The sequence below is a fragment of the Cohnella sp. 56 genome, from assembly GCF_037963805.1.
Classification (GTDB): domain Bacteria; phylum Bacillota; class Bacilli; order Paenibacillales; family Paenibacillaceae; genus Cohnella.
The window spans coordinates 1-89024 of sequence record NZ_JAZDQE010000023.1 but is presented as its reverse complement, the minus strand read 5'-3'; the positions used below and the strand labels follow the sequence as shown (position 1 = coordinate 89024).

The following is an 89024-nucleotide window of genomic DNA, read 5'->3' as shown; positions in this document are numbered from 1 at the left end:
CTGTCGCATAGCCGATGACAAGTGCAGCCTTGTCCGCTGCTACGGCTTCCGCATCCGTCTGCGCGGCGGCAAGCACTTCGATTGAGAATTCACGCGTATCGCTGACGCCGTTGCGTTCGATCGTCGCGGTGAGCTTGATCGACTGGTTGCCTTGAGTGAAGGTTGGACGGGTTACGGTGCCGTCGGCGGCAACAACCGCTAGGCGGTTCGACGCCCAAGTAACGGTCGTCCCGTTCGTTCCCGCAGTCGGCAGCGTGACGTCCTGCGTCACGCCGGTTGCGGAATCGCCTGTCGCATAGCCGATGGCAAGTGCGGCTTTGTCCGCTGCAACGGCTTCCGCATCCGTCTGCGCGGCGGCAAGCACTTCGATTGAGAATTCACGCGTATCGCTGACGCCGTTGCGTTCGATCGTCGCGGTGAGCTTGACCGACTGGTTGCCCTGAGTGAAGGTTGGGCGGGTTACGGTACCGTCAGCGGCAACAACCGCTAGGCGGTTCGACGCCCAAGTAACGGTTGTCCCATTCGTTCCCGCAGTCGGCAGCGTGACGTCCTGCGTCACGCCGGTTGCGGAGTCACCTGTCGCATAGCCGATGACAAGTGCGGCTTTGGCACTCGCTACAGCCTCCGCATCGGTTTCAGGCAATGCCTTCACATTGACGGTGAACGGTTTGGTCTGGGTTGCACTGCCCTTCTTGATCGTTGCCGTCAGCGTGACGGTTTGATCTCCCGCCGTAAAAGATGGGCGGATGACCGTGCCGTTGTTGGCAATAACCGACGAAGCGTTGGAGGACCAAGTGATGGTGGTGCCGCTTGCTCCCGCAGCCGCAAGGGTCAAGTTCTGCGTCACATTCGTTTCGCTGTCGCCGCTTGCATAGCCGATGGCCAGCGCGTTTTTGTCTTTGGCTACCGCGTCGTCGTCTGTCACCGGCGCTTGAAGAGTCGGATAATTTCCGCTACTTATCGCCCAGACTGTGTCAAAGTCCCATCCGGCACTGGTAAACGTAGCTTTTGTTTTCATGTCAGCGGTCGTTTTCGGATCGCCTTTTCCTGTATCCGTTCGTCCTGTGGTGGATTTGTCGTAAAAACTGGAGGTTACAGTGCCTCCACCATTATCTCCAATAATCCCCCCGAGCTTGGAAGAGCCACTCACCTTGCCTGTGGCATAACTGTTTACAACTTTCCCCTGAAAGTGTCTCCCGATGATGCCGCCAACGCTACCGATGCCCGTAACGTCTCCGGTAGCATAACTATTCTCAATAAGGGTATTATTATTGCCATACCCACTTATTCCGCCGATATAGGTGCCGACACCGGTACCCGTGACTTTAACGCTGGAGAAACAATTAGAAACTTTCCCATAGTTATCCCCCACGATTCCGCCGACATTACGAGTTCCCGCTACTTGCCCGCTGACAGAAATATAGCTGAGTGTGCCGTAAATTTTACCTACTAATCCGCCGACTCCACCAATGTCTGTATCGCCTGTAACGTTCACATTTACAAGCTTTAAATTTTCAATTTTCCCAGGTGAATCCAACAAGCCGAACAACCCGACATATTGCTCGCCTGGGCGATTAATAGTCAAACCTGTAATCGTATGACCAGCTCCGTCAAGCCGCCCTTTAAAAGAAGCATTCGTTGAATTTCCGATCGGCTCCCAATTGGAATAGCTGCTCAAGTCGATATCGTTAGCGAGTTTATAGGATGAACCAAGTTTTAGCCTGACGCTATCGAGTTGATCGGCGTCCGTAATGATGTACGGATCGTTAACGGTTCCCGCACCTGCCATTGCCGTCCCCGCTGCGTTGGCCGTGTGACCATACAAGAACGGCTGGACAACGTAAACCAGCATTAATAAAAACAACCCAGTTGAAAATCTACGTAACATGTAAGTCTTCCCTTCTTTCATCACTTCTGTATCCTACTTAATATCTTGTTGGAGCTGTCAATCTCTGCCCTGACATGGCAATTTCCTAGTTGACCCATATAACCACGTGACTTCTAAACGTCAATCGCTTAAATCCCCCTGCATATGTCCTACGATCGAACCTCATGAACTACTTTAATGCTCAAAAACGCCACCGACGCTAGCGTCGGGTAATCGCGCAAAAGGTCCCGATGACTCAAGTCCGCATCATCGGGACACTCTAGTAAAATTTCACTCCTCTCATCCTTACAAAAATCCATCCTTAGGCTCATCGGCTTCGAAGCCTAATACTTCTGATGCCTCCGATTTAAACCTTTCCAACCAACAATTCCATTCCAGCCGTGCATAAAACTTATTTGCATTTCTTAGATCAATCCTGCGGTTTGAAGCAATTTCCGAATCATCACCGCGACTTCCGCTCTTGAAACATTCGCTTTCGGGGCAAGCATCGTGCTGCTTCTGCCCGTAACGATGCCCGCCTGAATCACGTCCGCCACGCCAGCTCTGGCCCACTTGGCAGTTGTATTTCCATCTGCGAATGGTTGTAGCGCTTGTGCCGCTCCCTCTGAGGAGAGCTTGGATTTGAGATCGGTCAGCACCATCGCTTGAGCGATGATCTTCATGGCCTGTTCGCGAGTAATCGTATCCGCAGGTCTGAAGGTTCCGTCTTCGAACCCGTCGATCAGCTTGTACTGATACAAGGTTTGAACAGCCCCGCTGAACCAATCCGTCGCTTGCACATCGCTGAATGAAGTATTGCCGTCAGCCAGCTTCAAGCCCAAGCCACGAACGATAATAGCAGCGAACTCGGCCCGCGTAATCGCTTGATCGGGATTAAATAATCCATTGCCGGTGCCATTGACAACCATTCTTGAGCCCATGTCGTTGACTTCCGTCTTCGCCCAGTGCCGCTCCACATCGTCGAACGCGATCGGGTTGTAGACAATGGAATAGGTACTATTCGTCAAACTGTTTATTGTCGCAAAGTATTGGCCTCCGACAACAGCGACTTGGGTAGGCACATGACGAACCGTTCCATCCGGTTCCACGACGATACCCGTCGTTATTTTATTCGGGTCTATACCGTCCGGGATCGCGATCGTTCTTTCTACATAGGCTTCAAAACGGGTAACCTCGATCGTTCGATCCCCGGAGACGGCTCTGATGATGAAGTCAACGGGTGGAACGACAATGGAAAAATCGCCATTTTTAGCCGAGCTCTCCACTCGTTTCACGGTATCTTCATTTGGAGCCGCCACTTCGATTTGAATCGTAATATCCTTCAGATCGATTGTTTTGCCGAGTTGCTCGGAGATCGCGCCAATATTGATCTGTTGTGCCGGAATCGTGTAGGTTGCACGCTCCGTCTTGATCTCAATAACAGCTTGCTTCTGCTCCATGCTCTGGACCATTCGACCGCTAAGTTGTCCGATTACGACATCGGACTTATTGTTAACCGGAATCGTTAAGACGGCCTTTTGGCCTTCTGCCGCAAGCTTTTGTTCAAGCTTGCTCTCGTCCACGATTACGGTCGTTACGGTCTGGCTGCTTCTCGTTGACGTTGTGGCGGCGCCTATGCTTTCCGCCTTGCCGTTGACGAGGACGTCGACTCCCTGATTTTGCGGCGTCGATGGGGTGGACGTCGGCGGTACGTATATTGACGGCACCGTGAAGCTCAGCGTGGCTTCCGCCCCGGCGGGCGTTCCCGTTGCCGGATCGGCCGCGACTCGGACTTTGACCGTATGCGCGCCGGAGAGATCGGGCGCATTCGTGCCGTCGTATCTCACGTAAGTTCCGTCATCGACCTGGAACTCCATCGCCGTCGTGAGGCCGACGATCGTGTTGGCCGCGTCATCGGCGCTCACGCTCGGCGCTGCCGGGGCCGGCGGATTCGCCGTGAAGCTCAGCGTCGCTGCCGCACCCGCTGGCGTTCCCGTTGCCGGATCGGCCGCGACTCTGACCTTGACCGTATGCACGCCGGAGAGATCAGGCGCATTCGTGCCGTCGTACCTCACGTAAGTTCCGTCATCGACCTGGAACTCCATCGCTGTCGTGAGACCGACGATCGTGTTGGCCGCGTCATCGGCGCTCACGCTTGGCGCTGCCGGGGCCGGCGGATTCGCCGTGAAGCTCAACGTCGCTGCCGCACCCGCTGGCGTTCCCGTTACCGAATCGGCCGCGACTCTGACTTTGACCGTATGCGCGCCGGAGAGATCGGGCGCATTCGTGCCGTCGTATCTCACGTAAGCTCCGTCATCGACCTGGAACTCCATCGCTGTCGTGAGGCCAACGATCGCGTTGGCCGCATCGTCCGCGCTCACGCTTGGCGCTGCCGGGGCAGGCGGGTTCGCCGTAAAGCTCAGCGTCGCTGCCGCACCTGCTGGCGTTCCCGTTGCCGGATCGGCCGCGACTCGGACTTTGACCGTATGCGCGCCGGAGAGATCGGGCGCATTCGTGCCGTCGTACCTCACATAGACTCCGTCATCGACCTGGAACTCCATCGCTGTCGTGAGACCGACGATCGTATTGGCCGCATCGTCGGCGCTCACGCTTGGCGCTGCCGGGGCCGGCGGATTCGCCGTGAAGCTCAGCGTAGCTGCCGCCCCGGCGGGCGTGCCCGTTGCCGGATCGGCCGCGACTCGGACTTTGACCGTATGCGCGCCGGAGAGATCAGGCGCATTCGTGCCGTCGTATCTCACATAGACTCCGTCATCGACCTGGAACTCCATCGCTGTCGTGAGACCGACGATCGCGTTGGCCGCATCGTCGGCGCTCACGCTTGGCGCTGCCGGGGCCGGCGGATTCGCCGTGAAGCTCAGCGTCGCTTCCGCCCCGGCTGGCGTTCCCGTTGCCGGATCGGCCGCGACTCGGACTTTGACCGTATGCGCGCCGGAGAGATCGGGCGCATTCGTGCCGTCGTATCTCACGTAAGTTCCGTCATCGACCTGGAACTCCATCGCTGTCGTGAGACCGACGATCGCGTTGGCCGCATCGTCGGCGCTCACGCTTGGCGCTTCAGGAGGCGCCATCGCTACGACAGGCTTAATGTCCGACCAATAGGCGACTTTCCTGATGCCGACCGCGGTGCTGTCGTATTCGTCTTTCTCTTCGTACTCCGCCATGACATAGACATGCTGTCCCGCAGGGATAGTCAACTCGTCGCCGGTGTGAAGCTCCGTGTCGTAGCCGAGCTCGGCCGGATCTTCGCCGATATAAGGATGTCTGACGCTGCCGGGAGCGCCGATCCGATATTTCAGCGTCAGCTCGCCGTAGTTCTCGTCGATCAGACTCCCGGCTGCGATACTCGCCGTCGTCGTGCCGATCTCGCTGCCGGCCGACCAGGATAACCCGCTTACGGACGGCGCCGGCGTTACCGTCTCGCCACGTTGACTGATCCCCCATCCGACCAAGGTGCCGTCCGACTTCAGAGCGACGATATGCGAACTCCCCGCCGCGACGGCTACGACGCCGCTAAGCCCGGACGGCGGCTGCAATCGGTCGTCCCCCCATACGACGACAGACCCGTCAGCCGTAACCACCACAGAGTAGTTCTCGTTCGCGCCGATCGCCACTGCTTTAGGCAGGTCCTCCGGCGGGCGTTCCACGCCATAGTAACCCCATAGTCTGACACTGCCGTCCGCAAGGAGCGCCAGCGTATGATTGACGCCAGAAGCGATGGCTACCGTTTCCGGCAGGTCTTCGGGCACTGACGTCGCCCCCATCGAAGCTTGTCCCCAACTGACAACATCGCCATCCCATGTCAGTGCGGCCGCATGGCTATATCCTCCCGAGACGGACTTGAACGGTCCATAGATGGTTTCCCATTCCTCGGGCATCTTGTACTGTCCCGATCCCCAGCTGATCATCGTCCCGTCATTCTTCAAGACGGCAGGGGCATTCCCGTCAAGTACGAGTCCGACGACATTGCCGCCCGGGACATCGGCCGGAACCGTGCAGCCGTCGCCCAAGGCCACAATAGACCCGTCAGTCTTGATCGCATAGCCGCAGAGCCTGGACGCGTACACGGACTGCACGCCGGTCAGGCTCTCGGGCACCTCGATCTTGCGACCTTTAATCCAACCATACGCCTCGACCGTACCGTCATCCTGCAGCGACAGCGTAAATCCGTCCCCTGCCGCAATTCGCGAATGCGGGGCCGGCAGTTGAACAGGAGATGTCGTATAGGAGATATCCAGCTTTGGGCTATTCGCGCCGGACGATGTAAATTGGAAAATCCGCTGTCCCGCAGCATCCCACCTCATGTTCACCAATACGAGAACAAGTTCGGTTTCTCCTTTATTGATGCTGTCGCGCACCAGCGACGCAATATTGAATGTCATCCATGCGCCGTCTTTTTCAGTTACGGCAACCGCTCGCGCATGCAATCCGCTGCCGTAAGTAGGCCGATCCGCCACTGAGGTCGTCGGCTGCGTCCAGGTCCCGTCATGCTGATAGATCGTCAGCTCGGGACTGGCTTCTTGATCGGCATTATTAGCGGTTATATACAATTTGAGATCGGCCTCGAGCACCGTTCCGCCGAGACCGCTCAGATCGAACTTGAGTACGCCCGCAAACGAGTTGACCTCATTTGCGCCGATCGACATCGTGTCCGGACAAGAAGCGGTTGTGCTCCAGTCCAACATGCTGCTTTTGTACTCGCAGCTTGCCAGCAGCGTGCCGGAGAACGTACCCGTCGAACCCGTATCCGCGCTCGCGGTGCCGGCCACCGCGATGGACGGAATCGCCAGCGCTACGGCCAGCAGCAGTTGAAGCTTTATTCTGGACAACAAACGGAACATTGATCGTGCTTGCAAGGTATCTCTCCCTCTCTGCAATAAAATCGTAGGTTGCAATGGGAGAATAGTAACAATAAGGCACTAAACATTTTCCAAACAAAATCGATTAATCGCGGTTATTGTCGACGACATTCAGTCCCAGATCGGTCCGAAACGCCGTTTTTTTAACAAAAATCACCTTGTCCGCGGCCGCAGTATCCCCCAGGAACGTCAAATGCAGCGCCAGCCGGTCGTAATATTTTTCCTCGTACGGATTCAGTTCGATCAGCTTGCGCAGCATGCGTTCCTTCAACGAATCGTCGGCCGCATGCTCCGTCCATTGCTCCAGATGACGGATGACGGCCGCTCGCAGCTCGTATCGTCTGCTATTCGCCCAACCGTAATTTTCCGTCTCGCAATAATCGCCGCGATAGAGCGACAGCAGCTCCTCCGCATCGCTCGCCAGACTCCCCGTCCCGATCAATGCTTCCAGCCGCGTCACGTCGCAGGTCACTTCGTCCGTGCGCATCCAATAACGCTCGTCTCCGGAACCGATCATCTCGGGATAGCCCGCGGACTTCAGCATATGCCGCACGTAGTACATCGTCGTATGAAAAAGCGCTTGGGCGCGTTCGGCATCCAATTCCGGCCACAGATGCTCGAGGATGCGATACCGATACACGGGGGTTCCCCCATGGTGCCACAAATAACAGAACATCTCTTTCGTCTTTTTCGTCCGCCAGGTAATCAATCGGCCGTCGGCATCGTAAAGCTCCATGCTCTCGAGCAGCTTCAGAGACAGCGTCCGTCTGGAGGGCTCGGGAGACTGCGCGCCGGCCTGGCCGCTCGTCAAGCTTCCGGCCCGGACCCGTCGCGCCGCCTTTTCGCGAAGCTCCGCGTGCCTTTCCAAGGTGGCGACGAGCCGGTTCTTGGCTACGGGTTTCAGCAGATACCCGATCGCCTTCGTATCGAATGCGTCCACAGCATACTGACTGTGAGCGGTTACGTACACGATATCCGCGTCCGGAAACCTCCCGAGCAGCTTGGCCGCAGCGGCCAGCCCGTTCGTCTCCGGCATCTCGATATCGAGGAAGATCAGGTCCGGCAGCATCCCATCCGCCTGCGCGATCGCATCGGACACGAGGCTGAACTTGCCAAGCACCTCAACCCCGCCGATCTCCTGGAGCAAGATCTCCATCACGTCGAGCGCGATTTCCTCGTCGTCAATCAATATCGCCCTGACCATTGCTTTATCTCGCCTCCGGTATTTGCAGTTTGATCAGCGTGCCTGTACCGTCGCCGCTATGAATGTCCAATCCGCCGCCGCATACCAGCTGCAGGCGCCGGTTGACGTTGCCGACGCCGACCCCGGCGGCCCGTCCTTCTTGCAGCACGCGCAACAGCTCCTCGCCGATGCCGACGCCATCGTCTGCCACGGTTATTTCGGCACCGCCGCCGCGCCTGCATGCGGAGATCCGCAGCGTGCCTCCGAACGATCTCGGCCCGATGCCGTGCCGCACCGCGTTCTCTACGATGGGCTGCAGCGTCAGCGGCGGCAGCATGCATCGGAAATCCGCCTCGATCTCGATCTCGACGGTCAGCCTGCTGCCGAACCGCAGCTGTTCGATCGCCAAATACGCCTTGACCAACTCCATCTCGCGCTCGAACGGAACGAGCTCCTCCGAGAAAACAAAGGTAAACTTGGCCCGCAAGTAAGTCGTCAGGTGGTGAATCGTTTCCCTGAGCTTGTCTACGTTCTTATAACTAAGCCCGACGAGGGCATTCATGCTGTTGTACAGGAAGTGCGGCGTAATTTGGGCTTGCAGGAAATCCATCTCCCGCCGCACCGCACGCTCCGAGGAGCTCTTCATCGCCAGCAGAGATTGCACCCTCGCCCGCAATTCGGCCAGCTCGAACGGCTTCTGCACGATATCGTTCGCGCCGGCGGCGAACGAGGCCACGATATCGCCCGTCTGCCCGGAGGCGGTCATCATCAGAATCGGGAGCTCGGCAAGTCCTTGCAGCCGCCTTATCTCCCGGCATACGTCAAGGCCGGAGATGCCCGGCATCATCAGATCGAGCAGCAACAAGTCAGGCTTCATCTGGTGGCGCCGCAGTGCTTCGAGCGCCTCTTCTCCGCTTCCGACCGCCATATAACCATATCCCATGGAAGAGACTTCATCGATCAGCACCTTCAGATTGGACGGTTCGTCGTCTACGATCAAAAGGCGAAATTCAGCCGTCTGATTGTCCTGCATCGGCACGACTAACGGCAAATGCAATTCTTCTTCGGCAGCTGCGGCAGCCGCCTCCTCCGATGCCAGATCGATCGGCAGCGTGAACGTGAACCGCGAGCCGACGCCTACCGTGGATTCCGCCTCCAAACGGCCGCCTTGCAGCTCCGCCAGCTGCTTCGCGATACTCAGCCCCAAGCCCAATCCCTCGCCGGCCTGCTCGAATTCCTCCGATTGGACAAACGGTTGGAACAAGCCGGCGAGTTCATGCGCGGGAATCCCTCTCCCCGTATCGGTGACCGAGATGGCCAACGCTTCACCCCTCCGCTCCGCGGAGAGGGTCACCGTTCCTTGCTTCGTGAATTTCAGCCCGTTCTCCAGCAAGTTGTACAAAATTTGCTTCACCCGGTTCTCGTCCGCCAGGAGCAGCGGCAGCCTGGCCGGCAGCGCATTAATGAGCCGCACCTCTTTGTTGACCGGCGAGATGGACAGCGTCTCCATGACGAACCGGACCGATTGACCCAAATTGACCGATGTCGTACGGATCAGGAGCTGTCCGTGACGAATCCGGTTCAGATCGAGAATATCGTGCACGAGTCCCGCCAGTCGTCTGCCCAGCAGATGCAGCATGTGTATATTGTCTCGATGCTCCGCCTGAAGAGGAACCGTCCGGTTGTCCAGCAGCGCCTGCGACAGATTCACGATGCCGTGCAGCGGCGTTCGCAGCTCATGCGAAGTTTTCACCAGAAACTCGTCTTTCTGGCGGTCGTAACGCAGCAAGCGCTCGGATAACCGCTCGCTTCTTCGATAGCTCTGCTGAAGCTCGTCGGACATGAGCAGCGCCTGCGACAAGACGAGCAGCGCCGGCGTCACGACCATATAATAGGGATTGTCCAGCGCGAGCTGGTAACGCAGATGCGCATAGAGCCAACTGGCGAACAAAAAGAAGATGCCAAGCATAATATAGTGGCTGCTATGGCTGCCGCGGCCGCGGCTGCGGCTGCGAAAGACGGCATAGAGCATCGTCCCGAAGGCGGCCGCCCCGATCGCGATCCCGACGTCCAGGAAGCTGATCAAGTAGCGATTGGGAAGCAGCAGGATCGTTGCCAGATAAGCGTAAGTCACTCTGCGAAGCCAAATAAATACAACGTTATCCCTTTCCTTCAGGTAGCGGTACACATAATGCGTGAAGAAGTAAAAGGAGAAAAGCGGCAGCAGGAACAGCATCCGCTGAAGCCACGGGAACGTCAATTCGGGCAAGAAATCAAGCGCCAGTATTTCGTTATCGATGCTGAAAAACAGTCCGAGCGCCAGACAGAACAGGCAAAAATGCATCAGATGCGGTTCCCGGCGCCACTGTCTGAACATGCCTGCATAATACAGTCCGAACGCAAGCAGGATCGTCGTCTGAATCATATCGGCGAGCTTGGAATCGTCGCGCCGCTTCATCACATCGTCCGCCAGCCCGAATTCGGGCGGCTGAACCATCCCGCCCTCCAGGTAGTTAAAGCTGGCTACCTGAATGATAATCTCGACGGTGCCCGAATCGGCTTGGACGGTGCCGAAGAACGGCGCATTGCTCGCCACGAAGCCTTCCGCAGACAAGGAGGGACGGCCGTTGCCGCCCAGATCGACGCCGTTCATGAAGATGCGGCTGGACATGCGGATTTTTTTGGCCCGCATGCTGTACAATGCGGCTTCGTTCGTGCGGACGAGCAGCCGGTACGTACCGGCGCCATAGCCGTTCTTGTCCGCCGAAGCCAGCTTGTTTTTCCAGCCGCCGGGCACTTGAACGGGCCGGCCATCGATCCGGCCGGCTCGAAAGTCTTCCGGTCCCAGCAATTTCCCTTCGTAGAACGCCCACTCCCCGCGCAGCGAGAGGACGCCCTGCTTCGCAAAGTCCCAATGCGTCGCATCCAGCAATCCGCCGCTCGCCCTCACGGCCTGCGTCGCGGGACTAAGCCATTGAAATACGTTCACGATCGTAACGATAACGAACAACCCGATCATTCCGAGCAACAATGCATTTTTCCTAATCACAGCTTCACCATCTTTTCAAGCGATGCTAACAATATCGGCTGTTAACGGCCGTCAATGAATGAATGGCTGCGGAGAAAAATCTTTTTCCGGAAGCCCGCCTTCAGATTCGGCCTCGCGGCGGCACCCTTGACTGCGGCAGTCGCTCGCCAGACTACGTTCGGGACTGGCACCCTGGAGATGGCGCCCGTGCCGGGCGTACAAAAAAAGCCAAGCCAGCAAAGGGCTTAGCTTGGTCATTAGCTGCAGTCCGGCGGCCGGTTGCAGACCGCTTGTTCTTACCCGGTCTTCCAGTCGGCCTTCTCCATAATCGCCTTCAGCGAACGGGGTCTGCGACGTACCGAATACGGCCCAGCCGGCCAGAAAGATGACGGTAGGGCACTCGCAATCATGCGCCAACCGAAGGATGTCCTTGGAATGCTCGTCGACCCCAGCGCGCTCCTCCGCTACCGGCGAGCCCGGATTGTTGCCCGGTCCGCCCCCGACGCCGGAGCGCCATTGCCTTCAGCTCGTCTTCGCGGCGAGTCTCGTGCCGCGAACCGATGACGCGGCATATACGATAAGCGCCGTCCAGATGAGCGCGAAGCCGACGAGCAGCACCGGCGAGACCGACTCCTTGAACGCGAATACGCTCAGGAACAGCATGATCGTCGGCCCGATGTACTGGACGAAGCCGAGCGTGGACAGTGTCATCCGGGCAGCCGCCCTCGCGAAGAAGAGCAGCGGCAGCGCCGTCACCACGCCGGACAGAAGCAGCTCGACGAACGTGGACGCAGGCAGCGTCCATGCCGTCGTCTTGCCCGCGGCGGCCAGGTAGATCCAGTAGCCGAGCGCGATGGGCAGGACGACGGCCGTCTCCGACAGCAAGCCGACAGAAGCGTCCTGCATAATCTTCTTCTTCGCGAAGCCGTACAGCCCGAACGACGCGGCCAGCGAGATCGCGACCCACGGGAACCGGCCGTAGTCGATGGCGATGATGAGCACCGCCGCGCCAGCGATGGCTATCGCGAGCCATTGGCCGCGGTTGGGCTTCTCGCGAAGGAAGACGACCGCCAGCAGCACGTTCAGCAGCGGATTCAAATAATAGCCGAGGCTGGTCTCGACGACATGGCCGTTGTTGACCGCCCAGATGAAGATGAGCCAATTCGCGGCGATCAGCAGTCCGCTGGCGGCGAGCGACAGCATGAGCGTGCGGCTGGCCGCAATCCGCTTCATATCGCCCCAGCGGCGCTGGGCGGCGACGAGAATACCCATGAAGACGAACGACCAGACAACCCGGTGCGACAGAATCTCGCCTGCCGGCACCTCGTTGAACAGCTTCCAATATAGCGGGAGAATTCCCCACATGATATATGCGATAACCGCATTGACCAACCCGTTGTTCATAACCATTTCCCCGCTTCTAGGCTCCGATATCTGAACGGATTATACGCCTCGGGTCATGCTTAAGCAAAGGAAATTATTGTCAGGCGCATCCGTGCAGCCTCTCCGCGCGATATCGCTTGACCAGGAGACTTGGCGTATACGCCCCCCAACGGGCAGCGGCCGTTTGAGCTGTGCACCGCCCCTAATTGTCATGACAATCCGGGCGATTATGCTGCGGTCACGATGATGGGCCGATCCTTCGTGATGATGATGGTATGCTCGTGCTGTGCCGCATAGCCTTTGTCCGGCACGCATAAAGTCCACCCGTCGGCTTGCTCGAGGACATAGTCTGCACCGGTGGATAAAAAGGGCTCGATCGTAATGACCAAACCTTCGGTTAATACGCGCCTATCGTGCTTGTTATATACGGGGAGAATCTCTGTCGGCTTCTCGTGCAGCGATTTTCCGATACCGTGGCTGCACAGATTTTTAATAATGCGGTAGCCGCCTTTGGCGGCCTCCATTTCAATCAGCCTTCCGATTTCGTTCAGTTTAACGCCATGCTTTAGCGAGGAGATGACCTTCATCATCGTTTGATGCGTGTACTCGCACAGACGCAGCAAGGACGGATTGAACGGCGGCAGCACAAAAGAATGCCCTGCATCCGCATAATAACCGCCCATCTCCGCCGAAACATCGATGTTGATTAAATCGCCGGGGCGGAGAATGCGACTTCCCGGTATTCCGTGAGCGGCTTCATGGTTAACGCTGATGCATGTGTTGCCGGGAAAGTTGTATGTCGCTTTAGGCGCCGGTACGGCGCCATGCTTTTTCAAAAACTGACCGCCGATCTCATCGAGTTCCTTCGTTGTGATTCCGACACGCGTATGGCGCTTCATTTCTTGAATCGTCATGGCGACGATTTTGCCGATTTCCTTCAAGCGATCAATATCGTTCTGGGATCCTACTGTCATAAAACCCCTCCATTTTTCAATTGAAGTTATTGTATCACACATGAACACTACATATCGTTTCCAACGACGGTGCCTTCTGTGACTTCGTTGCACCCGTTAAAAGCCGCGAAACGATATATCCGCTCGCGCAGCATCCGGCGGAACGTCTCGTCCGGCTCTGCCCCGATCTCCGGCCAGAAGTGAACCAGCCTGAGCTGCTTCGCCTTCTTGTCTGCAACCAGCTCGATCCGTCCGACAAGCGCTTCTCCATACAAAACCGGAAGCACATAATACCCGTATTTCCGCGCGGCGATCGGGGTGTAGATCTCCCATTTGTAATCGAAATCAAATAACGCCTTTATCAGCTTGCGATCCCACAGGAAGTTATCGAGCGGAGCAAGAAATTCTACGCGACGTTCATATACAGCCGTTGAAGACAGCGCAGCCTGCAGGAGAGGCTCGTCCTCCAGGGCGATATAGAGCGGTTCCGCTATTCCTTCGACGGTGCACGGGACGATCGCCTCCTCGTTCAACAGGGCGGCAAATGCATCCTTGCGGGCTTGCGCCTTCATCGGCTCGATGCCGAGCCATGCGTCGGAAGGCTTGTTCCACAACATCCCGACGGACCGAATACGGCGCATTACCCTCCATTTCACAAAGTCCGCATCCGATTTGTTCGGGTCCTCTGCCCTTAAGATAGCAGGGACAATATGCGCCTCAGCCAATGCGTAGTATTTGATCGTTCCTTTTTTGTGGTGAACGATCAAATCCCCGCGAAAATAAAGCGACTCTAGCGCCGCTCTGGATAACGTCGTCGGACTCCAAGACCAGTCTACCGTCTCCTTCAGCGGGATATCCTTGGAACAAGCCGCCCCCCGCTCCCGTATGAACCGCTTGACCTCCTCGGCAACGGAATCGATCTTGTCCCGGCTTCTCCCGCGGAGACGGTACCGTTCGCGTGTTCTCTCAAAATACTTCCAATCCGCTATTGAGATGATTGCGAGCTGCTTGTCGAAATAATCGACCAGCTTGCGATCCTTATATAGAAGTTCCCCGAGCATCGTCTTCGTAAATCCCGCAACTCTGGATTGCAGCACAAGCTCGGCGTTTTTGCCGCACACGTCGATCGGGTCGAACTGGATGCAGCCGGCCTGGCTCACAAACTCGCAAATCCCTTCCTTGTCCTCGAACCTGTACGCTCCAAGCAGCCCTTGCTTTAACAAAAGGAACCTTCGCACCTGCTTCTTGGTCAATCGGTACTTGCTCATCTAGTCGCGCTGCCCTTCGATAACATTATTCAGAACCGTAGCAGCGGGATCCAACCCGCGGTTCAACCGGTTACCCGTCCGTTTGAACGTCTTCATCTTCATAGGTAGCCTCCACCGCCTTTAGTTTATCCCGATAAAAAATACCCAATTAATTCCAATTATACCGCACATACGTTCCTGTGTAAATGAATTGTGCTGCGAATTGTGAAAATACCGATTGCCTGGTCAAAGGCAGGCTGATCTCACGACTTCGCCCATGCCGGGCGCACCTAAAAAAGAACAGTCCGACTTGCGAACTGTTCTTGGTCATGGCGACAGGTTAAAAATACCGATGAGAGCAAGGTCAAAATCCAGGCAGCTCCCCAAGCAGACGATGCAGCGCCTCGACCTCCTCCGGCGGCAGGTCCAGCTGCGGCGCCCGCATATGGCCGGCATCCACGCCGCGCCAGCGGAGCGCCTCCTTGAAGTAGGCCATGTTGCTGCCGCTGCGAACGGCTTCGCAGCAAGCGACGGCCGTCCGCTGAAGCTGCCTGGCCTTGTCCAGATCCCCTGCCAGGTAGGCGTCGTACACGGCAACGAACGGCTCCGGGAACACGCAGGAGACGCCGGACACGACGCCGTCGCAGCCGAGCGCCAGGGCGGCGAGGAACAGGCGGTCCGCGCCCTGCATGACGGAGAAGTCGCCGGACCGGATGCCGATATATTCGTTGGTGCGGAGGAAGTCGGGATAGCTGTATTTGATGCCGACGACGTTCTGGCACCGGTCGGCGATCCGCTGCGCGGTGTCCGTCTTCAGGTCGTTGGCGGCGCATTGCGGGATATTGTACAGATATACCGGAAAATCGTCCGGCACGCACGAAGCGATGTCCACGAAATAGGCTTCCAGCTCCCGGTCGTTCGCGCCGAAGAAGACGGGCGTCACGACGCCGATCCCGTCCGCGCCGATCTCTTGGGCATGCCGCGCCAAGGCTCTCGTCTCCTCCTGCGTAGCCGCTCCGGCATGGATATAGACCGTCACCCGGCCCGCCGCCGTTCGCACGACCTCCTCCGCCACCGCCTTGCGCTCCTCCGGCGTCAGCCGCAGCATCTCGCCTGTCGTCCCGAGCGGGTACAGGCAGTGAACGCCTTTGCCGATGAGGAACTCGGTCAGCCGGGCCACGGATCCCGGATCCACCTTGCCCCGCTCGTCGAATGGGGTCACCATCGCCGTCGTCACACCGTACAGCTTTTTCATTTTCCCGCGACCTCCATCGTCAGCGCAGGCGAGCGCTCGAGCACCCACTGCAAATTAAAGGCATAGTGAATTCTGCTGCTCAGCAAATGGATGATCCCGTCTCGTCCTTGCACCATCGCCAGGTAACCTTTGGGCTCCGCGTGGCTCCGGTCCATCCGGAACTCCCCGGTCCAGGCGCCGCCGTCCCATACGCCGCCGTCCTCGTCGGTCGACACCAGCCGCTTGCAAGGCCAGGTCTCCCCGTCGTCGTACGAGACGGCCGCGAACAGGCCGGTGATCTTGCGCGTCTGTCCGGAGCGGTCCACGATCTCCATTCCGTCCGCAAAGGAAGCCAAAAATAACGGCCCCTCCTTCAATCTGCGAAGTACGGCGCGCTGCCCCATCCCGATCGGATCGAACTCGCTCTCTTCATAGCGCCACGTGCGTCCCATATCCGCCGAGATGCTTTGGGCCATGCGTCCATGCATCTCGTCTCCCCGCCCGAACGCCAGCAGACGTCCGTCGCTCAGCTCCTCGACCGGCGCGTGAATCCCGCGGATCAGCCCGCCGGCATCGTACCAGGAGTCGCCTTCGTCGTTGCTGATCCATACCGTGCTGCCGCCCGTGCTGCCCGTCTCGGCATCGCAGGACAGCACCAGCGCGCCCGATCGGGTCTTGAAAAGCGACGGAATCGGCATCGTGCGCACGCCGTGCTCCGGATACAGGATTGTGCCTTTGCTCCAGGTAACCCCGTTGTCCGTCGACGTCCGCAGCACCTGAACGAGCGTCCCCCACGTTCCCGCGGCGCCGAGTCCGCAGATATGGAACAGCTTGCCGGCTTCGTCCACCCAGAACGCGCCGCCGGTCATATTGCGGTCGGGCGCATCCCAGAAGAGCGAAGCGTCGTCCCATTCCTCCGCTCCATGCCGCAGCCGGCTCGCGACCAGCTTCATCTCCCGGCCGCTCTCCTCGTTCGTCGTAAACCAGGCGGCCAGCAGATCTCCGTTCGGCGTCTCTGCGACGTATGGCGAATGATTATGACGGTAAAAGGGTCCCCGCTCCGAGGGCGTCAGCTTCACGTATACCTTCGGCTTGGCAAAATACGGCGAGTCCGCCTTGGCGGCTTCATTCGGCAAGTCCGTCACATCCGGCACCGTCTGCGATACGCCGATCTGGTACGGATACGGCTCCGCCGGCGGCAGCGGCACGGCAGCCGGCAGCTCCCCGAGCACGACCCGGAAGCCGATCAGCCAGTGCTTGTCTTCCGGCAGCGTCGCCATCCGTTCGGCGGAACGCAGGTAGCGGACGTCCGTCGAGTGGCTGCCGCCCCGCGTGATCTTGAAGTCGCCGTCCGCCCGTCCGACCGGGTCCGACTGCTCGCCCTCCGCATAAGGGCCGTACCAGTCCAGCACCCACTCCTCCACGTTGCCGTGCATATCGTGCAGCCCCCAGGCGTTCGGCTCGAATTGTCCGACCGTCAGCGGCACCACCTCGAATTCCTTTTTCGTCTTGACCGGGTCCGGATACCAGCTGTGCTGCTGGTTCCTGTAGCGGCTTCTCGGAAAGGCGTCGCCCGTCGAATACTCCGACAGCGTGCCGGCTCTGCAGGCATACTCCCACTCCGCTTCCGTCGGCAGCCGGTACGGCCTGCCGTCCCGCTCCGACAGCCAGCGGCAATATGCCGCCGCCTCGTGCCAGCTGACGAACACCACCGCCTCGTCGTCCGCCAGCGAGAAGCCCAGCTTGCCTCGCAGCTCCCGGTGGCGCGGATCGAACCGCTCGTATTCGGCATTCGTCACCTGATGGACGCCCATATAGAAAGGTCTCGTGACCTCGACCCGATGTACGGGCAGCTCGTCCAGATCTCCGCGCTCGCTCCCCATCAGAAAATGCCCGGGTTCGATTCTTGCAAGCCGCATCCCGATCGCGTTTTTGTATTCGCGTTCTTCCGGCAGCCGGTTAAGCGCCATTTCATTCATCCTCCCCGCTCGCTTTGCGATAATCATTCGGCGATACGCCTTCTATCCGCTTGAACGTCCTTAGAAAGGTCGTACGGTTGAAAAATCCGACCCGCTCGGCGATCTCTCCCACCGACAGGCCGCTCTCCGCGAGCAGCGCCTTGGCTTTCTCGATGCGCAGCTGGCTGATATAGTCGGTCAGGTTCATCTCGAACTTGGCTTTGAATACGCGCGAGGCGTACTTCATCGACACGTTCATCTGCTCCGCGATCGACTCCAGGTACAAGTCGGATGCATAGTTTTCTTCGACGTACTGCCGGATCAGCAGCGCCAGCTCCGACGACTTGCCGGGCGGTCTGTGCTGCTCGGCCACGTGGTCGACGATCCCGTGCATAAAACGAACCAGCAAGCCCCGGTTGCGCTGAAGCTCTGCCGGCAGCTCGCAGGGGCCGGCCAGCTGCGCATGCTCGGCTTCCCCAAGAATGCCGCCGAGCTCGATGCCCCGCTCCTTGGCATAGCGAAGGGCCGTCCCGTACATCTCGCCGAGGAGCAGCGTGCGCACGCCGAACGATGCGCTCCGCTTCTCCGTCACGTCGAGCATTTCTTCCGCCAGCGCCGTCAAGCCGGGCTTGTCGCCGACCTTCAGCAGATTCAGCAGTCTGTTCTCGTCTGCAAACGTAAAATGCTTGCCCGGCTCCGCCTTCAGCTCGCCCGCGTGCGCGATCCGGAACGGATGCTGGCCGTCGATCGTCTGCAGGGCGGCGAGCGCCTCCCGGTACGACCGTGTAATGCCCGTCATCCCCTCGCGCCAATGGCCGATGCCGATATGGATTCGGCAGTACGCCCAGTCCTGGATAAACGTCTGGATGAGCCGGTCAAGCCCCCGATCGATGGAATCCGTCCCCTCGTGTTCGCCCAGATTCACCACGCAGAGATACGTATTTTTGCGCGCTTCCACGACATACAGCTTCATGAAGTCTTTGAGCAGGCCCGCGATCACCTTCTTCAGCTTGCTCTGGATGACGATCCGGTCGACGTCCTGCAGATCGCTGTAGAAGCCGCCCAGGAACTCGAACGACACGACGACGCAGACATAGCCCGGTTCTTGAAAGGACAGCCGCTCCCGCATCGTGCGCAGCAGCTCTTCGTTCTGGTCGCTGCGGCGCTCGCTGCCGTTCATGAGCTGGTACAGCGCATGGTCCAGATATTCCCGCGTCAACGTCTGCAGCTCATCCTGGTACCGGTGGCGGTAAGAGATCAGCTGGTGAATGCCGCTGCCGATCCGCTCCAGATCACCCACGCCCGCCGCTTTGCCCTCTTGCCAGTTCAAGCCGCTGCCCTTGTCGGCCAGCACCTCGCCCAGCTTGCGGATCGGGTTGTAGATCTTGAACGAGAAGATGAACGAGAACAGGCAGCCGATCACGCACAGCAGCAGGCAGATGCCCACGATCAGGTTCAGCATGCCGGACGCCTGGCGCCTGAACTCGTCGACCGGCGTGAAGGCGTAGAACTTCCAGTTGTACAGATCGCTTGAGATGGCAGAGACGGTGTAGGCGGCGCCCCCGACGTTCAGCTCCACGGCGCTTCCCCCGAACTCCGATCCGCCGCGCGCTTCGAGCCGACCGACAGACTCGCTGCCGGGGAACTCGGGATCAGACGAGAGGATGGTCCCGCCGCCGCCGTCGGTGACGACGACGCGGGTGACTCCCGGCTCGAGGATGACGTCCATGGTGCGCAGCAGCTCGCTCACCCGGATGGTGGCGACCATGGCGGCCGGGTATCTGCCGGACTGGTTGACGGCCAAGACGGAGACGACCCGCTTCTGCCCGAACGAATCCCGTACGGTCATCGGCTTCAGCACCTCGAAGTAGCCCCCTTCCCGAAGCTTGGCCTGCCAATCCGCCGCCCTCATCCCCTCGTACACATAAAACTTATCGAAAAAGGCGTCAAAGCCGTTGATGCCGCTGGCCGTGAACACGCTGTGGTCGTCGGCGTAAACGAACAGCTCGTCGATAAACCGGTTCAAGCCGAACCTCGTTCGCCCGACGCTCTGCGGCAGCAGGTACAGATCCGCCAGCTCCTCGTCCGTATACAGCTCCCTCGGCTTGAGCAGCCGGGCGACCGCGGGATCTCCGAAGAAGCTCACGCTCGACTCGTGGATCGTCTGCAGGTAGCTGTCCACCGTATTCGACGCGGACGCCAGGTTCATGGCGATCTTGTCGTTGTACTCCCGCTTCGCCTCGGTCACGAATTTCGTATAGGAAAAAACCCCGATGACGATGACGAGCGCCACCAGGGACAAAAAGTAGAGGAGGATCCGAATGAACAGTTTGTTCATGCGCAGCAGTTCAAGCCACTTGTTCATCTTCGGGACCCTCCTCATTGCCTATTATTTAGTGCGGTTATACGCTTCGTTGTAAATTTTCTCCAGGTTGTCCGCCCCGGCCTTCGTCAACTCGCCCGCCCAGGCGTCGAATTGAGACAGCGGCTTGGTACCCATGATGAACTTCACGACATCCTGCTCCAGCACGGACGTTTTCGTCGTGATTTCCTTGATCGACTCGTTCTCTTCGGACGTGAAGCCCGGCGCGAGCCCCGGTACGATCACCGCGCCCGGATCGGCGACCAGCTCTTCGCCCCAGCGCACCAGATCCGGATGCGTCACCTGCTTGGTCGGACCTTCGTCCACCCGCACAGCCAGGGCCAGCAGCCCCGCACCGATCTCGGACATCATCACGCGCGCCGGATCGGCCGCCGTCTTGTACTTCTCCAGCACATCCGCCTTGATCTGCGGCTTCCCGTCGACCAGCTCGTAGGTCTCGCCTTCCACGCCGTAATTGGTGACGGTCGTGCCTTCCGGTCCGTACATCCAATCGAACATCCCGATCAGCGCTTCCGGATTTTTGGTCTTCGCGCTGATGGCGTAATTGTCGACCAGCCAGCCCTTCGGGTACAGCCAGCCGCGCGTCTGGCCCTTGGCATTCCGGAGATACGGGATGCGGTCGAACTTGGCATTCGAATCCGTCTCCTGCAGCGTCGCATTGTAGTTGACCGCGAACTGGTTATTGTCATAGTAGAAAAACGACTTGCCCGTGCTCAGCTTCTCGTCCCAGTTCTGCTTGGTATTGACCGCGAAGTCCGGGTCCAGCAGCTTCTCGCTGTACAGCTTGTTGAGATAAGTCAGCACTTCCTTGAATTCCGGCTTGTTCGTGCCGTAGAAGTAATTGTCGGCGTCCGGGTCGTAGGTCATGCCGTAGCCGCTGCCCATGCCGAATGAGAGCGCATCCATAAACGACATGCCGCGCGCGGTCCAGGGATAGGAATCCGGATAAGCCTTCTTCATCGCCGCCAGCACCGTGTACAGCTCGTCGAACGTCTTCGGCGTCTCAAGCCCCAGCTCCTTGAGAATATCGGTCCGGATCAGCAGCGTCTTGCCGCCCTGAATCTTGAACTGCTCGGTAATCGGCAGCGAGTACAGCTTGCCGTCCACATACAGCTTCTTGATCTCCGGGTTCTCCTCGATGGCCTTGGTCAGGTTCGGCATCCGGTCCAGGTAATCCGAGATCGGGACGAACATGCCCGTGCCCGCGAACTCGGCCACTTCCTTGGACTCCAGGCCGATGATGTCGGGAATGTTGTTCGTCGCCAGCAGCGCCCGCTTCTTGTCCACGTAGTTGCTGCCCGGCACCGGCTCCAGATTGATGGTGACTCCGGTCTGCCTGGCGATCTCGCGCAGCACCGGCGTATCCGTCTTGATCGCCTGGGACGGATTCTCGCCCCGCATCCAGCGCACGGTTACTTTCTGCTGCGCGGCTGCCGTCCCGCCGGCCGCCGGCTTCGTGCTCGCATTTCCGGCGCCGCTCGAAGCGCCCGCGGACTCGCCCGCCGCGCCGTTCGAACCGCCGCCGCTGCACGCCGAGACGAGTGTCGCGAGCAGGGCGCTCACCGCCAGCAGCTGGAACCCTTTTCTTTTTGCCATTGTCCTGTCTCCCCTGTCTTGTTCATTTATTATTATTCGAACGCCGACCCGGGTCAACAACCAGTTCCCGGGCATGCGCGCGCAATAACCGCTTGTCAGCCTTTCAGCGATCCGACCATGACACCCTTGACGAAGTATTTCTGGATGAACGGATACACCAGCAAGATGGGCAGCACCGCAATAATGATGACGGCATATTTGATGTTCGTCGCGGTGACCGCCGCATAAGCCCCGCTGATCTCCTGCGATTGGTTCGACATCTCTCCCATGACGACCATGTTGCGCAGGATGATCTGGAGCGGGAACTTCGCCTTTTCGTTCAAATAGATCATCGCCGAGAAAAAGCTGTTCCAGTGCCCTACCGCGTAGAACATCGCCATCGTGGCCATGATCGGCTTGGACAGCGGCAGCGTGATCCGGATGAGCGAGGTCAGCTCGCTCGCGCCGTCCATGCCCGCCGATTCGTAGAGCTCGTTCGGAATCCCTTGAAAAAACGTCCGCATCACGATCATGTTCCAGACGCTGATCGCGCCGGGAATCACGATCGCCCACATCGTGTTCATCATCCCGAGCTTCTGCACGAGCAGATAAGAAGGAATCAGGCCGCCGCTGAAAAACATCGTGACGACGATCATCAGAGTAAAGAAACCTCTGCCGTAAAAGTCCCGTTTGGATAGCGGATAGGCGCACAGGGCGGTACAGAACAGATTGATCAGCGTCCCCACGACCGTGTACACGATCGTATTGAGATACGCCCGCCAGATCGAAGGATCCTGGAACACCAGCGAATACGTATTCAGATTAAAATCGATCGGATAAAACGACACGTCGCCGCGCATCACCGCGCTGCCGCCGCTGACCGACACGACGAAGATGTAATAGAGCGGGTAGAAGGTGACGAATACGAGCAGCAGCATGGCTGCGATGTTGATCGAGTCGAACAGACGGCTTCCGAAGCCTTTGTACATGACGCCTCTCTCCTTCCTTCCTTACCAGAGGCTCGTCTCGCTCGCCCTCCGGCTCAGATAGTTGCCGATCGTCAAGAAGACGAGCGCGATGACCGAGTTGAACAGGCCGACCGCGGTTGCGTAGCTGAAGTCGCTCGATACGAGCCCGCGCCGGTAGACGTAAGTCGAGATAATGTCCGACGTCGCAAAGTTGGAGCCGTTGGACAGCAGCAGCACCTTTTCGAACGAGACTGCCATGATCGCGCCGATGCTGAACAGCAGCATGATGATGATGGTCGGCATAATGCCGGGCAGCGTGACATGGAACATTTGCCGCCACCGGTTGGCGCCGTCGATCGTAGCCGCTTCGTACAGCTGCGAGTCGATCCCCGTCAGCGCCGCGAGAAAGATGATCGAGCCCCATCCGATCCCCTGCCAGATCTCGGAGGAGATATAGATTGTTCTGAACCATTCGGGCAGCATCAGAAAATGGATCGGCTCCAGTCCCAGGAAACCGAGAAACTGGTTGATCAGCCCGTCATAGGAAGCGAAATTCACGATGATGCCGCATACGACGACCGTTGACAGAAAGTGCGGCAGGTAGCTTACGGTCTGCACCAGTCGCTTGAACGCGGTGTGCCGCAGCTCGTTGAGCAGCAGCGCCAGAATGATCGGCGCAGGAAACGCGAACACAATCTGGTACAGTCCGATCAGCATCGTATTGCGGATCAGGGTGAAGAAATAAGGATCGGACAGAAACGCCCGGAAGTGCTTCAAGCCGACCCACGGACTCCCCGCGATCCCGTCGAATACGTTGTAGTTTTTGAACGCGATGAGAATGCCCGACATAGGTACATAAGAAAACAAAACAAAGTACAGGAACGGAATCGCAAACATCGCATAGTAATATTTGCTTTTCTTGATCCGGCCCCAGGCGTACCGCCGCCACGGCATCTCCGCCGTTCGCGCCGCGCCTTGCCGCCGGCTTTTATTTAAGGGAACATCCTGCACTTGCATGACCTCTCCTCCTTTCCGTCTGCCCTCATGATACCGGCCGCCATACCGCGTTCCAATTGGCAAAAAGGGACCGTATGATGCACCTCTCCGCCATGCCGGGCGTTGATGCATTTGTCTATCTGATGCACCTCTCCCACACAAAAACCGCGCACCGAAAAGGCGGACGCGATGCGCGTCCGCCCTTCCTGTCCGATTCCTGCCTGCACAGCCCTCAATCGTCTTGCCGCCGCCAGGTGTGCGTGCGGTTGCAGCTGCCATACGTTACAATCCTCGAACTTTAACATGGTCCGACCCAAAATACGGTTCAAAAAAGCGGGCCAGGCCCATGGGCCCGCCCGCTTCTCGCATCTCTATCCGTGCTTCCGGTCCGACGAATCCGGCAAACCTATCGTACGTCGCTCCCTGCTCGCGCGGATGACGGCGTCCAGCACCTCCTGATTGCGGTAGCCGTCCATGAAGTCCGGCAGGCCGTCCGGCGTACCGCCGTCCAGCAGCGACAGGAAGTCGCCGTACTGCGTCACCTTGCACTGCGCCGGCACATCGACGACCGCCCGGGCGAGCCGGCCCGGCGCCTCCTCGCGGGTCCAGACGACCCGCTCGGGATCAAGCGTCGATGCGTGCAGCGTGCCGTCATCGCCGTAGATCGTCACCTCGTGCTGATTGCCCGAGCCGACCGCATTGCGCGACGACTGGAATATGCCGGCCTCGTCTCCCGACATCAGCCCCTGAAAGCTCACAAAGTCGTCGACTTCAATCTTGACCATTCGGCCCGTGGCAGGATCGCGCCGCTCGGGAACGAGCGTGCGCAGCTGCGAAGACAGCTCCTTGAATTCGCCGAACAGAAACCGGGCCAGATCGATCATATGCGAGCCCAGATCGCCGAGCGTGCCCGTGCCGGTGATCTCCGGGTCGAACCGCCAAATATACGGCGTATCGTTCAGCACCGATCCCCAGCTCTGCAGGTATTGAATCGAGAAGCTGCGCACCGTGCCCAGCTTCCCCTCCCGAACCAGCTCTCTCGCATAGCGGAAGGCCGGCGTGTACCGGTAGCTGAAGCCGATCATGCCCGGCACCGGCCGCGGTTCATACTGCGCCAGAAGCGCGGTCGCTTCTTCAAAGACACGGGTGAACGGCTTCTCGGCGAGAAACGGCTTGCCTGCCTCAAGACAGGCGCGGATGATCGCCGCATGAATATGGTTGGGCGTCACGGAGACGACGGCATCGACGTCCGGGTCCGCGATCAGCTGCACAAAATCGGCGTATCGCTTGCCGGGGGCAATGCCGAGCGCATCGCCCTTTTCCGCCAGCGCCTTTTCATTTACGTCGCTGACCGCAGCAATCTCGTAGCGGCCCTCCTCTGCCATCCAGCGAATATGCGAATGCGCCATTCCGCCAAGACCGATCATACCGATTCGATAGGTTTTCATCGTATCGTCTTCACTCCCTGTTGCTCTGCTTTGCTTTGCATGGCAAGCTTTATTTAACGTTCTGATAGCGATCGTACGCATCGCTGTAGATCTTGATCAGCTTCTGCAGCCCCATGTCGTTCAGCTTCTTGACATAAGCGTCCCATTCCTGGTCGATGCCGCCCTTCGTGATCCACTTGGCGCGGTTGCTCTTGATATAGCTCTCGATATCCGTCGTCAGCGTAGGCATCTCCGCATATTCCTCGACCGTGTACATGACGTCGGGGAACGGCTGAGTCACATAATTTTTGCCCAGACTGTCAAGCTGCAGCTTCAGACCGTCGCCGGTAGCGGGATCGAGCTTGATTTTCTTTTCGAATTCGGGGCTGACATACTTCGGACCGAAGTCCCGCAGAGAGCTGTCCCAGTACCAGGCGTCGGCGCTTGTGCCTTCCGGCGGGTCCATCAGCGAATAAGTGCCGTCTTCGTTTTTGCTGATCGAAGTGCCGATGGCGCCCCAGAAGTTCTGAATGCTCGCTTCGCCGGTATAGAACTGGTCGGCCCAGCGTGCAGCCACCTCCGGATATTTGCAGGCGGTCGTGATCAGCAATTCGTTGCGGCGGAAGCTCAAGCCGTTCGGGTCGCCGACCTGATATTTTTTTCCGTCCGGTCCGCTGATCGGTGCGATCGTCTCATATTGCTTGCTCCAGGGGCCGAATACAGCATCCGGCGTCCACTGGTAGGAGAAGCCGACCAGCGCCGCGTCCGGATTTTGCCTTTTGGCCGTCAGCATCGTATTGTCCTGCGTGAACGTCTCCTTGTCGATCAAGCCTTCCGTGTACAGCTTGTTCGCCCAGACGATCCCTGCCTTGTAGGCATCCGAGGTCGGAATATATTCCAGCTTGCCGTCCTTGAGCATCATATGGTTGTTGCGAATGTCGGTAATGCCGAACGGCGCGAGCAGGTTCATATCCACATCCTTGGAATCGCTGTACGGAATCTCGTCCGGCTTGCCGTTTCCGTTGGGATCCTGCTCCTTGAACGCCTTGAGCACCTTGTACAGATCGTCGAGCGTCTCCGGCGCCTTCAATCCCAGCTTATCCAGCCAGGTCTTGTTGACAACCGGCTGTATGGAGGAGTACGGACGCGACGGCAGCCGTGCGGGCAGCGAGTAGATTTTGCCGTCCGGGAACGTGCTCAGCTTTTTCATATCCGGCATTTCGGCCATCGCCGCTTTGAGATTCGGCATATATTGGTCGATATAATCGTCAAGCGGGCGGAACAAGCCCAGATTATTCATAATATCGGCATCGCCGAACGCCATATCGCCGACGATGATATCCGGCATTTTGCCGCTCGCCAGCATGACGGATTTCTGTGTTTCCCAGTCGGTGTTGGAGATGACCTGCCAGTTGATCTTGACGTTCGAATTTTTTTCCAGCTCCTGCAGCCACGCGTTTTTGGCAAAGGAATCCCCCATGTTGCCCCAGCGGATCGTCAGCGCGTTCAGCGTCACGGTCTTGTCGACGATCGGCAGACCCTCCTGATGGAAGCTGCCGCTCGACTCGCCGGCCGGGCTCTTCCCCGCATTGCCGGATGCCGCCTGTTTTCCGCCGTTATCGCTGCTGCAGCCTGTCAGTACAGCCGTCCCCAATACGGAGACCAGTGCCAGGCCCGACATCCATTTTTTCGCCATGTATTTCGCCATGTATAACGCCCCTTTATACGAATGATTAGCATTCCATTGCCTAGCCTTCCCCGCCGCCTCGTCAGCTCTTCACGGCGCCGATCATCACCCCCTTATTGAAGTGCTTTTGCACGAACGGGTAGAGACACATGATCGGCAGCGTGGCGACGATAATGACGGAATAACGCAGCAGATTGGCCAGCCGCAGCGCGATCTGGGCCGCCTCGCCCGTGCCGAGCGCATTTTGCATCTGATTGGTCACCAGAATATCCCGCAGCACCAGCTGCAGCGGATAGAGATCGGGGTTCTGCAAATAAATGAGCCCGTTGAAATAGGAGTTCCACTGGCCGACCGCGAACCATAGCGCCAGTACGGAGATGATCGCCTTGGACAGCGGCAGCACCATCTGCACATAAAATCGGAGATTGCCGCAGCCGTCCATCTGGGCCGCCTCCCACAATTCCGGCGGGATGCCCGTCTGGAAAAACGTGCGCGCCACAATAATATCGAACACGGCGACAGAAAACGGCAGCACCATGACCCAGAACGTGTCGTACAGGTGAAAATCGCGAATCGTCAGAAACGTAGGCACCAGGCCGCCGTTGAAAAACATGGTGAAAATGAAGAACAAGGACAAAAACTTGCGGCCGACCAGATCCTTCCGCGACAGGGCGTAGGCCGCCGACAGATTGACTGCAAGCCCGATCGCCGTACCGACGGCCGTATAGAAAATCGTATTGCGATAGCCGATCCAGATGTTCGAATGCTTGAACAGCTCCTTGTAGCCGTCCAGCGTGAAGCCCTTGGGGAACAGCCATACATGGCCGCCGCCGACGGCCGACGGGTCGCTGAACGAAGCGATGACGATAAAATAAAGCGGATAAAGCACGGCAACAAGCACAATTGCGGCCCAGATGTACAACAAGGTTTCCAGCAGCCTGTCGCTGTTGCGCGTTTTTTGGATGCGCATCTCCATTTTTGCCGCAGTCCCGGTCTGCATCTCGATTGTTCGCCCTCCTTTCCGTTACCAGAGACTGTGCTCCGAATATTTCCTGGATATCTGGTTGACCAGAATCAGCAGCAAGAAGTTGATGACGGTATTGAACAGATTGATCGCCGCCGAGAAGCTGTACTGGGAGCTGAGCAGACCGATCTTGTATACATAGGTCGATAAAACTTCGCTGCCGGATATGTTCAGGTTGTTTTGCAAAAGGTACGCTTTCTCGAAGCCTACGCCGAGCAATCCGCCGACTCTCAGAATAAGCAGCGTCACGGCCGTCGGGATCAGCATCGGAATGTCGATGAACCTTATTTTCTGCCAGCGGCTCGCGCCGTCCACCGTCGCCGCCTCGTACAGGCTGGGGTCGACCGACGACAGGGCCGCGATATAAATGATGCTGTCCCAGCCCGCATGCTGCCACACATCGGACCACACGTACAGGCTGCTGAACAGGCTGGCAGAGCCGAGCAGATTCGGCGCTTCGGCCCCGAACAGCGAATAAATATGGCCGAGCAGGCCGTTGCCGGGCGACAGCACGATCATGAGGATGCCGACGATGACAATCGTGGATATAAAGTGCGGCATATAAGTGACCGTCTGGAACACGCGCTTGAACCGGTTAGCCCGCAGCTGATTCACGCATATCGCGAACAGAATGGGAATCGGGAATGTCGCGAAGCTGTACAGGCTGATATAAATCGTATTTTTGATCGTAATCGAGAACTGGTAGGAATTAAAAAACTTCTCGAAGTACTTGAGGCCTACCCATGGGCTCCCCATAATGCCCAGCGCCGGCTTGAAATCCTTAAAGGCAATAATAACGCCGTACATCGGCTTGTACGTGAAGCATAGCAGCAGCGTCACGGCGGGCAGCAAAAGCAAGTACAATCCCCAGTTTCTGCCGATCCCCGCCATCTTGCGCTGCAGACCGCCGCCCGATGAGCTGTTGATCAACGTTCAGTCCCCCTCTTCCTGTCTGCGCTGTTTCGTTTTTCTTCCCGCTTTGTCACGTCTTCAGTATACTTGCCGGACCGGAAGCGATTTGGACCATATGCCCCCGGTTATTCGGACTTTACGGAGCGGCGCAGACACGATCTCGCAGTCTGCCGGGTCCGGAGCGCCGCCGCATGCCGTACGATCCAGACTTTTTGCTGTCACTTTCCAGACATTCGTCGCCAACGCTCCGATCGCGGGTTGCAATTTCAAGTACCGGTATTATAATCATCAGACAACGCTATCCTTTTAATGAACAGAGGCTGACGCGAGGAGCTGCGGCATGGACAAGCAGATCGACAACAAGCTGTATCCGATCCAGCATTATGTGAGGATCATTCTCGTGATCTCTTTTTCCGCGCTCATTCTGGACTTCATCATCAGCTTCGCGTCGATCGCGATCGTCAAGCAGCAGTCCGCACGCGATTTGCGGGATACCGCCTACTTGTACATCAACCGGCTCAACGGCGACTTTTCCTATATTAATCACTACATGGGCTGGACGCTGGCCAACGACGACAATATCAAGATCATGAACAATCACGACACGGACGATCTCGCGTTCATCCAGGCCAACGAGTCGCTGTACCGCAGATTCGTCGAGCTGCAAAAAAGCTATGATCGAAACTATAATTTCTTCCTGTACCTCAGCAAAAAAAACGTCATGCTCAACAACGCGCCGATGGGGCTCTCATACAAGGAGTACCAGGAGCTGCTGCAGCAGATCAAAGCTTATATTGAAGACAAGGTGATCTACGAGCAGTTTTACTCCCGCTGGTCGACCATCCAGCTGGCAGGCAAATTTTATATCCTGAACGTCTTCCTGTATCAAGACAACTATATGATCTGCCTGATCGCGGCCGACGATCTGATCCGCCCGCTGCGTCAGATCAACCTGGGCGAGCATGGCTACGCGTCACTGTGGACAGAAGACGGCAGTCTCGCGACGAGTCCGCTCTCGAACAAAGGCAAGCCGCTGGCCGTCGGCCAGGAGCGCTACGCTTTTTGGAACGCGCTGCAGACCAAGACGACCGTCAAGGGCGAGTTCGACAACGCTTCCTTTTACGTCAAGCTTGTCATTCAGTTCGGCGCCTTCGAGAAGATCATGATTGCCCAGCTGCTCATTATGCTGCTGGCATTTATCGTAGCGTGCAGCCTGAGCTTTATCATGCTCTACTTCAGAAACAAGGTGCTGCAGCCGATCAAGAGCTTCTCCTACAATCTGGCCTTCTGGACGGAGGACGGCGAGCCGCTGGATATCGCCAGCAGCAAGATCGTGGAGCTGGAGAAGGCCAACAAGCAGTTCGCGCAGCTGGTCAGACAGATCAAAACGTATAAAATCGACATATACGAGCGCGAGATCGAAAAGCAGCGCATTCAGCTGGACTACAACAAGCTGCAGATCAAGCCGCATTTTTTTCTGAACTGCCTGACGACGATTCACAGCATGGCCCAGATGGATATGACCGAGGAGATTCAGCAGATGGCGCTGTCCACCTCCGTTTATTTCCGGTACATCTTCCAGAACGGCCGGGACTTCGTGCGGATGGCGGACGAGATCGAGCATGTCCGCGTATACCTCGATATTCAGCAAAACCGCTACCGCGACTCGTTCCAGTATCGGATAGAGGGAGCGGAGGCCGCGCAGGACACGCCAATCCCGCCGCTCGTGCTGCAGACCTTCGTAGAAAACGGCATCAAATACGCGGTGTCGCGCGACCGTCCGTCCCTCATCTTGCTCACCGTCGCACGCAGCGTCATTCAGGATGAGGAGACGACCGTCGTCACGATATCGGACACCGGCCCCGGCTTCCCGCCGGAGGTGCTGGAAAAGCTGCAGCGGGGAGAGCCGCTCGACCAGAGCGGCGGCACGCAGATCGGCATTATGAACACCGTGCAGCGGCTTCAATATTTGTATGGCCGGCGCGCGCGCATTGAATTTGCCAACAGCGGCGGAGCCTGCGTCACGCTTTATCTGCCGGAGCCGCCTGCCGATCCAATCTGAAAAGGAGGTTCGACTCATGCAAGCGCTGCTGGTGGATGACGATTATTTTGTCGTGACCGCGCTGGAGAAAAAGATCGACTGGGCTTCCCTTGGCATCGAGCGGGTGCATACCGCCCACAATGTCGCCCAGGCGCGCGATATTTTGATGAGCCATGCCATCCAGATTCTCATCTCCGATATCGAGATGCCGCAAGGAAGCGGTCTGGAATTGCTGGCGTGGATTCGGGAGGAGAGCTATGAGGTGCAGGCCATCTTGCTGACCAACTATGCCGACTTCAATTATGCGCAAAAAGCGATCGAGCTGCGCAGCTTCGAATATTTTCTGAAGCCGATCCAGTTCGACAAGCTGATGCTCATCATCCGGAAAGCCGTGGAGCGGGCCGGTGAGCAGCAGCGGCAAAAGCAGGCCATTCGCGAGGGCTACTACTGGCAGCGCAATCAGGCGAAGATTCTGGAGCACTTCTGGCGCAAGCTGATTCTGGACAGCGCCTCGTGCGAGCTGAAACCCGTGCAGATCGCGCGCGCTGTCGACGAGCAAAATCTGTCGTACGCCATGGACGATCTCGTACAGCCGCTGCTCCTCAATCTGTTCCCCTATGCCGGCAGCATGGGCGCAGAGGAGAAAGGTCTGTTCGACTTCGCGCTGCGCAATGTGGCGCATGAGCTGTTCCAATCCGCCGCATATACCGTGGAAACGATACTGGAATACAGCGCGCACAACTGGATCGCCGTCCTGCGATGGAGCCGGTCGCCCGATTCGTCCGAGCTTGAACAACTGTGCGGCTCCTTCATCCAGCAAGCCAATCATGCTCTGAAATGCGATGCCTGCTGTGTCGTCGGCAAGCCCGCCAGACTTGAAGCCGTCAGCGTCGCCATCCGCCAGCTGCTGCAGCTGAACGCGGGAATCGCCAAGCGGCGCAATCAGATATTCCTGGCCGAACGCGATCCCGGCCGCACCGACGAAGCCTATATTCCGCCGGACCTGGCCCTGCTCGAAAATCATCTGACACACAACCGGCCGGACGCCTTTCTCCAAGAGACGACGAGGTATCTCAATCATTATTCCGATGAAAATCATGTCGCCACATCCGCGCTCGCGCTGTTCAGGCTCGACATCATGCAGCTCGTGTACGCCTTCCTCAAAGCACAGGGCATTCAGGCGCATCAGCTGTACCAGGGCAAGTCGAACGAACGGCTGCTGGCGCAATCCCTGAACTCGATCGAGGATATGGAGGCGTATTTGCAATACCTGGTACAGACCGCGCTGTCGTACCGCGACTTCGCCGGACAGCCCACAACCGTGGCCGAGGAGATCAAGCAATATATTCATTCGCATTACGGAGAGGATCTGACCCGCCTCAGTCTGGCGGATGTCTTTTATCTGCATCCCGACTATCTGGCCCGGCTGTTCAAGCGGGAAACCGGCGTATCGCTCGGCGCCTATATTATCGGCGCCCGCATCGAAGCCGCCAAAAAGCTGCTCGCCACGACGCCGCTGTCGGTGTTCGCCGTAGCGAACAAAGTCGGATACGCCAACTACTCCTACTTCGCCAAGGTGTTCAAGCAAGAGGTCGGCCTGTCGCCGAACGAATACAAGCAGGCCGAGAAAACGGGACCGTCGTAACGATGCAGCGGCGCCTCGCCCGGGTTATGTTCAGCTTGGTCCGCACCAAACAGCCGCGCCCTCCGCAAGGATGGCGCGGCCCGCTCGTCAACGGCGCTTCAGCTTCCTACTGTCAGCAAACTTGCGATCGCCTGTGGGGCCGATCCAATACCCGTTCACGCCGGCGTCGTTCGGCTTTTTAACGACCAGCCGTTGTACGCGCCGTATGCTCATATTGCCGCTAAAAACAACGTCAGGGACGGCTGTCCCTGACGTTGTCCCTGACGTTGTCCCGCGATTCGGGCGTCGCATGCCCTCGCCGGCCGCACCGCCCTAAGCCAGCTCGACCGCGAACGCCTCGTACGGCTGAAGCGCCAACTGCGCGAAGTCGACTTCGGCGCGGTCGTAGTTGGCGATGATGACCGACGCGCTGCGGCCGAGCTGCGGTACGGTCGCCGAGATCGCCGTGCCTCCGAAGTTGGCCGCGACCGCCCATGTACGGCCCTCATGACGGCGCAGGTACAGGAACAGCTGCTCCGGCACGTCCCCGATCAGCTCGTAGTCGCCCCATACGACGATCGGATGGGCCTTGCGGATCGCGATCAGCCGCTTGTACGTATGGAAGACCGAGTCCGGATTGGCCAGCTCGGCGGCGGCGTTGATCGTCGTGTAGTTGGGGTTCGCCCGCAGCCATGGCGTGCCCGTCGTGAACCCGCCATGAGGCGTATCGTCCCATTGAATCGGCGTGCGCGCATTGTCGCGTCCCTTGGCATTGATGGAGGCGATGATATCCTCGCGCGAATATCCCCAGCCAAGACGCTCATTGTACATGTTGATCGTCTCGATATCCTGCGCCTCGGAGATGTCCGTGATCGGGCAGTTGGTCATGCCCAGCTCCTCGCCCTGATAAATGTACGGCGTCCCCTTCATCAGATGAAGCAGGATCGCGAACATCTTGGCGCTCGGCACGCGCAGCGCGCCGTCGTCTCCCCAGCGGGATACGATGCGCGGCAGATCGTGATTGTTCCAGAACAGGCTGTTCCAGCCCTGGTCCCCGAGCTCCGTCTGCCACTTGCTGAGCACGCGCTTCAGCTCGCCGACCGACAGCGGCTTCAAGTCCCATTTATCCTTGCCTTCCTGCTGATCGAGCCCGATATGCTCGAACTGGAATACCATCGACAGCTCCTTGCGCGCGGGGTCGGAGTACAGCTTCGCGATCTCGGGCGTCGCGCCCCATGTCTCTCCGACCGTCATCACATCATAGCGGCCGAACGTCTCGCGGTGCATATCCTGCAAGTATTCGTGCAGCTTCGGGCCGTTGCCGGTAATTTCTTGATCCGGAATTTTGCCGACGAGATCGATGACGTCCATCCGGAAGCCGCCTACGCCCTTTTCCAGCCAGAAGTTCATCAGATTCCATACTTCCTGCCGCACCTTCGGATTTTCCCAGTTCAGATCGGGCTGCCGCTTGCTGAACAGGTGCAAAAAATATTGGCCGGTCTGCTCGTCATACTTCCAGGCGGGGCCGCTGAAGGTCGACCGCAGGCCGTTCGGCTCGCCGCCGCCCGGCGCAGGGTCGCGCCAGATATAGTAGTCGCGGTATTCATTGTCTTTGCTTTTGCGCGATTCGATGAACCATGGATGCTCGTCGGACGTGTGATTGACGACCAGATCCATCACGATCTTGATGCCGCGCGCGTCCGCCTCGCGGATCAGCTCGTCCATGTCGGCCATCGTGCCGAACTCGTCCATAATGTCGCAGTAGTCGCTGATGTCGTAGCCGTTGTCGTCATTCGGCGACTTGTAGACGGGGCTCAGCCAGATCGCGCCGATGCCCAGCTCCTGCAGGTAGTCCAGACGTTGGATAATGCCTTGCAGATCGCCGATGCCGTCTCCGTTAGAATCCTGGAAGCTCCGCGGATAGACTTGATAGACGACTGTCGTTTTCCACCATTTGTCGGACATGAGAATCGCTCCTTCAATCGTTAATATTAAGATTCGGGCCGCTCGGCGGCTCTCCGGCGCTGTCCCGCTTCACGAGCGTATGCGCAACGATGATGCTGCCGTCCGAATACGGCTCGCCTTTGATCCGGGCGATCAGCCTCTCCGTGGCGAGACGCCCCATCTCCGAGAGCGGCTGCCGGATCGTCGTGAGCGGCGGATGCACCATCCGGGCAAAGATCAGATCGTCATAGCCTACGATCGACAGATCGTCAGGAACGCGAAGCCCGCGCTCCAGCGCAGCGGCCAGCGCGCCGGCCGCCATCTCGTCGCTCGCGGCGAATACGGCCGTGAGCGACGGCGCGTCAGCCAGCAACCGCTCCATCGCGCGCCGGCCGCCGTCCAGACAGAAGCCGCCGCAAGCGACCAGCGCCTCCCGATAGGCAATGCCGCCTGCCTCCAGTGCGTCGCGGTAGCCGTCGACGCGGGGCTGTCCTGCGACCGGATCGTCCGGCGTACCCGCGATCATCGCAATCTCCCGATGACCTAACCGGACGAGATGCTCGGTCGCCTCCCTGGACGCCTCGCGGTCGTCCACCTTGATATAAGACAGATCCGAGCGTTCCGGCAGCGTATTGACCAGCATGACCGGCACGCGCATGGCGGCCAGCTCTTGCTCATAGGCTGCGAGGACGAACTGGCTCGCGAACACGATTCCGTCGACCTGTTTTTCCCGCAGCACACGCAAGTACTTCATGGTGCGCTCGCCCTCGCGCGCGGTATTGCACACGATAATGCTGAAGCCGCGTTCGTTGGCCGCTTCCTCGATGCCGTGCAGCAGCTCCGCCGAGTAGCTGCCCGACACCTGGGGGAACAGCACGCCGATCGTCTGCGTGCGCCGCGATACGAGTCCGCGCGCGATCGCGTTGGGCCTGTAGCCCAGCTCCTCGGCCGCCTTCATCACCAGCTCCCGCGTCTTGTCCGAGTATCCCGTCAGGCCGTGAATCACCCGGGATACGGTCGCGATCGATACGCCCGTTTTTTGGGCAATATCCTTGATGGTCGGTTCTCGTTTCTCCAGCTCCATCCCTCTGTTCTTATAGAGAGTAAACGTTTAACCTAATCTAGCTTAACTGCCCTCCCTCCGCCTGTCAATGTGCCGATTTGCTGCGTCACGAAGTCCCCTTTCTCGTCCAATAGCGGCTTGCCGCCGCTGTCCCCCGGCACCGTTGATCCATGCCTTCACCAGATAACCCGTAAAATCGCGCGCAGGTGTCTTCCATTTCACCTATGGCAAAGGGCATAACCGGAATCGTTATGCCCCTGCCGTTCATGACTTGCCGTTCGCCTGACGCCAAGCGTCCAGCTGCTTTTGCGCTTCCGCAATGACTTTGTCGGCACCCGCCAGCTTCTGCTTTTCGAGCATTTTCGGAATATTTTCCTCCGGGTCCAATTGACCGGACTTGATGCCGTCCGCGAACGCCTTCTGCGCCGTATCGATCGCGATGATCTCGTTTTTGACCGGCTCCGGATCGAATATGAATCCGAACATGCGGGACGGGTTGCTCGATACCATCGCATTGAACTTCTCATAGTTCTCGTACTTGTTCGGATCTTCTCCGACCCGGGTGTAGTTCAGCATCTGGTTGCCGATCTGCCACATAATATCGTGATAGAAGCCGACGTTGTCGATCGTCTTGCCTTCCGGCAGCGCGATCTGGCCGTCCTTGAGCACATAATGCTTGCCCTCGACGCCGAAGTTGAACAAGGTCAGCAGGTTTTTATCCTTGAAAAACAGGTTCAGCAGCATCATGGCGCGCTCGGGGTCTTTGCTCGTCTTGGAGATCGCCTGCATCGTCGCCGTCATCTTGCCGGTTTGCAGCCGGTCGATATTGAGCGGTATTTGCAGCACCTCGCGGCCCGCCTTCAAGGAACCGTTCGGGGAGATGGCCGCGGAGCCGATCGTCATATCGGCGAGAATATCCATGTCGCCGACGAGCGCGAACGCTTTGCCGGCCTGGAATTTTTTCCACGCGTCAAGCCCCGGCGTCAACGCATCTTTGTTGATATAGCCGGCCTGGAACCACTTGCGCGTCAGCTTGGCCAATTCCATATAACGCGGCGTGGAGAACAGATTGACGACGGTGTAGTCATCCGGCGCGGTGCCCAGCACGTTCAGCGCGGCCAGGCTGCCGATCGAGTCCGTCGTGCCGGAGGAGTAGTACGCCTCCAGCGGGAAGCTCGGCGCCACGAGCGGCGTGACGCCCGGCTCCTTCTCCTTGATCGTGGCGAGCATGGATTCCAGGTCCTCCACCTTGCCCGACTTGAACACGCTCAGGTCGAACTTGTACTTGTCCGCCAGCTCCTTGTTCAGATATACGCCCTGCGAGCCGCCCAGCTCCTGATGCGTATGGATGCCGTACAGCTTGCCGCCGCGCTTGGCCGGATCGTGATAGTCCTTCTCGACCGCTTCGATATCCTGGCCGTACTTGGCCAGCAGATCGTCCAGCGGGAGCAGACCGCCCTTGGCGACCTGCTGGTTGAAGCCGAGCCAGTCCGCGGTGAAGAACAGGTCGAACTTGTCTCCCGAAGCCATCATCAGATTCGTCTTGTCGCTCCACGCGCCCCAGTCGATCGGATTCAGTTTTACCGTCATGTTCATCTCGGGATAGGTCTGCTTCAAGTAATCGTTGATCCCGCTCTGCACGCTCGTCAGGTCGCTTTGCGGCCCGTCGGGATACACCATGACGACCTCGTACGGGGCGAGCGCCTTCTGGCCGTCTCCGCCTGAAGCGGACGGCGTCGCCGCCGCACTCGAAGCGCTGTCGCCGCCGGCATTGCTGTTGCCGCAGCCTGTCGCCGCGAGGGCGACCGACAGCATCAGTCCGGACAGTACTGTCGTCCCTTTCTTCCATCTTTTCATGTGAATGAATCCTCCCCATTGATTGCATCGTCGATTTGCGGATCTATACTAAACCGATGACTTCACCGGGCTTAGCCTTTGACTGCGCCTACCGTCAGTCCTTTAATGAAGTACTTCTGCAGGAAAGGGAACACCAGCACGAGCGGCCCGATCGCCACCATCGCCATCGCCATCCGGATCGATTCGAGCGGCTGCGACACATTGGCCGTGCTGCTGTAGGCTTTGTTGGCGATAGACTGCAGGAACGATGCGTTCATCAGCGTCTTGTTCAGCAGGTACTGCAGCGAATACAGCTTCTCCTTGTTGATGAACACCAGGCTCGTGAACCAGTCGTTCCAGTACGAGACGATGGTGAACAGTCCGATCGTCGCGAGCACCGGCAGCGACAAGGGCAATATGATGCTGAAGTAGGTTCTGTATTCGCTCGCTCCGTCGATCTGGGCGGAGTCGATCAGCGAAGGCGGTATGCTGTTCGTAAAAAACGTCCGCATAATAAACACGTTGAAGCCGCCGATCAGTCCCGGTACGATAAGCGCGAGCAGCGTATCCTGCACGTGGAGGAAGCGGGTGTACACCAGGTACCACGGGAGCAGCCCGCCCGAGAACAGCATGGTGAAAAAAACGTAGAAGCCGAGCGCATTGCGGTAAGGAAAATCGCTTCGCGACAACGTGTAAGCCATCGCTGAAGTAATAAACAGGCTGACGGCTACGCCTATGATCGTGACGAGTATCGTCACCCCGTACGCCCTGATAATATTGCCGGAATCGTGCATCAGATATTGATAAGCCACCCAGTCGATATGTTTGGGCCAGAAGCTGTATCCGTGCAGCGTGACCTCGTTTTCGTTGGACAGCGATACCATCAGGACGAGCCAGAACGGCAAAATGCAGGCCAGACTCAACAGACTCAAAATGATGACGATAAACGGATTCGTTCGCTTTTTGATTGCCACGCCTCACCCCTCCTTAGAACAGCGCGTTTTCTTTGCTGATTCTTTTGACGATGAAATTGACCGTGATGACGAGGATGAAGCCGACGACGGATTGCACCAGGCCCGCGGACGACGCAAGACCCGTATCGCCCGTCACGAGCAAGGCGTTGTATACGTAAGTGTCGATGACCTCGGTCGTCTCCTTCAGCATGGAAGAAGCCATCGTCGCCTGGTAGAACAGTCCGAAATCCGCGTTGAAAATTCGGCCGATCGCCAGCAGCGTCAAAATGATGATGACCGGGGCGATCAGCGGAATCGTAATTTTCGTCATCTGCTTCCATTTGCCGGCGCCGTCGATCAATGCGGCTTCGTAGTATTCCTGATCGATGCCGACGATGGCGGCCAGATAGACGATGGCGGAATAGCCGACCGTTTTCCAGGTGTTGACGATGACGAGGATATACGGCCAGTATTCCGGCGACGCATACCAGGCGACCGGGTCCTTGCCCAGCGGTTCGAGGATCGACTTGTTCACGAAGCCAAGCTCCGGGTTGAGGAATCCGAATACGACGTAGCCGACGATAACCATCGACACGAAGTTCGGGAGGATGACCGAGCTCTGGAAAAACTTCGACAGAACGCGATTTTTCACTTCGTTCAGCAAAATGGCCAGCAGCACGGCGAGACTGGTGTTGAGGACGAGGAATACGAGATTATACAGCAGCGTGTGCTTGATGATTTTCCAGGCGTCGTTGGAGGCGAACAAAAACTCGAAGTTTTTGAAGCCGACCCACTGACTGCCCCAGATTCCCTGCGTATAATTCAAGTCTTTGAAGGCCAGGAAAATTCCGAACATCGGGAGATAGTTGTTGATGAACAGCATGACGATGCCCGGCAATGCCAGAATGAGGAGCGCCCGATACTTCCACAATGTGCCCAGGACGCTTCTGGGGCGGTTGACCGCCCGCGCTTGCAGTGTTGCCGCCCGATCTGCTGCGGCCATGCGCTCCACCTACTTCTCAAGTTTGTATACACTCAGTATAGGGTGGACGCATGAGCCGCTCCGCCGTTTTTGTCACCTCAGTCTAGTCTTTTTGTGACATTGCGATATTGCTGCGGGTTGACGCCGAATTGCTTCTTGAACATTTTCGTAAAATGGGAAAAGTTGCTGTATCCGACCTGCTGCGCGATCGCGCCGACCGTCATGGACGAGCCGTCGAGCAGCTGCTTGGCCCGATTCATTTTGATCTCGATCATATAATCGATGAGATTGGCGCCGGTTTCTTTTTTGAACAGCCGGGACAGGTAGGCCGGGTTGAGGTTGACGTGGGCGGCCACATCGTCCCGCGATATGTTTTCTTCCACTTGCTCCTTCATATATTGAATCGATTTATGGACGACGCCGCCGGCCTCCTGCTCCGAGTAAGCCGTCTCCATGACGGCGCAGATCAGATTTTCGGCCCAGTGCTTGTACTGGGACAAGCTTCTGATCTGCGCCGTCGCCCATACCGTGAACTGCGGAACTTCGCTTGCCGCGATTCTTTTGACATGCAGGAAGTCGTAGACGATCCGGAGCGTCATGTGGCAGAGCGTCTCGATCCGCTTTTCAGGCATACTTCTGTCCGACTCCAGCTGTTCTACGCTGCGCTCGATCAGCCCGACGATCTTGTCCTGTTCTCCGCCGAGCATGCAGGACAGCCATACGGAATCGTCGATACATTCGATGCCGGTTGCGGCAGCGGGCGCTGCGGCTTGCGGCGTGTACATAATGACCGATTGCTTCCGGCTAACGTTGTTGCGCTCGAGGCTTTTGAGGGCGTCGCAGAGCCTGGACACATCCTGCAGCTGCACATGATGGCCTACGTAGCAGGCAACCTGGCAGTAAAAGTAAGTTTGGCAAATCTCGATAAACTTCGTTCCTGCATTCGTCCATCGCTCGGCGTCGCGCGCGGCCTCGTCCGCGTATATCATCGCAAACAGAACGCCGCTGCGGTCGACAATGACGTCTCCCGGCATGCCGGACAGAAACACTTCATCGGCCGCCTTTTTGACGGCATATTCCATAATATCCTGATCCCGCTCGTCCAGCGGCTTTTTCCATTCCTCGATGCTGATCAAGATCGGCAGCACCCGGTCCGACGGAGCCAGCGCCAGCCGGGAATCGTCTATCGCCCGCTCCAGAAAATTGCCGAAGGAGAGAATCCGCCGCGACAGCAGATCCTGCCAGAACTTCTCCGCCAGCAGCGGCTGCTGTCTTCTCCACATTTCTTCGGCTTTTTGATACTGCTCGCTGCGCTGCTGGCTTTCTTGTCTTTCTTTAATTTTTTGCAGCATGCGGACGACGACCTGAACCAGCTCCCCGCCGTCGACCGGCTTCAACAAATAATCGTAGCTGCCGAGTTGAATGGCCTGCTTGGCATAGGAGAATTCGGAATGACAGGTCAGAAACAACGACTCGATATGCGGGAATCGCTCCTTCACCCAGCGGACGACGGACAGTCCGTCCTCGTCAGGCATCTCGATATCGCAGATCAGTATGTCGATCGGATGCGCCTGCATTATTTTTTTGGCTTCATCCGCATGATGGGCCGTATGTACGATGCGGATGCCGAGCGCTTCCCAGTCGGCGCATTGCCGAATGCCGTCCACCGCGAACGGCTCGTCGTCGACGATCAGCATTTGAGTCATTTTGCGTCAAGCTCCTTTCCAATTTCGATAGGCAGGCAGAGCCGTACCCCGAATCCTTTCGGTTCATTGTGAAAAAAAGAGATCGTCGCCCGGTATCCGTAGCGCATCGCCAATCGTCTTTTCACATTCCAGATGCCGATATGATTGTCTTCCGAAGCGGGCGCATAATTCTCCGAGGACAGGTCTGCGAGCATCTCGGGCGTCGTACCCTTGCCGCTGTCCCTCACCTCGATACACATCTGTCCTTCGGGAACGCCCGACCGCGACGCCGTGACGCTCAGCGTGAACGGCTCCCCTCTGACGCTCATGCCGTGCAGCATCGCATTCTCGACGAACGGCTGCACGATCAGCGAAGGGACCTGCGCTGCCGGCAGCTCCTGCTCGACGTCGATGTCGAACTCGAACGACTCCTGATAGCGCAGCTTCTGTATCTCCAGGTAATTGCGAATGTGGGCAAGCTCGTCCCCCAGTGTGATCGTATCCCTGCTCGCGCCCAGTATGAACCGGAAATACTGCACCATATGGCGGACGGTTTTCTTGACGAGTTCATATCGCTTCATGTCGGCCAGCTGAAAAATGATGTTCATCGTGTTCAAGAAAAAATGAGGATTGATCTGCGTTTGAAGATGCTTAAATTCCGCTTTCTGCACGTTCAGCCGTTCTTCGTACACATCTATTTTTAAATCTTTGATTTCTTCGACCATGTCGTTAAACGTATGATTAATAATATCAAATTCTAATACGGGAGAACCCGGAAGCTTGATGTCCCTATCGCCGTCCTTCGTTCTGCGGATGGCCACCAGCAGCTGCAAAATCGGCCGGTAAATGATTTTTCGAAACACGAACAAATAGACGAGCAAAATCAGAAATACGAATATCGGCAGCACGTTGATCGCCGTCTGAAAGTTTTTCAAGCTGCGCAGCAGCTCCGAGTAGGGCAGGACGACAGCCATGCTGATGCCGTTCTCCACGGACCGGCTTGTAATGATAAACAGCTTGCTCGCATGATCGGTATAGGAAAACGACGTATTCGTCGTCAGCTTGTCGGCGGGAAGCCGGAAATCATCGTGAAACTTCGGGGAAAGCTCCGACAGCACGGTACCGTCCTCGCCGGCAAAAAGAACGTCTCCGCCTTCGCGCAGATTAAGATCGCCGAGTGCCGTCTTTAATGTATTGACATTAATGAGCGCACCGATAAACGTATCGTTGTTCGAATCGTCGCTGACGACCCGATGCAGGAAATTTTGACCGCCGATCCGAACGATCGACCACTTGTACAGCAGCGGCACACGCGCTTCGGCGGACTGAAGAGAACCGGTAATCCAGGCTTTGACCTCGTCGTGATCCGAGCCCGGAATGACGTTCGTCGCGGCGAACAAGTCGTTGTTCCTGGCATAAATGTAGAACATATCGACCGTATGGTAGTACGAGCGATATGCCGAATTGCGCTGAAGCAGCTCCGTCTTCGCAAAAAAATAATCGGAGTCGGACAGTCCCGACCTGCCGAACTTCTGAAAATTATCGTCATGGTCTACGATATAGACCATATTGGTCGTGATGTCGTCCAGACTTCTGTCGATCATATGAAGATTGGAATTGACGAGATTCTGATAAGAATTCGCCACCTGCGTGAGCACGACTTGTCGGGCATAATGGCCCGCGACGAACAGCAGCAGCAGCAGCGGCAGCGTGACCGCAGTGAATAGCACGATGAAGCGCGAGCGCAGCCCTCTTGTTTTGTTCAATGTCATAGCGCGACGCAACCCTCCGCAAAAGAAGAAAATGCGCGAACGGGTCTATTGAATAGACCCTTCGCGCTTAAGTCATTTATTGCCCGCCGTTCAGGCTGCCGGAGGCGATCCGTCCGTAGGAGACGGTCGCCCCTCTCGTCGGTGCGGCCCACTTGACCGCATTATGGATAACCTGCAGCACTTGCGGATGATGATACACGGGGAATGTCTCGTGTCCGGGGCGGAAGTAGAACAGCTTTCCTTTGCCGCGCCGATAGCAGCAGCCGCTGCGGAACACCTCTCCGCCCTCGAACCAGGAGATCAGCACCAGCTCGTCCGGCGCCGGTATCTCGAATCGCTCCCCGTACATCTCTTCCTTCGGAATATCGATATAGTCGCCCAGACCGTCGACGATCGGATGGCCGTGCTCGATGACCCACAGCCGCTCCCGCTCCCCGTCGTCTCTCCACTTCAATGCGCCGGTGCGCGTGCCGAGCAGCCGCTCGAACACTTTGGAGCCGTGTCCGGAATGCAATACGATCAGCCCCATCCCCTGCAGCACGCGCTCCCTCACCTTGTCCGCGATATCGTCGCGGACATCGCCGTGCGCGAGATGCCCCCACCAGATCAGCACATCCGTACGGTCCAGCACTTCGTCCGTCAATCCGTGCTCCGGCTCGTCCAGCGTCGCCGTCGATACGTCAAGCTCGCCCGCAGTCCGCAAATGTCCCGCGATCGCGCCGTGAATGCCTTCCGGATAAATCTCCGCCACCTGCGGATTCGTTTTCTCGTGCCGGTATTCGTTCCATACGGTTACTTTGATTGTCGTCATTTTTTGAAGCGCCTCCTATTCGACGGATATCCATTTCTGTTCGGTAAAAGATTGTATAATTGCATCCACGGCCAGCTGATTCGCATAACCGTCCTCAATCGTTGCATTATTCCCATCGCCGCGCCCGTTTACCAGATCGAAAAATGCCTGCATCTGCCCCATCCGGCATTCATCCGGCATGTCGACTTCACGGAACTGCATGTCGCCCTCGTCCGCGAATTTAACCTTGAGCGTGTCTTGCGCCTCCAGATTGTAGATCAGTGCGCCCTGGGTGCCGTAAATCTCGATCTGCTGATCGTTGCCGCGTCCGTAGGCAAATCTGGAGATCGTCATCGTCGCAGAGACGCCGCCTTCGAGCCGGGAGAGCACATGGCAGTAATCGTCCACGTCGACCTCGCCTTTGCCCGACCCGTCGGGAAGATCGCGCTCTGCAACGATCGTGCCGGCATCCGCCATAACCCGCCGGGTATCGCCGACCAGAAAACGGGTCAAATCGAGCATATGGCTGCCCAAATCTCCGAGTGCGCCCGAGCCGGTCAACGCCTTGCGGAACCGCCAGACGAGCGGGATCTCCTCGTCGATCGCCCAGCCCTGCAAGTATTGGCCGTACACGTGAAGGATTTTTCCGAGCCTGCCCGATTCGATCAATTGCTTCGCATATCGCACCGCGCTCTTGTAGCGATAGGAGAAACAGATCATGTGGGGTATCGGGTTGCGAGCCAGCATGTCCTTCAGAACAGCCGCTTCTCCTGCATTCAGCGCGACCGGCTTCTCGAGCGCAAATGGTTTGCCGTACGCGATGGCCAGCTTCGCGATCTCGAAATGATTGAAGTTCGGCGTGCCGATCGTGACCGCATCCAGCTCCGGGTCCTGCAGCATCAGCTCGTAGTCGAGATGCATGCGGGAAGCAGGAATATTCCATTCCTTGCCTCTTTTTTCAAGCAAGGCGGCGTTGCAATCGCTGATCGACCAGATCTCCGCGTCGGCACTGTCCAAAATGCCCTTGCTATGAAAATCCGCGATCCCTCCTAGTCCGATGATACCGACTTTTAATTTCCCCATTCACACCATCATCCTCATTGGCAGGTTCGTTAAACTTCATGTACATCATAGTTTATGGTAGGATGAATGAAAATGGCGGATCGAGACACGTTTTGTACATTAGCGACTTTTAAATAAAAAAAGCATGAGGAGGAGCCGCTTTGCTGGCTGTAAATTTGGATTGGAATCCGCGCATCGCGTTGATGGGCTTCGTATCGTATAAAAATCCATGGATCCACTTCAAGCGGACTTCGGACGAGTATATTCTGTACGTCATTCTTAGCGGCGCGCTGTATATTGAAGAAAATGGGCACCGGTACAACCTGCAGCAGGGAGACGTGTTCATGCTTGAGCCCGGTCTCGAGCATGAAGGCTTCGAGATGCATGCCTGCGACTATTACTTCATTCACTTCAAGCATCCGGATATTTCATCGATCGTTGTGGACGATCTGCAGGCTATCGCCCACGCTTTCTTCCGGGAGGACCACGAGCCGGATGCAAAAAACAGATGCTGCTTCTCCAAGTACTTCAGCCTGCCGAACAAATCCGCCATGTCGCAAATTCTGGGCATATTAAACGAGATGCAGCAGCTTTACAGACGGAAAACCTACAACCAAGGCATGACCGCTCTCAAGCTGTCGGAGCTGTTCATCCGTCTGTCGCGCGAGAACATGTTGGCCGTGCTGCAGAAAAGTCGAAAACGACCGACGAAGTCGATCGTGATCGCTTATGAATTGCTGGATTATATTCATCAGCACTATCCGAGCAAATTGACCAGCGAACGAATCGAACGCGAATTCAAATGCAACTTTGACTATTTGAATCGAACGTTTAACAAGCTCGCCGGCTACTCCATCGCCTATTATATTAACAAAGTACGCATCGATCATTCCCGCGAGCTGCTTGAGACTACAAGGCTGAGCATCGGCGAGATTGCCCGGCTGGTCGGGTTCGCGGACGTCTATCATTTCAGTAAAGTATTCAAGAAATTCGCCGGCGTCGCGCCTACAGCTTATGGCAAAGAGCCGCAGGATGCCGATTTGAAATAAACCAATCGAACGCCTCGAATTTCACACCACTCCCGCAGTGTGCATATCGGGCCTCTTTTAGTCTTCTAGCATATTCAATCTTGTGATAGACCTCCGCATAGGAACTCTTAAGTTGTGCTCGCAACTTTTATTTTCTTCCTCGCTTCCTCAAGCTTCTTCATCTTCCGTTTTTACCGATGCCATGTCGGAGAACTACAGCCAAGTGCTTGAATTAATAGCTTTCGCTTCTGTACTTTCAATATCCCCTATGTTTATCATATTAGCTCCTTTAAATAAAATGAGGCCGTCCATATTCTGCCGGACGGCCCATGATGTATATAGAACTAATCTTTTTTAATTTTTCCGATCAGGACAACACTTTAATGTAATGAATCAACTTCCCCCACTCGCCTACCGCTTACTCCACCGTCACGCTCTTCGCCAAATTCCGCGGCTTATCCACGTCATGGCCGAGCGCCAGCGAGGCGTAGTACGACAGCAGCTGCAGCGGGATGACCGACAGAGCCGGCGTCAGCAGCGGCAGCGTGCGCGGGATGGCGAATTGGCGGTCGACGGACTTCGCCGACTCTGCCTCATGGCCCTCGTTCACGAGGCCGAGCACCTCGGCGCCGCGCGCCTTCACTTCCTTAATGTTGCTAACGGTCTTCTCGAACAGGTCCTCCTGCGTGAGCAGTGCGATGACGGGAACGCCGTCCTCGATCAGCGCCAGCGTGCCGTGCTTGAGCTCGCCTGCGGCATATGCTTCGGAGTGAATGTACGAGATCTCCTTGAGCTTGAGCGAGCCTTCGAGCGCGACGGCGTAGTCGATGCCGCGGCCGATGAAGAACAGGCTGCTCGACTTGGCGATCGACTCGGCGATGCCCTTGATCGTCTCGGCCTGGCCGAGGATACGCTCGACCTGCTCCGGCAGCGAATCCATCGCAGCCAGCACCCCCGCGATCTCGGACGCATCCTGCGTACCCAGCGTCTGGGCCATATACAAGCCGAGCAGGTAGAACGCGATCAGCATCGTCGAGTAAGCCTTGGTCGATGCAACGGCGATTTCTGGGCCTGCCAGCGTGATGATGACATCATCCGCCTCGCGCGCGACCGAGCTGCCGACGACGTTGGTGATCGCGAGCACGCGTGCGCCGCAGCGCTTGGCTTCGCGGAGCGCGGCCAGCGTATCGGCCGTCTCGCCGGACTGGCTCACGACGATGACGAGCGTGTCCTTGGTGATGATCGGCGAGCGGTAGCGATACTCGGACGCGACGTCCACCTCGACCGGAATGCGCGCCAGCCGCTCGATGACCGTCTTGCCGACCATGCCGGCATGCATCGCCGTACCGCATGCGACGATGTGCACGCGGCTCACCGCACGCAGCTGTTCGGCCGTGATCGACAGCTCGGGCAGCACGACCGAGCGTCCGTCCTCGCTGATGCGTCCGCGCATCGTGTCGCGGTACGCGCGCGGCTGCTCGTAGATCTCCTTCAGCATGAAGTGATCGTAGCCGCCCTTTTCCGCCGTCATCAGATCCCAGTTCACGCGGAAGACTTCCTTCGCGACCGGATTCCCTTCGACCGTCAGCAGCTCCACGCCATCGCGCGTGAGCACGGCCATCTCGCCGTCCTCGAGGATATAGATGTCCCGCGTATACTCGAGGATCGCCGGAATGTCCGAAGCGATGAACTTCTCGCCCTCGCCGACGCCGATGATGAGGGGGCTCGCATAGCGCACCGCCACCAGGCGGTCCGGCTCATGCTCCGTCAGCACGCCCAGCGCGAACGCGCCGCGCATCTTGCGGACGGCCTTCTGCACGGCCTTCACGATGTCGCCTTCGTACTCGACGGCGATAAGATGCGAGATGACCTCCGTATCCGTCTCCGACAGGAAGCGATGCCCCGCGAGCATCAACTCTTCCTTCAGCTCCAGGTAGTTCTCGATGATGCCGTTGTGCACGACCGAAAATTTGAGCGAGTTGTCCGTATGCGGATGCGAGTTCGCATCCGACGGCTTGCCGTGCGTCGCCCAGCGCGTATGCCCGATGCCGATCGTGCCGCACAACGGGTCGCCTGTCAGACGATTTTCCAGATTGACCAGACGTCCGACCGCCTTGGTCACTTCCAGACCGCGCTCCGTATGCACGGCGATGCCCGCCGAGTCGTAGCCACGGTATTCCAGCTTCTTGAGCCCTTCGATCAGGATCGGCTGGGACTCTCTGAATCCGATATAACCAACAATTCCGCACATATAATATATCCTCCGCTTCGGCCATCGTCCGACGATGTACCGGAGCCGGTCAGGCTGCCGCATGCCTATAGCAGACCGCGGACAACCAGAGGGTATGCCTGCATCGACCCGCAGCCGTCGCATTCGGCCCGAGACTCCCCGCAGGAGTCCGGACAGCCTGATGCGATCGGCCGGAGCCGCAGCACCCTATATCCACGACATGTCGAGGTCCCCGTGCTCCGGTTCGCCGGACATTCCGCTATAGTATGATTCCGTGTGATTCGCTTTATCGTGCCGGAATATTGTGCGCCCGGTTGCCCTGAGCGATTTGTCTTCCGGCTGACGGCCTCGATTGGGCCGGGAGGTCCCCGCCGATCATCCGAACACCTCCACCTCGTCAACTTGCCGCACGACCGCAGACAAGTTCTGGCGCTTGTGAAGCCCGATTAACCTCGACCCTGCCTTTCCTTCTTGAATGGCAATTCTCTCCGTTCGGCCTACGACAATCTACCCCATCATATTCGTTTTGAAAATACGGTGCAACCCCATTTGCGACATTTCCGCAAAAAGACGGTATTGCCCAGGAAATGACAACACCCGGCATCGTCGACACCGGGCGTCACTCATGCTGTCAATTAAACGAGCTCCGTGCGGATCACGGACGCGATCGACTCGACATGAGCCTCGATCTCCGCCTTGTCCGGCCCCTCGGCCATGACGCGAATAAGCGATTCCGTGCCGGATGGACGCACGAGAATGCGGCCATTGTCGCCCAGTGCCGACTCCGCCGCTTCGACGGCAGCCGCGATCGCAGCGTTGCCCTCATACTTCGACTTGTCGGCGACGCGTACATTGACGAGCACTTGCGGATATTTGCGCATCACCTGCTTGAGCTCACCGAGCTTCTTGCCCGAAGCGACAATCGTGTCGACCAGCTGCAGGCCCGTGAGGATGCCGTCTCCCGTCGTATTGTGGTCGAGGAAAATAACGTGGCCGGACTGCTCGCCGCCGAGGTTGTACCCGCCGCGCACCATCTCCTCCATGACGTAGCGGTCGCCCACGGCTGTCTTCGCCGTCGTCAGACCGAGCTTATCCGCCGCCTTGAAGAAGCCGATGTTCGCCATGACCGTCGTCACGACCGTGTCGTGCTTGAGCCGCCCGCGCCCGCGCAGCGCTTCGCCGCAGATGAGCAGCACATAATCGCCGTCGACCTCATCGCCGGACTCGTCGATGGCGATGAGGCGATCCGCATCGCCGTCGAAGGCAAGACCCAGGTCCGCGCCCAGCTCCCGCACCTTCGCCGCCAGCTTATCCGGATGCGTCGATCCGACGCCGTCGTTGATGTTGAGGCCGTTGGGCTCCGCGCCCATCGTGACGACCTCTGCGCCCAGCTCGCGGAAGATCGTCGGCGCCAGCTCGTAGGCCGCCCCGTGCGCGCAGTCCAGCACGACCTTGAGCCCTGCGAACGAATGCTTCACCGTCAGCTTCAGGTAATCGACATACATCCGCTTGAGCGCCAGATCCGTCGTCACCGTGCCCAGATCCTTGCCGACCGGGCGCGGCAGCGTATCCTCCTCGGCGTCCAGCAGCCGCTCGATCTCCGCTTCCTTCTCATCCAGCAGCTTGAACCCGTCGCCGCCAAAAAATTTAATGCCGTTATCCTGCACCGGATTGTGCGACGCCGAGATCATGACGCCCGCGTCGGCGCCCAGCGTACGCGTCAGATAAGCGACCGCCGGCGTGCTCACGACGCCGAGGCGGATGACGTCCGCGCCGATCGACAGCAGCCCCGCCGCCAGCGCATTTTCCAGCATCGCGCCCGATACGCGCGTGTCCATACCGATGATGACCTTCGGGCGCTGCGCGCCCCCTGCCAGCACATAGCCGCCGCAGCGGCCGATCTTATAAGCAAGCTCTGCGGTGAGCTCCAGGTTGGCTACGCCCCGCACGCCGTCCGTTCCGAAATATTTCCCCATAATGTCCGATTTGCTCCTTCATTTCTCGTTTCGTTGCCGTCGCGTACCGCCGCAGCGGTCCATAAGGCCGCCGTCACACAGGCCAGCAGCATGCCGGCCATCCACACGCAGCCCGCCGCAAGCCCGGCAGCGAGGCTCGGACCGCACTAACCGCCGTCCGCCTGCGGCGTAGCTGACCCGCTTGGCGTCGGCGAAGGCGACGGACTGCCCGTGCCCGTCGTGCCCTCAGCGTCCGGCGGCTCGCTGCCGCTCGGCTCGATCGCGCTGCCTGATGCCGCCTCGTCCGGCGTAGCGCCCGGCGGCGGCTCTGCCGCGATCGCGGTGATCTCCACCATGATCGCCGTCCGCCCGCCGCTCTGATCGACGAAGCGCGGCGAATTCACGTTGAGCGGGATCGAATACACGCCCGGGCCGCGCCCCGTCACATCCGCTTCGACGCTCACGTCTCCCGGCTGGAGCTTGTCGAGCACAGCCGGCGCACCCTTGAACGTAATATCCACTTGCCCGCTCGCCGGATCGGTGATCTTCATCTCCAATCCGCCGCCCAGTCCGCTCACCGTTACCGGCAGTCCCTGGATCGTCCGCGTCTGCGTGAGCACCACCTGCACGTCGACCGTGATCGTCGCCGGCGACACCTCGGTGATCTGCGATGCCTTGTTCAGCGGGATCTCCACCTTGCCCGACTTCGTCAGCGACGTCATATCGACATCGGCTTCGACGAAGTCGATCTTGTCGAGCTCCGCCTGCGGCCCGTAGATCGTCGCCTGCTCCACGCTCGGACTGAGTCCCGCGATGCTGAGCCCCGCAGGCAGCCGCCCGGTCAGCTTGAGCTGGATCGGCACCAGCTTGAACGGATTCGTGATCGGCACCTCGACCTCGAGCACGGCCGGATCGACTACGGCCTTCTCGATCGGCTTGTTGGAGCCGTCGTAGGCGACGAGCTTCACGCTCTTGTCCTTGAGCGTCTTGTCGGCGCCGTCGACGGAGATCGAAGCGCCGACATGATCGACGCGGTCCATCTCGCTGGCCGGCAGCGTCACATGGACGCGGTTCGTCGGACGCAGGATCGGCGTGCCCGCCTTGTAGCCTTCCTTGGGCGTGCCCGTAGGCGTGACCTGGACCTCGAATTCCTTGGTCTGCAGCTCCTCCACGACAACATTAACCGTCGCGGGTTCGATTCGAATCGTCTGAATGCTCCTCGGCAGATCCGTCCTCAGCGTTATCGTATGCGATCCGGCCCGGACGTTGCTCAGGTCCGCCTGGACGAGATAGCCGTCCCCCATCTTGGCGGCCAGCAGATCACTGGGCGTTCCCCGTACGATCAGCTTGACCTTGGCCGGGTCCACGCTTTTGAGTACATAGTTGTGCTCGTCCAGCCCTAGCACCTGAACCTTCACGTCGTTAAACGTGCGCGTCTCTTCGCCCGAAGCGACCGTATTCGGCGTGGAGTCCGGATCGAAGTGCACGATCGTCCACAGCAGGATGCCGAGCGCGAGCGACAGGATGCGCACGACATTGGGGCGGCTCAGCCACTTATCCATGACCGTCACCGTCCTTCCGCGTCCAGAACGGCCACTTGCGGCTCCAGCTCCGGCGCGCCTTTTTCGGCTTCGTCTGGCGCAGCTCGTCGAACAGCTTGGAGATCAACGATTCCTCCTTGATGTCCCGCACGATCTGCCCGTTCAGCGCGAGCGACACATGTCCCGTCTCCTCGGAGACGACGACGGAGATCGCGTCGCACACCTCGCTGATGCCGATCGCGGCGCGGTGCCGCGTGCCCAGCTCCTTGGAGATGAACGGATTCTCCGACAGCGGCAGATAGCAGCCAGCGGCCATAATCTCGCTCTCCCGCAGGATGACTGCGCCGTCGTGGAGCGGCGTGTTCGGGATGAAGATATTGATGAGCAGCTCGGAGCTGATGGCCGACTTCATCTTGATGCCGGTCTCGATATAATCGCCGAGTCCCGTCCTGCGTTCGAACACGATGAGCGCGCCGATCTTGCGCCGGGCCAGATACTGCACGGCCTTGATGACCTCGTTGATCGGATGGCTGATATCCTGCTCCTCCAGCGAGGAACGGCTGAACAGGGTGCCCCGTCCCAACTGCTCGAGCGCCCTGCGCAGCTCCGGCTGGAAGATGATCAGAATCGTCACGACTCCGAAAGGAAACAGCTGGTTCATCACCCATTTGAGCGTATAAAGGTTAAGCCAGGTGCTGAGCGCCCACGTGATGACGAGCAGCAGGATGCCCTTGAGCAGCTGCACCGCCTTCGTGCCGCGGACGAGCAGGATCATTCTGTATATCAGATAGCTGACGATGAGGATGTCGGCTGCGTCCTTGACCGCGCCCCACACCGTTATATTCTCGAAGTAATCCAAGACGCACCCCCCGTCTGGCGTCTCGATCGGTTTTCCCGAATCTTGTCAGATTGCGCTTAGGATATGTATATATTGTTTTCTATAAACGAACTTCTAAATCCTGTTTAGAATACAAAAAAACCTCCCCGATGTCCAGAGAGGCTATGCGTTCGCGCGGCCCGGGCCGGCCCGCGTCATGTCCCGTAGGCCACCGTGTCGAACCACGTCGTCAGCTTGTACCAGGCCCAATCGAGCGCCCGGTCTACCGTCTTCACCTTGCCTGCGATGTGCGCGGTCGACGCCAGCGTCACATTGCCGTCGATCACCGTCAGATTGCCCTCGACTTCGCCGAGCACCTCGGCTTCGCCGTTTTTGATCGTCAGGTCGCCCTCGACCTTCTGTCCGGCGGGCACGATGACCTTGTTGCCTTCGATCACGACATGCGACAGGTCGCCGCTCAGACTCAGCTGGTCGTCCTGATTCCACATCGCGACGAAGCTCGTCAGCATGACGACGAGGAAGATCGCCGCAGCCGAGGCCGCCGGATGCCGCTGTACCCAGGACGTCCAGGCCCGGGGACTGCGCTTCTTGGGCAGCGCGCTCATGATGGCGTCGGTCAGGTGGGACGGCGCAGCCGGCACCGGCTGGGCATATATCAGAGCTTCGGTCCGCTCGAGCGCCGAATAGCGCGCCTCGCAGGCCGAACATTCGCGGAGATGTTGCTGCAGCTGCACGGCTTCGTCCCGGGCCAGATCCCCGTCGAGATACGCATGCATCAACTTTGCGGCATCGTTGCACTTCATGATAGCCATCCCTTTCTGCACAGGAGAACATAGCGCCTCCATAGCGAATGCTTCTATACTGTACGCGTCCGCTTCGGGGCGGTTTCATAATTCGCTTAAAAATAGGCCGCGTCACTCGGGACACGCTCCGACCGCTCATATACGGCCCCCGGCTGTCCGTTACAGCTTGTGCTCGAGCTTCTTGCGCAGAAACTCCCGGCCCCGGTGGACCCGCGTCTTGATCGTCGTCACCGGCATGTCCATCACGTCCGAGATCTCCTGCAGCGACATATCCTGAAGATAACGCAGCACCATCACCGACTTGTACTTCACGGGCAGCGTATCGATCGCATCGCGAATGATCCGCTGCGTCTCCGACAGCAGCAACTCGCTCTCCGGCGTACGGTCGTCGCTCGGCAGCATCGCGTAGCCGTCGAGTCCCTCGTGCTCCGACGACTCCGCGTCCAGCGAGTAGATCGGGCGCCGCTTGCGCAGCCGGTCGATGCACAGATTGGTCGCGATCCGGTAGATCCACGTCGAGAACTTCTGATTCTCGTCGTACCGGTCCAGATTGCGGTAGACGCGCAGGAAGCACTCCTGTACGACGTCCTCCGCCTCCTGGCGGTTATTCATCATCCGGTAAGCCAGATGATACAGCTTGTCCTTGTACAACTCCACAATCTCCGCGAACGCGCGCTGATCCCCCTTGCGGGCGAGCTTCGCAAGTCGCGTCTCCATTGGCTTCAACGTGTCAACCCCACCTTCTTCGCCGGTCGCCCGGCCGTCCGCGCAGCGCTTGCCCGCGTACACGACAGCCCGCTGGCCGCCGCCTGGACTCGGCCGGGTCGGGAAGACCCTTCGCTTGAATGCGATCAAGAAAATGGTAATGCACATGTATCAAAAAAGCAAGAAGCACTCGCTGCCGGCCAGATTCGCAAAAAGAGCCCGGGCATCGCGCCCGGACTCTTCGCATGGTTATGGCAGCGTCTTCGATCAGCCCGTATTGCGCAGGCCGGCGGCAATGCCGTTGATCGTGAGGAGCACCTCGCGCAGCAGCTCCGTGTCGTCCTCGCCGCTCTCCCGGTGCTGTCTGAGCTCGGCCAGCAGCTGCACCTGCAAATAGCTGAGGGGATCGACGTACGGATTGCGCAGACGAATCGACTCCTGGATGACCGGCACATTGTCGAGGATCTCGTCCTGGCCGGTAATCTCCAGCAGCATCCGCTTGGTGCGGTCGTACTCTTCTTCGACGAGCGTGAAGATCCGCGTGCGGATCTCCTCGTCCTTGATCATGCCGGCATACTGCCGCGCGATCAGCAGATCCGCCTTGGCCAGCGCCATCTGCAGATTGTCGACGAGCGTCGCGAAGAACGAGTATTCCTTGTACATCCGGCGCAGCGTATCCAGCTTCATCGGATCGCCTGCGACGTACTGCTCGAACGCGGTGCCTGCGGCGTACCAGGCCGGCAGCAGATAGCGGCTCTGCGTCCAGGCGAACACCCACGGGATCGCGCGCAGGTCCTCGAAGCGCTCGCTGTTCTTGCGCTTGGACGGGCGGGAGCCGATGTTCAGCTCGCCGACCTCGGACAGCGGCGTCGATTCCTTGAAGAAGGTCATGAAGCCCGGATCGCGGAAGATCAGATCCTGATACTTGGTCTGCGCCGTCTCCGAGATGGACGGGAGAATCTCCTGCCACTGCGCGTCGTCTCCCGACTTATCCTTGGACGGATGCCGCGCCAGGTACGCCGCCTTGACGAGCGCGCTCGTCGCCTGCTCGAGGCTGCGGTAAGCGATGCCCTCCATCGAATAGCGGGACGTCAGCACCTCGCCCTGCTCGGTGATCTTGATGCCGGCGCCGATCGTATGCGGCGGCTGCGCGAGTATGCTGCGGTTCAGCGGCATGCCGCCGCGTCCGAGCGCTCCGCCCCGGCCATGGAAAAACTTGAGCTTCACGCCGTACTCGCTCGCCGTCTCGGTAATGCCGTTGAGCGCGAGGCGCAGCTCCCAGTTCGCCGTCACCATGCCGCCGTCCTTGTTGCTGTCGGAGTAGCCGAGCATGATCTCGTGCATATCTCCGCGCGCCCTGACCGCTTCGCGGTATACCGGCAGCTCGAACAGCGTCTTCATGATGGACGGCGCCGCATGCAGGTCGTCGATCGTCTCGAACAACGGCGCGGACTGCAGCGTACAGACGACGTTGCCGTCCGGCGTACGGCGGAACAATCCCGCTTCCTTGGCGAACACCATGACCTCGAGCAGGTCGCTCGCGCCCCGCGTCATGCTGATGAGGTACGTCGTGATGCAGCCTTCGCCGAATTCCTCCTGCGCGCGATAGATCGTGCGGTACACGTTGAGGCATTCCTTCGTGCCCTCGCTCAGCGCAGCATTCTCGTGGAGCAGCGGACGGGAGTCGGACAGCAAGCGGTGCAGCAGCTCGATCTTCTCTTCCTCGCTCAGCGCGGCGTAGCGATCGGTGACGCCGGCCTGGGCCAGCACCTCGGACATCGCGTTCTCGTGCTCCTGGGAGTGCTGGCGCACGTCCAGCGCAGCCAGATAGAAGCCGAACAGCTCGACTTGCCGAATCAGCTTCTTCACGTACGTATCGGCCACGAAGTCGGCATAATGATGCCGCAGGCTGCGGTCGATCAGCTGCAGGTCGGCGATGAACTCCGACACCTGGTGGTAGCGCTGCGCAGTTCCCTTGTACTTGTCCTCGCGCATGTTCTGCAGCTTCTGGATCATATAGGTAATCTTGATGCGGTAAGGCTCGTGATCGTTGGTCCAGCGGTCGACGGAGTGCAGCTCGACGGTATCGCGCTCCTCGGCGATCGACTCGAGCAGCTCCGGCTTCACCTCGACGATCGTCGTGCTGAAGCTCATCTTGCGCATGAGCCCCTTCAGCAGCGTCTCGTACTTGTGGATGACCAGGTTGCGCTGCATATTGAGCGTGCGCCAGGTCACGTCCGCGGTCACGGACGGGTTGCCGTCGCGGTCGCCGCCGATCCAGGTGCCGAAGCGCAGGTAGGTCGGCACATGCCACTTTTGCTCGGGATAGTACTTCGCCAGACAGCGCTCCAGTTCGTCGTAGACGTCCGGCAGCACATTGAACAGCGTCTCGTGGAAAAAGTACATGCCGTTGCGCACTTCGTCGATGACGGTGGGCTTGCGGTCGCGCAGCTCGTCGGTCTGCCAGAGGGTGAGCACCTCGTTGCGAAGCTGCTCCCGCAGACGCTCGCGCTCGCGGTAGGTGAGAGACGGGTTGTCGAGCTCCATCATCTCATTGGCGATGCGCTTGTGCACATCCAGGACGGCCCGGCGCATCGCCTCCGTCGGGTGTGCGGTCATGACCAGCTCGAGGGAGATGCCGGACAGCAGCTCCTGCACCTCGTCCAGCGGCAGGTTCTTGTCCTTGAGCTCCACAATCGCGCTCTCGATGGAGCCCGGCTGGACCGCCTCGCCCGCGGAGCGCTCGTAGTCGCGCTTGCGGCGGATGCGGTGGTTCTGTTCGGCGATATTCACGAGCTGGAAGTAAATCGCGAACGCGCGGATTACCTGGTGGCGCACGCCCGGCTCCAGTCCGGTAATCGTATTGACGAATTCCTCGTACAGCTCGGGCACGAATTCGGCGCGCAGCGCCTTGCTCGTCTCCCGGATCTTCTCAACGTGGTCGAGCAGCTCGCGGCCGCCCTGATGCACCAGCACTTCGCCCAAGATGTTGCCCAGGAATCGCACGTCCCGGCGCAGCAAATGGTTGGTCGAGGAGCGGCTGGCCGTAGCCATTTCTGTCATCCCATTCACCTCAAAATCATGACTTGCAACGCTAAACAATCTTCAAACATCATACTACAAATGACTTATAAAATCTGCCCCTCCATATCCGCCCCGCTAAAAATAGTTGTACACAGATCGGGTTGCACGGAAACAGGGCGCCGGACGTCCACGAAGCGAATGATGCCTCCTGCCGCACAACCGGACAGGCTTCGCGCTATCCCCATCACTCAGGGCCGTGTACAATATGGATATATGAACCAAAGGAGCGAACCGAATGTCCACTTCTCCCTCATCGCCTTCATCCGAGCGGCACCCCTCCGAGCCGAATCACGACGAGATCTACCGCAGCGAGGCCGCGCGCTACGACAGGCTGATCGCCGCCCAGCCGGAGCTCGGCGCGCGCATGAATTCGGTCCGCCCGCTTGCCGGGCTCGACGTCGTCGATCTCGGCGCCGGCAGCGGCCGCCTGACGGTGCCGCTCGCAGCGGCGGCGCGCAGCGTGCTCGCGGTCGACCGTTCGCCCGCCATGCTGGAGATCGCGGCAGGCAGACTGACGGCCGACGGCCGCAGCAACTGGCGGACCGCCGTCGGCACCCACCTGTGCATCCCCGCCGCGGATGCCAGCGCCGACCTGCTCGTCTCCGGCTGGAGCATCGCCTACTCGGCCGGCGCGGAGACCGATCCCGACGGCTCGGCGCTCGCCGCCATCCTGGCCGAGATTCGCCGCGTGCTGCGTCCTGGCGGCACAGCCATTATATTCGAGACGATGGGCACCGGGTTCGCCCGGCCGAATCCGCCCGCTTTTTTGCTTCCATATTATAGTGCGCTCGAGCAGGTCCACGGCTTCGCCCATGAGTGCTTCCCGTTCGACTACACGTTCGCGGACGCCGCCGAGGCGGAGAGCCTGTCCCGTTTCTTCTTCGGCGACGAGACGGGGGACAAGGTCGCCGCGAGCGGTTCGCGGACCATCCCGGAGTTTGCCGGCATGTGGCACCGCGTCTACGAATAAAGCCGGACCTGCGCGATTAACCGAATAGAACACAAAAACGGGATGCGGCAGATCAAGAATCTGCCACATCCCGTTTGACATGCTGTGCGCTACTTCGCTTCCTTGATGATGCCGAAGTACCGGCCCATCCAATAAGGAAGCGTGAATACGGCGGACGTGTCCATGCTGCCGCGATAATAATCGTAGTTCGGGTTCGCGGCATACGGCGCATCGAACTGGGCGAACGGATTGTTGTTGTTCTTGATGATCTTCCGTTCGTCCGGCGCGAGCGCATAGTTCGTCTGCTTGAACTTGTCGCGGTCGCCCGGCTCGATGTAGAGGACGTCCTGACGGTCGTACTGGGCGGCGAATTCGATCCGGTACAGCGGCATGCGGTACAGGAAGCGGACAGCCGACGTCAGATCGACGGTCGTATCCTCCGGATGCGCCATCTGGTACAGGAACGTGTAGAACGGATTTTCCTCGCGCTTCTCGTTCTCGTACCACTGGTCATAGGCCGCTACGATCTGCGCCTTCCGCGCCGGGTCCTCTTCTTGCAGAATCAATTCGTAGACCGGGAACCAGCCGAGCTCTTCGTCCGAGTAGTTGATATACTGCGTCCAGTCGCCGTGCAGGGTTGCGTTGATGTTGGAGTCGTCCTCGCGGTCGCCCGTGTAGCCCGGCGCTTCATACGTAACGGGACTGTTGTTGTTGATGCCGTAGGCGTTGTTCGCCTGGCGCACGAGCCTGCGCTCCTGATAGTCCAGCGCCATATTGATGTAGCCCTTGCCGTTGACGAACGGCTCTTCCTTGCTGTAATCGCCGTCGTACACGAGATCGTAGGCCGCCTTGAACTTGGCCTGATCCTGCGGGTACGCCTCTGCGGTCACCGTGATCGCCGTCTTGAGCATGGACATGATCTCGAGCGCGTTCAGCGGACCGTCCTCATAGCCATAGGACAGTGCGTCGTCGCCGTTCTCGTCCACGCCGATATGCTGCGTCCACAGCGCCTGCTTTTCCATGACGGACAGACTGTCGTTGAAGTACTTGGACAGCCATCTCGACCATTGGGTCGACTTGCCCGTCGCGTCCTCGATGTAATAATGATCGTCCTTCAGAATGAGATTCGTCATCCGGTCGGCCGCCTCGGCGGTCAGACGCTTGAACTCGGCCAGCTCCGGATCGGACGTATCGTCGCACAGATATCGGTAGGCGGTGAAAAAGAGTGCGTAATGTCCGTCGACTTCATCCGAGGAGGTATCGGCTTTGTACACAATTTGATTCTGGTCGATATAACCGTCGCTGCCGATGGCGCTGGCCGGGAACAGATCGTTGAAGAAGGTCGGGATCCGCTCGTAGACCGGCACGGTCAGCTGGAACAGCGGCTTGTTCGAAGCCGTCGTCGTCTTGTCTTCCGCAGCGTTCGCATTGTTCGTCTTGGCGGTGATGACGGGCAGCACCTGATAGACGTTTTTGGCGACGGAGGTCTTGATATCGATGCCGAGCTTCTGCCCGTCCGGACGGGTCGCATTCAGCGCGTCGATCGCCTCCTGGCTCAGACCGAAGCCATTGTAGTTCATGACGTCCGAGCCGCCGGACGGGAACAATGTGTCGCCCTTCTTGCTCTCGGCGTCCTTGGTGACACGCACGAGGCCGTAGCCGATCGGCGTCTTGCCTGCCTGCCGCATGCTCGGTATGATCGGATTCGGGTTAACGGCATTGTCGCCGACCATCGTATGGAACCAGAGGCCGTTCTGGCTCTGGAAGCCGTAGTCGGTGCCGTCCGTCGTCTTGGCGAGACCCTCGCTGGTCAGCATGTAGGAGCGGGCGGGGAAACCGTTGCCGCGGCCGGACACGTAGTCCAGCAGGAGCACCGCCTTGGAAGCGCGGAGCGCGTCCGCCTTCGCGGCTGCGATATCCGCTTGCTGCTGCGCCGTCGGGCTCGAACCCGCTTCGTCCTTCAGCGTGCGGTAGCGGAAAATCTCGCCGATCGCGTACATCGTCGTCCACAGGCCGTCATTGTCGCTCGTCGCCGGCGAACCCGTGAAGGTGCCTGTCGGAGAGCTGTAGTCCACGCTCGTATTGGCGCTGTCCGAGAAAGTGAACGAGGCGCCCGAAGCCATGCCGCGGCGGTCGTTGACGGCCTTGACGAGCTTCTCGTAGACGGAAGTCCGCTCGAGCATCGTCATTTTGGGCATTGCGATATGCGTGACGCCGCTTGCATTTCTAACCCATACGCCGCCCGCTCCGTCGGAAGCGAGCGCCTGCACGCGATCGTCGCCGCCGTAGAGATACCGTGGACCCGCGAAGTATTGAACGATGTCCCGCGCGTCGGATTCCGTGAAGTCCACGCGCTGCAAGCCCGTCTCCGTGCCGATCCAGTAGACGTTGTCCTTGTCCTTGAACGCCGCGGTGACATCGCCTGTCACGGCGCCGGGCAGGAACGGAATGTCCGTGGCGGTCGTCCATTCGATCGAAGCGGGAATGGAAGCATCGTCTTTCTTAAAATAGGTGACGTTTTTCGTCGCTGCGGACTGGAGCTGAACCGGTGCGAACTTCGCTCCCGGGAGCGCGACGTTCGCGCTTGCGGACGGGACGGCGATCGCGGCGGCCAGCGTCGCGGTCAGCGCGCCCGTCATCCATTTGCTAAGCTGTTTATTCGCCATGGGGCACCTTCCTTATTTTTGAATGTGGGACACGCCGGTCCCGGTGATTGCATAGACGCCCGTCTTGCCGTCCGAGATCAGGAGAAGCACCTTGTCGTCCTTCAGATCGCCGCTTGCCAGCGTATAAGACGTCATCTCGTTGTCCGTGAGGCGGACGCGCGTCACACCGGCATTCGTCCCGAGCCATAGGAACTTACGGGACGCATCCAGCACAGAAGTATTGACGCCGCGGAGCGAAGCGAAGATCGAAGGCTTCACGTTAAAGGAAGAATTAACGAAGGTCGTTGCGTTCGTGAAGTTCGGCATCGCGGTCGCCTTGTTGGCTACGCTCGGCTTGTAGCTCGGGTCCTGCAAGAACGCGATATACTGCTTCACCTGCACCTCGGCCGTCGTGCTGCCCAGCTTGGCGGACGCTTCCGCGTAGCTGTACAGCTTCGTGCTCAGATCCGTTTCGCCGCCGTTGTTGCCGCCATTGTTGCCACCGTTCTCGCCGCCGTTGTTGCCACCATTGTTGCCGCCATTCTCACCGCCGTTGTTGCCACCGTTGTTGCCGCCATTCTCACCGCCGTTATTGCCACCGTTATTGCCACCATTGTTGCCGCCGTTCTCACCGCCGTTATTGCCGCCATTCTCACCACCGTTGTTGCCACCATTGTTGCCGCCGTTCTCACCGCCGTTGTTGCCACCATTGTTGCCGCCATTCTCACCACCGTTGTTGCCACCATTGTTGCCGCCATTCTCACCGCCGTTATTGCCACTGTTGTTGCCATTGTTATTGCCGTTGTTATTGCCGTTGCTTCCCGTCGTATTGCCCGTGCCGCCGCCCGATTTGGTCTCGCCGGCGACTTGGGCGCTCGACGCATTCAGCGTCAGCAGCAGCGGCGCCTTGGCCAGCACGACGCCTTCCGCATTGATGACCGCCGTCGTGATCTGCCCGTCGCCAGTCACCTGTACAGGGCCGTTAGCCGTGAACGTATCCAGTTGGAAACCCGACGCGAGCTCGATCTTCGCGTTCTTCAAGCCGGAGACTGCCGTAAACTTCGAGATATGACCCGCCCCGCCCTGGAACGACTGGCCCGAAGCGAATGTCAGCTCCGTCGCGTCGCCCTTCCAGTGCACCGTGTCCGATGGCTTCGCCTTGATCGTGACGAGGCCGATCGGCTGCTTGGACCCGTTGTCCAGCTCGCCGCCCGATGCGAACTCGACGCTCGCGATGTTCGTATCGCCCTCGAGCTTGACCCGGATCTCGCCGCTTGCCTTGTCCACGACAAGACGCGCCGCCTTCGTATTCTTCAGCACGACCGTATGCGCGCCGCCGCCAAGCACGTAGACCGTGCCGCCGACGTTCGAGCCTTCGATCGCCACTTCGCCGTCGCCGACGCCCGGTGCGATGTACAGGCTGCCCGTCAGGTTCAAGCCCGACAGCTTCGCTCCCGGCTTGTTCACGGTCAGGTTGCCGCCGGACACGCCCTCGTGCGCGGCGCCGTCGGCGATCAGCGTCCCCATCGCCCCATTCAGCATTTTGACCGCTTCGGCGCGGGTCAGACTTTTCTTGGGCTGGAACTCGCCCGCAGGCGTCCCCGTTATGTAGCCCGCTTCCTGCAGCGCATGTACCGCATCCTTCGCCCAGGCGGCGATCTGGCCTTCGTCGGAGAATGCGCCGGCCGACGAAGCCGCGCCCAGATGCAGCGCCCGGCCCAGCATGACGGCCGCCTGCTCGCGGGTCACGTTGGCCAGCGGCGTCGCGTTGCCCGCCGCATCGCCCTGCATGATACCCGCCGCCGCGACCTTCGCGATATCCGCCGCATACCAGGCCTGCGCCGGCACGTCAGCGAATGACGCCGCACCGCCGGCTTCGTATCCGTATATGCGGTTCAGCATCGCGGCCAGCTCGGCCCGCGTCACGGCTCCGTTCGGCCGGATGAGCCCGTTCTGATCGCCTTTCAGCAGCCCAAGTCCCTGCCATGTCTGAATCTCGGCCGATGCCCAGGCCGGTATCGTCTCCGCCGACGTCGCGGCATACGCGCCCGCGCCTTGTCCGAGCGCCATCAGCGCCGACGCCGACAGCAGCGCTGTGCCTTGCTTCCACCTTTTGCCCATTTGAGAGCCTCCTCGGTTGATTGTTTGAACTACGCTGATGCTTCTAGATCCCTTCGCCTTGCTCCCCCGCCCGCTCCGACGCCGCGCCGCCGGCCGATCAGCCCCTCTCGGGCGCCAGCTCGCCGGCGGCCTCACGATCGAGGACAACCGTCGCATCCGGATGCAGCTGCAGCAGCGACGCCGGACAGTCCGTGCCGATCGGCCCCTCGAGCGCCCGGGCGACGATCGCCGCCTTGGCCGCGCCCGTGGCCAGCAGCACGATGGACCTGGCTTGCATAATCCGCCCCGCGCTCATCGTCAGCGCGTATTCGGGCACCGTCTCTCCTGCGCCGAAAAACCTGGCGTTGGCCTGACGGGTCGATTCGTCCAGCCGCACGACATGCGTGCCGCCCGGAGCGGGAGCGAAGCCCGGCTCGTTGAAGCCGATATGGCCGTTCAGCCCGATGCCGAGCAGCTGCAGGTCCGCCGGTCCGTAATGGCGGTAGAGCGCATCGTACAATCTGCAGGCGACTGCGGCATCCGCCACGCCCCCGTCGGGCAGATGCGTCCGCTCCGGCGGCAGGTTAACGTGGTCGAACAGATGCTGCCTCATATAAGCGGCATAGCTCTGCGGATGGTCGGGCGCCAGTCCCGCATACTCGTCCAGATTGAACGTCCGCGCCCGGCCGAGATCCGCTTCCCCCGCCCGATGCGCCGCGACCAGCGCCCGGTAGACGCCGACCGGCGTCCCGCCGGTCGCCAGCCCCAGCACACTGTCCGGTTTGCGCCGCAGCTGCTCTGCGAATAGCGCCGCGACATGCCGCTCCGCCGCTGCGGCAGACGGCAGCACCTTGACGCACACCCCCTGCACGAACCGTCCTTCGGCCACGTCCGCCGCATTCGCCGCCGCCCTCACGGCACCAGGGCCGCGAATTGCGGCAGGTAGGCTGCGTTCGCCTCCAGAATATCGGCGAGCACCGCCTTCGCCAGCGCGGCGTCGCCGACGAGCGGGTGCACCGTGAGCGCCTGCAGCGCGGCATGGCGGTCGCCGCGCACGGCTGCTTCGATCGTCAATTCCTCGTACGACTTGACGAGCTGCAGCAGCCCGCGAATTTGCGGAGACAGCGGCGCGGCGAGCTGCAGCGGATGTGCGCCGTCCGCCTTGATCACGCAGTTGACCTCGATCGAGGCGTCGTCGGGCAGGCAGGAGATGATGCCGCCGTTTCTCACATTGACGACCTGGATGTCGCCCTTGTCCGTGTAGATCGACTTCATGAGCCGCACCGCAGCCTCGGAGTAGTAGGCGCCGCCTCTTTTCTCCAGCTGCTTCGGCTTCTCCGTCACCTCGGGACGGCGATAGATGTCGAACAGCTCGGCCTCGACCGCCTTGACCTCGTCCGCGCGGGTTCTGCCCGTGCGCTCGAAGTCGGCCGCCAGCTCGGCCAGCATTTCGTTTTTCATATAGTAGTAGCGGTGATACGAGCACGGCAGCGCGCCGAGCGAGGTGATGAATGCCGCGTCCCACTCCAGATCGGGGACGTTTTTGACCGTCAGCCCTTTGCCCGAGCCGAGCGTCTTCAAGAACGCATCCGTGATATCCTCGCCGTCCAGCAGCACCCGTGTCGTCCAGTGCAGATGATTGATGCCCGCCATCTCGATGAACACCCGCTCCGGCTCCACGCCGTACAGCGCCGCGATCTGCATCTTGGTGTCGATCGGGAGATTGCACAGCCCGACGGTCCTGATGCGCGAGTGCTTGAGCACCGCCTCCGTGACGAGCCCCGCCGGATTGGTGAAGTTGACGAGGAAGGCGTCCGGCGCCAGCTCCTCCATGTCCCGGCAGATGTCCAGGATGACCGGCACGGTCCGCAGCGCCTTGGCGAAGCCGCCCGCGCCCGTCGTCTCCTGCCCGATCAGGCCATGCGACAGCGGGATTTTCTCGTCGAGCGATCTCGCCTCGAGCATGCCGACCCTCAGCTGCGTCGTGACGAAGTCCGCTCCGGCGATCGCCTCCCGGCGGTCCAGCGTCGTGCGCAGCGCGATCTCCTTGCCGCTGCGATCGATCATGCGGCGGGCCAGATCGGCTACGATCGCCAGCTTTTCCGCACCCGCCTCGATGTCCGCCAGCACGAGCTCCCGAACCGGGAATTCGTCGTGGTACCGCAAAATGCCGTCGATCAGTTCAGGTGTATAGGAGGAGCCGCCTCCGATGACGGCCACCTTCAGATGTTGTCTGGTCATACAATTACGCTCCTTCATGTTGCTGACTTGCTTCCCGCGGCCGCTGCCGCTGCCGGCTTATTCCTTGACGCCGCCGGCCGACAGGCCGCTCACGATATAACGGTAGAGCACGAGCGAGATGATGACCGGCGGCAGCGAGGCGACGACGCCTCCGGCCGTCATGAGGCCCCAGTCGATGCTGTGCTTGCCGATGAACTCCCGCACGACGATCGGCAGCGTCTTCGAAGCGACGGTCTGGGTGAATGCATTGGCGTATATGAATTCGTCCCAGCAGTTGAGGAACGTGAAGATCGCGGTCGCCGCGATGCCGGGCATCGCCAGCGGTACGAGGATGCGCACCATCGTGCCGAGCCTGCCGCAGCCGTCGATGTATGCGGCCTCCTCCAGCTCCCGCGACACGCTCTGCAGATAGCCCGACAGCAGCCAGGCCGCATACGGCAGGGAAAAGGAAAGATTGGCGGCGATCAGCGCCGCATTCGTATCGAGCAGCGGCGGCGTATGCCAGCCGATGCCGGTGAACGGGATGCTGAAGTCGATGCCGTCCCGCATCATGACGTACAGCGGGACGATGATGCTGATCGACGGCAGCAGCTGCATCGCCAGAATGATGAACAGCAGCGTGACGCGCAGCGGGAACTTGAGTCTGGCCAGCGCATAGCCGCCCAGCGTGCCGACGACGATCGTCAGCACCGTCGTGAGCGCGCTCACAGTGAAGCTGTTGCGGAGCGCGTGGAAGAAATCGCTGCCGACCGTACCTGCCAGCAGATGCCTGTAGTTGAGCCAGGTCGGCGCATGCGGCAGCAGATGTCCGGACAGCAGATCGCGGGTCAAGCTGAGCGAGCTGGTCAGCAGGTAGACGAACGGTCCCATCGTGAACAGCGTCAGCAAGGCGATGCCCAGCCACAGGTAGAACGGCGGCATCAGATCGCCGTCGAGGGGCCTGGTGAACCAGCGCCGGATGCCGGCGCCGCGGTTAGTCGATTCCATACGTTGCTCGGCTCCTTAAAGGTGAGAATCTTGGTTGCGCTTCAGCAGCACCATGTAGACGATGACGAGGATCAGGATGAGCAGCGTGGATACCCAGGCCATCGCCGACGCCTTGCCGAGATAGAAGTAGCGGAAGGCATAGTTGTACGTCAGATACGAGGTCGAAGTCTTCGCGTCGCCCGTGAATACCGTGAGGATGTCGTACACCCGGTATGCCCCGATGATGCGCAGGATGACCGCGACGATCGCCGTAGGCAGCAGCTGCGGCACGGTAATATGCCGAAGCTTTTTCCAGAAGCCCGCCCCGTCGATCACGGCCGCCTCGTACAGCGAATGCGGAATGTGCTGCAAGCCTGCCAGCAGCAGCAGCGTCATGAACGGCGTCATCTTCCAGATGTCCGCGATCGCCGAGAACGTGACGACCTTGGTCGAGCTGGACAGCCAGAGCGGGTTGGACGAATCCGGCAGCAGATGCAGATTGTGCAGCACGACTGTCAGCGCGCCGTAGCCCGGCTGGTAGATCCAGTTCCACAGCAGGCCGCTGACGAGCGTCAGCATCGCCCACGGGATCATGATCATCCCTCTGAATAGCAGCCGGCCCTTGAACGCGTGGTTCAGCAGCAGCGCCGCGAAAAACCCGATCGCCAGCTCGGCCGCGACGGAGAATACCGTGAAGTACACGGTGTTCCCCATCGACGTCCAGAAGTCTTGCAGCTTGAAGATGTCGGCATAGTTGCCAAGGCCCACGGGCTTCGGGTCCGAGCCGTCCATCAGGTTGTACTTGTAGAGACTCCACACGGAGGATTGGAAGATCGGCACGATAAAGATGCGGAACAAAATGTAAATGGTCGGCACCAGCAGCACATAGGCCAGCAGCGCATCGTGTCGCATGGCGGGCGTGAATTTCGCTCGTTTTCTCTTGGGTGCCGCGTTCGGCTCAGCCACTCCTGCTCCCCCTTGCTATTTGGCCGCGCGCTGTATCGCCTGGTCGATCTTGGCGGCCGCGTCGTCCAGCGCCTGCTGCGGCGTTTTGTTTTTCACGAGCGCATTGTAGATCTCGTTGGATTGAATGTCGGCCCACTCGACATAGCCCGGCGCATTCGGACGATTGGAGCCGTACTGGAACTGCTCGACGATCTTGCCCAGCGTCTCCGTCGTATCCGCGGCGATCATGTCAGGGTCCTCGTACAGGCTCTTCAGCGACGGATAGATGCCCATTTCCTTGAAGTTATCCAGCTGGAAGCCCTTCTCTCCGATCCACTTGACGAACTCCAGCGCGGCCTGCTTGTTTTTGCTGCTCTGCATGATGCCGATGCCTTCCGAGCCGGAGACGGCGGTCGACTTGACAGCTCCCTGTCCCGGAATCAGGCCGACATCGGTCTGTCCGACCACCTGCGACATTTCCGCATTGTTCAGGTCCGGATACATGCCCTCCCAGTTGATCATCATCGCGATCTTGCCTGCGGAGAAGGCGTTCTTCACGTCGTCCTCCGTCCATTGCAGGCTGGAGGGATCGACCGTCTTGTCGGTATGCAGCAGATCCGTCATATAGGTGAGCGCCTGTACGGCTTCGGACGAATTGACGTGCAGCTTGCCTTGGTCGTCCAGCAGCTCGCCGCCGAACGCCGCGACGATCGTATCGAAGTCGATGTTGAGCGACTCCGCCTGCTTCCAGGACCAAGCCGATCCGTAGACGCCGTTTTTGGTCAGCTTCTTGGACATCTCGCGGAATTCGTCCCATGTCTTCGGCGGTGCATTGTAGCCCGCGTCGGCGAGCAGTTTTTTGTTCCAGTACAGATGCTTGCTGCTCGAGTAATAAGGAATGGCGAGCACGTGGCCGTTGTAGATGACCGAATCGACCGAGGATTGCGTGTAGTTCGCGAGCGTCTCCTTGGGCATGACGTTCGTCAAGTCCGCCGCGATCTTGCCTTCGTAGAACTGACCGCCCCAGATCGTATCCATCTCGATAATGTCAATGTCGGAGGAGCTGGACAGCGAGGCCGTCGTGATCTTGCCGAACAGCGAGTTGTAATCGACGCCCATGAAGTTCACTTCAATGCCCGTTTCTTCAGTAAACTTTTTCGCCATTTGAGCGACGCGTCCGTCGGTATCGACCATCAGCACCGTAATTTTCTTGCCCTTCTGCGAGCCGTCTCCGAGCTTGGACCAATCCATCTCTGCCTGAGCGCCGGCGGAGGCCGACGAAGTGGACGGCGACGCGTCCGATTTGGCGGACGGCGTCACGCCGCAGGCCGACAGCATCGCTGCGGATAAGAGAACCGGTGCGGCCCATTTGGGCCAGGAATGTTTGTTTAGCAAAACGTATGACCTCCCTGTCTGAAATTCGTTGCGGATAATACGATGACATGCCTGTTTTTGGCAACGCTTTCTTTTGTTCGTAGCTCTACTGTCAGCGGAAGCGCCCTCCCGATCTTGCTTGCTGCGGCATCCGCCGCGCGCTGCGCAAACAATCATCGGATGTTCTTCCAACCTTTGCACCGCCAGTTAATTCGTACCTTCGTTATCCCCTCGTCTCTAAATGGTAATAATGAATTAAGTACATGTTATTATTTGTTATTACCTTTGTCAATCACCTAAAAAATTTTTGTGTGCATTGGACAGTTATCAAAGATAGCAAGCGTTGTCTTTATAATAAAATCGAGAAAAACATAGCGAAAATACACGGATAACAGGATTCGATTCACAAATATGACGAATACATTTATAATGATGAATGTTGGCAGTTGCACTTAGTGGAGGTAATTTGTAATGACAAAGAAACAACATAATCCCCTTTACGCGATGCTGAAGGAGAAGCTGCTGCTTCAAATTCAATCCGAGGAGTACAAGGTGGGGGATCGATTGCCAACGGAGTCGGAGCTGTGCGATCAGTACCAAGTGAGCCGCACGACCGTACGATACGCGCTTCAGGAGCTGGAGAGGGAAGGCATCCTCGAGCGAATCCAGGGGAGCGGGACCTTCGTCAAACGCAAGGAGCTGCAGCTGCTCGCGACGCGAAGCTTTTCCGAGGATATCAGCGCCCAGGGCAAAAAGCCGAGCAACAAGGTGCTCGAGGCGGTCGTCGTACCCGCGGACTCGCCGCTGGCCGGCGTGCTCGGCATCCCGCTCGAATCGCCTGTCACCAAGCTCGTGCGCCTGCGGTACGCCGACAGCGAACCGCTCATCTACGAGACCTCCTATATTCCCTGGAGCCTCGCTCCCGGTCTGGCGCTCAATCACGACGAGGGCTCCCTGTTCTCGCTCATCCAGACCCGCTACCAGCTGCACATTCATCGTTCCGTCGAGAAGCTGAAGCCCGTGCTCGCGGACAAGCAGGCCGCCAAGCTGCTGAACATCCCCGAGGGCTCGCCCTGCTTCGAGGTACAGACCATCACCTATCTGACGGACAACACGCCGCTCGAATACAACTACGGCATCTTCCGCGGGGACTTCCCCAACTTCACAATCGAGCGGTTCTACTGAAGCCGGGCGGCCGGAGCCATATAGAGACGCAGTTCAGGTAGCGCTGCGTTCCCCTGGACGCGGCATTTCTCCTCTCGCGAGGAGCAGCCGCGCCCGGTCCGGTAACGGCCGGGCATGGAAAAACAAAAAAATCCGCCATGCGGCGGATATCGGATTCGTTATGGAGCGGAAAACGGGATTCGAACCCGCGACCTTCTCGTTGGCAACGAGATGCTCTACCACTGAGCTATTTCCGCATATGTAGTCAAAATAAAAAGCCTTGATGGCAAGGCTGATGCTTGCAGGTGATGTTGGAGCGGGTGATGGGAATCGAACCCACGCCATCAGCTTGGAAGGCTGAGGTTCTACCATTGAACTACACCCGCGCAACAAATGGTCGGGACGACACGATTCGAACATGCGACCCCCTGGTCCCAAACCAGGTGCTCTACCAAGCTGAGCTACGTCCCGTTATGAATAAAAAGTGGCGCGCCCTGAGAGATTCGAACTCCCGGCCTTCAGATTCGTAGTCTGACGCTCTATCCAGCTGAGCTAAGGGCGCATATCATGGAGCGGAAAACGGGATTCGAACCCGCGACCTTCTCGTTGGCAACGAGATGCTCTACCACTGAGCTATTTCCGCGTAAGTACGGTGTGCTTGGGGAATTTGCTGCGGTCACTCGCAACCCTTACCTCCAAAAGCGACTTTTTTATAATAGCAATTTTCGGGACAGATTGCAAGCTGTTTTTTGATTTTTTTTAAATTGTCGTTGCGGCACGCCATAAGTAGGCTTAAAGCGTCGTTCCGACGGGCTCCATCCCTCCCTGCGTCCTCCAATCCGTCGCCTGCGATATCGCGGACCACCAGCTTGGAAGGCTGATGGTCCGCGCCGCAATATCAAGCTGCATCGTGCCGCTCAGGCCTCAAGCGCATAGCGGATCGTCAGGCTGCCGGAAGGCAATGCCCGCACGAAGGCGAGCGTCTGCTTGCCGGCCTTCAGGCTGATGTTGCCGCCGCCGATCGCGGCGATGGCGTCGTCGAAGCGCTGGCGGGGCAAGGTCACGCCTGCGGAGCGCAGCAAGGCGTAGCCCGCGCCGACCAGTGAGGCATCGGCCGCATCGACGATCAGCACCTCCCCCGACACCGCGTCCGTGCGCGTCAGCACCGCTCCGGTCCCTTTGCCGTCCGGATGCGGCACCTTGTACCCGTTGTCCGTCGATTCCAGGGTCAGACCGAGCGAGGAGATTTGCGCGGCCAGCTCCTGCTTCAATATGGCGGCCGTATCCGCGGCGGTTCCCGGATCGGCCGGACGTTCGTCGTTATTGTTGCCGGTTCCGTTGCCGTTGCCTCCGTTGTTGTTGCCTCCGTTGTTGTTGCCTCCGTTGCCATTGCCGCCGGTATTACCGTTGCCACCGGTATTGCTATTACCGCCTGTATTGCTGTTGCCGCCGGTATTACCTGTGCCCGAGCTGGTATCGCCAGTGCCGGTACCCGTGCCGCCAGTGCCGGTACCCGTGCCGCCAGTGCCGGTACCCGTGCCGCCAGTGCCGGTGCCGGTTGCTCCGCCCTGCGAGCTGCCGCCGTTCTGCGCTGGATCGAGCGACTCGGCGTAGAGCACGACCTGGCGGACGAACGAGACCGCCTCCGCCCGCGTCAGCGTATCGCCGGCCGCATAGCCCTTCACAGTCGGAGCCGTCTTGCCCTTGGAGATGCCGCTGTCCAGCAAAAATTGAATGGCGGCCGTCTCGCCGCCCGACTGCTTGCCCGCATACGCCGCGATCAGCATCGCGGCGCGCCCCCGCTTGAGCGGGATCGTCCGCTCCCGCTCCGCCTGCGCGACCGGCATGCCGTACTCGGCCGCTTTGACATAATAGGGCGCGTACCACTTGTCGCCCGCGGCAGGCGTGCCGACCTTGGCCTCGGACGCGCGCAGCAGCATCGCCACGAATTCGGCTTCGGATACACGGGCCGCGGGCTTGAAGGTGCCGTCGCCATACCCCTTCACGATGCCCGAGGCGACCGCCCAGCGGATCGTCGTGTCGTACCAGGCGCCCGCCTTCACGTCGCTGAACTGGCTGCCGCCGTCTGCGGCCGCCTGTCCCGGCGCAGCAGCGCCCGCACTCCCGCTCGCGGACGCGCTCGCCGCGCCGCCAGCCGCCAGCGCCTGCCCGGCCGGCCACAGCAGCCCGCCGCCGGCCGCGCCCAGCGCCAGCGCGGCCGCGAGCGCCAGCGGCGCGAGCCGCCCGGCATAGCGACGGCCGCCCCGCACACCTGCCCCCTGCGCGCCGCCGTCACCTATCTGCGTGCCTTTGCTCTCTCCCCGCATGCCCATCTCCCTCTCTCTCTCTCGCCACGCCGATCACGGCTTCGATACGATCAACGTCGCGGAGCGTCCCGGCAGCTCGAGCGAATACTCCGCACCGAGCGCCGTCTCGCCGACCTTCGCGAGCCGCTGCGCCGCGTCGAACCGGTACACCGTACCCGTCGCCCCCGCGCCGCCAGCCACGGTCACGTTCGCCTGCTTGGCGGCCGTGTCCTTGTTGAACAGCAGCGTGTACAACGTACCGTCCGCATCCTGCACCGCATAGCTGCCGACCAGGTCCACGTTGCCGCTCGCCGCCTTCACACTGTCGCCCGCGATCCGGCTGCCTTGCCCGTCATAGTTCAAATACAGCTTGAACGCGTCCTCGACCGGCGTATTCGCCAGCGGCTGCCCCCAGCGCGTCGCCAGATCGACGCCCTCGCGTCCGAAGATCGCCAGCGCCTCCGCCTGCGCCAGTCCGCTGCTGATGCCGCGGCCGTTGCCGAAGTTGTACTCGGAGATCGCCAGCTTCGTGCCCGGCGCAGTCTGCTCGATCAGCGTCTTCATGCGCGGGATCAGATTAACCGCCTCGCCGATCCACGACGAGCTGTCCTTGAACGTCGGATCGTACAGCGCCTTCAGCGACTTGAGCCGCCGCGCCGCAATATTGTTCGTCTCGTTCGCGGACAGCGCTACGCCCGCCTCGGTCGGATAATAGTGGATGTCCAGATAGTCGATCAGCCGCGTACCTGTCTCTTCCTTGTACGTCTGCACCTGCTTCATATACCATTCGAGCAGCGGCTTGCCGTCATGGCTCTGCCGGTCCGCGCCCGGCGAGCAGCCGTCCGCCGCCGAGTAGAAGTACGCGCACCAGCCCCAGACGACCGGGCCGAAAATCTGCCCGTCGGGATCGACATCCTTGATCGCCTGCCCGTAATCCTTCGTATACTGCCACAGCTCGTCGTACGTCGTCATCTGCGGATGCACGTCGCGATGCGTGTAAGGCCACAGCATCGGCTCATTGTCGAGCGCATAGTAGTTGACCTTGTCCCCGACGCGGCTCTGGATATGCTGAATCCAGCGGGCGACGAACGCCGGTCCGATCTCCTTGGACGTATCATGCGGGTCGTTGCCGGTCACATAGCTGCCGTCCTTTTTGATCCCGTTGCCCGCGTCCGCATTGCACCACCAGTCGCCCCAAGAGCACTCGGTCTGCTCCTGCGCGCCGTACTTTTTAACCGAGAACCCGACATGCACCTTGTCGTCCTTCGGCGTCCAGCCGATCGTCGGCACCGTGAGCAGCACCTTGCCCCCGTTAGCCAGCGTATCGTCGATCAGTTGGTCGGTGCGCGAGCCGTTCGGCAGCGTCTGCCCCTTCGCCGTATCCTTCGGCAGATTCATAAAAAACCAGTCCGAAGCATGATTTTGCACATTCGTCTCCCAGTTGTAGCGCGTCGTCGAGTTGCCGCCCCAGCGCACGACCGGATATTCCTTCATTTGCGACATGCCCTGCGGCTCGATCTCCTCGAAGTTAACGCCATAAATATCGGGATTGATCGCCCGCCGATTCGCCCCCGGATCGATGCTGACGCTCACCTCGGTCGCCACCGGCTTCGGATTGTTCACCCGCCCCTTGTACTTGAGCAGCGTGATATCGTCGATAGAGACGGCCTCCTGCTCCTTCCAGTCCCACGCCTGAATGACGAAGGAATCGAAGAACCCCTCGGTAATCCCCAGATCCGCGAGCCGCACCGTCACCTTTTGCCACACACCCGGCTTCACGCCGTCCGGCAGCAGCTCGTCCAGCACGACAGAGCCGAGAATCGCGTTCATATCCTGCACGACGAAGCGCAGCTTCTGCCCGCCCAGCTCGCCCCCGTGAATATAAAACTCAAAGCCATAATAGTCCGACGCCTGATACCCCTCGTCATGATCGATATAGACGCCCTGCCACCAGCGCGGGACGAAGCGAATCGCCCGCTGGCCGCCGTGGACCGTCGTCTCGCTGTTCAGATTGACCGTGCCCCAGCTCCAGTTGTCGTAGCCTTCGGCCAGATTGTCCCCATATACCGGCTCCGCCTCCGTCTGCACGACCTGCACATTCAGCGACGCGCTGAACGCGCCATAGGTCGCCGTGAGCACCGAGCTGCCCGGCTGCATCGCCCTGATCCGCCCCTCCGCCACATCCGCCACACCCGGGTTGCCGCTCGTCCACTGGACGCCCGCTTCCTTCGATTCAACATAGCCATTGTCGAAAAAAGCTTTTAGCAGCGGCGCTTCGTCGCCGCCCGCGGGCAGCACGAGAGACTGCGACGGAAATCCGATCGATTCAATCTTCGGCTGCTCGTACGTCTCACGCACGATCACGATATCGTCGATGTACACGCGCGGCTGCGCAGTCTCGCCCCTACCCGTGAACAGCAGACCGTCGAACAGGCCGTCCGGCAGGTCCAGCCCTTCGAGCGACAAAGTCGCCTGCCGCCATTCGCCCGCGCCGATCTGTCCCATCGCGAGCAGCGACTCCACCGGCACCGTCGCCACCGGCTCTCCACCGGCCTGGACCGTCAGATCGAGCTGCTGACCGCCAGCCGCGCCGCCGTCAATCCAGAACGACAGCGTCTTGTACTCCTCCGTGCTGACGATCCGGTCCTTGTACAGATAGACCCCATCGTCCCCGCCCGGCGTGAAGCCGATCGAGTAGACGCCCTGGTGCACCGAAGCCGTCTCCTTGAGCGAACTTGCAGCCGAGCCGAAGTATTGGAAGCCCGCATTCATCGCGTCATCGTAGACGTCGATCTGCTCCTCGACCGGCTGCGGCGGCTTGTTCGACACCGGATAGCGCTCGCGCACGAGCCGAACGTCGTCGACATACACGGTCCCCTGCTTGCCGTGGCTCTGATCGCGCAGCATGATGCCGTCGTAGAGACCGTTCGGCATTTTCAGCGTCGTCAGATCGAGCTGCACCTTCTGCCATTCGCCCGCCGTGAGCCGTCCGGCCGGCAAGTAGTCGGCCAGATCCAGCTTCGCGACCTGCACGCCGCCCGCCTGCAGGATCAGGTTCAGCTTCTGCCCGCCCGCGGCGCCGCCGTTAATATAGAACTCCAGCGTATTATAAGAAGAAACGAGAAACGGCTCCGAGCTGTACAAATAAAGCGCGCCGTCCTGACTCGGTTCGAACGAGATCGCGCGCTGTCCGCTATGTACGGTGCCGGACTGCGTCAGCGAGCGCGCGGCCCAGCTATAATCTGTGAAGCCCTCCCCCAGCCGGTCCTCGTATACGCTGCGCGCATCCAGCTCCTCCGCCTTCGCCTGTGTCGGCGGCAGCGCCGGCAGCACCGCCGCGAGCAGCAGCAGCCAGACGATCGCCTGTGTTATTCTTTTCCGCCCATATAGTCGCATTCGCATGGGTTTATGTCTCCTTTTGTCGTCATCTGCCCCCATTATATAGGAGCCCGGCCCCACAAAAGGGCGTCCGCACGCAAATGGTGACGAAGACGATGACCGCGGCGGTCATAAAATGACAAGTCATATGACCGCGACCGCCGGGCAAAAAAATAAGCCATGGCGATACAAGGAACTTGCTCCTTGCATCGCCATGGCTTGCTCTCCGCCGCTAACAACTGCCGCGAGCCCGGCAGCCCGGCAGCCCCGGCCGGCCCGACGCTCTTCCGCTTCGTGCACATTATATGTGCACCTTCGCTCCCGGCAGCCCGGCCAATCCGTCGCTGCCCCGCTTCATGCACATTATATGTGCATCTCCGCTCCCGACAACCCCGCCGGCTCGACGCTGCCCCGCTTCATGCACCATATATGTGCACCTTCGCTCCCGACAACCCTGCCGCCCCGACGCTGTCCCGCTTCATGCACATTATATGTGCACCTTCGCACCTGCAGCCCGTCCGGCTCGCCGCTGTCCCGCTTCATGCACATTATATGTGCACCTTCGCTCCCGCCAGCCCGTCCGGCTCGCCGCTGCCCCGCTTCATGCACATTATATGTGCACCTTCGCTCCCGACAACCCGGCCGCCCCGACACTGTCCCGCTTCATGCACCATATATGTGCACCTTCGCTCCCGACAACCCTGCCGCCCCGACGCTGTCCCGCTTCATGCACCATATATGTGCACATTCGCCCTCGGCAGCCCGGCCAATCCGTCGCTGCCCCGCTTCATGCACATTATATGTGCACCTCCGCCCCTGGCAGCCCGGCCAGCCCGACGCTGCCCCGCTTCGTGCACAATATATGTGCACCTTCGCTCCCGGCAATCCTGCCGCCCCGACGCTGTCCCGCTTCATGCACCATATATGTGCACCTCCGCTCCCGACAGCCCGTCCGGCTCGCCGCTATCCCGCTTCGTGCACATTATATGTGCATCTTCGCCTCTGGCAGCCCTGCCGGCCCGACGCTCTTCCGCTTCATGCACCATATATGTGCACCTTCGCCCCAGACAACTTCGCCGCCCCGACGCCATCCCGCTTCATGCACCATATATGTGCACCTTCGCTCCCGGAAGCCCGACCAGCCCAACGCTGTCCCGCTTCATGCACCATATATGTGCACCTTCGCTCCCGACAACCCGGCCGCCCCGACACTGTCCCGCTTCGTGCACATTATATGTGCACCTTCGCTCCCGGCAATCCTGCCGCCCCGACGCTGTCCCGCTTCATGCACCATATATGTGCACCTTCGCCCCAGACAACTTCGCCGCCCCGACGCCATCCCGCTTCATGCACCATATATGTGCACCTTCGCTCCCGACAGCCCGGCCGCCCCGACGCTGTCCCGCTTCATGCACCATATATGTGCACCTTCGCCCCCGGCAGCCCAACCAGCCAGCCTGCCGGCTCGCCGTTCCCCTACGCCCCTTACACCTCGCCCCAGTAAATCTCCGTCTCGTAGTCGAACGAGACCTGGCCGTCCTGCTGGTAGCGGTCGAAGATCGCGCGCAGCTCGGCCAGCATCGGCTCGTAGTTCGGATGCCCCGGCACCGGCGTATAGGAGGACGACCGCAGCCTCCCGCTCAGACCGTCGAAGTCGAATAGCTGGCGGTTCGGGAACCGCGCCTCGCGCTTGGTGCCGGACGCGAAGAAGGCCGCCAACTGCTCCTGCGTAATATTCGTATGGTTGACGCGCGCATAGTCCGTCCCGAGGTCCAGCAGCAGCCGCTCGTACGCCTCCAGGAACGGCGTCCCGCTCCGCAGCCGCGTGTTCCACACCAGCGCCGCCCTGCCGCCCGGCCGCAGCAGCCGGTGCCATTCCCGCTTCGCCGCAGGCTGGTCGAACCAGTGAAACGCCTGCGCGCACACGATAAAATCGAGCGACGCGTCCGCAAGCCCCGTCTCCTCCGCCGCGCCGTCCATCGCGCGGAAGCCCGGGTAGCCGCCGAGCGCCCGCTCCGCCGCCTCGCGCATCGCCCGGTTCGGCTCGACCGCCGTGACGGACGTCCCCCGCTCCAGCAGCAGCCGCGAGAATATGCCGGTGCCCGCGCCGATATCCGCGACCTCGCCCGCCGCCTCCAGCCCGGCTTCGCCGTACAAATAGTCGATCGCCGCCGCAGGATAGCTCGGCCTGTACTTCACGTACGTGTCCACGCGATCGGTGAACCGCTCCTTGTTCGCCTGCTCCGGTCCGGTCATCTCAATATCCTCCTCGTCGTCTCAGTCGTCATCAGGAAGCGCGAACTCGAACTCTGCAAATCCATCGAAGTCATCTTCGCCTTCGTCCTCGTCCTCATCCTCGTAGGCGTCATCGTAAAAATTCGGCGCTTCCCTTTGCAGACTGCTGTAAGCCATCTCCCCGACAACCAGCCCGCCCGCGGTCTGACGCGGCGCAAAAGCTTCCAGATTGGCAATCTCGATCTGCTTCGTCCCATCGTCGCCCTGCCGCTGCCGCTGCACGCGCTTGCCGCCGGACAAGCCCGCCCTGTCCGGATTTTTGTGACGGACGGGAATGTTATAGCCGAGCTTGGCGACCAGCTTGCGCACTTCCTGCTCGTCGTGTCTGCGGATGACGAATGTATCCGGGGAAAAAGTATGCACGATCAATGCGGCCAGCTTCTTGTCTCTGGCGATCAACTGGGCCGCTGCCGGATCGGCGACCTGCAGCACCATCGCATCCCACAGCACGGCGCTGCCGTAGCTCGCCGTCCAGTCGCGCAGCGTCCGCAGCACGCTCGGCGCGACCGGCGTCTGGCTGAACTCCGTCAGGAACGCCTCGATCTCGTCTATCGTCCAGCCGCCCTCCAGCGCCTGAATGGCGCGCTCCCGGGTCAGCTTGTAAGTCAGTGCGCTATCCGAACGAACCAGCTCGGCGATCGCCTCGACCCGCCAGCGGATCGCGGGCAGCGCCGTCTCCGGCATGACGATCTCCAGATTCGGCTGCACGTAGAAGCGATCGGCCAGCATATGCTCCAGCCTGCTCTCTTCCAGCGACTGGCCGAGCAAACCGCGCCATACAAACTCCCGGCCCCAATCCGTCCATCTCCACACCGGACGATCGCTTGCATCTCGTCCGCACTCAATTAAGCCGACGGCGATATGCGGCATGTAGAACGCCTCATCCAGCATTTCGTCGTCGAGCCGCGCCTCCCACGGTTCCATCAGGCGAGCCAGCTCGTCCCGCACAGCATCGGCGGATATCCAGTCGTCCAGTCCGAAGCGGTACACGATGCTGCGCACCAGCAACATCGGCAGCCGCCCCGCCGGGGGGAGAACGCTCTCATAATGATAGATAAACAGCCGCTGCCATTCCGAATAGGGCGTATTCAGGAACGGCTCTATGCCTGCAGGGTTCAGACAAGCCACTTCCCGAAAATTTGCCATGTTGTACCGATGAATGAAGCTCTCTAAAAAAACAAAAACAGCCGGCCGGGCCTCGTCTATCCCGATATCGGGAAAATAGTCGTCGGATGACCTCAGCTTCGGCAATATACGATTCATCGCCCGCTTGTAAATTAGCCCCTTCTGCGATACTTCGACCCGTTCGTGGCCGATCGCAGACAGCAAGGTCAGCAGATCGTGGGCAAGCGCGAGCCCGCATTGCTCTTCAATCCGCACCTCTCCTTCGACGGCGCCGTTCTTCAAGATCCGCTCGGCGCTGGACTCGGTGAGTTCTCTGTACAGCAGCAGCACCAGTTCAAGCGGCACGACCGCGAACTCATGCCAATACTCCTTAACCGTGAACACAAACCCGCTCTTTTTCAGCGTCTCGATCACTTTGGATCCGTTGCCGCTGCCGCCCGTGAGCCGATCGATCGAGCGGGCCGCATCGACCGTCCGCGATGGCCGCCCCCCATTCATCTCCGCAACGGCCGCCAGCATGTCCAGACTCTGACGCTCCGGCGCATCGAGCTTCCTTAATTGCTCCAATATCCGCTCTTCGGTGAAATAAGCCTTTACGAGCTTCTCTCTCATTTCTTCTACGGGGGTCGAGGCGCGCATGGCGATCTGCCAATGGCGAGCCAGCTTCTCCGTCTGCTTCTTGTCCAGCATCGACAGTAAAAATGCGATGTTTATCTTAAGTCACTCCTCCCGGTCCGCCCGCTTCTGAATGCTTCCATGTCGAGCACCTTGCCGGCCGTTGCGGCAGATGGCGCAGTCTTGCGGTCTGATCTGGACGGAGCGTTCTGTCCGTGCGCACGCTCCCCGGCTCCCTGGGATTGCGGCAGCAGCGGCTCCGTCTCGCTCACGCCAGGCACGATCTCGTCGGCGTCCACAATCGTATACTGATAGCCCTGCTCGGTCAGGAAACGCTGACGATTCAGGGCAAACTGCTGATCCTTCGTATCCCGGGTCACGAGCGAGTAGAATCGCGCCTGCACGCCGTCCGCCTTGGGCCGCAATATCCGGCCGAGCCGCTGCGCCTCCTCCTGCCGCGAGCCGAACTGCCCGGATAGCTGGATCGCCACGCTCGCGTCGGGCAGATCGATGGCAAAGTTGGCGACCTTGGATACGACGAGCACGCGCACCTGTCCCTCGCGGAAGCTGGCATAGAGCGCATCCCGCTCGCGGGTAGGCGTCTTGCCGGTGATGATCGGCGCCTGAAGCGCGGCTGCGACCCGTTCGAGCTGGTCCAGATACTGCCCGATGACGAGCACTCCTTCGCCGGGATGCGCCCGGACCAGCTCCAGAGCGACCGTCAGCTTGGCGGACGCTTCGGAGGCGATACGCGCCTGGGCGCGCGCATCGGCCTCGGCGTACGTCATCCGCTCCGCACCGCTCAGCCGGACGCGCACCTCCGTGCAGAGCGCGGTCGCGATCCAGCCGGCACGCTCCAACTCCTTCCAGGGCACATCGTACTTCTTAGGCCCGATCAGCGCGAACACATCCGCCTCCAGCCCGTCCTCGCGGACGAGCGTCGCCGTCAACCCGAGCCTGCGCCGGGCCTGAATGTCCGCCGTGATCCTGAATACGGGAGCGGGCAGCAGATGCACCTCGTCATAAATAATCAGGCCCCAGTCGCGCTCGCCGAACAGCGCCAGGTGGGCGAACTCGTCTTCTCTGTCCTTGCGGTGGCTGACGATCTGATAGGTGGCGACCGTGACCGGACGAATCACCTTCGCGTCCCCGGAATATTCGCCGATCTGTTCGGGCGCGAGTGTCGTCTTGTCCAGAAATTCCCCGATCCACTGCCGCGCGGCCGTCACGCTCGATGTCAGCACGAGCACCTCCGCCTGCACGCTGATCGCCGCAGCCATACCGATGACCGTCTTGCCCGCCCCGCAGGGCAATGCCAGCACGCCGCTGCCGCCGTACGCCGAGCCCTCCGCGTAGAAGCTGTCCGCCGCCTGCCGCTGGTAGTCGCGCAGCACGAACGCACGGCCGCCGAGCGTCGTCTGCCGGAAGTCCAGCGCCAGCGGCGTCCCCGCCGTATAGCCGGCCAAGTCGCGGACCGGATAGCCGAGCTTCATCAGCTCCCGCTTCATCGCCCCCCGCTGCTGCGGAGCGACTCGCACCGCGCCTGTGCCCGCGCGGCCGAGCAGCAGCGATTGCAGCGACGAATAGCGGAGCAGCTCCTGCAGCAAGCTGGGATCGCTGCTGCTCAGCAGCAGTTCGTCTCCCTCCCGCTCCAGTTGCAGCAGTTCGAACTTGCGATAGACGTCCTCGATCTCGCGCAGCACGTTGGGCGCCGTATCGAACTTGCTGTACCGCTCGATGACTGCCATGATCCGCTCCAGCTCCATGCCGGCGGAGGCGGCATTCCACAGCGAGAGCGGCGTGATGCGATACGTATGGATATGGTCGGGGCTCTTCTCCAGCTCCGCGAAGGCGCTGAGCGCATCGCGGACGACGGCATAGTCCGGATGATTGACCTCCAGCAGCACGGACATGTCGGACTGAATCATCAACGGATTCTCAGGTCGATAGGCCATTGGGCAACAATCCCGTTCTCTCATAAAATGTGCAAAACCTGTGTCTATCAGTATAGCATAAGGTCGAATCTCGCAAAAAAAGCGGGCCGCCCCATGAGCGCCTGAGCGCATGAGCAACCCGCTTCAAAGCCGAACCGCGCCGAGCTTGCCTGTCACAGTCACAGCGCGCGCTCCGCCTCCTGCTCCTCCCCGTGCCACAGCCGCCGGAAGCTCGCGCTCGTCGCCAGCAGCTCCGCCGCCGTACCCTGCGCTTCGATCCGGCCGTCCTGCAGCAGCACGATCCGATCCGCGCGAGCCAGCGCCGCCTTGCGGTGCGAGACGACGAGACAGGTCGCCCCGCCCTTCGCCGCGAACAGCCGCTCCCACAGCCGCCGCTCGGTCTCCACGTCGAGCGCGGACGACAGATCGTCGAACACGTACAGCTGCGCATCCCGCGCGAGCATGCGGGCCGCAGCCGTACGCTGCGCCTGCCCGCCCGACAGCTTCACGCCGCGCGGCCCGACCATCGTCTCGAGGCCTTCCCGCAGGCCGGCAATATCCTCCTCGAGCACCGCGGCATGGATCGCGCGGGCCAGCTCCGCAGGAGAGGCTGCCGCGCCGAGCAGGATGTTGTCCCGCAGCGAGGCGCTGTACAGCCGCGGGATCTGCGCGGTGTACGCGCTCTGCGGCGGCACGAAAAAGTCGGCGGGCGCCGCGACCGGCTCGCCGTTCCACCGGATCGTGCCGCGCTTCGCCGGCAGCAGGCCGAGCAGCGCGCGCAGCAGGGTCGTCTTGCCGGAGCCGACCATCCCCGTGACGACGGTGAAGGAACCGCCGGGCAGCGTCAGGTCGATATTGTCGATGCCCCGGCCCGTCTCCGGATAGCGATAGGTGAGACCCGTCGCGGCGAGCTCGCGAAGCGGTGCGGCCCGCACTGGGAGCTTGAGCGATCCGTCATCGATCTCCGGTTCCCGCCCGCCGCTTCGTTCCTCCTCTGCGACCGCCGTCTTGCGCGTTCCCTTTTTCCCGAGCCCGATATAAGCCTTCTGCACGAGCAGCGCCGGCGACGCGCCGCGCAGCATATCCTTGAGCCGGCCGAAGCTGACGGCCATCTGCTTGTAGTAGGTCATGAAGTTGCCCACGTTGGAGATGAGCTGCGTCACGAACGTCAGGTAATAGACGAACAGGGAGAAATCGCCGATCGTGAAGCTGCCGTCGCGCATCTTGATGCCGGCCAGCAGCAGAATGATGCCCGTGCCCAGGTTGACGGAGTTGTTGAATACCGAGGAGAGCGTCTCGGTCAGCAGCTTGTCCTTGATCATCGACTGCCGCCTGCTCTCGCCCAGCTTCGCGAACCGTCCGACGACCCGCTGCTCCGCACCCGCCACCTGGATGGCGAGCACGCTGCCGAACATCTCGCTGATCGCCCCCGTCACCTGGGCCGTCGCCTCGCGGCTTGCCGCGCGGTACTTGCGGATGCGGGCCGTAGCGATCTGGGCCGCCGTGACGACGAGGATGAGCGGCACGAACACGAGCACCGTCAGCTGCGCATCGATCGCCAGCAGAATCCAGCTCGCCGCAACCACGAAGCCGACGAGTCCGAGCGTGTCCACCGACCAGCTCGTCGCCTCCTCCGCCTGCTCCACGTCATCCCTGAAGTTGCTGATCGCCTCGCCCGGCGATCCGGGCAGCGCCCTGGCGCCGGGCGCCCGCAGCACATGTGCCAGCAGATTGCGCCGCAGCAGCGAGCTGAGACGGAACCTGAACGCCACGTCCGTCAGGAAGCCGCAGTAGATAAGCGCGATCCGCCCGAGCGCAGCCGCGACGAGCAGCGCCGCAATCGCGACCGCCCCGTGCGGGAACGTATGCGTCCCCTCCAGATGATCGAAGAATGCCTTCGTGAGCAGACCCGGCACCAGCGGCGCCATATGGATGAGCGTCCACGCGAGCAGATTAAGCACGTAAAGTCCCGGACGATAAGCCAGCATGCGCCAGAAAAAAACGCTTGTCTTCATACGAGCACCTCCTCCAGGCCGACGGCCAGCATGCGGCTGAAGCGGGAAGCCGGGTCGCCTGCCAGCGCCTCGCGTCTGCCATGCTCCACGATCTGTCCCTGCTCGAGGATGGCGATATCGTCCGCCCGCTGAATCGTCGCCAGCCGGTGGGCGATGATGATGCAGGTCCGGTTATGCAGCAGACGGTCGATCGCCGCCTCGATCCGGCTCTCGGTGAGCGGATCCAGCCTGGAGGACGCTTCGTCCAGGATGACGAGCCGCGGATTCGTCAGGAAGACGCGGGCGAAGGCGAGGAGCTGTCCTTCTCCAGCGGACAATCCCGCGCCGCCGGCTGACAGACTCGTATCCAGCCCGTCGGGCAGTCCCGCGAACCAGCCCTCAAGGCCGAGCTCGGCGAGTACGTCCATTATCCGGGCGTCCGGTATGCGCTCGTCGAACAGCGTCAGATTGTCGCGCACGGTGCCTGCCAGAATCTCGATATTTTGCGTGACCATCGCGACATGGGCGCGCAGCTCGCCGAGCTTGAAGCGCCGCAGATCGATCCCCGTCAACGTGATCTCACCCTGCTGTGGATCATAGAAGCGGAGCAGCAGCCGCGCGAACGTCGTCTTGCCGCTGCCCGTGCGGCCGAGCAGCCCTAGCGTGCGGCCTCGCTCGAGCCTGAGCGTCACCCCGCGCAGCGTCGGCGGCTCCTCATCCTCATACGCGAAGGTCACCTCGTGCAGCTCGACTTCCGCCGGTCCCGCAGGCAGCTCGGCGCCCGGCCCGTCGGCGATGGCCGACTTCGTCGCGAGCAGCTCTCCGATGCGCACGAGGCTGGCATCCGCCTTCTGCAGATCCTCGAGCTGCGTGCGGATTTTCTCGATCGGCTTGGCGAGCAGCTCGGTATAGTAGAACACGAGATAGGCGGAGCCGATCGTCAGCTCGCCGCGCTTCCACAGAATTGCGCATACGATGAAGGCCGCGGCATTGCCGAGCGCGAACACCAGTATCGTCGTGCTCCACATGAGGAAGTAGCCCATAAAAGCCCGCACGCGCAGCGGGAGCATGCGCCGGGTCAAATCATAGAAGCGGTTCATGGCGTAGCCGACGGCGCCGTTGGCCCGCGTATCCTCGGTGCCTTCGAGCTGCTCGCCGATGAAGCCGTAATATTCGGCATTGATCTGCCGCCAGCGTGTCCACACGGGCACGGCAAACTGCCGGATTCGCTTGATCGCCCAGAAGCTGCCCGCGACGAATACGCTCATCGCCACGCCGACCCATATATTTTCCCGGAACAGCAGCACCAGAATGCCGAGCGTCAGCAGCCCATTGCCCGCGAGATTGATCATGAAGCTTGAGAAAAACTGCGCCAGCGCGTTCACATCACCGTCCACCCGCTCGATCAGCGAGCCGGACGTATGCTTCTTGTGGAACGACATGTCCAGCGACAGACAATGCGCAGCCAGATCGACGCGCAGTTTGTTGGTCGTCTTCCAGCCCAGATTCTCGCTGAAGTAAGCCGCCACCACGGACACCCCCTGCTGCAGCAGAGAAAAACCGATAAAGAGCGCTCCGGCATAATAAAGAGGAGTCAAGCTGCCTTCCCCTTGCGCCGTATCGATAAAATAGCGGATGATCTGCGGATTGACGAGTTGCAGCGCGATCGACGAGAACAGCAGCGCGCCGAGCCAGCTGAGCGCCCGCCATTCGGGCAGCAAGTATCTTCTAATCATCGTACGGTAACCGCGCTCCGACTTCTTATTGCTGTCTTCTGGATTCATTTGTCACCTCTAGTATGTCGGTCCCTGATTATACCATGCCGTCTATTATACAGGCTGACGGTCATTTTAGGCGATAGGCTGGAAGAATCTCGCACGATTCGACATTGAACGGCAGGGTGGACCAAGGTACACTTGGAAGAGTTAGGTTGCGGTCGAAAAAGGAAAGCGAGGCGCTGAGGCGATGGGCAACAGTTATAACGTCACATACAGCACGAAGGAACTGCGCGGGGAAGCGTGGGCGAAGGTCGCTCCGATTCGTCTCGCCCATTATTTATGGGAGCACGACGAGGCGCCTTACCGTCCTGAGACGGAGGTCCGCGTATACTTCACGGACGAGGCGATCCATGCCCGGTTCCGCGTTTACGAGGCCGATCCGGTCGCGGTGCACAGTGAAGGCTTGAACCCGCCTGTATATAGGGACAGCTGCGTTGAGTTTTTCCTGCAGCCTATGCCGGAGCAGGATACCCGCTATGTGAACTTCGAGTTCAACTCGGCGGGCGCGATGCTGGCCGGCATCGGCTCTGACCGGCACGACCGAGATCCCGCGCCCGGGCTCCGGCCCGCCCTGTACGAGGCGCGGGCGGAGCGCGGGCTCGTCGACGCCCAGGGACAAGTCTGCTGGCAGCTTGAATGCCGAATCCCGTTTGCGGCGCTCGCCGAATGGTTCCCCGGATTTGCCCCCGGAGCCCCTATGACAATGAAGGGCAATTTCTACAAATGCGGCGATCTGACGCCCCATCCGCACTATGCAGCTTGGAACGACATCCCCGAAGACGTACCGAACTTCCATCTGCGCGAATACTTCGGCACCCTCGTTTTTGAACGCTGACTTCGACTTCTCCGAGAACACAAAACCCTTCGACCAATTCACAGTCGAAGGGTCTTGTCAGTTGACGCCCGGTCCCTTAATCCACCGGATTATCAATACGCATGATGTCCAGGAAAGGGATTTTGACGAGGCTGTCATATCCCTGCACATGAACCAGCCTCGTCCTCGCGTCCAGCACCACGATCCGGCCGCGAACCGGCTCCGCATCCCATACCGTGAGCACTACCTCGGTTTCTTCCTGCTTCGCCTCGACCAACCGTTCGCCGAGCTCTTCCAATTCGAACTCATCTCTCGTCGGCCTTTTTACTTTATACTTTTTTCCGGGCTTTTTTACTTCCGGCATCACGCGTGCACTCCTTCATTGAAGCTATGTCTTGTAAAAACGAAATAAAACAAAAAAACCCTTATTGATTAAGGGGCTTCGGCGAATTTATAAAGTTGGTGCGCGTAGAGGGACTTGAACCCCCACTGTTGCCCGCCAGATCCTAAGTCTGGGAAGTCCTTATATATAATAGTATATATTTTTTCTATAAGCCCGTCAAAACGGGCTTTTTCTTTTTCATCGAACTACTATTACATAGTTTTATATGCTGAAAGATGGCGTTTTCTCCCGCCTCGCTTCCACGCACTCCCGCAAAACAAAGAACCCCGGAATATCCCGGAGCCCGCTTTATTTGATACGCTATCGATCCTTACGATGTCCAAGAAAGGAACCTTCATCAGCTCGCCGTATTTCTGCACATGAACCAGCTTCGTGCGCGCATCCATCTCCCCCATCAGGCCGCGCCCGGCTCCGCGTCCCAGTATGACTTCATTCACTTCTTCCTTCACCTCAACTAAGCGTTCACTGATTTCTTCGAGCTCTTATCATGCGTTATCGACCACGGCGCCTCGCTGCCGTGGTCAATAAGTCTCCCTGAAGCAATCATATTGTCAACTCGACATTGTGTCTTTTTGCAATTGCGGTTCTTGTATATCATTTCTACCGCTCGGCCAATGTGCTTATTTAGATTCATTACTATCACCTCAATAACGAGTTGTATGTTGCGCGATTGGTTTGGAAATTCGCTTACAATTTCTCGTTTCCGCAACCGCTCCAAGCGACCATATGCCATGCTCAGCGAGATGAAGGATACACCTGCAATCTCCTGACTGTAGTGGATATCACAACTTGTCTATTAATGCCTTAATCGCCCATACCACATTCTCTTTTGTCTAAGCTATGATCGCCTCAAAAAACCATTTGTTCACGATAATCACATTGAGAAAAAATGCTCCTTATCAAATCTGTATCTTATCCCTTGCTTAATCATAAAAAATAAAATATTTGAACGACATCATTCGTCAGTAACCAACATATTTAGCTATATACAATTATCATCTAAATTGGTATATTAATTATCTAAATGGTAAATGTCGTAAAATATGATTGTTATGAACAGCTGGCCAGCTTTCATATAAATTCACCTTAATTGGGGGTTAAGTAATTGAATAGACTGATAAAATCAGTTGTGAGTGTATTAACTTTAGTATCTTTTGCACTTCCAGGCTTGGCATCTGCAACAACTTTTTCCTCTACACAACATGAGTATGTCTCGATTTCAGGAACGCCAATTCATTTAAGTTCTAACTACTCACCTGAGGAAATAAATGATATCATTAAAAGTATTAATCAAAAGGAAATAGAACTTAGCAATACACCAGACGGAAAAGCAATGATTGATAATGCTACGCAACAAAGAATAACAAATCAAAAGAACGGCTTAGCCGCTTGCTCTGAAGCTAAGGTCAGCGGCGGTGTCACCACCCAAGACACCGACGGAGTACCTCCTTTATATTGTCCATATATCTACTCATATACGGAAGAAGCACTAGGAACAACATATGCTTATCCGTACTTTAAAGAAATTCTAAAAACGTATCAAATAAATCAAACTAATACAGCTCAAGGACTCAACTTTACTGCAACTACGACAAACACCATTACCTACTCGGGAAGTGTTTCACTAAGTAAACTTGCAACTCTTGGTCTTTCTTTCACAGAACAACAATCCAATTCTTATTCAAATGTCGTAAGTGTCCCCGCCCATTCACGTATTAATCTTTACGAACAAAGCAATTGGACACATAAAGAAGGTTGGGTAAAGACAATTTTCCATTCTTACACTGTATGTGGATGGTATGTTTATGATTCTGCTGCAGGACCTCAAAATTGGTCTATGGAAACACCCGGGGCAATTGGTTATCGGTTAGGCACCCCCACTGCCGCTTAAGTTGCAAGAAGAAGGGAAGCATTCTTCCCTTCTTTTTAATTCTATAAAATAGGGGACTACATCTATGAAACATATTCTTCTTAAATACTTTTTACTTTTTTTCTCTTTTTCAAACTTGTATACCTTATTATCTTATTCTAGCTCGATAATAATCTGGAACTGGAGATTAAAGAACCTAGGAGCTTTAAATGATACTGCCCATGATGTGTACCCGCCTCTAGTTTGGAACTTAATATACATAAATTATACAATCTCAGTAGCCATTCTTATTGTCTATTTGTTTAGTTTTTTATCCGCAAAAGAGAACTCGAGTAAAGCGAACAATTCTAAATTTGACCGAATAGTATAAAAATTATTGGGTTATTTCGCGTCTGTTGATTATCAAAAAAAATAGTAGCCAAAAGACCGCTCATTTCTGTAAAGTGTTTGTACCCCTACAAACCCTACGGAAGGTGAGACGGTCTCATGAATCATCGTTAAAGGTTAGTCCCCATTCTTCAATCCCTTGTTCCTAACGAGGAGATCCAACCTTAGTTGCAGCAAGTAAGCTATGTCGATACAGCAAGAAAGTTTACAGTCTACGAGCTCTTTATCTTTCTTGCTGAAGCGGTGCTTGGGCAGCGGGACGGTTACCGGGACGGCGAAAGCGAATGATCGCCTGTGGACTGCGCCTTTGGCCATCGGCTTGGAATGCGCGGTTGAAGTTCGCTCCCACGACCCAAAGACAGGAACAAACAATCCCCCCATGTTAACATTTTCAACTATCCAAAAAGACAAAAAAACCCTTATAGATTAAGGGGTTTCGGAACATTTTATTAAGTTGGTGCGCGTAGAGGGACTTGAACCCCCACGGTTGCCCGCCAGATCCTAAGTCTGGTGCGTCTGCCAATTCCGCCATACGCGCATATGGCCAGTGATTATTCGGCTGTAGAAAAACCAAATGGCTGGGGATCTAGGGATCGAACCTAGGAATGACGGAGTCAAAGTCCGTTGCCTTACCGCTTGGCTAATCCCCAACGGATAAGATAAAGGATGGTGGAGGCTGAGGGGATCGAACCCCCGACCCTCTGCTTGTAAGGCAGATGCTCTCCCGGCTGAGCTAAGCCTCCATATGTATGGTGACCCGTGGGGGAATCGAACCCCCGTTACCTCCGTGAAAGGGAGGTGTCTTAACCGCTTGACCAACGGGCCGCAAAGCTGGAGCTCTCAACCGGGATCGAACCGGTGACCTCATCCTTACCATGGATGCACTCTACCTACTGAGCTATGAGAGCTTATGGCTTTACAGAGCTTGCGCCCTGAAAACCGGATGCGAAACGAATTTGCGCTTTAGAAATTCTCATGCCTGTGCGGCTTGCCGTCTGTCCGTCAATTGAACGGACAAGTTAGGATAAGCCCTCGACCGATTAGTACTCGTCAGCTACACACATTGCTGTGCTTACACCCCGAGCCTATCAACCTCGTGTTCT

At 59.2% G+C, this 89024-nt stretch carries 55 protein-coding genes, 11 tRNA genes and 1 rRNA gene; 7 read left to right on the top strand and 60 right to left on the bottom strand.

What is annotated here, in order from left to right:
- The 17 genes from VQ071_RS26965 to VQ071_RS26885 form a co-directional block, all read right to left on the bottom strand.
- A partial coding sequence (locus VQ071_RS26965; protein ID WP_340517658.1) for an immunoglobulin-like domain-containing protein occupies positions 1-1909 on the bottom strand: 1909 nt, incomplete at its 3' end.
- Positions 1910-2292: 383 nt separating this feature from the next.
- Entirely contained in the window at positions 2293-6741 is a 4449-nt protein-coding gene (locus VQ071_RS26960) for an S-layer homology domain-containing protein (RefSeq protein WP_340517656.1), read from the bottom strand.
- An 88-nt stretch (positions 6742-6829) separates the two neighbouring features.
- On the bottom strand, positions 6830-7948 hold the full coding sequence (locus VQ071_RS26955; protein ID WP_340517654.1) for a response regulator: 1119 nt from the start codon (positions 7946-7948) through the stop codon (positions 6830-6832).
- Between the two features lie 4 nt (positions 7949-7952).
- Complete coding sequence (locus VQ071_RS26950) at positions 7953-10958, bottom strand: hybrid sensor histidine kinase/response regulator (protein ID WP_340517652.1); 3006 nt, start codon at positions 10956-10958, stop codon at positions 7953-7955.
- Positions 10959-11477: 519 nt separating this feature from the next.
- Positions 11478-12359: an EamA family transporter RarD gene (rarD, locus tag VQ071_RS26945; RefSeq protein WP_340517651.1), complete on the bottom strand. Its 882-nt coding sequence runs from the start codon at positions 12357-12359 to the stop codon at positions 11478-11480.
- A gap of 206 nt (positions 12360-12565) precedes the next feature.
- Positions 12566-13312 carry a type I methionyl aminopeptidase gene (gene map / locus VQ071_RS26940; RefSeq protein WP_340517649.1) on the bottom strand — a complete coding sequence of 249 codons (747 nt, stop codon included), beginning with the start codon at positions 13310-13312 and terminating at the stop codon, positions 12566-12568.
- Positions 13313-13359: 47 nt separating this feature from the next.
- Entirely contained in the window at positions 13360-14559 is a 1200-nt protein-coding gene (locus tag VQ071_RS26935; protein ID WP_340517647.1) for a winged helix-turn-helix domain-containing protein, read from the bottom strand.
- 343 nt (positions 14560-14902) lie between these two features.
- Positions 14903-15793, bottom strand: a complete 891-nt coding sequence (locus tag VQ071_RS26930) for a dihydrodipicolinate synthase family protein (protein ID WP_340517645.1) — start codon at positions 15791-15793, stop codon at positions 14903-14905.
- Positions 15790-17742, bottom strand: coding sequence for an SUMF1/EgtB/PvdO family nonheme iron enzyme (locus VQ071_RS26925; protein ID WP_340517643.1), 1953 nt, complete (start codon positions 17740-17742; stop codon positions 15790-15792). Before VQ071_RS26925 ends, VQ071_RS26930 begins: the two co-directional genes overlap by 4 nt.
- Before the next feature lies 1 nt (position 17743).
- On the bottom strand, positions 17744-20095 hold the full coding sequence (locus tag VQ071_RS26920; protein ID WP_340517641.1) for a helix-turn-helix domain-containing protein: 2352 nt from the start codon (positions 20093-20095) through the stop codon (positions 17744-17746).
- A 24-nt stretch (positions 20096-20119) separates the two neighbouring features.
- On the bottom strand, positions 20120-21709 hold the full coding sequence (locus VQ071_RS26915) for an extracellular solute-binding protein (protein ID WP_340517639.1): 1590 nt from the start codon (positions 21707-21709) through the stop codon (positions 20120-20122).
- 95 nt (positions 21710-21804) lie between these two features.
- The gene (locus tag VQ071_RS26910) at positions 21805-22677 is read right to left on the bottom strand and encodes a carbohydrate ABC transporter permease (RefSeq protein ID WP_340517637.1); all 873 of its coding nucleotides are present in this window, start codon (positions 22675-22677) and stop codon (positions 21805-21807) included.
- Between the two features lie 21 nt (positions 22678-22698).
- A complete protein-coding gene (locus VQ071_RS26905) occupies positions 22699-23673 on the bottom strand; it encodes an ABC transporter permease (RefSeq protein ID WP_340517635.1) in 975 nt (324 codons plus the stop codon).
- Positions 23674-24023: 350 nt separating this feature from the next.
- Positions 24024-25100 (bottom strand): Gfo/Idh/MocA family protein, encoded by a 1077-nt coding sequence (locus VQ071_RS26900; RefSeq protein WP_340517633.1) that lies wholly within the window; start codon positions 25098-25100, stop codon positions 24024-24026.
- A gap of 49 nt (positions 25101-25149) precedes the next feature.
- A complete protein-coding gene (locus VQ071_RS26895) occupies positions 25150-26787 on the bottom strand; it encodes an extracellular solute-binding protein (protein WP_340517631.1) in 1638 nt (545 codons plus the stop codon).
- A gap of 61 nt (positions 26788-26848) precedes the next feature.
- Positions 26849-27766 (bottom strand): carbohydrate ABC transporter permease, encoded by a 918-nt coding sequence (locus VQ071_RS26890; protein ID WP_340517629.1) that lies wholly within the window; start codon positions 27764-27766, stop codon positions 26849-26851.
- A 24-nt stretch (positions 27767-27790) separates the two neighbouring features.
- Positions 27791-28681 carry an ABC transporter permease gene (locus tag VQ071_RS26885; RefSeq protein WP_340517663.1) on the bottom strand — a complete coding sequence of 297 codons (891 nt, stop codon included), beginning with the start codon at positions 28679-28681 and terminating at the stop codon, positions 27791-27793.
- A gap of 361 nt (positions 28682-29042) precedes the next feature.
- On the opposite strand from VQ071_RS26885, the gene VQ071_RS26880 reads away from it, so the two are divergent.
- Positions 29043-30764 (top strand): sensor histidine kinase, encoded by a 1722-nt coding sequence (locus VQ071_RS26880; protein WP_340517627.1) that lies wholly within the window; start codon positions 29043-29045, stop codon positions 30762-30764.
- A 16-nt stretch (positions 30765-30780) separates the two neighbouring features.
- Positions 30781-32388 carry a response regulator transcription factor gene (locus tag VQ071_RS26875; protein ID WP_340517625.1) on the top strand — a complete coding sequence of 536 codons (1608 nt, stop codon included), beginning with the start codon at positions 30781-30783 and terminating at the stop codon, positions 32386-32388.
- Between the two features lie 312 nt (positions 32389-32700).
- On the opposite strand, the gene VQ071_RS26870 is transcribed toward VQ071_RS26875, so the two are convergent.
- The 9 genes from VQ071_RS26870 to VQ071_RS26830 form a co-directional block, all read right to left on the bottom strand.
- The gene (locus VQ071_RS26870) at positions 32701-34332 is read right to left on the bottom strand and encodes an alpha-glucosidase (RefSeq protein ID WP_340517623.1); all 1632 of its coding nucleotides are present in this window, start codon (positions 34330-34332) and stop codon (positions 32701-32703) included.
- A gap of 13 nt (positions 34333-34345) precedes the next feature.
- Positions 34346-35395: a LacI family DNA-binding transcriptional regulator gene (locus VQ071_RS26865; protein WP_340517622.1), complete on the bottom strand. Its 1050-nt coding sequence runs from the start codon at positions 35393-35395 to the stop codon at positions 34346-34348.
- 243 nt (positions 35396-35638) lie between these two features.
- On the bottom strand, positions 35639-37231 hold the full coding sequence (locus VQ071_RS26860; protein ID WP_340517621.1) for an ABC transporter substrate-binding protein: 1593 nt from the start codon (positions 37229-37231) through the stop codon (positions 35639-35641).
- Between the two features lie 71 nt (positions 37232-37302).
- Positions 37303-38184: a carbohydrate ABC transporter permease gene (locus VQ071_RS26855; RefSeq protein ID WP_340517620.1), complete on the bottom strand. Its 882-nt coding sequence runs from the start codon at positions 38182-38184 to the stop codon at positions 37303-37305.
- Positions 38185-38197: 13 nt separating this feature from the next.
- Positions 38198-39166 carry an ABC transporter permease gene (locus tag VQ071_RS26850; protein ID WP_340517619.1) on the bottom strand — a complete coding sequence of 323 codons (969 nt, stop codon included), beginning with the start codon at positions 39164-39166 and terminating at the stop codon, positions 38198-38200.
- Between the two features lie 77 nt (positions 39167-39243).
- Positions 39244-40851: a response regulator transcription factor gene (locus tag VQ071_RS26845; protein ID WP_340517617.1), complete on the bottom strand. Its 1608-nt coding sequence runs from the start codon at positions 40849-40851 to the stop codon at positions 39244-39246.
- Positions 40848-42602, bottom strand: a complete 1755-nt coding sequence (locus tag VQ071_RS26840; RefSeq protein WP_340517616.1) for a sensor histidine kinase — start codon at positions 42600-42602, stop codon at positions 40848-40850. Before VQ071_RS26840 ends, VQ071_RS26845 begins: the two co-directional genes overlap by 4 nt.
- Before the next feature lie 76 nt (positions 42603-42678).
- Positions 42679-43413, bottom strand: a complete 735-nt coding sequence (locus VQ071_RS26835; RefSeq protein WP_340517614.1) for a ThuA domain-containing protein — start codon at positions 43411-43413, stop codon at positions 42679-42681.
- A 15-nt stretch (positions 43414-43428) separates the two neighbouring features.
- The gene (locus VQ071_RS26830; RefSeq protein WP_340517613.1) at positions 43429-44475 is read right to left on the bottom strand and encodes a Gfo/Idh/MocA family protein; all 1047 of its coding nucleotides are present in this window, start codon (positions 44473-44475) and stop codon (positions 43429-43431) included.
- 140 nt (positions 44476-44615) lie between these two features.
- Here VQ071_RS26830 and VQ071_RS26825 point away from each other — a divergent pair, with 140 nt between their 5' ends.
- Complete coding sequence (locus VQ071_RS26825) at positions 44616-45503, top strand: AraC family transcriptional regulator (protein ID WP_340517611.1); 888 nt, start codon at positions 44616-44618, stop codon at positions 45501-45503.
- Positions 45504-45900: 397 nt separating this feature from the next.
- Here VQ071_RS26825 and glmS read toward each other — a convergent pair whose 3' ends face one another.
- The 7 genes from glmS to ppc all read right to left on the bottom strand — a co-directional run bounded on the left by glmS (position 45901) and on the right by ppc (position 56617).
- Entirely contained in the window at positions 45901-47733 is a 1833-nt protein-coding gene (gene glmS, locus VQ071_RS26820; protein ID WP_340517610.1) for a glutamine--fructose-6-phosphate transaminase (isomerizing), read from the bottom strand.
- 614 nt (positions 47734-48347) lie between these two features.
- A complete protein-coding gene (glmM, locus tag VQ071_RS26815; RefSeq protein ID WP_340517609.1) occupies positions 48348-49688 on the bottom strand; it encodes a phosphoglucosamine mutase in 1341 nt (446 codons plus the stop codon).
- A 146-nt stretch (positions 49689-49834) separates the two neighbouring features.
- On the bottom strand, positions 49835-51229 hold the full coding sequence (locus VQ071_RS26810) for a CdaR family protein (protein WP_340517607.1): 1395 nt from the start codon (positions 51227-51229) through the stop codon (positions 49835-49837).
- Positions 51222-52067: a diadenylate cyclase CdaA gene (gene cdaA / locus VQ071_RS26805; protein ID WP_340517605.1), complete on the bottom strand. Its 846-nt coding sequence runs from the start codon at positions 52065-52067 to the stop codon at positions 51222-51224. Before cdaA ends, VQ071_RS26810 begins: the two co-directional genes overlap by 8 nt.
- Before the next feature lie 173 nt (positions 52068-52240).
- A complete protein-coding gene (locus VQ071_RS26800; RefSeq protein ID WP_340517603.1) occupies positions 52241-52849 on the bottom strand; it encodes a zf-HC2 domain-containing protein in 609 nt (202 codons plus the stop codon).
- Positions 52850-53008: 159 nt separating this feature from the next.
- Complete coding sequence (gene sigW / locus VQ071_RS26795) at positions 53009-53566, bottom strand: RNA polymerase sigma factor SigW (protein ID WP_340517661.1); 558 nt, start codon at positions 53564-53566, stop codon at positions 53009-53011.
- Between the two features lie 255 nt (positions 53567-53821).
- Positions 53822-56617, bottom strand: a complete 2796-nt coding sequence (gene ppc, locus VQ071_RS26790; RefSeq protein ID WP_340517601.1) for a phosphoenolpyruvate carboxylase — start codon at positions 56615-56617, stop codon at positions 53822-53824.
- Positions 56618-56873: 256 nt separating this feature from the next.
- On the opposite strand from ppc, the gene VQ071_RS26785 reads away from it, so the two are divergent.
- Entirely contained in the window at positions 56874-57608 is a 735-nt protein-coding gene (locus VQ071_RS26785) for a class I SAM-dependent methyltransferase (RefSeq protein WP_340517599.1), read from the top strand.
- Positions 57609-57697: 89 nt separating this feature from the next.
- Here VQ071_RS26785 and VQ071_RS26780 read toward each other — a convergent pair whose 3' ends face one another.
- From VQ071_RS26780 to VQ071_RS26750, 7 genes are all read right to left on the bottom strand, one after another.
- Positions 57698-60253 carry a hypothetical protein gene (locus VQ071_RS26780; RefSeq protein WP_340517598.1) on the bottom strand — a complete coding sequence of 852 codons (2556 nt, stop codon included), beginning with the start codon at positions 60251-60253 and terminating at the stop codon, positions 57698-57700.
- A gap of 12 nt (positions 60254-60265) precedes the next feature.
- The gene (locus VQ071_RS26775) at positions 60266-62353 is read right to left on the bottom strand and encodes an S-layer homology domain-containing protein (protein WP_340517597.1); all 2088 of its coding nucleotides are present in this window, start codon (positions 62351-62353) and stop codon (positions 60266-60268) included.
- A gap of 97 nt (positions 62354-62450) precedes the next feature.
- Positions 62451-63248 carry a glucosamine-6-phosphate deaminase gene (nagB, locus tag VQ071_RS26770; RefSeq protein ID WP_340517595.1) on the bottom strand — a complete coding sequence of 266 codons (798 nt, stop codon included), beginning with the start codon at positions 63246-63248 and terminating at the stop codon, positions 62451-62453.
- On the bottom strand, positions 63245-64573 hold the full coding sequence (locus VQ071_RS26765; RefSeq protein WP_340517593.1) for a 6-phospho-beta-glucosidase: 1329 nt from the start codon (positions 64571-64573) through the stop codon (positions 63245-63247). The genes nagB and VQ071_RS26765 overlap by 4 nt, the downstream gene beginning before the upstream one ends.
- Positions 64574-64630: 57 nt before the next feature.
- Complete coding sequence (locus VQ071_RS26760) at positions 64631-65560, bottom strand: carbohydrate ABC transporter permease (protein ID WP_340517592.1); 930 nt, start codon at positions 65558-65560, stop codon at positions 64631-64633.
- A 15-nt stretch (positions 65561-65575) separates the two neighbouring features.
- Complete coding sequence (locus tag VQ071_RS26755; RefSeq protein WP_340517591.1) at positions 65576-66505, bottom strand: carbohydrate ABC transporter permease; 930 nt, start codon at positions 66503-66505, stop codon at positions 65576-65578.
- Between the two features lie 15 nt (positions 66506-66520).
- Positions 66521-67879, bottom strand: a complete 1359-nt coding sequence (locus VQ071_RS26750) for an ABC transporter substrate-binding protein (protein WP_340517589.1) — start codon at positions 67877-67879, stop codon at positions 66521-66523.
- Positions 67880-68329: 450 nt separating this feature from the next.
- On the opposite strand from VQ071_RS26750, the gene VQ071_RS26745 reads away from it, so the two are divergent.
- Positions 68330-69043, top strand: coding sequence for a GntR family transcriptional regulator (locus tag VQ071_RS26745; protein WP_340517586.1), 714 nt, complete (start codon positions 68330-68332; stop codon positions 69041-69043).
- A 161-nt stretch (positions 69044-69204) separates the two neighbouring features.
- Here the strand turns inward: VQ071_RS26745 and VQ071_RS26740 are convergent.
- The 12 genes from VQ071_RS26740 to VQ071_RS26685 form a co-directional block, all read right to left on the bottom strand.
- Positions 69205-69279 (bottom strand) — tRNA-Gly (locus VQ071_RS26740).
- Between the two features lie 55 nt (positions 69280-69334).
- Positions 69335-69408, bottom strand: a tRNA-Gly gene (locus VQ071_RS26735).
- A gap of 8 nt (positions 69409-69416) precedes the next feature.
- Positions 69417-69493: transfer RNA gene (locus VQ071_RS26730), tRNA-Pro, on the bottom strand.
- A gap of 14 nt (positions 69494-69507) precedes the next feature.
- Positions 69508-69584, bottom strand: a tRNA-Arg gene (locus VQ071_RS26725).
- A gap of 6 nt (positions 69585-69590) precedes the next feature.
- Positions 69591-69665 (bottom strand) — tRNA-Gly (locus tag VQ071_RS26720).
- Positions 69666-69939: 274 nt separating this feature from the next.
- The gene (locus VQ071_RS26715; RefSeq protein ID WP_340517584.1) at positions 69940-71355 is read right to left on the bottom strand and encodes an S-layer homology domain-containing protein; all 1416 of its coding nucleotides are present in this window, start codon (positions 71353-71355) and stop codon (positions 69940-69942) included.
- Between the two features lie 27 nt (positions 71356-71382).
- Positions 71383-74730: a glycoside hydrolase family 44 protein gene (locus VQ071_RS26710; protein WP_340517582.1), complete on the bottom strand. Its 3348-nt coding sequence runs from the start codon at positions 74728-74730 to the stop codon at positions 71383-71385.
- A gap of 1461 nt (positions 74731-76191) precedes the next feature.
- The gene (locus VQ071_RS26705) at positions 76192-76962 is read right to left on the bottom strand and encodes a class I SAM-dependent methyltransferase (protein ID WP_340517579.1); all 771 of its coding nucleotides are present in this window, start codon (positions 76960-76962) and stop codon (positions 76192-76194) included.
- 21 nt (positions 76963-76983) lie between these two features.
- Positions 76984-78816 (bottom strand): helicase-associated domain-containing protein, encoded by a 1833-nt coding sequence (locus tag VQ071_RS26700; RefSeq protein WP_340517577.1) that lies wholly within the window; start codon positions 78814-78816, stop codon positions 76984-76986.
- Positions 78817-78836: 20 nt separating this feature from the next.
- Positions 78837-80696, bottom strand: a complete 1860-nt coding sequence (locus VQ071_RS26695; protein ID WP_340517575.1) for a DNA repair helicase XPB — start codon at positions 80694-80696, stop codon at positions 78837-78839.
- A 158-nt stretch (positions 80697-80854) separates the two neighbouring features.
- The gene (locus VQ071_RS26690; RefSeq protein WP_340517573.1) at positions 80855-82690 is read right to left on the bottom strand and encodes an ABC transporter ATP-binding protein; all 1836 of its coding nucleotides are present in this window, start codon (positions 82688-82690) and stop codon (positions 80855-80857) included.
- Complete coding sequence (locus VQ071_RS26685) at positions 82687-84453, bottom strand: ABC transporter ATP-binding protein (RefSeq protein WP_340517571.1); 1767 nt, start codon at positions 84451-84453, stop codon at positions 82687-82689. The genes VQ071_RS26690 and VQ071_RS26685 overlap by 4 nt, the downstream gene beginning before the upstream one ends.
- 181 nt (positions 84454-84634) lie before the next feature.
- On the opposite strand from VQ071_RS26685, the gene VQ071_RS26680 reads away from it, so the two are divergent.
- Complete coding sequence (locus VQ071_RS26680; protein ID WP_340517569.1) at positions 84635-85282, top strand: carbohydrate-binding family 9-like protein; 648 nt, start codon at positions 84635-84637, stop codon at positions 85280-85282.
- Between the two features lie 76 nt (positions 85283-85358).
- Here VQ071_RS26680 and VQ071_RS26675 read toward each other — a convergent pair whose 3' ends face one another.
- Together VQ071_RS26675 and VQ071_RS26670 are read right to left on the bottom strand one after the other, a co-directional pair.
- The gene (locus VQ071_RS26675) at positions 85359-85625 is read right to left on the bottom strand and encodes a YolD-like family protein (protein WP_340517659.1); all 267 of its coding nucleotides are present in this window, start codon (positions 85623-85625) and stop codon (positions 85359-85361) included.
- Between the two features lie 96 nt (positions 85626-85721).
- Positions 85722-85911: transfer RNA gene (locus VQ071_RS26670), tRNA-Leu, on the bottom strand.
- Between the two features lie 858 nt (positions 85912-86769).
- Here VQ071_RS26670 and VQ071_RS26665 point away from each other — a divergent pair.
- The gene (locus VQ071_RS26665; protein WP_340517566.1) at positions 86770-87555 is read left to right on the top strand and encodes a hypothetical protein; all 786 of its coding nucleotides are present in this window, start codon (positions 86770-86772) and stop codon (positions 87553-87555) included.
- Positions 87556-88376: 821 nt separating this feature from the next.
- On the opposite strand, the gene VQ071_RS26660 is transcribed toward VQ071_RS26665, so the two are convergent.
- From VQ071_RS26660 to VQ071_RS26635, 6 genes are all read right to left on the bottom strand, one after another.
- Positions 88377-88459, bottom strand: a tRNA-Leu gene (locus VQ071_RS26660).
- Positions 88460-88496: 37 nt separating this feature from the next.
- Positions 88497-88571 (bottom strand) — tRNA-Gln (locus VQ071_RS26655).
- A 17-nt stretch (positions 88572-88588) separates the two neighbouring features.
- A tRNA-Val gene (locus VQ071_RS26650) sits at positions 88589-88664 on the bottom strand.
- 7 nt (positions 88665-88671) lie between these two features.
- Positions 88672-88746, bottom strand: a tRNA-Glu gene (locus VQ071_RS26645).
- 7 nt (positions 88747-88753) lie between these two features.
- Positions 88754-88829: transfer RNA gene (locus tag VQ071_RS26640), tRNA-Thr, on the bottom strand.
- A gap of 112 nt (positions 88830-88941) precedes the next feature.
- Positions 88942-89024 (bottom strand): 23S ribosomal RNA (locus VQ071_RS26635); the annotation flags it as partial.

Coding starts and splice junctions, on each gene's coding strand:
- VQ071_RS26955 (WP_340517654.1), bottom strand. CDS start 7,948: ATGGTCAGGGCGATATTGATTGACGACGAGGAAATCGCGCTCGACGTG.
- rarD (WP_340517651.1), bottom strand. CDS start 12,359: ATGAACAACGGGTTGGTCAATGCGGTTATCGCATATATCATGTGGGGA.
- map (WP_340517649.1), bottom strand. CDS start 13,312: ATGACAGTAGGATCCCAGAACGATATTGATCGCTTGAAGGAAATCGGC.
- VQ071_RS26935 (WP_340517647.1), bottom strand. CDS start 14,559: ATGAGCAAGTACCGATTGACCAAGAAGCAGGTGCGAAGGTTCCTTTTG.
- VQ071_RS26930 (WP_340517645.1), bottom strand. CDS start 15,793: ATGAAAAAGCTGTACGGTGTGACGACGGCGATGGTGACCCCATTCGAC.
- VQ071_RS26925 (WP_340517643.1), bottom strand. CDS start 17,742: ATGGCGCTTAACCGGCTGCCGGAAGAACGCGAATACAAAAACGCGATC.
- VQ071_RS26920 (WP_340517641.1), bottom strand. CDS start 20,095: ATGAACAAGTGGCTTGAACTGCTGCGCATGAACAAACTGTTCATTCGG.
- VQ071_RS26915 (WP_340517639.1), bottom strand. CDS start 21,709: ATGGCAAAAAGAAAAGGGTTCCAGCTGCTGGCGGTGAGCGCCCTGCTC.
- VQ071_RS26910 (WP_340517637.1), bottom strand. CDS start 22,677: ATGTACAAAGGCTTCGGAAGCCGTCTGTTCGACTCGATCAACATCGCA.
- VQ071_RS26905 (WP_340517635.1), bottom strand. CDS start 23,673: ATGCAAGTGCAGGATGTTCCCTTAAATAAAAGCCGGCGGCAAGGCGCG.
- VQ071_RS26900 (WP_340517633.1), bottom strand. CDS start 25,100: ATGAAAACCTATCGAATCGGTATGATCGGTCTTGGCGGAATGGCGCAT.
- VQ071_RS26895 (WP_340517631.1), bottom strand. CDS start 26,787: ATGGCGAAATACATGGCGAAAAAATGGATGTCGGGCCTGGCACTGGTC.
- VQ071_RS26890 (WP_340517629.1), bottom strand. CDS start 27,766: ATGCAGACCGGGACTGCGGCAAAAATGGAGATGCGCATCCAAAAAACG.
- VQ071_RS26885 (WP_340517663.1), bottom strand. CDS start 28,681: ATGGCGGGGATCGGCAGAAACTGGGGATTGTACTTGCTTTTGCTGCCC.
- VQ071_RS26880 (WP_340517627.1), top strand. CDS start 29,043: ATGGACAAGCAGATCGACAACAAGCTGTATCCGATCCAGCATTATGTG.
- VQ071_RS26875 (WP_340517625.1), top strand. CDS start 30,781: ATGCAAGCGCTGCTGGTGGATGACGATTATTTTGTCGTGACCGCGCTG.
- VQ071_RS26870 (WP_340517623.1), bottom strand. CDS start 34,332: ATGTCCGACAAATGGTGGAAAACGACAGTCGTCTATCAAGTCTATCCG.
- VQ071_RS26865 (WP_340517622.1), bottom strand. CDS start 35,395: ATGGAGCTGGAGAAACGAGAACCGACCATCAAGGATATTGCCCAAAAA.
- VQ071_RS26860 (WP_340517621.1), bottom strand. CDS start 37,231: ATGAAAAGATGGAAGAAAGGGACGACAGTACTGTCCGGACTGATGCTG.
- VQ071_RS26850 (WP_340517619.1), bottom strand. CDS start 39,166: ATGGCCGCAGCAGATCGGGCGGCAACACTGCAAGCGCGGGCGGTCAAC.
- VQ071_RS26845 (WP_340517617.1), bottom strand. CDS start 40,851: ATGACTCAAATGCTGATCGTCGACGACGAGCCGTTCGCGGTGGACGGC.
- VQ071_RS26840 (WP_340517616.1), bottom strand. CDS start 42,602: ATGACATTGAACAAAACAAGAGGGCTGCGCTCGCGCTTCATCGTGCTA.
- VQ071_RS26835 (WP_340517614.1), bottom strand. CDS start 43,413: ATGACGACAATCAAAGTAACCGTATGGAACGAATACCGGCACGAGAAA.
- VQ071_RS26830 (WP_340517613.1), bottom strand. CDS start 44,475: ATGGGGAAATTAAAAGTCGGTATCATCGGACTAGGAGGGATCGCGGAT.
- glmS (WP_340517610.1), bottom strand. CDS start 47,733: ATGTGCGGAATTGTTGGTTATATCGGATTCAGAGAGTCCCAGCCGATC.
- glmM (WP_340517609.1), bottom strand. CDS start 49,688: ATGGGGAAATATTTCGGAACGGACGGCGTGCGGGGCGTAGCCAACCTG.
- VQ071_RS26810 (WP_340517607.1), bottom strand. CDS start 51,229: ATGGATAAGTGGCTGAGCCGCCCCAATGTCGTGCGCATCCTGTCGCTC.
- VQ071_RS26800 (WP_340517603.1), bottom strand. CDS start 52,849: ATGAAGTGCAACGATGCCGCAAAGTTGATGCATGCGTATCTCGACGGG.
- sigW (WP_340517661.1), bottom strand. CDS start 53,566: ATGGAGACGCGACTTGCGAAGCTCGCCCGCAAGGGGGATCAGCGCGCG.
- ppc (WP_340517601.1), bottom strand. CDS start 56,617: ATGACAGAAATGGCTACGGCCAGCCGCTCCTCGACCAACCATTTGCTG.
- VQ071_RS26785 (WP_340517599.1), top strand. CDS start 56,874: ATGTCCACTTCTCCCTCATCGCCTTCATCCGAGCGGCACCCCTCCGAG.
- VQ071_RS26780 (WP_340517598.1), bottom strand. CDS start 60,253: ATGGCGAATAAACAGCTTAGCAAATGGATGACGGGCGCGCTGACCGCG.
- VQ071_RS26775 (WP_340517597.1), bottom strand. CDS start 62,353: ATGGGCAAAAGGTGGAAGCAAGGCACAGCGCTGCTGTCGGCGTCGGCG.
- VQ071_RS26765 (WP_340517593.1), bottom strand. CDS start 64,573: ATGACCAGACAACATCTGAAGGTGGCCGTCATCGGAGGCGGCTCCTCC.
- VQ071_RS26760 (WP_340517592.1), bottom strand. CDS start 65,560: ATGGAATCGACTAACCGCGGCGCCGGCATCCGGCGCTGGTTCACCAGG.
- VQ071_RS26745 (WP_340517586.1), top strand. CDS start 68,330: ATGACAAAGAAACAACATAATCCCCTTTACGCGATGCTGAAGGAGAAG.
- VQ071_RS26715 (WP_340517584.1), bottom strand. CDS start 71,355: ATGGGCATGCGGGGAGAGAGCAAAGGCACGCAGATAGGTGACGGCGGC.
- VQ071_RS26710 (WP_340517582.1), bottom strand. CDS start 74,730: ATGCGAATGCGACTATATGGGCGGAAAAGAATAACACAGGCGATCGTC.
- VQ071_RS26705 (WP_340517579.1), bottom strand. CDS start 76,962: ATGACCGGACCGGAGCAGGCGAACAAGGAGCGGTTCACCGATCGCGTG.
- VQ071_RS26700 (WP_340517577.1), bottom strand. CDS start 78,816: ATGCTGGACAAGAAGCAGACGGAGAAGCTGGCTCGCCATTGGCAGATC.
- VQ071_RS26695 (WP_340517575.1), bottom strand. CDS start 80,696: ATGGCCTATCGACCTGAGAATCCGTTGATGATTCAGTCCGACATGTCC.
- VQ071_RS26690 (WP_340517573.1), bottom strand. CDS start 82,690: ATGAAGACAAGCGTTTTTTTCTGGCGCATGCTGGCTTATCGTCCGGGA.
- VQ071_RS26685 (WP_340517571.1), bottom strand. CDS start 84,453: ATGAATCCAGAAGACAGCAATAAGAAGTCGGAGCGCGGTTACCGTACG.
- VQ071_RS26680 (WP_340517569.1), top strand. CDS start 84,635: ATGGGCAACAGTTATAACGTCACATACAGCACGAAGGAACTGCGCGGG.
- VQ071_RS26675 (WP_340517659.1), bottom strand. CDS start 85,625: ATGCCGGAAGTAAAAAAGCCCGGAAAAAAGTATAAAGTAAAAAGGCCG.